The following is a 115,343-nucleotide window of genomic DNA, read 5'->3' as shown; positions in this document are numbered from 1 at the left end:
ATGCCCGACCTGGACGTCGTCTTCCGCCGCGCCCGCGCGCTGCTGCGCCGTGGCGGGCGGCTCTACGTGTCGGAGAGCTGCTTTCGCAACGCGGCGGCCCGCGCGGCCTTCGACGCGCGGGAGGGCACCCAGTTCGTCCGCTCGGCGATCTTCGGCTGGGGCGACATGCGGCCGCTGTCCGACCTGGTGCGCGCCGCGGAGGACGCCGGCTTCTCCATCGCCAGCGTCGACGACCTCACCGACGACTACCGCCGGACGATCGACGACTGGCTGGTGAACGTCGACGCCGCCACCGACGAGCTCGACGCGATCCGCCCCGGCACGGCGGCCACGCTGCGCCGCTACCTCGAGGTCGCCAACGCCGGCTGGGGCTACACGACCAAGCACTACGCCCTCGTCTGCCGCCGCGCCCGCTGACCCCCGGCACTTCCGCGCCGACTCCTCCGAGGGGTCCCCGCCGATTGGCTCCCGAGCCGGTATCAGTGCCAACCCATCGATACCGGCTGTGCGCCCCACCTGGCCAATCGGTGGGGAAGGTGCCRCCACCGCCCCCGACCGACGCTTACGGAGAACCTCATGCCTGTTCCCGGACCCGCGGCCGGCCCGCTGACGACCGGCCGGCCCACCACCGATCCGACCGCCCCCGACACCGCGCCCGCCAGGCTGTCGGCTCCCGGCCGGTCAGCCCAGGACGGGCCAGTACGGCCGGCGCTCGCGCCGCTGCTGCCGGCGGCGGACATCGCCGACGCGACCGAGGCGTTCCACCGGGCCGCGCCGTCCGCCCGGCGCTGGGACGTGGAGTCCTCGATCGCCTGGGAGGTGGCCGACGCGGGCCGGCTGACCGACGGGCAGGCCTCGGCGGTCCAGTTCATCACGCTGATCGAGGACCACCTGCCCGGCTACATCGGCGTCTACGAGCGGGCCTTCCCGCTCAACGAGGACGTCGACCTCGACACGTTCCTCCACAACCGGGAGCTGTACCACTTCACGATCCGGTGGGGGTTCGAGGAGGACACGCACGCGCGGGCGCTGTTCCGCTACCAGGTCGCGTCCGGTCTCGCCGACCCGGTGAGCCTGCGCCGGGAGCTCGCGATGGAGGGGCGCAAGCCCTTCGAGCTGCCGCACGACCACGCCGTCTCGCTGCTCGCCTACGCGCTGGTGCAGGAGAAGGCGACCCAGATCTACTACCAGCAGCTGCGCGCGGTCGTCGGCGACCCGGTGCTCGCCGACGTGCTCGGCTACCTCGCCAGGGACGAGGCGCGGCACTTCGCGTTCCTCGCCGACGTGGTGGAGCGGTACCTGCGGGTGTACGGCGACGCGGTGGTCGAGCCGATCCGCGAGGTCGTCGCCAACTTCCGGATGCCGCTGGCCGACACGATCCGCGGCTACTGGCGCTGGGCGCTGCGGATCGCCGACACCGCCCGCTACGACCACACCGACGCCTACGGGCACCTGATCCGGATCGTCAACCACGCGGTCGACGCCCGCACCGACCGGGTCGACGAGCTGGTCCGCTTCGTCGACGCCTGCCGCTCCACCACCGCCGGAGCCGCGTCGTGACCGGCGGACTCGCCGACCAGGTCACGGACGCGCCCGCCGCCCCCAGCCCGGCGGGCGACATCGCGCCAGCGGGCGGCGCGGTGCCGCGGCCAGCGGTACCGGAGTTCGACGCGTTCAACCCGGAGCACCGGGCCGACCCGTACCCGCGGTACGCGGTCGCGCGGGAGGCGACGCCGCTCGTGCCCAGCGCGCTCGGCCCGTACCTCGTCACCCGGTACGCCGACTGCGCGGCCGCGTTGTCCGAGCCGGCCTGGAGCCACGCGGACGAGGCGGAGATCTTCCACCCGGACGTCGAGCACACCGAGCTGCCCGCGTCGTTCCTCTGGATGGACCCGCCGGACCACACCCGGCTGCGCGGCCTGGTCAGCAAGGCGTTCACCKCGCGTCGGGTGCTGGACCTGCGACCCCGGATCGCCGAGATCGTCGACGGGCTGCTCGACACGGTGCTCGGCCAGGGCGAGGTGGACGCCGTCGAGACGCTGGCCTACCCGCTGCCGCTGACGGTCATCTGCGAGCTGCTCGGCGTCCCGCCAGCCGACCAGCACCGCATCCACTGGTGCGCGCCGGCGCTGGCCCGCGGCTTCGATCCCGACCTGCTGCTCAGCGAGACCGAGGCGAAGGCCCGGTCGGACGCGGCGCTGGAGCTGCTGGACTACTTCGCCCACCTGATCGCGCTGCGGCGCGCCGAGCCGGCGAACGACCTGGTCAGCGGCCTCGGCGCCGTGCACGAGCGAGGTGACGTGCTCACCGAGCACGAGATGCTGGCGACCTGCGTGACGCTGGTCGTCGCCGGCCACGAGACGACGGTCAACCTCGTCGGCAACGGCCTGCTCGGCCTGCTGCGCCACCCCGACCAGCTGGAGCTGCTGCGCCAGCGCCCCGAGCTGGCGGCACCGGCGGTGGAGGAGCTGCTGCGCCACGACTCCCCGGTGCACCTGACGACCCGGATGGCCCGCCGCGAGCTGTCCCTCGGCGGGCGCGTCTTCGAGCCGGGCGAGGCGATCGTGCTGCTGTTCGGGTCCGGCAACCGGGACCCGCGGGCGTTCGACCGGCCCGACGAGCTGGACCTGGCCCGGTACGCGGCCGGCTCGGCCGCGCCCAAGCACCTGACCTTCAGCATGGGCATCCACTACTGCCTCGGGGCGCCGCTGGCGCGCCTCGAGATGGAGATCCTGCTGGACGCGCTCACCCGCCGGGTACGCCGCTTCGAGGCTGGCGCTGACGCGCCCACCTACAAGCCGAATCTGGTGCTACGCGGCCTCGCCCGCCTTCCGGTCCGCCTCTCCTGAGCGGCCCCGGCACGCGACCCGGACGGCACGACCGACCATCGAAGGAGTGGCTGGGATGACGAGCGCCCCGGCGGCCGAGAACCCGTTCGCGGCCTTCGCGCCGGAGCACCGGGCCGACCCCTACCCGGTCTACCGCCGGATCCACGCGGGCGGCGCGCTGCAGCCGCTCGCCCCGTCGGTGTGKCTCGCGCCGCGCTACGACGAGTGCGCCGCGGTGCTGCACGAGCCGGCGTGGGGACACGGCTACGACGCCGGCATCAACCCGTTCCGGCCCGGCGTCCCCGCGTCCGACGTCCCCGGTTCGTTCCTCGTGCTCGACCCGCCGGACCACACCCGGCTGCGGGCGATCGTCGGCCGGGGATACACGCCGCGGGCGGTGGAGCGGCTGCGCGCCGGCGTGCGGGCCACCGCCGAGCGCCTGGTGGCCGACATGGTCGCGGCCGGCGAGGCGGACGTGATGGCCGCGCTCGCCGACCCGCTGCCGCTGTACACGATCGGGACGATGCTCGGCATCTCCCCCCGGCTCGCCGAGGAGCTTCGCGGCCCGCTGCGCGCGATGTCGCGCGGGGTGGACCCCGACGTGTTCCTCTCCCCCGCCGACGTCGCGGCCCGCGAGACGAGCGAGCGGACGCTGGAGGAGGCCTTCCGCGCCCTTCTCGACGAGCGCCGGCGGGAGCCGACCGACGACCTGCTCGGCGCGATCGCCGCCGCGGCCGCACCGGACGAGCCCGTGAGCCACGAACTGCTCGCGCTCGCCGCCCTGATGATCATCGGCGGCTACGGCACGTCGGAGAGCATGCTCGGCAACGCCGTGCTCGCGCTGGCGCGCCACCCCGATCAGCTCGACCTCCTGCGCCGCCGCCCGGAGCTGGCCTCCTGCGCCGTCGAGGAGCTCATCCGGTTCGACCCGCCGGTCCAGTTCACCCACCGGGTCGCGCTGCGGGACCTGACGGTCGGCGAGCAGTCGTTCGGACGCGGCAGCGGCATCGTCGTCGTCCTCGCCTCGGCCAACCGCGACCCGGCGGTCTTCCCCGACCCGGACCGGCTCGACCTCACCCGCTACCACGGCCCGGCCCCGGCCCGCCGTCACCTCGCCTTCAGCCTCGGCGTCCATTTCTGCATCGGCGCGCTCGTCGGCCGCGCGCAGATCGAGGCCGCCCTCACCGCCCTGGCCGCCGCCACCCGTTCCGTGGAGCTGGCCGAGCCGCCCGCATACCGCCCCAACGTGGCGATCCGCACCCTGGACACGCTGCGCGTCCGCCTCAAGCCCCGCTGACGCCGGTCGGCACCACGAAGGAGCAGGACCCATGACCTCAGCCCAGATCGAGAACGTCGTGCCCGACGCGGTCGACCTGTTCACCGCCGCCCACCGCCTCGACCCCTATCCCGGCTACCGCCGGCTGCGAGAAGCCTCCGGCCCGACCGCCATCCGCCTTGGCGACACCGAGGTCACCGTCCTGTCCCGGTTCGCCGACTGCGCCGCCGCGCTGCAGAGCGGCACCTGGGGGCACGGCAACGTCGACAAGCTCAGCCCGTTCTGGGACCAGGAGGCGAGCCTGCCCGGCTCCTTCATCCGGATGGACCCGCCGGACCACCGGCGGCTGCGAGGCCTGGTCAACAAGGCCTTCAGCGCCCGCATGGTCGCCGACCTCGCCCCCATGATCACCCAGCTGGTCGACCGCCTCGTCGACCGGGCCGTCAAGGACGGCGGCCTCGACATCGTCCAGGGCCTCTCCGCGCCGATCGCGCTGGCGATGGTGGGCCGGCGGCTGCTCGGCGTACCCGAACAGGACGCGGACCTGCTGCGCTCCTGGGAGCTGGCGATCGCCCGCGGCACCGACCCGGAGCCGCTGCTGTCCGCCGAGGAGATCAAGCGCCGCGACGAGGCCGGGGCGGCTGTCGTCGCCTACATGATGGAGCTCATCGGCCGCCGCAAGGCGCACCCGGAGGACGACCTGCTCAGCCGGCTCGTCGCCGTCGAAGAGGCCGGAGACGCGCTCAGCGTGCCAGAGGTCATCGGCATCTGCGTGCTGCTGCTCGTCGCCGGCATGGAGACCAGCATCAACCTCGTCGGCAACGGCATCCTCGCGCTGCTCGCCCACCCCGACCAGCTGGAGCTGCTGCGCCAGCGCCCCGAACTCGCCGGCCCGGCCGTCGAGGAGATCCTCCGCTACGACACGCCAACCCAGTTCACCATGCGCGTCGCCCTCACCGACACGACCATCGGCGACCGCCAGTTCCACCGCGGCGACGGCGTCATCGTGCTCATGGGGTCAGCCGACCGCGACACCGAGGTGTTCACCGAACCCGACCGGATCGACGTGACCCGGTACGCGCCCCCCAGCCGTGCGTCCCGGCACCTCGGGTTCAGTCTTGGACTGCACTACTGCATGGGGGCCCCGCTGGCCCGCCTGGAGGCGTCGACCGCCATCAGGACCCTGATCGAGCGGGCGCCCGGGCTGCGGCTCGCGACCGACGAACCCCTCTCCTACCAGCCAAGCGTCATCCACCGAGGCCTGGTCTCCCTGCCCGTCGAGCTGGCCCCCACCGCGGCCTGACCCCTCGCCTCGCCCAGGCGACTCAGGGGCCGGAGACGTATACGTCTCCGGCCCCTGGTGTCTTCGGCACCTGCTCCCGCTGGCGGCTGTCGCGAGCTGTCAGCCCTCGTCCATCTGGACGCGCAGCTCGGCGATGCCTCGGACGATCATGTTGGGCCGGTAGGGCGGCGGGTCGACCAGCGGGGTCATCCGGGGTGCGYGCCGGGCCAGCGCCCGCAGCAGCAGGTCCATCTCGAGGCGCACCATCGGCGCGCCGATGCAGTAGTGGTGCCCACGCCCGAACCCGAGGTGGCGCGGCGTCCACTGGTCCCCCGCGTACCGGGCCAGGTCGAGCCGGTCGGGGTCGGCGTAGACCTCGGGGTCCCGGTTCCCGCTCGCGAGCAGGACGATCACGCCGTCGCCCTCGGCGAACCGCTCCCCGGAGACCTCGGTGTCGCGCACCGCCCGCCGGGTGGAGATGTGCGCCGGCGAGTGGAAGCGCATCAGCTCGTCCACCGCCGGTACGGCGAGGTCGGGGTTGGCGCGCAGCGCCGCGTACTGGTCGGGGTAGCGCGTCAGGGCGTCGAGCGTGCTGGCGATCAGGGCGACGGTGGTCTCGTGGCCGGCGACGAGCAGCACGACCAGGGTCGCGAGCATCTCGTCGTTACTGAGCCGGTCGCCCTCGGCCTCGGCGAGCGCCAGCGCGCTGACGAGGTCGCCCGTCGGCTCGGCCCGGCGGCGCGCGACGAGCTCGGTGAGGTAGTCCCTGATCTCCTTCGCCGACCGCTGCCGGTTGTCGACCTCCGCCGGCGTGAGCAGGACGTCGGGGTCCAGGCCGCGGGCAAGGCCGGAGGACCATGACCGCACGGCCGCGTGGTCGGCCTCGGGCACGCCCATCAGGTCGGCGATCATCGTCAGCGGCAGGGGATAGGCGATCGCCTCGACGAGGTCCACCTCGCCCGCCGCGACGGCCGCGTCGAGCAGCCCGTCCACGAGCGCGCTGGCCCGCGCCCTGGTCTCCTCGATGCGGCGGACGGTGAACGCCCGGCTGACCAGCTTGCGGATACGGGTGTGGTCCGGCGGCTCCATCCACAGGAACGAGGTCGGCAGGTCCGACCCGTCGCTGTCGGGATGCATCAGGTCGCCTTCCTCGGCGTGGCTCCACGCCGAGTCCTGCAGGATCGCGTCGATCTCCCGGTAGCGCGTGACCAGGCGCATGCCCAGCGGGCCGGGGACGAACGGTCCGGCCTCGCGCAGGACCTGGTAGTTCGGGAAGGTGTCATGGTTCCAGGCGGGGTCGAAGATGTTCACCGCCGCCTGCTCAGGCGTGATCACGGCCGGCCCGGCGGGCGATGGGGTTCCGAGAGCGGCGGTCACGCCATCGCCTCGGCGAGACGGCGGCGGACGCGGCCGTTGGTGCTCACGTCCAGGCCGGTCAGCGCGGCGAACGCGCGGCGGATGTTGTCCTGCAACCGGTCAAGCTCACCCTCGGTGGCGATCCCAGCCAGGAACAACTCGAACGCGGTGTCGATCGTCTCGTGGTTCGCGAGCTCCTCAAGCCCGCTCTTGAACACCCCGACCGGATGCTTGATCCGCGACTCGGACGTGTACACGTACAACGTCTCCAGAACCGACGGCAACTCCTCCGGACACACATCCAGGCGCCGACGGGCATAGTGCAGGAACTCCCGCGCGTGCCCCGCCTCGTCCCGGCTGGCCCGCGTCATCAGCCCACGCAGCACCGGCTCGTCGACCCACGCCGCCACCGACCGGTACACGTGGTTGACCGTCAACTCAGAGATGATGTTCGTCGCGAGGGTCGCACTCGGCGTGGTGCCCGGCGCGTACGGCGCGCGCATCGCCTGGACCGGCGCCGACGGCATCACCACACCGACCGCGTCCAACCAGGCCCGGAACGCGAAATGATGCTGAAGCTCCTCGTAACCCCACACCGCGACGAACGCCGAGAAATCATAGTCGTCGAACTCGTTGAGGAAACCATGCTGAGCCGCGATCGAGTTCGCCTCACCCATCACGGCACTCTTGACCATCGTCACGTACTCCGGCCGCACCAGACCCGGATCGATCTCGTCGAACGGAAGCTCATCGAGCGTCCAACGCTTGCGTTCGTAATGCCGGAAGACGTCGTAGCCATGCATCGGGCTCAACCTCCGTCGGGGTTGGTCACTCGTCCACCCGCCGGCGCGGCCAGCCGGCGCCCGGCCCATCGCCGTCCGCCGCCCCGCCTCTCCGGCACGCGGCCGCCACGGTGTCGAGCACGGGACGACGACGGCCCAGCCCACACGGCGCGGACGGCACCGGACGGCCGCGCCGCCGCACCCAACACTGACAATCCGGCATCGGCCGGTCAACGAAGAGCGCGTCTCTTCTATCGATCGATCGTGGACCACAATGAGCCGCCCCGGCCACCACCGTTTTTCTCCAGGAAATTGCCGGTGAACATCACCGAGTTCACCCGATATTACGGTCGATGGCACTGGCCGGTCGGGGCTGGTTCGGTCTCTGTTCGCCGTCGTTAGCAGTGCCGTGGCGTTCCACGATTACCGGCCCGAGGCACCGGTATTCTGTCGGCATTTGGCATATCGGCCGACCGGAAACCCGGACCAGACGCGGGCCTCGACAGGCCGCTGGCTGGCGGGGCGGCCGCCGTCGGGCGGGGCGGCCGAGTCGACTGGCGCACCGCACCGCACCGCACGGCACCGGGTCGCGAGCGGACGCGGCCGGCGTCCACCGTTCAGGAGGGCACACTCGTGGAGCAGATCGGCGCAACGGCCCATGACAGCCTGGTCGTCCACCAAACGGACGGGACCGCCCAGCGAGACGACGACGGAAGCGGCGATGGCGCCTTCTTCGTCCCCGACACCGCCGTCCCGCACGCCACCGGGCCGGTCACCGCGGCGGTCGGCGGCCCGTCGCTGCGCGCGACGTCGTCCAGCGAAGGCCCGTGGGCGCCCGGCCTACAGCACGGCGGCGTGGTCAGCGCGGTGCTCACCCGGTCACTCGAGCAGGCCGCCGAGGCCGCGGGCCTCACCCGCGGGCACCTCGCCAGGATCGCGGTCGAGTTCCTGCGCCCGGCGCCGGTCGGGCCGGTCTCGATCACGGCGGAGGTGGTCCGCCCCGGCCGCCAGGTCGCGTTGCTGCGCGCCGAGCTGCGCGCGGACCCGGACCCGGCGTCCCGGGTGCTCGCCATCGCGACGGCCTGGTGGCGGCGCCGATCGCCCGGCCTGGTCCCCGACGTCGCCCACACCGAGGCGCCCGCCCTGCCCGACCCTGACTCGCTGCCCACCGAGGTGCCCGACAGCGACCTCACCCGCTACCTGGACCGCGGCTACATCGCCGCGACCGAGTGGCGCTACGCCGGTGGCCGGATGGAGGAGCCCGGCTCGTCGACCGCGTGGGTCCGCCCCCGCATCCCGCTCGTGCAYGGTGAACGGATCAGTCCGACCCAGCTGCTGATGCTGGTCGCGGACGCCGCCAGCGGGGTGAGCGCGGTGCTCGACTTCCGCACCCACCTGTTCACCAACGTCGACCTCGTCGTCAGCGCGCTGCGGCCGGTCGAGGGCGACTGGGTGAGCCTGCACGCCACGACCGCGATCGACGGCGCCGGCGGCGGCACCACGACCACCATGCTCGGCGACCGGCGCGGCCCGGTCGCCTTCGCCCTGCACACCCTCTTCGTCGCGCCCCTCGCCGGCTGACGACGGCGGTCCCGTCGAGTCATGAGATCGGGGCATGCCTGATGGGGCGAACCAGACGCCTCGAAGCGCCACGAGCCAGGACAGGAGGCAGGTGCGCCGCCCGCCCCGGCACCGCGGTCAGCGGTCAGCGGTCAGCGGTCAGCGGTCAGCGGAGGATGCCGGCGGCGCGGGCGGCGGAGAGCCAGGTGGGGAACTCGGCGAGGAGCTGGTCGTAGAGCTCGCCGGCGGACAGGTCGCCCGGGGCGCGGCCGGTGGCGAGGAAGCCGGCGTTGTCGACCATCCGGCCTTCCATGGTGTCCAGGTCCCGCAGGAACTTGAGATGGCGGCCCTTGCCGAAGCCGACGAACTGCCAGAAGATCGGCAGGTCGCTGCTTTGCCGGATCAGGTCGCGTGCCCGGCGCTTGTCGAACGGCGCGCCGTCGGTCTGGAACACGACGAATGCCGGGTAGGCGCCGCCGGTCGCCCGGTGGTGGTCGATGACCGCCGTCATCGCCGGAACGTAGTTGGTACCGCCCCAGGGAAGCTTCGCCTGCAGCGCCTGGATCCTGCCGTGGTAGTTGTCCAGGCCGATCTCGTCGACAAGGCTGACCTTGTCGGAGAAGAACACCAGCGGCACGACGCCGTCGTCGTCGAGGTTGGCCGACAGGCCGAGCACCTGCTCCGCGAAGTGCTGCATGGTCCCGGTCCGGTAGTGGCCCATCATGCTGGCCGAGTGGTCCAGGACCAGGTAGACGGCGGCGCGCAGCCCGGCCGCGCCCTGCTTGCGCAGGCTGACCCCGGCCGCCTTGTACAGGTCGACCAGGCCCGGCGCGGTCCGCGAGACCTTCTCGAGGCTGATCGCGGCGGCACCCGCCGGCGCGGTCCCGCCGTGAGGACCGGCTGGCCCCGGCCGCGCTGGCTGCCATGGCTGCCCCGGCCGCGTGACCGGCGTTCCCGGCCAACCGCCTGGAGCCGGCGGTCCCCAGGCCGGTGACGGCTGCCCGGGTGCCGCGGGCGCTGGCCAGGCCGCCGGCGGCGACGTGACGGCTGGCGCGGGCGGCGCGGGCGGGTCGTCGATGACCACCCCGAAGTCGACCGCCAGCCCCGCGAGCCCGGTCGCGTATCCCTGCCCGACGGCCCGGACCTTCCAGCCGCCATCGCGCCGGTAGAACTCGGCCAGCAGTACCACGGTCTCGCCGTGCGTCAGCGGCGCCGGCGTGAACTGGTAGCGGCGCCCGCCGTCGTCGACCTCGACCCAGGGCGTGGTGGCGCCGTCGAACACCAGGCCGACCCGCGCCACGTCGACGCTCGCGGCGACCACCACCTTGGCGACGTCACCCGGGACCCGCCGAAGGTCGACCGTCACGCACGCCCCGGCCAGCGATACGCCGTCGTGCGCCGGATGGTTGAAGAAGACCAGGTCGTCGTCGCCGCGCACCTTGCCCGTGGCCGCCAGCAGAACCCCGGAGACGTCGATGGACCCGCCGGCGGCCGCGACCGTCGCCGTGACCAGACCGCCGGCCAGCGGCGCGTTCGCGCCAGGGGTCAGATGAGTCACGGCGTTCATGGCGTCTCCCCGACATTGGACGATGCGCGAGAGCCAAGCATGGGCGCCCGGCGGCGAGATCGTCCAGCGGTCGCCCCCCGCCATCCGCGGTCGGACTCAAGCCATCAGGCGGATGGTCAAGGCCGGCGGTTGACGGTCGGGGCGGCTGGTCGGTCAGTCAGCCGGTACGTCGGCTTCCGGCTCCGGGTACCCGGCGGCGAGGTCCGCGAGGAGGACGGGCAGGACGAGCTCCTCGTCGACGCGAATGCCGTGACGTTCCAGGGCGGGGCGAAGTGCCGGGTCCCAGGCGGCGTCCACGGGACGACCGGTGAGCGGGCCGCCGGTCACCGTCGCCAGAGCCGCGAGGTAGGCCTCAGCGTCGTAACGCCACGGGCGCCAGTCGACGCGCTCACGCAGGCCGCCCGCGATGCGCAGGCCGCCCCAGTCGAAGTCGCCGTGGTAGGCGAAGCTGGCGCCCTGGTCGGCGAGCAGCTCGAGCAGGCCGAGGACGGCGGCCGACGGCTGGCCGCCCGCGCAGACCAGCGGTGGGGTGTCCCGGCCGAGCTCGTCAGCGGCGCTGGCGAGCACGATCGGGTTCTCGCAGACGAAGACGAGGCCGGCGCCGACGCCCAGGTCGGCGCGTTCACCGCCGCGCCCGGTGACCTGGCGCAGCGTCAGCACGCACGGCTCGGCCGCCTCGTGGGCCGCGGCGAGCATCCGACCGGTCGGCGTGGCCGCCCCGCCGGGCAGCCCCAGGCACAGCACGGTCGACGACAGCTCGTCCAGATGCACCCCGACCGCGGCCCAGGCCGCCCGCCGCCCGGCCGCCGAGGCATCCCCCGTCGGCTCGGCCCCGGCGAGCACCCGCACGGCGGCGAGCGCCAGCGTCGCGAGTGGGCGGCCGTCGTCGAGCGCGTGCGCGTCACCCGCGCCCGTCGCCGCCAGCCGGCCCAGCGCCAGCCCACCGGACGGCAGCGCGTCGAGCACCGCCGCCAGCTGCTCGACGAGCCGGGCCGCCGTGTCCGGGTCCCCGGCGAGCCTGCGCAGCATCCCCGTCCCGTCCAGCCAGGCCAGCCATCCGGACAGCTCCGGCCGCCGCTCGGTGAGCGCGTACAGCGGCGCCCGCGCGGCCGCCCAGGCCGCGGCCTGGGCGGCGGCCACCGCGGCCTCGTCGACGATCGGCCCGGTCAGCAGCACCACCGCCGCCGCGAGACCCTCGGGGGCGACGCCGCTCGCCCGTAGGATCCGGTCGACCTCGTCCAGCGGTACCGACAACGAGTAGCCGCGCCCGGCGCGCCGCCCGAGCAGCCGTTCGGCGGCCCGGCGCTGCTCGTGGCTCGCCTTCGGCAACGTGACGACACCGGTCAGCGGTTGCCCCTGCGCCAGCCGCCGCCGCGCCCGGTCCACGAGCCACGCCAGCTGTTCCCCGCCCAGCAGCCGCCGCAGCCGCTCGACGTCCCCGTCGGCACGTCCGCCCACCGACCCTGCCCTGGCCGCCGTGGCGGCAGCCACCGGGGCGGCCCCGTCGGCCTCGTCGGGGCCCGTCACGGCGAGGCCCGCGCCCATCGCGCACCGACGCCGCCCGCGCGGATACCGCCGGGTAGCGCGTCGTCTGATGTCCCCTGTCGCCTCATCACCCTGCATGGTGGCACCCCCACGCGCGTAGTCCACACATGTGGGCCTCCCACCCGAAACCCGGCGGGCTTTGTCAGGAGAACGGCAGCGTGAGGTCGGCGGGGGCCTCCGTCGACGGAGCCTCCAGCGGGGCCGGCACGCGCGGGAGAGGACGGTCGAGGCGCTGGCGGTCGCGGCCGTCCCAGCGCCACGGGGTGACGAGCACCGCGTCCACCCCGTCCCGGCGGGACAACTGGGCGATCGCGAGGCCGGGCACCTGCGGGTAGCAGCCCCACTCACGCTCGCTGGTCATCACCACGTCCAGGTCGAAGACGGCGAGCAGGCCGAGGCACTTGGCCCGGGAGTCGTCATCCACGCCGGCGAACGCCTCGTCCAGCGCGATGAGCCGCGGCGCGCTGGAGTCGCCGGCCGAGTCGTAGAACGACGCGGCCGCGGCGAACAGCGGCACGGACGCCGCGAGCACCCGTTCGCCGCCTGAGGCAGGGCCGCTCGCCGGCCGCCACTGGCCGTCCTGCCAGCGCTGCACGACGAACTCGTGCCAGGCCCGGTAGTCCAGCGCCCGGGTGAGCTGCTCGGCCCAGCCGCCGGTCGTGTCGGCGCTGTGCTCACGGGCGATCTGTTCCTGCAGGAACGCGCCGACGGCGGCGCGGTCCGGCCCGCTCCACGCGTCGGCGGTCTGGCGCATGAGCCGGTCGCGCACCGGGCCGAGCCCGTCGGGCGCGCCGCGGGCGACCCGCCACTGCAGACGCAGGCGCATCCCGGTCGACGTGGGCCGCGCCTCCAGACTGTCGTTGATGCGCACGGCCTGTTCCTCGGCACCGCTGATCAGCTCCTGCAGGGCGCCGGCCACCTCGTTGACGAGGTGGTTCTCCAGGATCTCGCGTTCCTTGGCCGACAGCAGCAGCGCGCGCTGCTCGACCTCCTCGGCCAGCGCCGCCACCAGCGCCGCGACGTCGCGCCGACGGCCCTGGAAGATCACGTCGACCAGCATCACCCCGTCGGCGAGGGCCAGGCCGACCGAGTGGCCGTGCCGGGACAGCGCGTCGGTCAGCGTCTTGTGCTCCCGGGACACGTGCTGCTGCACCAGCTCCCAGCGCCGGTCGGCGTCGTCGACGCCGTCGAGCGCGGCGTTGACCGCCCTGGCGACGGCGATCGCCGGGGTCGGCGCCCACGGCTGTTCCGGGTCGGGCACATCCAGGCCGGGGACGGCGAGGGCGAGCAGCCCGGTCGCGGCGAACGCCCGCAGCCGCGCGATCGCCGTCTCCCGCTCGGCCGCGGCGGCCTCGATGTCGCCCCGCAGGGTCTCCCGGCGGCCGTCGGCCCGGCCGCGCGCGTCCCGTGCCTGGTCGGCGGCGGCCCTGGCCTCCCGCTCTGACCGGTCACCCGCGGTCAGCTCGGCCTCGACGGCGGCCAGCTTGCGGTACAGCTCGTCGACGGCGGCGCCGGCGGTCTCGGCCAGCGTGCGGTGTCGTTCGGCCGCCGCGTCCGCCTGGGTCCTGGCCTCGGCGAGGTCCGCCTCCGCCTGCTCGCGCTGCTCGGTCGCGGTGACGAGCTCCGCCTCCGCCTCGGCGGCGCCGGCCCGGGACCGGGCGAGCGCGCTCGCCGCGGGCCACAGCCGGGCCAGGGCCGTCCGGTAGGCGCCGAGCGCGTCACGCACGCGGGCGAGCTGCGCTGGGTCGACCGGCAGCCGCACATCGGAGGCGAACTCCCGCGCCGCCTCCCGCGCCGCCGCGGCGGCGGCACGCCGCTCGGCCTCGGCGGCCTCGGCCCGGGCGTACTCCTCGTCGGCCCGCGCCCGGGCGCGGTGCTCGGCGGCGAGCGCCGCGTGAGCGTCGCGCAGATCGGCGTCGGCGGGCAGCGCGGTGTGCTCGGCGGCGACCGCCTCCTGCGCCGCCGCGAGGCCGGCCAGCGCGGCGGCCAGCTCGTCCAGCCGGCCACCCAGCCGCGCCGCCTCCCCACGCAGCTGTTCGAGGCGCGCCCGCCTCGCCGCCTCCCGGGCACCCTGGCCAAGGTAGGTGGCCGCCGGCTTGTGCCAGGCGCCGGTCAGCACGCCGTTGCGGAACCGCCCGTCCACTCCCACCCAGGTGGCGGCGTCCGGGCCGGACTGGCCGGGCCGATCCGCCCGGCCGATGGTGGCGAGCAGCGCTGTCAGGGTGCCGTCGGCGACGGCGGCCGCCAGCGGGTCGGCCCGGTCGACCGCGGGGACCAGCAGCGCGGACAGCCCGCCGCCCGGCGCCGGCTCTCCGGCCGTGACCAGCACGTCCCCGGTGACCGGGTCCTCCAGGGCGCCGCGCGGACTCACCCAGGCGTCGAGGATGCCGGCCGCCTCCAGCGCCGCCTCGAGGCCGGCGCGGTGCTCGCCCGACACGCCGTCGGCGAAGTCGACGACCTTCCACAGCGGGGCACCCGGGCGGCCGGCGCGCGCCGCGGCGTCCCGGGTGTGCGGCGTGGGGGGCGCGTCGTGGCCACCGGCCTCGAGCCGGCCGATCTCGTCGGTCACCCCGGTGAGGTCGTCCCGCGCCGCCTGCCGTTCGGCCTCGGCCGCGGCCTGCCGGCGCCCCAGCGCGGCGGTCGCGGCCCGCGCCGCGTCGTCGACGGCCGCCACCAGGGGGTTGGCGCCGTCGAGCGTGTCGACCCAGCCGCCCAGCGCGGCGAGCGCGGCGTCCGGGTCGGCCAGCCGCAGGTGCGCACAGCCGGCCACATAGCCGGCAGCCGCGGCGACCAGCTCCTCACCGCGTGTGGTGACCAGCCGCTCGGCGGTGTCGATCCGCTCGGCCACCTCCTGGCGCTCGGCGGTGGCCCGGTCGAGGGCGGCCCGGGCGTCGGCCGCCCTCGACGCCACGGAAGCCGCCCTGGCCAGCCGTTCGTCGAGCTGGCCCACGGCGGTCTGCTGGTCGCGGGCCAGCGTCTCGCCCGCACGCCGCGCGGCGGGGTACGGCGGCTCGTCCCGGTCCAGCTCGGCGAGCACGACGGTGTGCCGCTCGGCGAGCAGGGCGTCGCCGGCCGCCTCGGCCGCGGCACCCGCCGCCTCGTCGAACTCGGACTGGTCGGCGCCGACCTCGCGGCGGGCCGCTTCCAGCCGGCGCCGCCAGCCGCCCACGGCCCGCGCCGCCTCCTCGACGACCGCGGCGCGCTGCGCGGCGAACCGGGCGAGCCGGTCCGCCTCCTCCCTGGCACTGGCCAACGAGCGGGCGTCACGCATCTCCGGGCTGTCGCGCAACGCCTGCTGGCGGGCACGCAGCGCCCGCGCCTGCTCGGCGAGCGCCTCGATCCGCGCGGTCGCGGCGCCCAGCGCCCGCTCGGCGGCGGCGTGGTCGGACTCGGCCTCCGCGAGGTCACGCCCGAGCTGCTCGTAGCGGCTGTGCGCCATCCGGGGCGGGGCGGCGTGGCGCCGGGCGGCGACCTGGGCGTAGCGGCGGTAGTGAGTGAGGAACGCGTCGGTCGCGGCGCGGGCCTCGGTGAACGCCCGCAGCGCCTCCCGTTCCTCGTCCAGGCCGCGGAACGCCTCGGCGACCGTGGTCACCAGCGCCGGGTCGAGCGGTGGCAACGCCTCGGTGAGCGCCCGCGACAGCAGCTTCTCGTCGGGCCGCTTCGACAGCTGCGGCTGACGCAGTTGGATCAGCAGGTTCACGAGCGCCTCGTAGCGCCGCGGCCCCAGGTTGAACAGCGCCTCGTCGACCACCCGGCGGTAGTCCGCCGCCCTGTCGTACACCGCGCCGTGGCCCTCGACGGCGTCCCTGAGCTTCTCCCTGGTCAGCGCCACCCTGGTCGGCCCGACGAGGAACAGGTCGACGCCGACCCGCTGGCGGGTGACGAAGAACCAGTGCCGGGTCAGGCCGCGCCCGGCGGCGGCCTTCAGCCCGGCGCCGATCGTGCGGTACTCGGCGACGCCGTCCGGGCGCAGCCGGCCGAACTCCAGCCAGGCGTAGCCGAGCCGCTCCGGGTGTGGATGTCGGCCACCGAGCAGCAGGTTCCACTCCATCCGCTTGTTGCGGTCGCCGTCGGGCTCGACACGGTGCGCCGCGAGCTCTCCGTCCAGCAGGAACGGCAGCGTCAGCGCGAGCACCTTGGACTTGCCGGTGCCGTTGTTGCCCCGCAGCAGCAGCCGGCCGTCGTGGAAGTGGAACTCCTCCAGGTCGTAGTAGAAGAGGTCCACCAGCCCGGCACGCAGCGGCTGCCACCGGTCGCGGCGCGCCTCGGGCGGCGGGGTGGCCCGCTCGCCGTCCGCCGCCCAGGGCGCGAAGTGCGCCGCCGTGCCGTTCTTGTCGTTCACCGCCGGATTCCCTTCCCCTTGCGCCGGTCGCCGCGATGGGCGTCGCGGTCCCGGATGGTCGGCGCGTCGATGGCGTAGCGCGCGATCGCCGGCCGGGCGACGACCGCCGGGGCCCCGCCCGGCTCGACCGGTACGTCGGCGACGAGACGCAGGGCACGCAGCTTGCCCAGCGCCGTGTCGAGCAGCTCCTGCTCGGCGCCTGGGTCGGTGACTCCCTTACGCCAGTAGGACACGTGCGCCGCCGCCTGCTCCCGCACGTGCTGGCGCAACCGGGACAGTGGCACCGGCCGCGGGATGGTCGGGTCGGCGGCGAGCCGCTCGGCCAGGTACTCGGCGACGAGCAGCGTCACATGACCGTCGGTGCGCTGCTCGGGCATCCGCACGTCGGTGAGCTCGTCCTCAGGGTCGACCATCGCGATCCCCTCGGCGCGTACCTCGGCGACCAGGCCGGTCGCGTCCTCGATCCGGCGCGTGATGAACGGCCGTTGGCTGGCCAGGTAGGCGCGTTCCTCGTCGGTCAGCTCGTCGTAGTAGACGACCGGCTCGTCCAGCAGCCGGCGGGTCAGCCGCTGGCGCAGCGCCCGGTTGCGCAGATCCTCGGTGTCCGGCACGGGCTCGGTGGTCAGGTCGGTGAGCCGCGTCTCGAAGTCGGCCGCCTCGACCGTCGACGGCCCGCGCGCGCCGGTCAGCATCGTCGCGAGYACCCGGCGGCGCACATCGTAGAGCACGTCCCCGTTCGCCGCGAGGTAGGCCTCCTCGTCGCCGGCGACCCGCCGGAGCACCCCGAGGGACAGCAGCAGCCGGACGACGGCGACCAGGTCCGACCGCTCGTCTCTCCGGCCCAGGGTGAACACGATCCCGGCGTCGGTCAACGCCGGGTCGCTCGCCGCGACGAGCACCCCCTCCGCCAGCCGGCCGAGGGTGATCTGCGCGTCCGCCGCCTCCAGCACCGACAACGCGAGACAGAGCAGCACATAGCGACGCCGGCCGAACGGCGCGCGGGAACGCGCGTCCCTGGCCGGGTAGGTGTCGTCGCCCGTGGCCGCGACGGCCTTGAACAGTCGGGCCGAGTCCGAGTCGACGATGAGCCGCCACCCGGTCTCCGCGGCCAGCCACGCGCGCAGCTCGGCGGCATGCCGGCGGATGAGCCGCAGCTCCTCGTCGTCCGCGCCCGCGGCGCGCAACGGCCGGGAGAGCAGCGCGCGCAGCGCCTTGCGCCGCGCGGACCTGGTCTCCTCGGCGAGGGCGTCCGCCGTCATCCGGCGACCCGTCCAGCCAACGCCGACGCGGCGGCCGCCGGCCCAGCGCCCTGCGTCCCAGCACCCTGCGTCCCAGCGCCCTGCGGCATGTCGACACCGGACGGCCCGTCGGGCTCCACGTCCGCGCCGCGCTGGCGCGGCGGGGCGTTGGATTCGGTCGGCGCGGCGCGCTCGGGCAGGTCGCCGCGGGCAGTGAGGTCGACGATCTCGACGACATGCTCCGGACCGTGCAACACGCCGTCCTCGGTCTCGATCGCGACGGTACCGCCGCCCGGCACAGCGGACAGCCGGATGAGGATCGTGCCGTCGCTCGACGTCGTCTCCACCTCACGCTGGCCCGGGAGCCGGGCCGCGAGCGCGTCCCCCAGCAGGCTGAGGAACAGCCGGAACGCGTGCGTGTCGAGCACCTCCAGGTCGCGCAGCAGAACCGGGCGGCCAGTGGCCAGACGCGCGCGGGCCGCCGCCGCCTGCTCGGCCTCCTGGGCCGCGAGCACGGCGAGCGCGCGACGCTGCTCGGCACGGTCGGCGACCCGGTTGGGCGCGCCGCGCCGCTCGTAGGAGCCGGTCCGGCGCAGCTGCGGGCTGATCCGCACCGGCGGGGCGGCCGCCCACGGGGTGCTCGGCGCCGGCTCCTCCTCCCGCCAGGCCGCGACCGTCTCCTCGCTGACCGTCAGATGGCGGGCGGAGGTAAGTCCGAACGCGGCCCGCCACAGCCGGTGCGCGGCCGCGTCGTCGGGCGCCTCGGCGAACCAGCGAGCGAGCGCCCGGAAGTCCGCCGACCGGTCCGAGCGGCCGGCGCGCCGCTCATTGAGCGCGGCGACCGTGTCGACCAGCTGGGTGATCGCCGTGATCGCCGCGCCGCGCAGCAGCCTGGCCTGCGAGGGATGGCGTGTGTCGGCCGAGACGAACCAGTCGTGCAGCCCCCGCCACCGGTTGCGCCAGTCGTCCAGCGCGGAGCGCACAGCCGCTTCCGCGTCGGCTCGCCCGCCCGCTGCCACGTCACCCGCGACGTCCTCGGCCGCACCTTCTTCGGCCGCGACCTGCGCGGCCTCGATTTCCGCCGATGCCCCCTCCGCGGACGCGACCAGCCTCGCCGACGCGCCGTGCTCGGATCCGACAGCCACGGCGGGGGCGGCCAGGTCGGGCCCGTCGGGCTCGTCGGGCGGTAGGTCGGGCAGGGCGTCGCTGGCCTCGCGGCGGGCGACGGCGACGAGGAGTCGGTCGACACCCACCGCGTCGATCCGCCCGAGCAGCGTCGCGATCTGGGCGCCGCGGTTCGCGAGGTCGGCGATGAAGCGGTTGATGTAGTCGATGAGCCGTTGCTTGTAGGCGACGAAGGCCTCGACGTCACCGTCGGCAAAGTCGATCACTCGACGCAGCGACGCCATGAACGCCTGGGCGTTGTCGGCGAGGCCGGTGAACCGCTCGGCGAGCCCGAGCATCAGCAGGTGGACCTTCGCCGGGTCCAGCTCGGCGGGCTGGGCCGAGGCCAGTTCCAGCAGCGCGCGCAGCTGGGAGGTGATGTCGTCGAGCGCGACCGACTGCAGCGCGCCACGCCGCCCGAGCGCCGCGTCATAGACGGCCAGCGCCTCCTCGGCCGCCTGCCCCGCCGGCGTCAGCTGGTAGAGGTACCGAGCCCGGTGGAAGTCCTCCACCGTCGTGACCCGGCCCGTGTCGGGGTCGGCTCTCAGGTTGCCCCACTGCGCCAGCTGATCGAGCAGCGCCACGACCGCGTCGGCGTCGCCCGGGCGGCCGAGGTCGCCGGCGACGTCCTCCGGGCGCAGGTGGACGATGAACCGGTCGCGCGCCCGGGCGAACGCGGTCAGCGTCTCCCGGTACAGCGCGGCGTTCGGCGCCTGCAGGTGCGCGAACGGCAGCGCCGAGCCAGCCTCGACCGACGACGGGCGAGCCTCACCGCCCCCAGCCGGGCCGGCCCCGTCTCTCGCGCCAATGACCACCCCGCCATTATCTTCACCGCCTACGACAACTCTCCGCGTACCCCCGCGCACAACACGCCACACCGTCGCCCGCCATGTCGAGGCGCTTGGCGGCAGGTCGAGGTCACGCCGTCTGCCGATGGTCGGGCAGGCATGGCCACCGTTGGGGTGTCGCGGCCGTCGAGCGTGTCGCGATCCCTTGCCCACAAGGCCGTGGTGGATCTTCGAGATTGCCGCTGATCCTGGGAGCGAAGCGCAGGCAACGTGACACGCGGGTCGCTCCCCCGAGCCGCCGTCACGATCAGCTACCAACTCCGGGTGGCCCGCCGGACCGGCCATGATCTGGTGGGATCCTCCGGCCCAGGCCACCGACGATCCCACCAGATCATGAGATCGAACCGGGACAGGCGCGGCTCCCCGAGCCGGCCGTGACGCCGGGTGATCTACGGGTAGGAATCCTCGGCGGGCGTCTACCAATCATCCAGCCAACGCCAACCGGACGTCCCGAGGGCGCTGTCGGCCTTGTTCAGGCTTCGACGAGTCCGACGAGGGTCGCGTTGGCGGTGCCGCCGCCCTCGCACATGGTCTGCAGCCCGTAGCACAGGCCGTTGTCGCGCAGGCCGTTGTCGCGCAGGTGGTTGTCGCGCAGGTGGTTGACCAGGCGCGTCATCAGGATCGCCCCGGACGCGCCGAGCGGGTGGCCGACGGCGATCGCGCCACCGAGCGGGTTCATCCGCTTCGGGTCATGGACCTCGAACGCGCCGGCATCACCTCATATCGGCGCCCATCGCCCCGCCCGCCCGCCTGGATCACCGCGACGCCCGGCGCAGCGAGAGCAGGCCGTCAGGGTCGAGAGCGAACCGGGCACCGAACCGGCGGCTGACCCGGTCGAGCGTCGCGTGCAGCCACGCGGTGTCCTCAGCGAGGGCACGGCCCAGCCGCATCCGCCGCGCCCGCAGCGGCACCACCCGCAGGCCGGCGAGCCGGCCGGTGTCTGCCTCGATCGAGACCAGGTAGGCGGGCCGCAGGTCGTCCCGATAGCTCTCGTGGCCGGGTATGCCCTCGTAGTCGTCGACGAAGTCCCCGCAGCCATAGAGGATCAGCCGATCCCGGTACACCTCGACCGGGCGCGGATGGTGCGACGAGTGCCCGTGCACGAGGTCGACGCCGCCGTCGACCAGCCGGTGCGCGAACCGGATCTGATCATCGTCGATGCTGTACCCCCAGTTGTCCCCCCAGTGGATCGACGCGACGGCCACGTCCCCTGGCTGCTTGCCCCGCCGCGCGCGGGAGGCGATCTCGTCGGCCGCCGCGTCCGACAGTTCCGGGACGACATCGACGCCCGGCCGGTCGTCAGCCGCGGCCCACGCCCACGGGATGCCGCTGGACGGGACACCGAACGCGAGAACCAGCAGACGCAGCCCGCCCTCAAGGGGGACGATTGCCGGCTGGCACGCCTCGTCCGCGCTCCGCCCGGCGCCCGCTGTCCGTAGCCCCGCGGCGGCCAGCGCGTCGAGCGTCTCGATGAGCCCGCGCCGCCCGAAGTCCAGCACATGGTTGTTCGCCAGCACGCACACGTCGGGCCGGGCCGCGGCCAGGCAGGGAAGGTTGTCCGGACTCATCCGGTAGTGCACTTCTTTCCCCGGAGCGAAGTCGTCGGACCGGGTAACGCTCGTCTCCAGATTCACCACCCGGACATCGGGCGCGGCGCTCTCCAACGCGTCCAGCGCGTCTCCCCAGGGCCAGGAGAAGCCAACCGGATACCCGATCCGCCCGTTCACCGCCTCGGCCAGGTCGACGTAGGCCAGAGCATCCCGGGCGAACCCCTCGCGCAACGCCGGGTCCCCCGGATGCGGCAGGATCTGGTCGACTCCTCGCCCCAGCATCACGTCGCCGCACAGGAACACCGTCACGACACCCGGCTCCATCGCGTGCATCACGTCCCCCAGCCCGCGCGTCGTTCTCCTCCGGGCCACCGTCACGATCAGCAACCAACCCCGAAGGCGCGGCGGCCCGCGACCGTGATCTGGTGGAATCCGCCGGCCCAGGGCGCGGAACATCCAGCCAGATCACGAAACTCCAGCCGGCACGACGCGGCGGCCCAGGCCGGCCGTGACGTCGAGTGGCTTTGAAGCCCCGCACGCCCTGGGCTATACGTGGCGCTCGTCCGCCACCACGCCCAACTCGCGACCAGTCCCGAGTCAGGGAGCGCACCGGCGCTCTGGCGCCCGCCGTCTCCCTTCCCGGCCTTCCCGGCGTGCTCTGCCCGAACACACCGGTGGCGATGCTCGCCGGCCGACTCGCTTCGGCCCTCGACAGCCGCCGATCTCCCAGCCCCGCCCGGTGCCGGAGCCGTGCCTCGCCTGGTCGTGCCCGACCGAGCTCGCCCTCGGCAGGGCCGTCGCCGGGCGCCGTCCGGGAACAGGCAGCGGTAGTCGGCGGTGTCGGGCCGATACCGAGAGCCAGACAGCGGCCTGAAAGCCCAACGGCCCCGGCGGCGCCTGCCGCCGGGGCCGTTGAGGACGTTAAAAACGTCGGGATGCCTTAACTGTCAGGCCTCGACGAGCTCGACGAGGGTTGCGTTGGCGGTGCCGCCGCCCTCGCACATGGTCTGCAGCCCGTAGCGCAGGCCGTTGTCGCGCAGGTGGTGGACGAGGCGCGTCATCAGGATCGCCCCGGACGCGCCGAGCGGGTGGCCGACGGCGATCGCGCCGCCGAGGGGATTCATCCGCTTCGGGTCGGCACCGGTCTCGGCGAGCCACGCGAGCGGTACGGACGCGAACGCCTCGTTGACCTCGAACGCGCTGATGTCGTCGATCGACAGGCCGGTTCTGGCCAGCAGCTTCTGGGTGGCCGGGATCGGCCCGGTCAGGACCATCACCGGGTCGGCGCCGACGACCGCGCCGGCGACATAACGGGCGATCGGGGTAAGCCCGAGCTCGCGGGCCTTCTCCGGAGTGGTGATCAGGATGGCGGCGGCGCCGTCGGAGATCTGGGACGAGCTGCCGGCGTGGTGCAGGCCGTCCTCACCCGCGACGGCCTTGAGCGCGGCCAGCGTGTCGGCGGTGGTGCCGCGGCGCAGGCCCTGGTCGACGCTCACCGGGCCGGCCTCGGTCGGCACGGGCACGAGCTGGCCGTCGAAGGCGCCCGCGTCGATCGCGGCGGCGGCCCGCTCGTGGCTCTGCGCGGAGAACTCGTCGAGCTGGCGGCGGCTGAGACCCCACCCGCGGGCGATCAGCTCGGCGCCGGTGAGCTGGTTGAAGTCCGAGCCGTCGTAGCGGTCGCGGGCCGTGGCGCCGTAGGGCTCGCCGCTCTGGCGGGAGGCGCCCAGCGGGATCCGGCTCATGCTCTCGATGCCGCCGGCGACGACGACCTCCTGCTGGCCGGACATCACGGCCATCGCGGCGTAGTCGACCGCCTGCTGGCTCGAGCCGCAGGCCCGGTTGATCGTGACGGCGGGCACCGACTCCGGCCAGCCGGCGGCGAGCACGGCGAACCGGCCGACGTTGCTGGACTGGTCGCCGAGCTGCCCGACGCAGCCCCAGTGGACGTCGTCGATGACCGCCGGGTCGATCCCCGTCCGGGTGGCCAGCTCCCGCAGGACGAGTGCCGACAGGTCCACCGGGTGCACCCCGGCCAGCGCCCCGTTCCGCTTGCCGATCGGCGTGCGCACCGCTTCGACGATCACCGCTTCCGGCACTGCCGTACCCCTTCCCGACGAACGACCCGGCTGGCGCCAACGACCCGAACGGGCCGTCGGGCGGCCGGGCCGAAATCCGCTTCTCGCGAGACGATAGGACGATTTCCGCTGCCATGCCGGTGCATGTGCCGCACCGAACGTCGTGTGCTGGCGCCTCTCGGGGCGACCGATGCCGCCCCGTGGTCCGCTTCCCGGCCAGTCGTGGAGGTCTGACCGACCCAGCGCGCGCCGCCGTCGACCGGATGGCGTCGGTCGGCCACCGCCTCCGCGGGGAGCCGCGCCACCGCGATGTGTTCGCCGCGCCACCACCCATGCCGCCATCGGACGGCGCGGACGGCGCGGACGGCGCGGACGGCGCGGACGGCGCGGACGGCGGCTGATGATCTGACACCGCCCGAAGGTGCCCGCGGTGGCCGCCTACTTCCCGCTCACGCAGGTTCATAGGAAAATCGATCCGACGCGCCGCGACTTCTGGTACCTGCCCATTTTCCCGCGGGCGCGCCATGATATCGCCAACGTCCATACTCGCCCGGCAAGGGGAGGCCACGGTGAGCAGAGCCGAGCCAACCATCACCGTCCCGTTCGATGCCCGGCTGCTGGACGACGGAGGTAAGTTCCCCGCCGAGCTGGCCTACCGGCCCGGCGACCCGTTCGCCGTCGTCATCAGCTTTGACGTCGGCAGCGGGGCCCTGGTGGAATGGGTTTTCGCCCGTGAGCTGCTCGAGGACGGCCTGCGCCGCCCCGCCGGCATCGCCGACGTGCGGATAGCTCCGATCACCCACGCCGGTGAGGCCGTCGTCGAGCTGTGGCTGACAAGTCCCGGGGGCCACGCCCGGATCGGCCTGCCGCGCTGGGCGGTTCGCACCTTCCTACGCCGCGTCGCCACCTCGGTGCCCTCAGGCACCGAATCGGGCCACATTGACTGGGACCTGGAACTCTCCCTCCTCTCCGAGGGAGGCCTCACCGGCGATGGTCCCAGCATGACCACCTGAGATGGGCGGGTGCCTTCCTCAGCATTGGTCGTGCTCGTTCGTGGTCGCCCGGCCGCGCGAAACCGGATTCGGTCGGCGATTCGGTCAGTGGACGAGGATCTTGGTGGCACTACGGCCCCCGGTGAAACACCCGGTGGCTGACCGCGTCATGCCGATCCGGGGCTTCCGGCTTCTCGCTCCCGGCTTCGATCGACCTATTCACACCTTTCCCGGTACCGGCCTTTCCCGATGGTCGGTTCAGGTGGCGGTCGGGTCGGTGACGCGGCCGAGGAAGAGCGGTGCCGAGGTCGCGCGGTCGTGGATGACGAACAGAAACGGACGATCCACGGTCAGCTCGATGACCTTCGTGGGCGCCGCCCCGGCCACCCCGGCGACGACGGCGGTCGCGGCGGTGGCCTCGGTGCCCTCCTCGTCGACGGCGATGAACGCCTCGTGTATGACCGCGCCGATGCGCAGCGGCGGATCCGTCGTCGCGATCCCGCGGAAGTCGGCGGCGTCGGTGAACGCGGTCGGCATGCCCAGCGCCGCCAGCAAAGCGTTGAGGTCGGTGTGCGTGCGCGTCGTCCAGCGCGGCAGGCCAAGCTGGACCATCGTCGGCTRCAGCCCGGTGAGCATGCCCCGCAGCGCCGCGCCGTCGAACGCGGCCTCGACCTCGGTGAACCGTCCGGAGTCGGGGACGACGACCGCCATCGCCAGCCCGTCGCCGGCATAAGGGACGTCGACCGCCTGCCAGCCTGGACCGGTCGTGTACCCGGCACTCCGGCCGAGAGCCGCGGTCATCATGTCCGCGTCGGCGATCGAACCGTCGAGACGAGTGAACGGCCCGGGCCGCGCGTCGTCGAACGGGGTCTCCCAGGGCGCCCGCAGGTACAGCGCGTTGACCAGGACCAGCCGGGTGAACATGTCCAGGTCACCAGGCCGGAGCAGCTCGTCGATGCGCCTGTGGGTCTGGTCGGAGACCCAGTGGTTGATCTCCCGGGTCGCCCCGGCCGCGTCGGACCGGTAGTCGACGGTCCGCATCCCGGTGCCGTAGTACTGGGCCAGGATCTCCAGGAACGGCGCCTCCCAGTGCACGTCTCGCTGCCCCCACAGTGAGTTCGCCACATCCAGGCTGACCCTGGCGTCCGAGCCGTCCGACCGGCGCTTCTTGCCGGCCAGGGTCTCGACGTGCAGCGCCAGCGCGTTCAGCCCGGCGTGCAGCGCCTCCGCGGCGGCCGAGCCAGAAGCGTCAGACGAGCCAGAAGCACCGGACGAGCCAGAAGCACCGGCCGCTGCCGCCGCGTGCAGTACAGCATCCATCTCCGTGGCGGTCGCGCCGCGGGCGCCGGCGCGGGTCATGCCCAGCGCCACCGCCACCGAGTACGGCGAGCAGACCAGATTGCCGGTACCGGCCGCCGCCGCCGCCCGCCGGTACAGGTCGGCGGTGAACGCCAGAACCGCCGAGGCGGCCCCGGCCAACGCCCCGTCGTCGGCACCCGCCCGGGCGACGTCCGCGGAGACCAGCGCGCCGGCCCCACCCCCACCGCCGCAGCCGGTGGCCATCGTGCCCACCCCGAGGCCGGCGGCCCCCAGGACCACGGTTCGCAAGAAGTCGCGTCTGCGCAGCATGCCGCCTTCGACGCACGCGGCCGCCGTCCGGTTTCGTCCTCGACGGACGACGTCGTCCTTGCCTGGCCCAGCTGATTCCCACCCCACCCCACCCCACCCGCCGCCGTGACCTGGGCGTTTCCCGTTGGAAACCGGCGGGGCGGCCCCGGCTCCTAGGGTGGGCGGGCGACCGAACGCGGGGCGGCCCCGCCTCGGCCGGGCCCGCCGGCAGGCGGACGGGGCGGACGGTGCGGCATTGACGGTGGTTGACGGTATGGGAGGCGAGCGCGCGATGGACTATCCCGAGTACCTGAGGTCGGTGCCGAAGGTCGAGCTGCACTGCCATTTCGAGGGCACGGTGCGGGCGGCGACGTTCGCCGACCTGGCCCGCAAGCACGATGTCGCGCTGCCCACGGACGAGGTGGAACGGCTCTACGACTACGACACCATCTACGAGTTCCTGAAGATCTTCGGAATGGTGTCCTCGACGCTGATCGACCGCGAGGACTTCGCCCGCTGCGCCTACGAGTCGCTCGACGACGGCGTGCGGCTCGGCAGCCTGCGCTACCGGGAGATGTTCTTCAACCCGACGCTGCACACCCGGCGCGGCGTGCCGATGGCCACCGTCATCGGCGGGCTGGTCGACGGCATCCGGGCGGCCGAGACCGACTTCGGGGTGCGCTGCCGGCTCATCGCGGACGTCTACCGGCAGGACCCGCCGGAGGTGGCCCGGCAGATGGTCGAGGAGGTGCTGGCGAACCGGGTGGACGAGCTGATCGGGCTGGGGATGGACGGCGCCGAGGCCCCCGACCCACCGGAGAAGTTCGCCGAGGCCTACCGGGCCGCGAAGGCCGGTGGCCTGCGCCTGACGAGCCATGCGAGCGAGGACGCGCCGCCCGTCAACATCACCACCTGCCTGGACGTGCTCGGGTGCGAGCGCATCGACCACGGCTACCACATCATGTCCGACGACGCGGTCGTGCGCCGGTGCCGGGACGAGGGCATCCACTTCACCTGCTGCCCGACGTCGACCGCCGTCGTCTACGGCTGGCCGGACCTGACCGCGCACCCGATCAGGGACATGGTGGCGGCCGGCCTGAACGTGATGCTCAACTCGGACGATCCGACGATGTTCCACACCGACCTCGGTAGCGAGTACATCGAGCTGTGCACCGCGCTCGGCTACGGCCCGGAGACCGTGCGCACCCTCGTCCTCAACGGCGTCGACGCCACCTGGCTCGACGACTCCGACAAGACCGCGATGCGCGACGCCTTCCACGTCGAGCTCGACGAGCTCGACCTCGCCCTCATGGGCGACTGACAGGCCCGTCGCGACTCAGGACGATCATCGTCRCCCACGTCGAGAAGAGGGCGATGATGGCTGGATGACGACGTCGTCGCCTGGTGGCTCTCCGGAGCACGTGATCGACCTCAACAGCGACCTCGGCGAGGGGTTCGGGGTGTGGCGCCTCGGCGACGACGACGCCCTGCTCGACATCGTGACCAGCGCGAACGTGGCATGCGGCTTCCACGCGGGCGACCCGGCGACGATGCGCCGGGTGTGCGAGCGGGCGGTGGCCCGGGGGGTGCGGATCGGCGCCCAGGTCAGCTACCGCGACCTCGCCGGATTCGGCCGCCGCCGGATCGACGCCGACCCCGACGACCTGCGTGACGACGTGACGTACCAGATCGGCGCCCTCGAGGCGTTCGCCCGCGCCGCCGGCGACCGGGTGCGCTACGTCAAGCCGCACGGCGCGCTCTACAACACCATCGTCACCGACCCCGAGCAGGCGGCGGCGGTCCTGGCGGCGGTGCGGCGGTATGACCCGACGATGCCCGTGCTGGGCCTGCCCGGGTCGGTCTGGCTGCGGCTGGCGGACGAGGCCGGGCTGCCAGCCGTGGCGGAGGGGTTCGCCGACCGGGCGTACACGGCGGCGGGCGGCCTGGTCCCGCGCGCGGTGCCTGGCGCGGTGGTTCACGACGTCGACACGGTCGTTGAACGCAGTGTCCAGATGGCGGTCGAGCGTCGCGTCACCACCGTGGACGGCACCGACCTGGCCGTCCACGCCCGGTCCGTGTGCGTGCACGGCGACACGCCCGGCGCGGTGGAGATGGCCAGGCGGGTCCGAGCCGGCCTGCTGGCCGCGGGCGTACAGCTCGTTCCCTTCGCCTGAGCACGGGAAGCTGCCAGCATGGATCTCGAGAAGGCCACCGGCCGGTGAAGACCGCGCGGGCGCGAGGACGGCCGCCCGCGCGTGGGACACCTTCAGGATGAGGACGGTGCCGGGTGAGGACGCTGCGCTGCGGCGCGGAGGGGGTGCTCGTCGAGCTCGACGATCTCGACGCGGCCCAGGCCAGCTACGACGCGCTGCGGCAGGCACCGCCGGCTGGCGTCGTCGACCTGGTGCCGGCGGCGCGGACCGTGCTGGTCACGTTCGCCGCCGACCGGACCGACGCCACCAGCGTCACCACCGCCATTCGGGCCGTCCTGGCCACCGCGCTGCCCGCGACCACCCACCCGAACCCGGTACGGGAGCGAGCGCCCGCGGGTGGCCTGGACGGCGTCCGGGTGGTCGAGATACCGGTGCGCTACGACGGACCCGACCTCGCCGACGTCGCCCGGCTGACCGGTCTGACCGAGGCGGAGGTGGTCCGCCGCCACACCGCCGCCGAGCACCGGGTCGCGTTCTGCGGGTTCGCGCCGGGCTTCGCCTACATCACCGGACTCGACCGGGCGTTGCGGCTGGCCCGGCGGCCGGTGCCCCGCGCCCGGGTACCGGCCGGGTCGGTCGCGATCGCCGACGAGTTCAGCGGCGTGTACCCGACCGCGTCGCCCGGCGGCTGGCATCTGCTCGGGACCACGGCGCTGCGCCCGTTCGACCTCGACCGCGACCCACCGTTCGCGCTGCCGCCCGGCACGCGGGTCCGGTTCGTCGACCTCGACGCGAGGCCGGGCCCCGAGACCCAGCCGGACCTCCGGACCCGGCCCGCCCTCGAGACGCGCCCAGACGCCGAGACGCCGCGGGCCGGATTTCGGCGCGCCGCCGGGCTCCGGGCCGACCACGGCGCCGCGGCGACCGGGGCCGCCACGATGATCGAGGTGCTGGCCACCGGTCCGCTGGCGACCGTGCAGGACGAAGGCAGGCCCGGTCTCGCCCACCTCGGCGTGCCGCGTTCCGGTGCCGCCGACCGGGGCAGTCACCGGCTCGCCAACCGGCTGGTCGGCAACCGCGCCGGCGCCGCCACCGTCGAGGCGACGTTCGGCGGTCTCGCCGTCCGCTTCGAGCGGGCCGCGCTGGTGGCGCTGACCGGCGCGCGCTGTGAGCCCCGCCTCGACGGGCGCGACGTCGGCATGTACGCCCCGCTGGACGTGCCCGCCGGAGCCCGCCTGGACCTCGGATCGCCGGTCGGTGGGCTACGGACCTACCTCGCGGTCCGCGGTGGTGTCGAGGTGGCGGCGGTGCTGGGCTCCCGGTCCACCGACCTCCTCTCCGGCCTCGGGCCGGCGGCTCTTCGCGCTGGGCAGCTCCTGACGATCGGCAACGAGATCGAGCGCCATCCGGGGGTCGATCTCGCCCCGCAGCCGCGGCCGCCGCTCGTGCCGGAGCTGCGCGTGATTCCCGGCCCGCGGGTCGACTGGTTCGATCCCTCGGCGCTCGCGGCCCTGACCGGCGCCGCCTTCGAGGTCAGCCAGGACAGCAACCGGGTGGGGATCCGGCTGCTCGGCCCCACGCTGCGCCGAGGCCGCGGCGACGAGCTGCCGTCCGAGGGCGTGGTGCGCGGCGCGGTGCAGGTTCCGCACAGCGGTGAGCCGGTGGTGTTCCTGGCCGATCATCCGGTCACCGGTGGCTACCCGGTCCTCGCGGTCGTGCTCCCCGACGATGTCGACCTCGCGGCCCAGTGCCGCCCCGGCCAACGACTCCGGTTCCGGCTCGCCGTCCGAGGCCGCGACCTGTCCGACTGAACCGGCCCCGGCAGGTGGCCTGCGCGGGCGGATCGGTGGCCGGTTCGTCCGGGCGGGGTCGCGGCCGCGGGCGGTCCTTCGTCCGGTCGGCTCGGCGTCGCCTAAACGATGGTCCAGGCGTAGAAGGCGTATGCGGCGCCGACTTTCCCGTTGTCGTACATCTCCATGCCGAAACCGTTGTAGTAGGGGCTGGTTATGTACACGGTCCCGTCGCCATTCGGGCTCCACCGCCAGTTGAAGTCCGCCCCGGAACCACAGGGCAACTGCATGAGGAGGCGKAAGTCGGCATCGTTGGGGTCGGGCACCAGGCAGAGGTTGCCATGCATGATGTGGTAGGTGCCGGACGTTGAGCCAGCCGTCAGGGAGAACTTCTGCGCGGCGGTCTGGTTACAGGAGTACACCTGATAGCGGACGGTGGTGCTGGAACTGTTCTGCGGGTCGTCGAGGCAGCCGGAGTTGCCCACCCGCTTCAGCCCGAAGAGAGCGGGACCGCCGCCACCGCCGCCTCCCGGGTCGACGATGATGGCGTTCGCCTGACCAGCGGAGGCGACCCCGGCGAACGTCAGACACAGCGTCGCCGACGCCAGGAACGCCAGCCACGTGAGCCGGCGACGCCGGCCACGGCCCGGTGCCGCGCCGGCGGGAACTGACCAGGATCTCATGAGGACAACCATCCCATCGTGGAACCGCGGAAAAGCCAGGTGCCATCCCGACGTCGCGGGGAGTCTCCAGACCCGTTCACCCTCTGCTCCGACAAAAACGCCCGTCTTCCCGACGGCCGCGGCGGCGTCCCACCCATGCCTCGCGAAAAGACGAACGTTCCCGGCGGGTGACGCGACGGTCCAGAAAAGCCCGCTCGGCGGGCCGGTCTCCTGCGTCGCATCAGGCTAACGCGACCAAGCCGGGCGCCAATACATCTATCCGTCGGGGAAGGCGTCGGATAGCGGACATCGTTCTTACCAGTTCTTTCCTTCCCGCCAATTTCTCCTCGCTGGCCTCCGCGCAGCGGCGCGGCATCGGTGGCGCCGTGGATCACGGCGGTCGACTATGGGCCGACCACGTATCCCACTGGACCGACCACTCGGCGGAGTCGGGTTGGCGCGGGGCGGAAGGCACAGGCGGATGCCCGCGGCGCGCGCCGGGCGGACCGCCGCCGACGGCCGGCGAGCGTCCACGTACGCCGCATGCCGACGGCCGCGCCGGCCGCGGCCCTGCCTCCGGCCGGCCCCTCCCGGCCGACGGATCGAGAGGAAACGATGACCGCCCGATTACCGTTCGTCGCCCGAACCGGCACCGACGTCGACAACGTCGACAGCAAGGCGGCCCCGCCCAAGAAGGACCGTCTCTGCCGGCCGGCCCCGTCTCTGCCCGGCTCCTGGGGCCGATCCGGCTCCGCGCACCGGCCTCACCCCGGCGGCGGCCCCGGTGCCACGCGGGCCGGTTCCGCGGAACCCGGTCCCTCCCAGCCCGAGCGCCGCGGGGCACCGGCCCGAAGGCTGCGGGGCGCGGCGGCGGTGATCGCGGTCGCGTCGGTGGTCGCCGTCGGTGCGGCCGCCTGTTCGGGGTCCGTCATCCCGGACGACAACCACTCCCCCGCCGGGGCGAGGGGCGAGGGCACAGCCACGGCGGAGCGTCGGCCGGCCGTCCCGGCGGCCACGCTCACCGGGCCGGTCACCGCGGGTGCGATCTCGGAGCCGGTGGGCGCCGGGCCCGACATGGCAGCGCACAGCTACGTCGAGCAGGAGTACTTCGCCGCCGGCACCGCGACCGCCTACACGGCCGCGGGYACGCTCGGCAACGACGGGGCCTGGCGGGTCAGCCCGTCGACGAAGGCCCCCTACAAGACCCGTCTGATCGTGCGGCGGCCGGCCGACCTGGAACGGTTCAAGGGAACCGTCGTCGTCGAGTGGCTCAACGAGACCGCCGGGGTCGACACCTCCGCCGAATGGACGTCCTTCGGCGAGGAGGTCATGCGGTCCGGTTCGATCTACGTCGGCCTGTCCGTCCAGGCGCTCGGTGTCGTCGGTGGCAAGAGCCTGCTCCCGATCCCGGGCGCGCCGCCCGCGGTCGGGGCCCGGGGCACGACTCCCGAACGCTACGGCTCGCTCGCGCACCCGGGGGACAAGTACGCCTTCGACATCCTGTCCCAGGTGGGCGCGGCGCTGCGCGCGCCGGGCGGCGGGCCCGCGCTTGGCGGCGCGCACCCTGACCGGCTGGTCGCCGCCGGCGAGTCCCAGTCGGCGTTCTTCCTGACGACCTACGTCAACGCCGTGCACCCGGTGGCCAACGTCTACGACGGGTTCTTCATCCACAGCCGCGCCGGCTCGGCGGCGGGCCTGGACGGCACGAGCGGCGTGGGCGGTTCCGGGCCTTCCGCCGTGCGGATCCGTACCGATCTCAATGCCAGGGTCTTCATCTTCGAGACGGAGACCGACGTCGGCCCGACGCTCGGCTACGCCGTCGCCCGCCAGGACAACACCGACCAGCTGCGCACCTGGGAGGTCGCCGGGACGGCGCACGCCGACGCGAGCCTCACCGGTTCCCCGGACGCGTCCGGCCTCGGCTGCCCCGGCCGCATCAACACCGGGCCGCAGCACTACGTCGCCAACGCCGCCTTCGCCGCCCTGATCCGCTGGGTCACCGACGGCACCCAGCCGCCGCGGGCCGACCGGCTGGCCCTCAACGGCACCGGCACGGGCGCGACCCTCGCCCGTGACGCCCGCGGCATCGCCCGCGGCGGCGTGCGCACGCCGCCGGTGGACGTCCCGGTGGCGGTCCTGTCCGGTGACCCGTCCCCCGGCACCACCAGCGTCCTGTGCGGCCTCTTCGGCTCGACGACGCCGTTCGACGCGGCGACCCTGGCGTCGCTGTACCCGACCCGTGACTCCTACCTGTCCGCCTTCGACAAGTCCCTCAGCAGCACCATCGCCGCCGGGTTCCTCCTCGAGGCCGACCGCGCCGCGCTCACCACCGAAGCCCGCTCCGCTCCCCTCCCCGTCTGAACGAGGTCCTCTGGTCGATCATCGACCAGCCCATGCCGGGCACGTCGCCGCCGACGTGTCCGGCATGACGGACCGCGCTCAAGGCATCGACAGGCCTCGGGCGAAGGAAGAGCGGAGGGAAAAAAACAAGGTGAGAGAAGTCCGCCCTGCGCCGCAGGAGCGGCGTTTAGGTGATGCACGGTGCGGGGATCGCACCTTTCGGCGCGTCCACTTCTCCATGCCTTTCTCGTGGCGGCTTCTCTCACCTGGTCTCGTTATACCCTCCTCCGCGCGGCCACACAACCCTCACGACGGCCCCAGGCGTTCAGTCGCCTCATAGCCGGCACTCTCACGGCGGACGCCCGCCAACCCCACGACCAGCTGTTCTCCCTGTCCGCCGGAACCGTCCGGGCTACCCGTAAAGCCCTAATAGTCCGTTTCCGCCGCCTTACGCGGCTCACTCGCCCATTGCCGTCCGACCCGACCGGAGCGATCGTCAGAGAAAGGCAGCGGCACGGTCGGCTGACGAAGGCGGAAGGACAGCCGAACCGCGAGAGATGCACTCCCGATGCGGCCGAAGCCGGCAATCGCACGCCCACGACCAATCCCGATCGCCACGAGGCGGAAGACGCGCCGCCGCGCCGCCGCGGCATCCAGGTGCCGTGCGGGGCGGGGCCGGAACGGGAGCGGGCCCGCTCGTCAGCCGGCGGTGACACCGCCGTCGGTGGAGAGGATCGCGCCGTGGATGTTGCGGCCGTCGTCGCTGGCGACGAAGGCGAACAGCTTTGCGATGTCGTCGGGCTTGGCCATCGGGCGCGGGACCATGTAGCGGCCGATGAGGTCGTAGTCGACGTCGTCCGGGAACGTGGTGGCGGCGACCAGCGCCGTCTCGGTGCCGCCGGGCGCGATCGCGTTGATACGGATCTTCTTCTTGAGGAACTCCATGGCCAGCGCGCGGGTGAGCTGGACGACCGCGCCCTTGGTCATGCAGTACAGGACGGTGTAGGCACCGCCCATCAGACCCGAGTTCGAGGCGATGTTGACGACGTTGCCCTTGGTCGTCAGCAGATGCGGGATGGCGGCCTGGGCGAGGAAGAAGTAGGCGTCGGTGTTGACCGCGAACATCAGCCGGTACTCGTCCTCGGTCACGTCCGTGACGTGGCCGGTGCGCAGGATCCCGGCGACGTTGCCGAGCACGTCGAGCCGGCCGAACTCGGCGACCGCGTCCGCGACGGCGGCCCGGCACTCGCCGCTCTCCCGCACGTCGGTGGCCCGGGTGACGATCCGGCCGCCCCCTTCAGGTTCCTCCTTGGCCAGGGAATCCAGTCCCGCCGCGTCGATGTCGCAGGCGAACACCGAGGCTCCCTCGGCGGCGAGCCGTAGCGTCACCGCGTGGCCGATCCCGGACGCGGCGCCGGTGACGAGCGCGACGCGGCCCTCGAACCGGCGCGGCTGGCTCCCCTGAGACATGCGGGCACCTCCCTGACGCGCGGACCGTGGCCGCGCCTACTAGAACCTGTTCCAGTATTCCGCGAACCGACCCTTGTGCGCACGTGTCTCCCGATCCGCGGGGGCCGGATCGCCCACCGGCGCGGGGCGGGACCGGCCGGGCGTACGCGGCCAGCCCCCGTCCGGGCGCAACGCCGTCAGGCCTCGAGCTTCTTGGGGTCGGGGACGGTGGCGGGCGTGCCCTGGTGGTATTCGATGAGTTCCAGGAGGTAGCCGTCGGGGTCCTTCACGAAGGCCACCGTGACGGGCCACCGGTCGAGCCGGGCCGGTGGGGTGACGGCCTCGCAGCCGGCCGCGACGGCCCGCTCGAACAGCGCGGCGCAGTCGTCGGTGTTCACGTAGAGCTTCCAGATCGCGGTGCCCATGTCGATCGGGCCGGCCTGGCCGAGCTGCTGGGCGAGCTGCATGCGGCTCCCGCCGTGCGGCGACTGGATGACCGCCTCGCGCGCCGTCTCGATCTCGGTGCGGCTGACGACGGGAATGCCGACGACCCCCTCCCAGAACGCCACCGAGCGCTCCAGGTCCGACACGTTGATGCAGTACTGGCCAAGGATCGCTACCACCGACGTCCTCCTGGACTGGGAATGCTGATGCCGCACGGCCAGGAGGTACCGGCCGGCGGTGGGCGGGTATCGAGGGCGGGGCGGGCGGGCGGGCGGGGCTGGGACGCCCGCCAGATCACCACCGCTAGATCACCACTACCGTGTCGCCATAGTCGTGAATCGGGCCAGATCACGACCGCGACAACCCGGTCGCGACGATCATGAGGTGGACGTTCGCGGGCCGAGCGCTAGTCGGGCGGTCGCGACGTCGTCGCCGCCGCTCCCGCTCCCGCCGGGCGGCCGGTCATCAGGTTCGCCTCGAGCAGGTAGGCCGGGTCGGTCCGCTCGACCTGGGAGTGGGCGCGGGCGAGGATCTTCGCGTTCTGCGCGTCGCTCGGCACCGTGATCCAGAAGGTCTCGTCGCGGATGCCCGCCAGGCACAGGTCGGCCACCTCGGACAGCGGCGCGAACGTGACCGGCAGGCCGGCCGCCTCCATGCGCCGCTGGAAGGCGCCCAGTGAGTCACGCCCCTCCTTCGGCGGGGCACCCGGCCGGTCATAGCGCTCGGGCCGGTTCGCACCAGGGCGCCAGATCCCGGTGTTGAGCAGGCCGGGGGTCGCGGTCGACGGGTACAGCAACGAGGCGCCGACCAGGGCGCCCGCCTCGCGCAGCTGCCCCCACAGGCATTCGGTGATGGTCGTGACCGCGGCCTTCGTCGCCGCGTAGACCGCGCTGTTGATGAGCGGGGTGAAGCCCCCGTTTCCCGAGGTCGTGTTGACGATGTGCCCCTCGACCCCCTGGTCGATCATCGGCTGGGTGAAGGCGCGGATGCCGTTGACGACACCCAGCACGTTGACGTCGAACGACCACCGCCAGTCATGGACGTGGTGCTCCCAGATCCGTCCCTCCGAGCCCGAGCCGATGCCCGCGTTGTTGCACAGGACGTGCACGGCGCCATAGGCGCCCAGGGCCGCGTCGCGTAACGCCTCCACGGATTCGAGCGAGGTCACGTCCGTGACGACACCGGTCACCTCGCGGCCGGCGGCACGCAGCTCGGCGGTGGTCTTCTCGACCAGGTCGGGTACGACGTCGGCGACGACCGCCTTCATGCCCTCGGCACAGAACCGTTCGACGAGCGCGCGGCCGATCCCCTGGCCAGCACCCGTCACCACCGCGACCCTGCCGGCGAAGTCCCTCACAGCGCACCCCTCTGCCGTCGTGTCCGCTCTGCCGTCGCGTCCGCCGTCGCGGCCTACCGCCGGCGGGCGCCACCCAGCCCGGTAGAACGCGTTCTACCCAACCGCCAGACCGGGCTCAACGCAAGACCCGGCCGGCGGTGACTCCGCGCCAGGCCGGCACGCCCTGCCGCGGGACACGAACGAGCGCTGGCACCGCGGGATCAGACACCTGCGACCCGTACCGGCTCCCCGCCCCGGAACAACCCGGGAATGTCACGGTTCGGGCACGTGTGGATCATGGCTGCCATCCCGCGGCCCACGACCTTGGACCTCTGCCGTCGTCTGCCGGTCGTCATGGTGGCTGGCGGTCCAGGTACGGGAGCTCGGAGTCCGGGGCCTGCTGGTGGGATCGGACCGTTTCCAGGAGGGCCTGGGCTTCAGGGTCCTGGGCGTCGAGGGCCAGCACCACGGCAAGGCTCTCGGCCGCGAGGTTCCAGTGACCGAGGCGCGCGCGCTGGACCGCCTGGTTGAAGTGAYGGTCGGTGAGATCACGCAGGGCGACGAGCGGGGAGAGGTCGGCGGCACAGCCGAGGCAGGGCGATACGAGCGTGGCCAGTCTTCGCTGGCAGGACGGGCAGATCACGTTGGTGCGCATGGCGGGCTCCTGACTGCAAGCCGGGAACGGGTCACGGGTGCGCGGCGCGGGCATGCCGGGGCAGGGGCGTGCCGCCGAGGTCAGCGCTCGTCGATGGGGATGTCGCCGCCGCCCTCCGGATCCAGGTTCTGCACCCGGGCGTGCAGGGGATCTATCTTGTTCTGGTAGATCACCGCGAGTGTGCGCAGCGCCTCCGGGTCGCCGGGGTCGACGGCGTTGACCTCCATCGCGACCTGCTCGATGTCGGTGAGGAGCCGCTCCTGCGCCGGCCCGCTGGCGGCTCCCCCGGCGACCATCCTCGCCTGGACGTTCTGCGCGAGGCCGCGAAGATCCCCGAACAGCATGATGCGCAGCTCGCCCGGGTCGACGTCGTCGAGGCTGTAGCCGGTCGTCGGCAGGTCGACGCGTACCGCCCGGATCCGGTCGGCCAGCGCGTCGTTGGCCTGCAGCCAGTCGATCTGGTTCGACGCCGTGTAGGCGGCGCGGCCGGCGGACTCCAGCGGGGCGAACGCGGCCCGGTGCCGCTCGGCCGCCCCGGGGTTGGACCGGGCGAGCCTGCCGATCAGGTCCCGCAGCTCCCTGAGCGAGTCCTCGAACTCCGCCAGCGACGGCTGCAGTCCGCTGACCTCGGTGACCTGGACGCTGTCGACCAGCGTCTCCGCCTCCAGCAGCTTGTGGTGCGTCTTCGGCCGGTCGTGGCCCTCGCCGAGCAGCAGCTCGACCTCGCCGAGCAGGTCGTCGATGGTCGGGCCGATCCGCAGCGCCTCCGTCGGCGAGATCGCGTTCCGCTTCTCCGACCATGCCACCGACACCTCGGCGTGGCGGCGGCGCAGCTCGGGCCATTCGGGCACCTCGCGGACCGGGATGTCGATGACCGCGGTCGCCGACACCCCGATCGAGGGGATCGTGGCGTGCGCGCGGATCGTCCAGCCCAGCTCGAACTGCATCTCGACGACGACGTCCGCGCCGATCGGCAGGTCGGCGGGCACGTCGGCGATGGTGACCTCGCCGATCGGCACCATGCCCTCGACGAGGGTGACCCGTAGCGCCGTGCCGTGTCCGGCCGTCTTGAGCAGCAGTTTTGCCTGGTGGGGCAGTTTGGTGCCGGCCGAGGCGACGAGACGCAGGCCGGTGCGCAGCGGTACGAGGAAGTCGTGCGCGAGGACGTCGCCGCTGACGGTGAGCGCCGGGCCGCCGTCGCCGGCCCTGAGCATCAGGTGCTCGGCGGCGATCTCCCGTCCGTCGCGCTCGACCGCGACGGTGAACCCGTTACCCTGCCCGGCGCGCAGTTCGACGTCCTCGAACAGGAACATGCCATCCGCGGTGGGCACCTCGGTGCGCCGGACGGTCCCGTCGTCCGAGGTGAGCAGGACCTTCACCCGGCGCAGGTCGACTGCCTCGCCCTCGGCCCGGACCCGGCCGCTGATGTCGGTGAACGGTGGGGTCGGGTCGGGCCGGTCGAGTTCGAGGACGCCGCCGCGGATCGCGGCCTGCGCGGCCTTGAGCGCGGCGCCGACCGCCACGCACAGGTCGGGGTTGACAAGCTTCGGCCTTTTCTTCAGATGCTGTTCGAGAAGCTGGCCGACGAGGGGGATGYGTGACGACCCGCCGACCATGACGACCTCGGAGAGCGCCGGCGGCGTCACCCCGGCGCGCTCGAGCGCCCGGGTGCAGCTCGTCATCGTCGCGCGCAGCTGGGTCTCGATCATCCGCTCGAAGTCGGCCCGCTCGAGCTCGAGGTTGATGTTCATCGCCTCGTCGCGGCGGTCGCGGGTGTGCATGCTGGCGATCTCGGTGAAGGTGTCATGGGACAGGTCGTGCTTGGCCTCTTCGGCGAGTGCCATGAGGGCCGCGTGGACGGCCATGTCGCCCGGGTCGTCAGGATTGATCGCCAGGTCGTAGGCCGGCAGCTGGGAGATCATCCAGTTAACCAGGTGCCGGTCGAAGTCGTAGCCACCGAGGTACCGGTCGCCGTCGAAGGACCGGTTCTCGAAGCCGATCTCGCTGTCCCAGCTCACGACGGACGTGTCGAAGGTACCGCCGCCCAGGTCGTAGACGAGGAAGGTCTCTCCCGAGGCGAGGGTCTGCTGCCGGTCGTGGGTGTAGGTCATCGCGGCGGCGACCGGCTCGATGAGGGTCTCGACGATCTCCAGCCCGGCGGCCGCGCCGGCCTGGGTGGTCTCCTGTTTCGCCCGGGTCTCGAAGAAGGCCGGGACGGTGACGACGGCGCGTTCCACCGGGGTGCCGAGAACCTCCTCCGCGAGCGCCTTGAGCGCGCCCAGGACATGGGCCGAGGCCTCCATCGGGGTGAGCTCGACGTGCCCCGCGGTGACCCGCTGGTCGGTGCCCATGCTGCGCTTGAAGTACATCGCCGGTGGGAGCCGGGAGGCCCGGGCCTTGCGCTTCGCCTTCATCCCGACGAGCACGGTGCCGTCGGGGCCGATCCAGACGGCGGACGGCGTGGTCGGCGACTTGTCCGGGTTGGTGATCACGAGAGCGTCGCCGACAGGGCGCAGGCGGCGTGTCTCGATGAGCGCGTCGCGGTTGGGGATGTCGGCGTTGGCCGGCACCGCCACACAGCTGTTGGTCGTTCCGAGGTCGATACCGATAATCGTGCTCATCCGACTCCGCTTCCGTCCTCTCCCAGATCACCCGTCGGCCCGGAGGGCGGTTCCCGGTCCGGTACGACCACCGCCACCGGCTCGAACGGAGGCTGTCCCTCGGGCTCACCCACGGCCGCGAGTTCCGGCCCGGGTTCCGCCTCCGCGCCGCCGGCGGCCAACCCCGGCTCTGGCTCGGATTCCGTCTCCGCCACGCCCGCCGGCTCGGCCGGCGAATCCCGCTCGGCCGGAGCCGGAGCCGGGGCCGGGGCTGGTTCCGGTTCGGCCGGAGCCGCTTCCGGTTCGGCCGGAGCCGCTTCCGGTTCGGCCGGAGCCGCTTCCGGTTCGGCCGGAGCCGCCTCCGGTTCCGGTTCGGCCAGGAGCACCCGGGCACGTTGGGCCACCTCGCCGCCGGCGAGCACGACGGCGGGCCGCAGCACCCGGCTCACGACGAGGAGGGACTCGTCGTCGGTGTCCGGCGCGTAGTCCACGTCGACCAGTTCGCTGTTCTCGTACTCGGCGAAGGGACGACCCGCGGGGTCGACGACCTGGACGTCGGCCCGTTCGAGCCCGCGGGCGAGCCGGCGGGTCATGACCGCCAGGGTATCGATCTGTCCACCGAGCCCGGCCGCCCGAGCCTCGCCCTGGACCGCGGCGACGAAGCCGCGCAGGTCGTGGATGGCGCGGGCCGTCTCGACAGCCAGCGCGCGGTAGCGGCCGTGGTAGGCGTCGACGGCTCTGCGTGCCTCGTCGCGGCCGGTCTGGCGGGCGGAGGCCTGCCCGGCGAGCAGCCGGTGCACGAGGCCGAAGGGGGTGTCCGGCGGCAGGTCCGACAGGGCGCGCTCCTGCGCGGCGATCTCCGGTGGCGGGGACGGCGGGGCCTGGTCGGCGTCGCGGTCCGGCCGGTTGCGCGGGTCGGCGGCAGGCGTTCCCGAGCCCTTCGGCCTGGCCGGCCTGGGCTTGCCCGGCCGCCGGCGGCGGCGGGACCGGCTCACGGAAGAAGCCCTTCCCAGCGCGGCGGCGCGGCGGACGACAGGTCTGGCAGCAGGTAGCGCGCTGTCTGCTCGTCGACGTCGAGGCGGGGCGTGGGCGCCGGCGGAGGCGGCAGCCGCGGGAAGGCGTCGAGGAGCTCGGCGGTGAGCTCGTCGCCGGTGCGCTCGGGCCGGTGGGTGAGCAGTTCGGCGAGYAGGCGGCCCTCGGCGTCGGCGAGCTCCTCCTGTGCCCGGTTGATGTCGGCGACCGTCAACGTCCGGCCGAACAGCGGGTACCGGTCGGCGGCGCGTTTGACCCGCTGGCGGCGGCGCTCGATGTGGGCGCGGATCGCGCCGCGGCCGGCCAGCGTCGGGTCGAGGTCGAGGATCTGGAACGGGGTCGAACGGTAGGGGTTCAGGCCGTCCTGCCAGGCCCAGGGGTTGTCGATGGTCGTCACGCCTTCCGTCGGTCGGGCCCGGTGATGTCCGGGCGGGCGGTCCGCTCGCGGCTACGTCAGCAGCCCCTTGCCGCCAGCAGGGCGTCGAGCTGCAGAAAGAAGAGCCGCATGTCCGGGGGTGCCTCCGGATGTGCCCGCAGCACCCGCCACCGCCGCCGGGCCGCGGCCAGTTCGCCGACGGGCGGATCCGCGATGTTCAGGGACCACACCAGCACCGTGAACTGCTCGGTGAAATGGAGTTCGTCCAGCACGGTGTCGCCGACCTCGGCCATGACCGCCAGCTGCCCGCCGCGGGCGGTCGGGCGGGGGTTGAGGTTGGCGCCTCCCTCGTCGGCGAGCCGCTGTCCGATCTGGTCGATCGCGGCCCGGGCCAGCAACCTGCGGGTGTGCTGGTACTCCAGGCTCTCGGTCAGGTCCGGGTCGAGGAGCAGCCCCCGGCGGAAGTAGCCGAGCGCGAGGTCGGGTTTGGATACGCCTCGCCGCAGTGCCTCAAGGCCCAGCCAGTAGTAGTGGCGAGCGAGCTCCGGGCGGAGGTCGGCAGCGATCCCGTGCGTCGCGGGCAGGTCCAGCGAGGTGAGCGCGGCATGCACCCTGGCGAGGGTGGGCCCGACCGTCACCGTCCACTCGGGGGCGCGGGACTGGCCCTCGCACCACCGGCGGGTCACCAACAGCAGCGCGCGGGCGAGGCGGGTGCTGGTCGGGTCGATGGCGAACCAGCTGAGCAGGGCGCGGATGGTGTCGGTGAACCGGGCCTCCTTGATGGCCTGACCGAGGCCGGCGACGGTGTCGGCGCCGAACTGGTCGCGAGCCCGGGTGACCGCGGCCTCGGGGAGCGTCGAGAGCCGGATGCACTCGGCGTGGCGGCGGGCCCGGTCGGGGTCGGTGAGCCGGTAGCGGGTGGCGAGCGTGACATGCGGGGCGAGCAGGTACTCAGGCAGCCGGGCGCGGACACCGTCGAGCAGGCCGTCGGGCAGCGGGGCGCCGCTCACCGTTTCCAGATGTTCGCGCAGCCCGTCCCAGAACCGGTCGTCACGGTGCAGCGCCGCCCAGTGTTCCAGCGCCTTCCGCCAGTGCTGAGCAGCGGTCTTCGACTCGCCGGCGGCCTCCAGGTCGTAGGCGCGGGCGTGGTGGGCGATGGCGAGGTGGTGGACGTGCCAGGGCCCCTCGCCGGTGGACCAGTGCGTCAGCGCCGCCTCCGTCCAGGGCTGCAGCTCGTTGTCCGCGGTCAGCGCGGCGTAGCCGGCCGAGGTGGGGCTTCCCTCGCCGCGCAGCGCGGCGGCCAGCCCGCGGGCATAGAGCCGGTAGGCCGCGAGGGATGTGTCCGGGGTTGTCACGGCTGTCTCCCCGCGCTGGGTGCCGGGCCGTCCGGCGGCCGGTCGGTCTCGTCGGACGCGGCGGCGACGAGCGCGCCCCCGTCCTCCCGCAGCAGCAGCCGGCGGGCGGGCCGGCCCTGCTCGGCGGCCTGATCGAGCGCCCGCAGCAGACCGGGCACGATCGAGGTGACGCAGCGGTTGACGCCGCGGGCGGCCTCCCGGGAGCGGTGCCGCCAGGCAATCGTGCCGATCCACTCGACCGCCGACGGCTGCCAATCCAGCCGGACACCGAGCTGATCGCGCATCCGCTCGGCGAGCTGGGCGAGCGAGCGGTCGGCGAGCATGCGCAGCTCGGTCGGGCCGAGCGGGGCGAACAGCAGGATGTCGTCGATCCGGTTGAGGAACTCGGGGCGGAAGAACTCCGACAGCCGCTGGCGCAGGTTCGCCTCGGCCGTGTCCGCGGCAGCCCGCCCGCCGTCGCCCGTCATGAGGATGCTGTCGAGCAGTTCGTCGACGCTCTCGCCGGGGCCGGCGGAGGGACCGCCGACCGGCCGGGTCACCTCGTCCGACAGCCCGCCGGCGGTGCCCACGTCGGCGACACCGAGGTTCGAGGTGAGCACGATGACGGCGTCCCTCGCGTCGCGCACCGGGCCGGCGGGGTCGGCGACCCGGCCCTCGTCGAGCAGGCGCAGTAGTACGTCGAGGACCCGCGGGTCGGCCTTCTCGACCTCGTCGAAGAGGAACACCCGCTGTGGGTTGTCACGAAGCTCGTTGGTGAGCCGCCCGTTGCCGAACCCGACGAGGCCCATGGGCGCCCCGATGAACGTGTTGACCGACTCCGGGGAGGTGAACTGCCCCATCTCGAAGAGCACGAGCGCGTCGGGCGAGCCGTAGATGACCTCGCTGAGCAACCGGGCGGTCATCGTCTTGCCGGTGCCGCTCGGGCCGCAGAACAGCAGCGTCGCTCGTGGCCGGTCGCTGAACCGGAAGTCATGGGACATGGAGCGCTTGACGAGTTCGAGCCGGGTGGCAAGCCGTTCGATCACGGTGCCCTGGCCGACAAGCCGGCGGCGAAGCAGCGCGACCGACTCGGCGAGCGTCGGGGTCGGGACGACCGCGGCGCCGGCCCGCGGCCCCAGGTGGGGCTCGCGGTGGTACTGCTCGGCGTAGTTCGCGAGCAGGTCCGCGTCAACGCCGATCTCGCGCAGGAACGCGGCGGTCAGCCCGCTCGGGGAGTCGAGCAGCGCGGCGAGCATGTCCCGCTCGGCGACACTCGGGCTGCCGCGGCGGGCCGCGGCCAGGGCCGCGGCGCGCAGCACGTCGCGGAGGCGGTCGTCGAGAAGCTGTACGGCGACGGGGAGACGCGCGACGGGGTGGCCGGTGCCGCCGCCGGTGAGCGCCAGCAGCCGGGCCCGCACCGCGGCGACGTCCTGGCGCAGGAAGTGCAGGCCCTGTTCGAGCAGGCCGCCGGGGGTCGCCGCCAGGGCGTGCAGGAGCAGGGCGACGTCGGCCAGCGGATGCCCGAGCCCGGCGGCCTCGGCGGCGAGCACGGCGAGGACGCGGCGCGCGCCCGGGCTGAACAGTGCCAGGTCGAGCTGGCCATCGGGCAGGAACGGGTCGGCCGGTTCGACGGCCGGGATGGCGAGGTCGCGCAGCCACCTGCCGAGGTCGACCCGGCCGTAGCGCTCAAGCAGGTCGACGGCGACCGGTTCAAGCCGGGGCAGCAGTTCGGCGAGCAGCCGCCGCTCGTCGATCCGCCCGTCGCCGGCCACCGCCGCGGCGGTGGCCCGCCGTGTGCCCACCGTGCCCGCGCCGCCGGTGAGGTCGGTGACGGTCGTGGCGTCGGCGACGTCGAGGGTGGCGGCGCCGTCGACGGCGTCCTGCTCGACGCGTTCCCAGGCCCGCAGCGCGGCGAACACCTCCCGGGTGGCCTCAGAGGCGACCGTCTCCAGCCGGCCCGCCGTGGCGGCGGGCTGGTCGCGGCCGGCCCCCGGGCCGGCGCCGGCCGCCCGGCGTTCGCGGATCCCGGTGACCTGCCCGAGGGCGGCGGCGAAGACGTCGACGGCGATCGACTGGCCGTCGAACAGGGAGGCGGCGAGCCCCGGTCGCGCCCGGGCGAGCGCTATGAGCAGGTGGGCCGGGGTCAGCCGAGCCGAGGCGAGCTCGGCCTGGACCGCCAGCGCGGCGCGGAACCGGTCGGTGCGGCGCAGCAGGTTCGCGTCGAACCGGTCGTCGGGAATCCCGAAGATCGCCATCGGTCACCCAGCGGGCTGGCCGGTCAGGGCGGGCAGGTCGAGGATCCGCAGCGCCTCGGCGGTCCGGCCGTCACGCGCCTGCGTCACCGCGATCCCCAGCAGCGCATGCACGGCCACGGCCCGTGTCTCGCCCGCCCAGACGGTGTCCGAGGGCGCGTCGGTGGCGAGGGCGAGGAACAGCTCCGGGTCGGCGGTGGCGACGGTGGAGAGCACGTACCCGGTGCTGATCGAGCACCAGCGCCACCACGCCGGCCCATGCTCGTCGTGCAGGGCGCGCACCCGGTTGACAAGCGCCGGACGGTCATCGGCCAGCGCGGCGGCGACGATCCCGAGCGTCGGGTTGTGCCCGTCCGCACCGTTCGCCTCGGTCGCCTGCCGCAGCCCGGCCAGCGCCACATCGCCCGCGGCGGCATCCACGGCGCCGCTGGCCCGCAGCTGACCCAGCGCCGACCAGAAGGCGATGCTCGCGGCGAGGTCCCTCGTGCCCGCCGCGGGGGCGGGCACCGGCCCGGGCTCGGCCTGGGCACCGGGTGAGGCGTCAGCGCTCGCCAGGTCCCGCAGCTCGGCGAGCACGCGCAGGCCGGGACGCTCGGTGTAGAGGATCTCCTCGGCGATCCGCAGCAGCTGGTAGCGCGGATTGTTCTCGTGTTTCAGCGCCTCGGTGAGCAGCCGCCGGGCCGAGACCCGGGAACCCCGTTGGAGGTGCTGCTTCGCCTGGGTGGCGAGCAGGTGCGCGAGCGCTCGCCGCGCCGCCGGATCGCCGAGGCGTGCCGCCTCCCGGTAGCGGGCCGCGGCCTCGTCGTGACGGTGGTGGCGAGTCGCGGCGTCGCCGAGCAGGCACCACCATTCGGCGTGCCCGGCCGGCGCGCCGGGTGGGGCGACCAGGTCGACGAGCTCCCAGAAGACGCGGTCCGAGGAGACGGCCGCGACGTCCTTGCCGTCCTGCCGGGCCACCAGGGCGCGGACGGCGAGCGCCCGGAAGGTGGCCGCGTCGTCCCGCGATGGCGGGCCGTCCCCGGGTGCCGCGTCCGGGCGGGGGCGCAGGCCGGCCGCCGACAGCAGCGCCCGCGGGCTGGCTCCCAGGTCGGCGCAGGCATCCAGCAGCAGGTCCCAGGTGCGCCGGAACTTCGCCTCGTCGGGCCGTCGCACCCAGGCGGCGAGAACCGACCGGGTCGACTCCGCGTCCGGTTTGACGGGCCGGGTGAGCAGCACCGCGAGTCCCTTCACCGCCCCGTCCGGGTCGATCTCGGCCAGCGCGGGCAGCCGGGACAGCGACGCGGCCCGGGAAGCCTCCTCCGGCCGCCGGCCGCCCTGGGCCCGAGGGGAACGACCACCCGCCGCCCCCGATCCCCGCGTTCCCGCGGTCCCGGGCCTGGCGTTGGGGGGCCTCGTGGCCTCCGGCCGGCTGGTCCCGCGAGGGTGCCGGGCCTTCGGCGCCCTCGAACGGCGGGGAATGGCGGGCCAGGCGGCCACGACCGCGAGCCGGATGGCCGACCAGGCGATCAGCGGCAGCAGGAGGATGGTGGAACCGAAGAGAAAGCCGACCGCGGTTATCCCGCCGACCGCGAGCCACGTGGGAGCCCGGAAGAACACCGCCCGGCCGAGCAGGGGACGCCGCAGCAGCGTCACGACGATCCACATCGCCGGCAGCGGTACCAACACCCACCGCTGGTCCTGGAACCAGACCAGGGGGGCGGCGCCGCCGTCCGGCTCCACGGGAACCGGGACGGTCAGCGCGGTGACGACCAGGGCGGCGGCGGTGACCGCCAGGTCACCGAACCGCCACCAGCGCGCACCGGGGCTGGTCGGGCGCTCGAGCGCGCGGGCCCACCGCAGGGTGAGTGGGATCCGGGCGAGCCCAGTGCCGGTCGACACGGCCACGATCAGAAGCGCGGTGGTGCGGGACAGTTTGTGCGCGGCGGGCAGCCAGCCGGCGACCGCGAAGTCACTGGCCAAAGCGAGCGCCGCGACCGCGAGCGTGAACGCGGTCAGCGCGGTGGTGGGGCGCGCGCGGCCAGCCGAATACACCAATGGGGCCCCTCCATGCTGTGCCTGCCGCGTGTGGCGCCTTCCTGGGCCGGGATTCGGACTGCCGGTGGGGCCAGCCCCGTTCGGCGGCGGGGACGCGAGCGCGTCGCCCGGCCTCGTCCGGGAGCAGCATATTGGTTGGTCGGTGAGAAAATGCGGTTGTTGTCCGCGTTATGACAACCAGGAACGGCCGATCCCTTTACACTCGGCAACGGCGCTGTCAACAGACGTAATCGTTCCCGGCCAGGCCCGTCGCCGCCGTTTCGGTGACCTCCCTCAGGAGGCGGTGAACGGCGTCGGGCGCAATCCATCCGAATCCGGCGCGGCTCAGCCTTGTGAGCAGGTTTCTCACGTCGATCTCGGTGTAGGCGGCGCGGCCGTGCCGCGTAAACAATGCCCTGACCTGCTCGTCTGTCAGATTTCCCGAGGAGCTGGGTTCCGGATGCCGTGGGTAGGCCGCTCCCGGCCGCGGGTCCCATCCGGCCGCGGTATGCAGGGCGACGAACTGTTCCAGGTCGGGGCGCACGACCTCGGCGCCGCGGGCCGGGTCGGGCGGGGCGAGGTCCCAGTCGAACGCCCACAGGTGCAGCCCGCCGTCGCCGTAGCCCACGAGGAGGCGCCGGCGGTCCTCGCTCAGTGTCAGCGCGGTCACCTCGGTCGGGCCGCGCAGCGACCACAGGCACTGGCCGTCGCGCGGGTCCCAGACGCGGACCTCGCCGTCCTGGTCCGCGGAGACGGCGATCCGGCCGTCCTCGGCCATCGCCAGCGCGCGGACCTCGGCGCCGTGCCCCGCGGACCGGCGCACGACGCGGCGCGCCACGGTGTCGAGCAGGACCAGGTCGGCATGGTCCGCGGCCAGCAGCCAGCGACCGTCGGCGCTCAGCTCCACCTGGCGGAACCGGGCCCGTGCCATCCGCAGGCTCCACAGCGACCGGCCGGTCGCGTTGTCCCACAGCCACAGCGCCTCGTCACCGGCCGCCGCCGCCAGCCGGCCGTCGGCGCTGAGCGCCACCGCCCGGGGCCCTCGGTCCACGAGGTACCGCCGGACCCGGGCGCCGGTGGCGTGGTGCCACACGAGGACGGCGCCGCCGCGGGGGCGCTCGGCGTCGAGCTCGTCGAGGACGGCGCGGACCCACGGCTGCATCTCGGCCCGTAGCCACACCAGGCGGCGCTCCGCGCCCCCTTCCCGCGCCATGCCCGGGATGACGTCCAACGAGACGGCGGCGCCGAAACGGCCGTCACGGCTCAGTGCCAGGTCGAGCGGCGCGCCTGGGCCGGCGTGCCCGGCTGTTTCCTGGAAGCGGCGTTCACCTGCCCGGGCGGACAGCGCGACCCTGGTGTAGTCGCCCTGGTAGGTGGCCGAGGTGAGTTGTTCGCCCGAGGGCTCGATCCGAGCGAGGTACGACCCGGTGAGGCGGTGCTGGGCGGTCACCTCCCCGCGTTCGAGGTCCCAGCGGACAACCTCGCCGTCGCCGCTGACCGCGTGGCCCCACAGCCCCGACCCGTGCAGCGACAGGTCCTGGATCCACGACTGGAAGTGGTCGAGGACACGCAGCAGCCTCGCCCCGATGATCGTGACGGGTTCGCAGCGCAGGCCCAGCTTGCGCCAGGCCTCGTCGGTCTCGGGGAGGTTCGCGTGGCCGGGCAGGGCGCGCAGCCGGCGGACCACCGCCAGTGTGCCCGCCACGTCGCCGAGCTGCCAGGCGGCGTCGGCGCGGTCGGTCAGCGACCGCGCCCGGCGGGCGACGGCGGGCGCTCCCGGGCGGACCCGCGAGGGCCAGTACGGGCTGGTGACATCCCGGGCCCGGCACTCCCAGACGGCCGTGCTCCGCGAGCCGTGGAAGAGCACATGGCGCCCGTCGGGTGTCCACACGGCGAAGCTGTCGCTCAGGCGCAGGGCGTCGAACGTGCGCAGGCAACGCCCGGCCGGCACGTCCCAGAGCCGCACCCGGTCGCGGTGGCTGTTGGTGAGCGCGTGGCGTCCGGTCGGGTCGAGCAGGACATTGCGCAGCTCCCGGCCCGAGCCCGCGAACGCGTGGCTCCAGTCGCGCTCCCCGACGTCCCACACGGACAGCCGCCCGCTCGCCCGGGCCGCGAGGAGCCACCGGCCGTCCCCGGACAGGCCGAAGCCGCGGAAGGCGTCGGAGCCGTGGTCGAGCTCGGTCAGGCAACGGCCGGTCCGGCCGTCCCACAGCGCGATCTGCTCGTAGCCGCCGGAGCCGACGAGGCTGCCGTCCGCGCTGAACGCCACGAAGCTGACGTCCGATCCGGGTGACACCCACAGCCGGCGCCGTTCGGTCAGGTCGAAGGCCGCCAGGGTCCGGTCGGTCGCTGTCAGCAGGCGTTCGCCGTCCGGGCTCAGCCAGAGGTCCTGGACCTGCCCGCCCGGCTCGACGGTCTGGCGCAGGGCCTCGCCGCGCAGGTCCCACAGCCGCGCCGTCGCGTCCTCGCTCCCGGTGACCGCCAGCGTCGCCGCCCGGTCGGCGGCGACCGCCGTCACCCGGCCGCCATGGCCGAGGGCGGGGATCCTGGCCACCTCGCGACCGGACCTGGTCTCCTCCACGACCAGCCAGGTCGAGTCGGCATCCGGCCCGTCCGCCCGTAGCGCGACGACGGTACGGGCGCCGTCCCCGCTCACCGCCATCGCCTCGACGAACGCCTGGCGGTCGACCGTCCGGACCCGCCGGAAGTCACCGGCCTCCTCGACCCGCTCCTCGAGCTCGGCGACGGCGGCCCGCACCGCCGGGGCCCGGGTCTCCTCGGCCTGGTCGCTGACCCGGGCCAAGGCGACCCGGGCGTTCCGGCGGTCGCGGCGTTCCAGGTGCACCCGGGCGCGAAGGAAGTCCGGCAGCCAGTCGTCGGCGTCGCCCGGGGCGGCCGTCGCCAGCTGCTGGAGCAGCATCTCGTCGGTCACCTCACCCCGGCGCCAGCGGTAGACGCCGAAGTTGTAGAGGGTCGCGGCGTGCCTCGGATCGGCGTCGAGGGCCTGCCGCCAGGCCGCGGCCGCCTCGTCGTCCCGGCCGAGCTCGAGGAAGGACAGCGCCCGGTTGTTGAGGTCGTCGGCCATGCCGCGGACGGGGGCGTAGGGCTCGTGCGGGCAGGGTCTGCCGAGCTCCCGCTGGTAGACGGTCAGGAGCAGCTGCGCGACCTCGGCCATGCTCTCCGGCCGCTCGGCCGGGTCGTCGCGCAGGCAGCGGCCCAGCACGTCGCCCAGGCCGTCCGGGATCGCCGGCGGCTGCCCCACCGGAGCACGGCCCCGCCCGGGCGCACCCGCGCCGGCAGGCCGTCCCCGGTCCGCGGGCGCGGCGCGCAGGCAGGTCTCCAGTGCCTGCCCCGCCAGCGGGCCGTATGCCCAGGTCCGGCGGCCGGTGAACATCAGCAGCACCGAGGCGGCCCAGCTCCAGACGTCGGTGCGTGGATCCAGCGGCAGGCGCGCGGCCTGTTCGGGCGAGCAGAACGCCGGGGTCAGGCCGGCGACGCTGACCAGGCCGAACGGCGCCGGCACGGGGACCAGCGGGTCGGAGGTCTGCGGGCCCACCTCGGACAGCGCCTTCGCCAGCCCGAAGTCGGTGACCTTCACGATCCCGTCGGCGGTGAGCATCACGTTGCCAGGCTTGACGTCCTGGTGGACCAGGCCGCGCCGGTGCGCGGCGTCGAGTCCCCAGCAGAACTGGATCGCCGTGTCGAGCAGGCGGGCCAGCGCCTCGTCGGCGCCGCCCCGGTAGAGGGTGCCGTCCTGGATCCGGTCATGCAGACTCCCGCCGTCCACCAGCTCGACGAAGATCCGGGGGGTGTCGTCGAAGGTCTGGACGTAGTGGCAGGTGACGACGTGCGGATGGAGGTCGAGGGAAACCCAGGTCTCGGCCTCGCGGACGAAGCTCTCCCGCTTGCTGGCGTCGCTGAGCAGCTCCGGCCGGGGTGACTTCATCGCGAGGTCGATATTCCAGGCCCGGTGCCGCACCCGGTGGACGGTCCCCATCCCGCCGGTGCCGAGAAGTCCCAGCACGTCGTACTGGTCGCGCAGCGCCGGCCGGCCGCGGCCAGACCTGTTGGCCCTCGGCACCCCGGGCGAGCTCGGTCCAGCGGTCATGAACCCCGTCCGTCGGCCCCGGCCGGCTCCTACCATTATTTGCAGGCGGGGCGACCCAGGGAGTGCCAGGTGATTCTATTGTGCGCCCATCCGGACTGCGGGCGCAGGATTTCGGTCTCCGTCCTTGCTGGCGGAAACCCGGCAGCACTGGCCGACCCCGAGGGCTTCGCCTACTTCTTCCTGACCTGTGCGGGCTGTGGGGCGCCATTCTGCGAGCGCTGCGCGGAGGCGATGGACGGCCTTTTCCACCGGCCCCGGTGCACCCGGTGCGGCGGTGAGCTGCGCGAGGCCGACATTGACTCGGCGCTGTTCGACGGCGGCCGCGTGCCCTTGACCAGCCTCGCCCCGGTCGGCGGCCAGTCGGTGCAGGCGACCGTCAAGGTCAACATGGAGCAGAGCCGGCTGCACGTCGCGGGCGCCCGTCTGGAGAAGGCCCTCGCCGGGTTCGAGCAGGCTGTCCGCGCCGATCCGACGCACGCGCCCGCCTGGTTCAACCTGGCGGTGACGCTCGACGACCTGGGACGGCCTGACGACGCGCTGACCGCCCTCGACCGCTACCTGGCCCTGCGCCCCCAGCTTCCCGACGGCCATCTGCGCCGGGCGCAGGTGCTCACCCGGCAGGACCGGCCCGCCGCCGCGCTGGTCTCCTTCGACCGCGCTGTCCAGGTGGACCCGCGCTGCTGGCCGGCGCATCTCGGCCGGGCCGGGGTACTGGCCGACGTTGGACGGCACACCGAGGCGCTGGCCGCCCTGGGCCGGGTATCGCGCAGCGTCGCCGACCCGCGGCTGTGGGCCGGAGGGCAGCAGATCCGCGCCCGGTGCCTGCTGCGCCTGGGCCAGCCCGACGGCGCCCTCGTCGCCGTCGACGAGGCGCTGCGTACGCTCCCGCTCGACGTCGCGGCCCACAGCCTACGCGCCGACATCCTGTCCGCCCTGAACCGTCCAGAGGATGCCCACGAGGCCCGCGCCCACGCCGCCCGGCTCCCCGCCAGGGCAACACCACGACGGCCGACTTCCTGACCGGCGGCGCCGCCACGTTCACCGGACCGCTGCCCCACCGTCCTCCACGGCGGCGTCCGGCAGGTCGCCGACCGGCCGCCGGCGACGACGTCCGTCCAGATTCGTCACGCGAGGTCGGCTCGGGTGGGAAGGGCGTCGTAGGCACCGGGGCGGGTGATCGTCAGTGCGGCGGCGGACTGTGCCCGGTCGACGGCGTCAGCCTGGTCCGCCTTCGCGAGATGGCGGGCGGAGAAGACGGCGGTGAAGGCGTCGCTGGCGGCGGTCGTGTCGACGGCCTCGGTGGCGTGCGCCGGATAGGCGCGGGTCGTCGCGCCGTCGTAGACCGCGCAGCCTCGCTCGGCGAGGGTGACGCAGACCAGCGGGATGGCGAGCGCCCTTCCGACGGCCTCGGCCAGGTGCTCGGCGGGGCCGCCGCGGGCCGGGTGGTCGTCGGGCAGGAGGGCGCGCGCCTCGGCCTCGTTCGGGATGAGGACGTCGACGAGATCCCACCGCACGGCGTCGAGCTCGTGACGGTCGGCGGGGCGCGGCGCCGGGTTGACGATGACCTGGGTGCCAGCGGCACGGGCGATCTCGCTGACGCGGGAGATCGCCTCAGGGGTCTCGAAGGTGAGCAGGACGGCGTCGGCGCCGCGGATGGCCTTCTCCGCCTCGGCGATGACCTCCGGCATGATCGCGTACTCGTCGGGGACGCGCCAGACGAAGGCGTTGCGGCCGTCGGGCGCGGTGAACACGAGACAGACCGGTGTCGGCACGGTCGGGTGCCGGGCGATCGTGGTCACGTCGATGCCCTCGGCGGCGAGCGTCGCGAGCAGCGACGACCCGACGGGGTCCGAGCCGAGCACACCGACGGCCCAGACCTGGGCGCCGGCGCGCGCGAGGGTGACGGCCTGGTTAAGGCCCTTGCCGCCGGGGACCGTCCGGACCGAATCGGGACGCAGATCGTCACCCCAGTTCGGCAGAACCGGGGTGTTGATCAGGAAGTCGGCGTGGTACGAGCCGACCACGACAATTCTCAGATCGGAGATCGGTCGCGGCGGCGCCGTGCCCGGCTCGGCCCGGCTCACCGTTGGCGTGTCCAGGCCATCTAGCTCGGCGGTGTCTCTGAAATCGGCGGTGTCTCCGAGAAAAGGGGTGCCTTCTCGGAGAGAAAGGCCCGCGCGTCCGGCAACGCCTCCTCGATCGGCACCTGTTTGAACGCGCCGAGCGCGTCCCGGTAGATCAGGAGCGCGCCCACTCTGGCGAACTCCGAGATGACCTGCCGGCAGCCCCCACAGGGCGCGCACGGCCCGCGGTTGCTCTCGGCGACGGCGACGGCGACGATCTCGAGGTCCGCCCTGCTCTCGGTGACCGCCTTCGCGATCGCCGCTCGCTCGGCGCAGAGCGACATCGGATACGACCGGTTCTCCACGTTGGCACCCGAGTAGAACCGGCCGTCCCCGGTCAGGAGCGCCGCGCCGACCTGGAAGTTGGAATACGGCGCGTAGGCGAACTCGGTGGCCTCGGTCGCCAGCCTCTTGAGCTCCTGGACGATCTGTTCGGTGACGTACGCACTGCTCACCATGGCCCCCTCTACTCCTCGCCGCGCCGGTAGACGAGGCCGTCCGCCTTCGGCGGCCGCAGCCGCTGCGAGGAGAACCCCAGTACCAGCAGCGTGGTCACGTACGGGGTGGCGGTGACGACCTGGCCGGGCAGCGAATCGGTTCCGGCATACCAGGCGGCCAGCCCGCCGGCCGCCACGAGGCAGGCGACGGCCGACACGATCCGCCGTCGTCCACCACGCCTGGCGGCCTTCCCTGTCACCGTGCCCTTGCCGTCGGAGTCACCGTTGGCGCCACCCAGGTCGCCCACACCCACACCCACACCCGCGGCGCCGGCGCCGCGGGCCCGCGACCACCGCAGCAGCATGACCAGCCCGGTCGCGGCCAGCAGCACCGCCGCGACCAGCAGCAGCGCGTGCACGGCCGGCGCGTTCCGCAGCTGCAGCGCGTCGGCGTAGCCGAAGAGCGCGGAGCCGGCGGCGAGCCCGCCGGGCCGCCAGTTACCGAAGATCATCGATGCCAGGCCGATATAGCCGCGGCCGCCGGTCTGGCCCTCCCGGTAGATGTTGGCCGCGACCTCGGCCAGATATGCCCCACCGAAGCCGGCCAGCGCACCGGAGATCGTGACCGCCACGTACTTGTAGGCGTACACGTTGACGCCGAGCGTCTCCGCGGCGTGCGGCTCCTCGCCGCAGGAACGCAGCCGCAGCCCGAACGGGGTCCGCCACAGGACGCCCGCGCTCAGGATCACCAGAGCGACCGCGATCAGCGTGAACAGCGAGATGTTCGTGAGCAGGCCGCGCAGCAGCCCGGCAAGGTCGGAGATGAGGAACCAGTGCCGGCTTTCGACCGGCCGCAGCACGGACTCGATGCCGGGCACCGAGACCCGCCCGACCGGGCCGATCGGCGGCGACTGCGACTGGCCGCCGCCGGGGKTGCCTTCGAGCAGCTCGGCGGCCAGGTACTTGGTGACGCCCAGGCCCAGGATGTTGATGGCGACACCACTGACGATGTGGTCGACGCCGAAGGTGACGGTGGCGACCGCGTGCACCAGCCCGCCGATCGCGCCGAACAGCATGGCCGCGACCAGCCCGGCCCACGGCCCGTGTTCCCAGCCGATGCAGCCGGCCCCGAACGTGCCGAGGATCATCATGCCCTCGAGGCCGATGTTCACCACGCCGGCCCGTTCGGCCCACATGCCGCCGAGCGCCGCCATCGCGATCGGGACCGTGGCGCCGAGCGCCGCCCGTACGGTGCCCGACGAGGTGAGTTGGTCAGCCCCGGACACCACCCGCGCGAACGCCATGACCAGCAGGACGCCCGCCACGGCCCACAGCCAGCGCGGCCCCGCTGCGCGGCGCCACCCCGGCGTCGGGGCGGAGCCCCTGCCCGCCGCGGACGGCGCTCCGGACCCGGACGCGGGCGGCGGCGGCGGGCTTGGGGTCAGGACCGTCGTCACGCTCCCACCTCCTGTGGCGTCGACGGGGCGGGCGGGGCAGGGGCCGTCGCGGCGAGCCTGCGCGCGACGTCCCGCTGCTCGGCCCGGGTGCGCACCCGCCGGACCAGCTCGTAGGCGACCACGACCGACAGCACGATGACGCCCTGGGTGACGAGCACGATGTCCCTCGAGACGCCCCGCAGCTCCAGCGAGGTCGCCGCGTTGTCGAGGAAGCCGAACAGCAGCGCGCCGATCGCGATGCCGACCGGGTGGTTGCGGCCGAGCAGCGCGATCGCGATCCCGGTGAAGCCGAGCCCGGCCGGGAAGTCCAGGGAGAAGGTGTGCGCAGCGCCGAGCAGCTGCGGCATGCCGACCAGACCGGCGACCGCGCCGGACAGGAGCATGCTGATGATGATCATCCGGCTGACCCGCACGCCGCTGGCCTTCGCCGCGTCCTCGCTCGCGCCGGCGGCCCGCAGGTCGAAGCCGAACCGGGTGCGCGACAGCAGGAACCAGTAGCCGGCTCCGACCGCGACCGCCAGGATCGCCAGGCCGTAGACCTGCAGCCGCGAGTCCGGGATGAGCGAGATCCCGGGGATCTGCCCGGAGGCCGGGATGGTCGGGGTGCCGATGTTGTTCGAGCCGACGGTGCGCACGGCGAGCCGCCCCGGCGTCAGCAGGTAGGCGACCAGTGCGCCGCCGAGGTAGTTCAGCATGATGGTCGAGATGACCTCGCTGACGCCGCGGTAGACCTTCAGCAGCGCCGCGAGGCCCGCCCACAACGCGCCCACGCCCATCGCGATCAGCAGCACGACCGTGACGTGCAGGACCGGCGGCAGACTGATCTTGGCCGCCACCGCGGCGGCGAGCAGCGCGGCCAGCCGGTACTGCCCGTCCACGCCGATGTTGAACAGGTTCATCCGGAACCCGATCGCGACCGCGACCGCCGCGAAGTAGTACGTGACCGCCGAGTTGACCATCAGCGCCTGGGACCGCGGGCGCTGGGCGTACGTGACCATCGTGTCGAGAACGTCGAGCGGGCTGCTGCCGGTGCCGACCAGCACCAGCACCGTCACCGTCACCGCGGTGACCAGCGCCAGCAGCGGCGCCGCGAGCGCGGCACCGGCGGCGGCGAGCAGCCTCGTGGGGTTCGGCACCGTCACCTCTCCTCCCCTGGCCGCGTGGCTGGCTGCTCGGCGACGCCGGTATCGCCGCTGTCGCCGGCATCCGGCCCGGCCGTGTCCGCGGCCGGCGTCGTCTCCACGGCCGGCTTGGTGTCCGCGGCCGGCGTCGTCTCCGCGGCCGGCGTCGTCTCCGCGGCCGGCGCGGTGTCCGCGGCCGGCGCACCGCTCATGCCGGACATCGCCGAGCCCAGATCCTCCGGGGTCACGCCGCGGGGGTCGGCCTCGGCGACCAGCCGGCCGCGCAGGATGACCCGCAGCGTGTCGGACAGGCCGATCAGCTCATCCAGGTCGGCGCTGACCAGCAGCACCGCCAGGCCCTCCCGCCGGGCGGCCCGCAGCTGGTCCCAGATCGCGGCCTGGGCGCCGACGTCCACCCCGCGGGTCGGATGCGCCGCGACGAGCAGCGTCGGGCGGTCGCGCATCTCCCGGCCGACGATCAGCTTCTGCTGGTTGCCGCCGGACAGCGCGCCGGCGGCGACGGCCACCGACGGGGTGCGCACGTCGTACTCGGCCACGATCTGGCGGGTGTCGGACCGCGCCGCGGACGGCGTCAGCAGGCCGGCCCGGGAGTTCGGCGGCCGGGTCTGATGGCCGAGCATGCGGTTCTCCCACAGCGGCGCGTCGAAGAGCAGGCCGGAACGGATCCGGTCCTCGGGTACGTACGCCACGCCGGCCTCCCGGCGGCGTCGCGTCGRCCACGCGGTGACGTCGGTCCCGCCGAGCAGCACCCTGCCGGTGGCGGCGGGCCGGATGCCCATCACGGCCTCGATCAGCTCGGCCTGACCGTTGCCCTCGACACCGGCGATGCCGAGGATCTCGCCGCGGCGCACGGTGAAGCTGACGTCCGTCACGGCCCGGCGGCCATCCTCGGTGTCGACGGACAGCCCCTCGACCGTCAGCGCCACCTCGTCGGTGACGGACTCCTCCGAGATCTCCGGCGACGGGAGCTCGCTGCCGACCATCAGCTCGGCCAGCTGCCGCGTGGTCACCTCGGCCGGCCGGACGGTGCCCACCGTCGTCCCGCGCCGGATCACGGTGATGTCGTCGGCGACGGTGAGCACCTCGTCGAGCTTGTGCGAGATGAAGATGATGGACAGGCCCTCGTTGACCAGGTCACGCAGCGCTCCGAAGAGCTCGTCGACCTCCTGCGGGACGAGAACCGCGGTCGGCTCGTCGAGGATGAGGGTGCGCGCCCCGCGGTAGAGCACCTTCAGGATCTCGACCCGTTGCCGTTCACCGATGCCCAGGTCGCGGACGTAGGCGCCAGGCCGGATGTCCAGGCCGTAGCGGGTGGCGATCTCGTTGATGCGGGCCCGTGCCTGGCGGGAGTCGAGCAGGAGCCGGCGCCATCCACGCTGGCGTGGCTCGGCCCCGAGCACCACGTTCTCCAGGACGGTCAGGTTCYCGGCGAGCTTGAAATGCTGGTGCACCATGCCGATGCCGCGGGCGATMGCGTCGGCCGGGCTGCGCAGGGTGACGGCCTCGCCGTCGACGAGGATCGTCCCCGAGTCCGGACGGTGCATCCCGTACAGCGTCTTCATCAGCGTCGACTTGCCGGCGCCGTTCTCGCCGACCACCGCGTGCACGGAGCCGCGCCGGATGCGGAGGGAGATGTCCCGGTTGGCGACCACGCCCGGGAACGTCTTGGTGATGTCGCGCAGCTCGACGGCGAAGGCCACCGACTCCGAGCCAGCGGCCTCGGTGCTCTCGGCGGCGGACGCCTGTGTGCCCTCGGTGCCGATGGGAGACGCTCCTCGTGGGATCGACGGAAGGCGACCGACATGGCCGGAGCCGGCCGCGGTCAGTCGACTGACCGCGGCCGGCCTGGTCGGTTGGGCAGGGCCCACCCGCCTCCGGACTGACCGGGTCAGATCACTTGGCCGGCGTGGTCGGCACCTTGATCTCGCCGGAAATGATCTTCTTCTGGTAGTCCTCGGCCATGGCCGTGTACGGCGACACGATGCTGTTCGACGTCGAGAAGGCGACGCCGCCGACCTTCAGGTCGTACACCTTCGCCCCGGTCAGCRGCTTGCCGTCGACAGCCGACTTGATCATGTCGTAGACGGCGACGTCCACGTGCTTGATCATCGAGGTGAGGATGACCGGCTGGACGTCCGCCGCGGCACCCTGGTACTGGTCCGCGTCGACGCCGATGGCGAGCTTGCCCGCCGACTTGGCGGCGGTGAACACGCCACCGCCGGAACCGCCCGCCGCGTGGTACACGACGTCGGCGCCGCTGTCGTACATGCCGGCGGCCGCGGTCTGGCCCTTGGCCGGGTCGCTGAAGCCGGTGAAGTCCGGCGGCTGGGTCAGGTAGGTCACCTGGATCTTGATGTCCGGCTTGACCGCCTTCGCGCCCGCCTCGTAGCCGGCCTGGAACTTCTGGATCAGCGGGGTGTTGACGCCGCCCACGAAGCCGATGTTGCCGACCTTCGTCGCCTGCGCCGCGATCGCGCCGACCAGGAAGGAGCCCTGCTCCTCGGCGAAGGTCAGGCTGGCGACGTTCGGGACGTCCACGAGGGTGGCGTCGTCGATGATCGCGAAGTTGATGTCCGGGTACTCGGGAGCCACCTTGCCGAGCGCCGTCGCGTACGCGAAGCCGACCGCGATGATCGGGTTGTTGCCGGCGTCGGCGAGCTGCCGCAGCCGCTCCTCCTTCTGCGCGTCGGTCTCGCCCTCGGCGGCCTCCAGCTCGGTCTTCGTGACGCCGAGCCCCGTGGCGGCCTTGTCGAGGCCGGCCGCCGCCGAGTCGTTGAACGACTTGTCGCCCCGGCCACCGATGTCGTACGCGAGGCCGACCTTCAGGGACTTGGCGGCGGCGGTGGTGCCGCCGCTGGCGGGCGCCGTGCCGTCGTCCCCGTCATCACTCCCGCAGGCCCCGAGGGCAAGCACCACCACGCTGGCCGCAGCGACGAGCCCCGTTATCTTCCCAAAGCGGCCGAATCTCCGCGTTCGCCTGTCTGCGCGCAAGGAACCTGTCTCCCCTTCATATGCCTCGGGCACTCCACCCGTCGGCGCCGTCAGCGTCGGCCCCTGCCGGGAAAGATCCCCCCAATCGCCCCCGATCCGGGCGTAGCCGTAGGGAGGCTAGAACTAGCACGTTTCAATGCCAGATGCCGGCAGTTTCCAAGCTCGACGTACTTGTAACACTTGTGTTACCTAGTTCACAAAGGTCGAGTCAAGGTAGAGGTTGACGTGACGGGCCGAGCACCGGACGCGCAGGTTCGGCGCCCCGTTATCGGTTGTTCATCCGGTTGGAACACGTCGCTGGACGGCCGCCGATCCCTCACGGATCCGTGGTCTCGCTGGCCCGGGCCGCGGCCGGGCTGAGAACCGGCGCGCCATAGCGTCGTTGGCGGGTCACGGGGCGAGACATCGGGAGCGACGGTTCGGTGACCCGAGACGTCGCGAGCCACGGCCGGCCGCCGAGGCCCGACGGCCTGAAAGTGACGCCCGCGAGGCGGCCTGAGCAGGCGCTCGCCGGGCGGTCAGATGACCTGAAGGACGACCGGCCTGGCGGACGGCGGGGACTCGGACACCCGAAACGCGTCCCTGACCAGACCGACGGGCGGCTCGACGCCGTCGCGATGGTGGATGACGGCCAGCGGCTCGCCCGCCGAGACCTGATCCCCCACCTGATGACGCAGCACGACCCCCGCCGAGTGGTCCAACGGACCGCCCTTGACGAGCCGGCCCGCGCCGACCCTCATCGCGGCCGTGCCGATGGCGCGTGGGTCGACGTCGTGCACGTAGCCATCGCGGTCGGCGAGGACCTGCTCCTGGCACTCGGCGATCGGCAACCCGCCCGGCTCCGCCAGCGCGTCGGGCTCGGCTCCCTGCGCCGCCGCCCAGCGCAGGAACTGCTCGTAGCCCTCGCCGCCGGCCAGGGTCCCACGCACCTTCCGCTCGGCCTCCTCCGGCGCGAGGCCCGGGTCCGCGCTGCGCAGCATCAGGGCGGCGATCGTGCGGCAGAGCTCCGTCAGGCCCGGAATCTCCTGGCCCCTGAGCACGTCCAGTGCCTCACGCACCTCGAGGGCGTTCCCCACCGCGTAACCGAGCGGTTGGCTCATGTCCGTGAGCACGGCCCGGCAGCGCAGGCCGGCCCCGGTGGCGACCTCGACCATCAGCCGTGCCAGCTCGAGAGCCCGGTCCTGGTCCGGGATCAGCGCCCCCGCGCCCGTCTTCACGTCGAACAGCACACCGTGCGCACCCACGGCGATCTTCTTGCTGACGATGCTGGCCGCGATCAGCGGGAGGCTGTCGACCGTTCCGGTGACGTCCCGCAGCGCGTACGTCGCCTTGTCGCCGGGGGTCAGGCTCGCGCTCTGCCCGGTGATGACCATCCCGACCTGGTCGACCATCCGGTAGACCTCGTCGGTGCCCAGCTCGAGGCGCAGCCCGCGGATGGACTCCATCTTGTCGATCGTGCCGCCGGTGAGGCCCAGGCCGCGGCCGCTCATCTTGGCCACCGCCACCCCGCACGCCGCGACCAGCGGCGCGACGATGAGGCTCACCGTGTCGCCCACGCCGCCGGTGCTGTGCTTGTCGAGCACCACCCGTCCGGTCGCGGCGAAGTCGAGCGTGTCGCCGCCGGTCACGTACGCCCGGGTCAGCGCCACCGTCTCCGCCCGCGACAGGCCCCGACAGGCCACCGTCGCCAGCCAGGCCGACATCTGGTAATCGGGGATCCGGCCGGCGACGAAGTCCGCCACCAGCAGCTCGATCTCTTCCGCGGCCAACGCGGTCCCCGCCCTGGTACGGGCGACAGCGTCGATGGCGCGCGCGGAGGCTTCAGCGTTCATGCGCTCAGTCTCCACGCTGGTCAGGGCCCCGGAGACCGATATGTGACACCCTGGTCCCGGCGACACCCTCCGCACACGGCCAGTCCGAACCCGACAACAACCGGTCGATCCGGCCGCGGCGCGGGTTCTGGGAATCAGTCAGACGCAGCGCGCCACAGATGACGCTCACCGCCTGACTGTTCTTGACCCGCTGGGCACAGGCGGTCGCGCAGACGTCCGCTGGCACCGCACCAGCTCGTCGATCGCGCTGGCCTTACTACCGTGGCCTGAGGCGAAACTACCGTGGCCTGAGGCGAAACTACCGTGGCCTGAGGCGAAACTACCGTGGCCTGAGGCGAAGGTTCACGGAGGACATCATGGGTCACCTTGGCAGCGATGGTCGGTACCTCATCGACGACGAGGACCGGCGCCGGTTCGCGCGGGACGKGTTCGTTCACCTGGCCGGCGTGCTCACCGATGACGAGATCGCCCAGATCGAGGGCACCTACGACCGGTTCCTTCGCCGCGAGATCGAGGTGACCGGCAAGGACTTCTGCGACATGGCCGGCGACTACGGGCGGGACCCGTCGGAGTACTCGATCGTGAACGTGATGCTGCCCCGCCGGTACTTCCCCGAATGGCGGGGCAACGTCTACGAGCGGCGGACCGCCGACATCGCCCGGCAGCTCTGCGGCGACGGTATGACGATCGACTACGACCAGCTTCTCGCCAAGCAGCCCCACAAGACCGACGCCGTGTTCGCCTGGCACCAGGACATGGCCTACTGGCCGGCGACCGAGGACCGCCGCACGGCGACGTTCTGGCTGGCCGTCGACGACTCGACGATCGACAACGGCTGCATGCGGTTCGTCCCGGCCACCACCCACGAGGACCGCCTGCGGCCGCACGCGCCGGTGTACGGCGGGCGCGGCGAGTCCCACGCCCTGGGCACCGAGCTGCGACCTGATGACGAGGTGGTCGTCAGGCCGATCTCCCGGGGCGACTGCACCGTGCACAACGAGCGGGTGATGCATGGCTCGGGCGGTAACCACACCGACGGGTTCCGGCGGGCCTACATCCTCGCCTACCGCTCCGAGGCCACGGTGAGCATCGAGCGCCAGCTCGGCTTCACCCACAGCCACAACGACAAGGCCGAGGTCCTGAGCGCCGTGGGCGTGACGGGCGAGACCAACCGAAACGCCTGACTGGCCATTCGGGAGCGTGGCGCTCGGCGACGGGGTTACTCCGTATCCGGAACGCCGAGGCCACGCAGGAGCCCGCGGGTCATCCGGTGGGATTTTCGGGGCCAGAGCGAGGAACCGAATTTGCTCAAGCCCCTCATCGGATCTGGCCATGGTCTGTGGGGTGGATCCCGGTCTCCTGGGCCCCAGAAGCCATGGACGGATGAGTGTGGCCGTGGGTCCGTCGGCGCCAGAATCCCGGGGTTTCATCGGACCATGATCTGGTGGGATCTTCGGCGCCAGAACTCCGAAAATGCCACCAGATCATGAGCCTGGCCATGATCCGGTGAGATCCTTGGCGCTCGCCCGGCTCCAGATACTGGCTGTCCTCGCCCCGGGGCCGTGCGTCCGACAGGTGTCACGCGCAGATCCGCTTCCAGCCGGTGGCGCCGGGGCGCAGGGTGAAGGTCACGCGATGGCCGATGCCGTCCGTGAAGGCGACCTCCGTCTCGCTCACCGGCGTCAGGGTTCCTGGCTGGGACGGGTTACCCCAACCGGCCGGCGGGTTGCCGCCGGCGTCGGTCAGCGGTGGGACCAGCTCGTAGTAGCGGCCCTCGTAGCGGGCCTCGCTGATGCCGCAGTGCGTGTAGAGGTCGTAGGGCACCGCCGGGCCCAGTTGCTTGGGCTCGGTGGCCGAGGACGAGGGCAGGGATGAAGGCGTGGGTGAGGGCAGGGATGAAGGCGTGGGTGAGGGCAGGGATGAAGGCGTGGGTGAGGGCAGGGACGAAGGCGTGGGTGCGGGGTCGCAGGCGCCGAGCAGTAAGGCCAGGCAGGCGACGAGGACCGCGCTGGCCGCCGGCATCCGCATCCAGGCGAAGGCGTTCATCGGTTCTCCGTCCGCGTCGAAGAGGGGGCCGAAAGAGGATGGCTTCCGTTTCGACGCGGCGCGTACCGCCTCGGTTCCGCGGTCCGCCGCGACGTTCAAGCGACCCTCGGCATCTCCGCGGGACAAGGAGGCCAGGGGAAAAGAGCGGCGGGAGTCGGGCGGTTTCCTTTGGAAGCCCGAGGACCGAGGCGCTCAGGGCGAAGGGACGGCCCACGCGGCGGCGGCGCGGGGGCCGGTAAGGGGTACGCGAGGGTCGGTAAGTGTTGCCAATCGGTGTCGGCGCGGGTCAGCGGCCGTCGAGGAGAGTCGGGTCGGCGCGGAGCTCGGCGCGGACGGCGGCCTCCCAGAAGCCGATGAAGCCGTTGCCGTCGGAGTTCCTCATGTGGTTCAGGAAACCGGCCGGCAGCACCGGAGCCGGGCTGGCGCCGAGGGCGCGGATGTGCCACGCGCGCTGGCAGCGCTGTTCCAGCGCGACGGCGCGCTGGAACAGCGCCCGGGCCGAGGTACCGAGGACGAAGACGCCGTGGCCGGCGAGCAGCGCGAGATGACCACCGCGCAGGGCGTCGACCGCGCCGCGGGCGGTGGCGAGGTCGTTGACGGGGCCCTCGTACTCGTTGACCAGCACCAGGTCGCCACCGCCGCCGAGCGCGGAGCTCTGGTCGTGGATAGGCGGGATCTCGCCCAGGTCCGCCCAGACCGTGCCGTAGAGAGGATGGTTGTGGACGGCCCAGGTGACGTCGGTACGGGCGGCGTGTAACGCGAGGTGCAGGGGGATGCCGAGCGGGACCGGCCAGTCGCCCTCGAGCAGGTTGCCGTCGAGGTCGATCCGGATGATCTGGTCGGGGCGCAGTTCGTCCCAGCGGACCAGCCACGGGTTGCACAGCAGGGTCCCGTCGGGCTGCAGCGCGGTGATGTGGCCGGCCAGGTGGTCGTTGTAGCCCTCCCGCCACAGGGCGCGGGCGAGCAGCACGATCTCCTCGCGGGTGGTGAGCTCCGGCATCAGCTTCTCGGCGGTGGGAACGAACGTCACGGGAATGCCTTTCAGCACGAGACGGAGCAACGGCCGGACAGGAATGMCTTCGAGAAAGGGCCGCCAGACGAGAGCGGCTCCCAGGACGGGGCTGCTGGAAGCTGACGGCTGGACGGCTGGACGGCTGAGCGCGAACGCCCTCAGACCGGGTCGGCGGGCAGGACCGTCGGTGGCAGGGGGTGGCGGAACAGGGCGGCGGCGTTCTCGCTGCACATCGCCCGGATCTCGGMGGGCGGGATGTGGCCCCAGGCGTCGGCGAGGACCTGCTGGGTGTCGGGCCAGGTGCCGTCGCCGTGCGGGTAGTCGGTCTCGACCATGATGTTCTCGACGCCGATCCGGTGGCGGGTGTCGATCGTCGACGGGTCGTCGATCGTGCAGAACCAGAAGTTGCGGCGCAGCACCTCGGCGGGGCGCAGGTCCCAACCGAGGCCGTAGCCCGACCGGTCGACGATGTTGTCGAGGCGGTCGAGCAGCATCGCGACCCAGCCGATCCCGCCCTCGCTCATCGCGATCCTCAGAGTCGGGAAGCGGGCCGGGTACTCCGACCACAGCCATTCGGCGCAGGCGGTGAGCGACGCCTGGCCGAACAGCGTCGAGCCGAGCTGCAGGCCGGGCGCGCCCGGTGGCTTCTCCGAGAGGCCGGCGCTGCCGACGTGCAGGGTGATGACGGTGTCCGTGTCGACGCAGGCCTGGATGATCGGGTCCCAGTGGTCGCGGTCCCACAGCGACGGCAGGCCGATGGCGTGCGGCCGTTCCGGGAAGGTGACGGCGGTGAACCCGCGCGCGGCGTTCCGCCGGATCTCGGCGACGGCGAGCGCCGGGTCGGACAGGTGCGTGATGCCCATCGGGACGACCCTGTCGGGATAGGCCTGGAACCATTCCTCGTACAGCCAGTCGTTCCAGGCCCGCACGCAGGCGAGGCCCAGCCCCTGGTCGCGGGCGCCGAAGAACACCCGGCCGCAGAACCCGGTGATCTGCGACGGGAAGTTCACCGACGCCCACACCCCGCTCACGTCCATGTCCCGCACCCGGGCCCCGATGTCGTAGCAGCCGGGGCGCATGTGCTCGAACCGGAACGGCTCGACCTTCACCGAGTCGGGCCGCCGGCCGGCGGCGGCGTTCATGCCGACCTGGGTGAACCGCTGGTCCTCGAACAGCCAGACCTGGTGGCCGCGCTCCGTCTCGACGATCCGCGGCGCCGCGTCCTCGAACCGGGCCGGAACCCGCCCGGCGAACAGGTGCGGCGGCTCCACGACGTGGTCGTCGACCGAGATGATCGTGTACCGGACCTCGCGGGGCGCCGGCTCGGGCAGGAACAGGCTCGGGTCGAGTTCGGCCTCGCTGGCGGTCGGGGTGGGAGTGGTGGCCACGGGTGCCTCCGGACGGGTGCGTTGGGGGGTCGGACCGCCGGTCAGGCCGAAGGACGCGCGGCGACTGCGAAGCCTCGCGCGTCCAAAAGCCCTTCAGGCGTATGGGCGGTCGAGGCCGAGAAGGACCAGGTGGAGGAACAGGGCGCCCGCGCCGCCGGCCGTGCACAGGGCGACCTGGGCGTCGGGAACCTGCAGGTCCGGGCCGCAGTCGCCGCGCAGCTGCTCGGCGCCGCGGATGACGCGCTGCAGCATCTGGACGGACGAGCCGGCATGGCTGAACGACATCGTGCCGCCGTCGGTGGTGACCGGATGGCTGCCGGTGATCGCGATGTGGCCGTCCTCGACGAACGGGCCGCCCTCCCCCGGCCCGCAGAAGCCGAACGCCTCCAGCTGGCGGATGATCTCGAACGAGAACGGGTCGTAGAGCTCCAGCACGTCGACGTCGTCGCGGCGCAGGCCGGCGGTCGCGAGCGCCCGTTCGAAGGCCCGCCGCCCCACCTGGCCGTTGACGGGCACGTCCGTGCCGGGCGCAGCCGTGCCTGGCATGTCCGCGCTGGCCGCCCCGGACGCGCCGATCCCCGTGGGCCCGTCGGCGCGGCGGGCGTGGYCGGTGTGGTCCCAGGCCGGCGGGAAGCGGTAGCTCGGGCCGAAGTGGTCGGCGCCGCCGGCGAGCACGTGCACGGGCGGGCGGGGCAGGTCGGCGGCGCGCTCGGCGGTCGTGAGCAGCAGCGCGCAGCCGCCCTCGGAGGTGGTCGAGCAGTCGAGCAGGTGGAACGGGTCGGCGACCATCCGGGAGGCGAGCACGTCGGCGGCGGTGAAGGGCCCGCGACCCGCGTAGACCGCGGCGGGGTTGGCGTGGCCGTTGTTACGGATGGTCGCCGCGACCGTCGCGAGCTGCCCCGGCGTGGTGCCGTACTCGGTCATGTGCCTGCGCGCGATGAGGGCGAACTCGGCGGCGGTGAACATGCCCCAGGGGATGACGAACTCGTTCTCCGGGCGGGTCCACGGGGCGGTGGAGGCACGCTCGGTGTAGGTGCCGGCGGCCGCGGAGGCGACGAGGACGGTGTCCGCCTGGCCGGACGCGATCGCCGCGGCCGCCTCGAGCACCGCGGCGACGCCATGCTGGGCGCCCTGCCAGGCGGGGCCGAGGCCGAGGTCGTAGACGAACCCGCCGGACATGCCGGGAGTGGACAGGCCGTCGACGTCGGCGAGGCCAAGGCCGGCGTCGGCGAGGACGCCCAGGACCGCCTCGACCAGCAGGGCCGTCGACGTCGGGTCCGGCAGCCGGCGGGCCTGGGCCGTGTTGTGGATGCCGACGATCGCGGCGGACCGCGGATACGCCACGCTCAGCTCCTCTCCCCCGGCGGCCCGGTGCCGTCCAGCCCGGATTCGCCGTCCTCGCCACGCCCGCGCCGACCCTCGTCGGCGTCGCCGCGCTCACCCTCGTCGGCGAGGCGCTCGTCGGCGGGGTCCCTGTGATCGGGGCGCTCGTGGTCGGGGCGCTCGTAGTCGTGCAGCGGGGGCGGCCCGGCGAACGGCGGCCGCGGGGTGGTGGGCAGGTCGGCGAGCTCGTCGCGCAGCTGGGCGACGTTCGCCAGCTCCGCGTACATCCGGCGCAGCACGTAGTCGCCGACGGCGCGGGAGTAGCGCAGCTCGGGCCGGCCGTCCAGCCGGACCTCCTGGGCGCGGCGCCGGCCCCAGCGCAGCTCGTCGACGGCCGCCCGGGTCTGCTCGAGATAGCGGTCGAGTACCTCCACGACCCGCTCCGGCTCGGTCTCGGCGCCCAGCCACACCCGCAGCAGCACCGGGTGCTTGATGACCACCGGCTCCTCGTCGGTCGTCTGGCGCAGCCAGTCGCGCAGCACCGCGCGGCCGGCCGGGGTGATCTCGTGGACGAAGGTGCGCCGGATCCGGCGGCCTGGCGCCGGGCTCGCGGTGACCAGGCCGAGCGCCTCCAACCGCGCCAGTTCCTTGCGGATGTGGCTGATCGCCGGCGCCCAGTAGAAGAAGCGCAGGCTGAAGTCGGCCCGGGTCTTCAGCTCGACCGGCGACAGCGGCACGTCGGCGACCGCCAGCAGCCCGAGCACGGCATACGCGGTCGTCGGCAGGCCATCCCCCGCACCCGCTCCCCCGGCGCCCGCTTCTCCGGAGCCGTCCCCGGATGCGGCACCCGCGGCGCCACCGGCGGGCCATGACGGGCCGGTCATACGCCGGCCGGCCGGTCGCCTAGGACGCGCCGGGCGCGCAGGCCGTCGACCTCGGCCGGGGTGAGACCGAGCAGGCCGCCGTACACCTCGTCGTCGTGTTGTCCGAAGAGGGGCGCCGGGCGGCGCAGCAGCGGGCCGGGCTGGCTGGCGAGGCGGAACGCGACGCCTGGCATCGGGTGCTCGCCGACCACCGGGTGGGCCAGCCTCTCGAAGAAGCCGCGGGCCGCTAGCTGCGGGTTGGCCAGCAGGCCGGCGGCGGGGGTGACCGGCGCGGCCGGGACGCCGGCGGTCGCGAGGGCGGCGAGGGCCGTGGTCCGGTCGGGCGCCGCGTCGGCCCAGGCCGCGATCGCCTCGTCGACCAGGTCGTGGGCGGCGGTGGCGCGGCGGCCCACCAGGGTCGCGAGTCCCGCGTCGGCGGCGAGGTCGGGGCGGCCGAGCACGGCGCACAGGCTCCGCCACTGGGTGTCGTCGGTGATCGCGAGCGCGAGCCAGACGTCGGGGCCGGCCGGGTCGCGGGGACAGCGGTAGACCCCCTGCGGCGCCGCCAGCGGCCCGAGCGGGCCGCGGTTGCCGTCGCGGCGCGGCGACGCGCCGCCCTCGGTGTGGTCGACGGTCAGCTCGGCGGCGACGTTGAGGACCGACTCGATCATCGTCGCCTCGACCAGCGCGCCGGAGCCGTCGCCGTCCGGGCGGTCCCGGGCGGCGAGCGCGACCAGGGTGGCGAACGCGGCGTGCAGGCCGGCGATCGGGTCGCAGGCGCCGCGCGGGATCACCGGCGGGCCGTCGGCGGTCCCGGTCAGCCAGGCCATGCCGCTGGCCTGCTCCATCGTCTGGGCGAAGCCGGTGCGGTCGCGCCACGGCCCATCGAGCCCGAACGCCGGCATGCGGGTGAGCACGGCCTTCGGGTTCGCCGCGCGCACCGCCTCCCAGTCGAGGCCGAGGTTGGGCATGACCCGGGGGGTGAAGTTCTCGATCACGACGTCGCAGACGCCGATGAGCCGCCGGGCCAGGGCGAGCCCCTCGGCGGTGGACAGCTCCAGGCTGATAGCGCGCTTGTTGGCGTTGGTCGCGAGGAACATCGTTCCCCATTCCCACCAGCTTGGCTCGGTCGGCGGCTTGCCGCCCGCGAACCGCATGCCATCCGGGCGGGACATCCCCTCGGCCTTGATGACGTCGGCGCCGAGCGAGCCAAGCAGCATCGTCGCCGACGGGCCGGCCCAGAACGCGGTCAGGTCGAGCACCCGCAGCCCGTCCAGCGGCAGCGGCCGCACGGCGCGACCGGGGCGGACGGGGCGGACGGGGCGGACGGGGCGGACGGGCGCCGCCACGCCGCCGGCCGCCGGGCCGCCGGCCGCCGCGCCATCATCTGCCGGACCGTCAGCGGCGGGCCAGCGGACGGTGTCGGTGTGCTCGCCGAGGGCGGGGGCCGGGGCGAGCGGCCGGCCGTGGAAGTCGCCCACGCGGTAGGGGACGCGGGGCTGCTGGAAGCCCCCGCGAGGGTTGGGGACGAACACGCCGCGGGCCGTGAACTGGTCGATCGTCGTCACGGTCTCCGGGGTGCCGACGGGGGTGGCCGGGATGCGCAGGGCGGCGGCGAGCTCGACGATCTCCTCGGTGGTGTGCCGGGTGGTCCAGGCGTGCACGGCGGCGTGGAACTCGGCCCGGCGGGCGTGCCGGCGCGGCAGCAGCGCCAGGTCGCGGTCGCCGAGCAGGTCGGGCCGTTCGATGAGGACCAGGAAGTCCTGGAACTGCTGTGCGGTGATGGTGCAGAAACCGACCAGACCATCCTTCGTCGGCTCGATCGACGGCGTCTCGGGGATGCGGCCAGGCGCGCCGGGGACGCCGGGCCTGGGGCCGCCCATGATGGTCGGCCCGACGACCGACAGGCCACCCATCATGATCGTCATGCATTCGAGCATCGAGACGTCGACGAGGTCGCCGACACCGTCGCGGCGGGCGCCGCGCAGCGCGGCGAGCCCGACGACCGCGGCGTAGACGCCGGACGCCCACTCGCCGATCCGCCCGCCGGCCTGCAACGGGGCGGCGTCCGGCTCGCCCCGGCCGGCGGTGGATCCGCAGAGCGCCTGGAGAAGGAACTCGTTGAACGCCGCCCCGCCCAGCGTCTCGGCACCCGGCGCCCCCGTGCCGGACCGGGATCCCTGCCGCCGGTACCCGCCGCCCGCCCAGGGCCCGGTGAGGCCGAACGGGCTGATCGACAGGACGACGGCGCGCGGGTTGCCGGCGTGCAGGCGCCCGAGGGCCACCGGGCCCGAGCCGCCACCCGCGAAGATCCCATCCCCGTCAGGGACCCCACCGCCGTCGGGGATCCCACCGCCGTCGGGGATCCCACCGCCGCGGGCCTCGCCTCCGCCGGAGGTTCCACCGCCGGCCAGGGCGCCGCCGACGATGATGAGGTCGGCCGCGGCGGCCAGGGCGCGAACCCGTGAGCTGTCGAGGTCGGCGGCGACGGACCGCTTCGACGTGTTGAGGAAGCGGAACAGCGCGCCATCCCCGTCGGGGCGGGGGCCCGACGCGGACCAGGCGCGCATCGGGTCGCCGGAGCCGGGCGGCTCCACCTTCACGACGTCGGCGCCCGCGTCGGCGAACAACTTCCCGCAGTAGGGCCCGGCGATCTGCGTCGCCAGTTCCAGAACGCGAACGCCGTCGAGCGGCCCGAGGGCCGACAGCGCCGATTCGCCCGCGGAGACGCCGGCTGACGCGTCAGCCGGTACGTCGGCGGGTGGAGTAGTGGAAGCGTCGGGCGACATTGAGCCCGCCCCTACGCCTGCGAAGCGCCGGGGGTGGCCGGCGCGGAGGGGAACGACGGCGACGTGCGCGTGGTGAGGCGCTTCCAGGTCTGGAGGTCGCGCTCGCTGGCGAGGCGGCCGACGCGGGTGACGACGTCGACGTCGGTCGCCTCAACGCGCAGCGCGCCGGCGGTGGCGCGCTCGCGCGGGCGGGTCGCGAACGGGTCGAACTGGAAGTGCCGCAGCGCGTTCTCGTGGGTGATCCGGTTGATGGTGTCGTCGGGCAGGTCGCCGAGGTTGGCGATGACGTCCTCGGGGGCGTTCGGCCAGCTGGAGTCGGAGTGCGGGAAGTCGGACTCCCAGCAGACGTTGTCGACGTCGAACCAGTCGAGCAGCCGCGGGCCGACGGTGTCGCTGATGAAGCAGGTCAGGATGTGCCTGCGGAAGATGTCCGCCGGCCCGTCGATGCCGGCGGGGAAGGACGGCCGGGTCCAGGCGGAGTGGCGGCGCTGGACGTGCTCGCTGCGCCACAGGAAGTACGGGATCCAGCCGATGTCGCCCTCGGTCAGCGAGAACCGCAGGTCTGGGAAGTCGGCCCAGAACTCGGCCCAGACCAGCTCGAGCAGCGAGTAGATCGACGCGATCGACGAGCCGGACATGTTGACGCTCGCCGGGGCGTCGGAGGAGAACATCGGGGATCGCGAGGCCGAGCCGAGGTGCAGGCACAGCACGGTGCCGGTGTCGCTGGCCGCACGGAACAGCGGGGCCCAGTAGCCGCTGTGCAGGCTCGGCATCCTCAGCGCCTCGGGGTTCTCCGAGAACGTGACGGCGTGGYAGCCCTTGCCGGCCAGCCGCCCCAGCTCCTTCGCCGCCTCGTCGACGTCGAACAGCGGCAGGATGCCGCAGGGGATGAACCGGTCCGGGTAGGCGCCGCACCACTCGTCGACGTGCCAGTCGTTGTATGCCTGGATCATGACGAGGTTGACGGCGCGGTCCGGGCCCTGGTTGAGGACCTGGCCGGAGAAGCCGGTCCAGTTGGGGAAGTTCAGCCCGGCGAGCTGACCGCCGGCGTTCATGTCACGGACCCGTTCGTGCACGTCGTAGCAGCCGGGCCGCATCTCGTCGTAGCGGCTGGCGTCGACGTTGAACATCTCCGGGGGCTTGCCGGCGACGGCGTTCAGGCCGAGGTTACGGCCGCGCTGGGTGCCGTAGTACCACTGCTGGACGCCGTCGGACTCGTCGACGACGCGCGGCGCCAAGTCCTTGTACTTCGCCGGGACGTGCGCGTCGAACATGCCGGCCGGCTCGGCGATGTGGTCGTCGACGCTGACCAGGATCAGGTCCTCTGGCTTCATGCGGCTGGTCTCCCGTTCAGGCTCGGCCGGCGGGTTCGAAGTAGGGCAGGGTCGCGGCTTCCGGGCCAGMCAGGGTGCTGGCCGGGGCGACGGGGTGGAAGGCGACGCGCAGGCGCAGGCCGGGTCGGATCTCGGCGACGGTGAGGCCGACCAGGCAGGTCATCATCTGGTAGCCCTCGTCGAGCGTGACGATCGCCGGCGCGTACGGCGTGTGGAACGCGGGGCTCACCGGGCGGTGCACCACCGTCCAGCTGTAGAGGGTGGCCAGGCCGGCGGAGCGCTCCCAGCCCCCGTCGCGTGAGAGGCAGCCGCGGCAGGCGACTGTGGGTGGGAAGCCCGCGGTTCCGCAGGAGGCGCAGCGCTGGAACAGCAGCTCGCCCCGGGCGCAGCCGGCCCAGAACGGCTCGGTGACCGGTGTGCGCGGCGCGAACGGCACGCCGTCGGTCTGCGGCCGCAGGACCGCCGCCGCGGCGACGTCAACCGGCGTCGCGACAGTCGGACTAATAGTCCCGACTGCTACGACCTCCGAGGCCACACGATTGTCACCCAACGTAATTTTTGCCATCCTTCCCCCACCGAGCGACCTACTCTTACCCGTCGCGTCGCTCCGACGACCCCTAGGTGAGGCTTCTGAGCGACGACGGTGTGCTCGGCGTCACTCAACCTCGAAGAGGCAGATTAGCTCAATAGTCCGGAGTTGCCCAGCCGCGATCCCGAGGATGCCCCCGCCTGGCCGACGCGCGGCCCGGCCAGTCGGCCAGAACCTTGCCCGCACGAAGGCGAGGGTGGTACACCGGCTTCGACGCACATTGGATACTGAATACGATCGGAGCGGCCGATGAGCGAGAGTCAGCAGGGCTCACCCGGGCACGACCAGGCTCCCGGGTACGCCGAACGACTGTTCCCGGCCCCGATCGACCACGGGATCGCGCGGCCGGACCGCGCCGTCGCGACGGTGGAGCGCGGCACCGACACCGTCGCGTACAACGACCCGGCGGGCCGCTGGTACGAGGGTGGCGGGCGGATCGGCGAGAAGGCGGTCGAGTCGATCACCGTCTATCCGCCGACGCGCGGCCTCGTCACCCAGGGCGACCCGTTCGAGCCGGTGAAGATCGGCATCCTCGTCGACATGGACCTCGGGCAGCTGCTGTCCGACTGGATCGACTCCACGATCCTCGCCGTCGAGGACGCGCTGAACGAGGGCGTCTACGACCGGCCGGTCGAGATCCGCACCGTCGACGCGCGCGGCCTGCCCAGGGAGAACTACCTCAAGGTCCGTCGCGGATACCAGCAGCTGGTCGACGACGGCTGCGTCGTCGTGCTCGGCCCGATGATCTCCGACAACTCACTGAACCTGCAGGACACCGCCAACCGCACGGGCGTCTCGTGCATCGGCTGGACCGGCAGCGTCAAGTTCGCCGGCGACTACTGCTTCACCGTCGCCAACGGCGACATCCCGACGGAGTCGGTGATGGGCGCGAACTGGTGCGCCCAGCAGGGCCACACCAAGGTCGGCTTCTTCTGGGAGAAGGGCTCGTCCGGCGACCACTACTCGGACTTCTTCCGGACGGCGGCGCAGCAGGTCGGCGTCGAGATCGTCAAGGAGGTCAGCCTCGGGCCCAACCCGAAGAACCTCCAGCAGCAGCTCGAGACGATGCGCGCCCAGGGCGCCGAGGCCATCGTCTACATGGGCTACGGCTATTCCACCTTCCATTTCGCCGCGGCCTTCAAGGCCCTCGACTGGGACCCGCCGCGGTTCATGGGCACCGCGTTCATGTTCTACTCGAACTCGAACGCCTGGGCCGAGGGCCTGGAGGGCTGGCACGGCGTCGACCAGCTCGGCGAGGACGGCGCGAACCCGAACTACGAGGCGATGACCCGCCGCTTCGAGGCGCGGTTCGGCCGGGTCACCCGCAACGTCGTCGTGGCCCTCGGCTACGACACCGCGCGCGCCGCGATCCACGGCATCGCGAACGCGGCGATCCCCACGCCGGAGCAGGTCCGGCTCGGGCTGGAGAAGATCAAGTGGATGCCGTGCACCAACGGCGGCCCCGGCGCGTACATCACGTTCGCGCCCTACGACCACCGCGGCTACAAGGGCGACTTCCTGACGATCCGTGAGCTGCGCGGCGGCGAGCTGCATTTCCGCGGCTACTACCGCCCCCAGTGGCCCTCCAACTTTCTGACCTCCACGAAATAGGGATCATGGCTTCTACCAGGCTCTCAGCGTTTTCCACAGTCTTGCGCCATCCCCCGGTGGTTCGCATGGCTGACGGTCCAGAGACGGTCCAGCGGTCCCGCCCTCGGCCGGCGTGAGCGCCGTCGCGGTCCCGGCCAACGATCACAGCGTGTAGCGGTCGCCGGATTCGGGGGCCAACCCCCCGAACCACGGGCGCGGCCTCCGTCCCCCGCGCCCGGCGCCAGTTGKCGACTCAGCCGAGCTTCGTCCACGTGCATCGGGTCTGGAACGCGTTGTCGGTCGGCTTGATGGTCACGATGCCGTGGCCCTGGACGTTGCCGTTCGCGAGGATCTCGTCGGAGTCCCCGGACGTGCCGGAGAGCCGTGCCCAGTAGCAGGAGTCCGTGATCGCCGTGCTGGCGGTCGTGGTCTCGTAGGTACCCGGCTGGATGTTGCTACCGACCAGCCAGGTTCCCGGGGTGATGGTCGTCGCTGGCGCGGGCGGCGCGACCGGTGGCGTGGGCGTGGTGCTGAGCAGTGGCGCGATATCGGGCCTTGGCACCTCCGGGCAGTAGGCGATGGCGACCGCGTACACGAAGTCCACCGCCTCGTTCCGGGACATGTGCAGGCTGTCTTGGACGGCGGACACCACCGTGCCCAGGTTGCTGTCGCGGGTTACGCGGCAGACGTTCGCCCCTGTTTCGTCGATCGTTGCGTCGTCCGTGGACACGAACTGTGGGTACTGCTTTTTGACGATTGAGGCTGGGGCGATCGTCGGCACCAGCCTCGGTGTCGGGCTGGCGCTCGTCGTCGTGGTCGGCGTTACTGGCTTGTCGCCCGAGCCAGACTCGCCCCCACAGGCCGCCAGCATCGCCGCCAGCACCACGGCCGCCATGATCCTATTCACTACCGTCCCCCGTCCCCCAGGACAGCGCGGCCGGCCAGACATCCATGTCCAGAGAGCCATCCGCGCGTCCAATCGGACCAAGGTGGCAGTACGCCTGATCTCGGACAAGGGGCGGTGCCGCAACTCTGGCGCACCGGTCTAGGGTGTCCCCCGCTACGACACAAGGGGGACTTGTCATGCGTCAAACCCGTCTGYTCGGCGCTGCGGGCCTCGCCCTGGTGCCACTCGTCCTCACCACGGCCTGCGGGAGTGACACCGAAGCCAGCGTCGGCACAGCTCCCAGCGCGAGCGTCTCCTACTCCGGTACCTATGTGCCACTGCAGGGCGTCACCTCCACCGCCGCGCTCTCGTTCTCGGCCGTGAAGGACTCGCCGCTCACCACGGCGTTCGTYGCGGCCTTCCGGGCCCAGCACCCCGACCTCGCCGAGGGCCGCAGCGACAGCACGCTCGCGAACGAGGTCACGCACGTCTGCCTCGACGACCTGCGCGACCCGACCACTAGGCAGCCCAGGCCCGACGGCGACGCCGCCGCGCTCGCGAGGATCCCGGCCCGGTTCGAGCGCAACGGCATCACGCCCGGGCCATCCACGTCGGAGGAGATCCTGACGCTCGCGAAGACGACCGTCTGCGACCACGTGGACGAGCTCGCTGCGGCGAACGCCGACGCGGGTGGCTGAGCCGGCCGACGGAGGGCAAGGCCCCATGACCGGTGGTTAACGGCTGAGCGCAGCCATCCTGCCCGCCGCGTAACGACGCGCCAACCCGGCCCGCCACGCGTTCCCACCGCCCGGATCCCCGGCCGCCCGGAACGTCCACAAGCCGGCGGTACGGCACGCGAACGCGGTCAACGCCTCCGGGCTGACTGTCCAGCAGCGCAGCCCGGCTGCCCATGCCTCCGCTTCGGCCGCACTGAACCCGTAGCCAGTCAGTCGGATCACGAGCAGCGCCGCATCCACCCAGCCTGGACCGGCCGCCGGTGAACCCCAGTCCACAACCCGCACCCGATCGCCGACGATCAGCATCTGACCTTCATGTAGATCTTTGTGGATCAACCGGTCGCCAACGACCAGGCCCGGCGCGTGCTCGGCGAGCCGCCTCGCAGTGTCCACATCCCACCCGTCGCCGACCGCCTCGGCGACCTGCGGCCACCAGCCGGGGTTTGCCCATCGTTCGGCCAACGGGATCAGTTGCGGCGCGGGCAACGCGGCGATCTGGTCCACCGTGGCCGCGACCAGCGGCAGATCGACCGACCCGGGGCGCAGTACCGGGGCACGACCGGGTACATGCTCGAAGCCGACCGCCAGCCAGCTGCCAGTGTCGACCGTGCACAGCACCTGTGGGGCCAGCCCCGGTGCCAGCTGGCTGTTCACGGCCTCACGGCGCAGCGACCGCACTCGCCACGATTCTCCGTCCCCTCGGACAGCCTTCACGAACACCGGGCCCGTCGCCGTGTCGACCACGGCGGCGAAGTCGCAGCCGGCGCCGACCGGAACCGGATGGGATGACCCGACCGGGCCGATCTCGGCTTCGACCGCGGCGCGGACCGGCCCGGGCAGGTCATCCCATCGCATCGAAAACCGTCCAACCTCTACTTGTCGTCGTCGTCTTGATCGGTCCGGGTGTCCCGGTTCTCGTTGCCGTCCGATCCGGATGCCCCGCAGTCGTCCGGGTCGCACTGGCGCTTCTTGTCGGTGGCCGCCCACAGGTCAGGGTCGACCAGGAACCCGGCCGTCTCGATCGCCGCGATCGTAGCGACCTGGCCGCCGCGCGGACGGCCGGCGTCCGTCGGGTCGCAGGGGACGTGGTGGATGAACCGGCCGGCGACGCGGGCGCAGAAGGTGGCGTAGTCGCGGGTGGGCAGGATGAACGTGTGCCAGCCGATGTCGACCAGCGGCGACGGGACGAGTCCCCGCGGGCCGCGCGCCGCGCAGGTGACGACGAACGCGATGGCTTGGTCGACGATCCGCTCGGCCAGGTCGGAGTGTTCCGGGCGGTCGTAGGCGACCCGGGCGGCGAGCCGGGTGAACAGGGCATCGTCGAGCAGGTCCCGGCCCCGCCGCGGCGGGGCGGACACGGACGGCGGGTTGGCGGGCGGGGTGTCGAGGGTGATGGTCATGTGCCCTCCCTTGCGGAGTGGTGGCGGCGCCGCCCGGTTCGCGAGCCGTGCGGCGCCGGGTCTTCTAACGGGCCGCGGCGCGTGTGGAGGCACCGCTACTCGGTTTGGTGGTGTCGACTACGAAACCGGCAAGGTGATGACACACTGCGACTCGCATTGACGACAGTGCGCAACAACAGTTCCGTCGAGGCCGGAATGGCGACTTCCGGTTTCACCACCGCACGGGGGTTCCGGTGACCGCAGACGACGACTCCAAGGCCCGGCTGGTCCTCCGTATCCGCGCACTCGCCCGCGCCCGCGGCCTGACCCTCGTGCAACTCGCCGAGGCGGCGTCGTACACCCCCCGCTATCTGACCGATGTCCTGTCAGGCCGCGCCGTGCCATCCGTGAAGGTCGTGGCAACCCTCGACCGGGTCCTCACCGCCGGCGGGGAACTCGTCGCCCTGCGGGACCAGGCCGCGCGAGAACAGGTCGCCCGGCGACATGGCCTGTCGATACCGGAACAACCACTTCCGGTGGTCCCAGGGACGGGAACCGTCGGCGCGGCTGTGCTGTCGTCGGACACAGTGGACACGGGAGGTGTGCCAATGCCGATCGACCGCCGAACCCTGCTCTCCGCCGGGCCTCTCGCCGCCGTACTCGCCACCGCGGCGGACACATCCCGGGCGATCGCCGCCGCCGACCCCGACCCCCTGACTATTGACGAGCTCGAAGCCGAGGCATCGGCGATCGCCGGGCGGATGTTCACCGTGCCGCACGACGTGCTGTTCGCCTCGACGGTCCAGCAGTGGGTGCAGGTCGACCAGCTGCTCACCGAACGGCTCACCTTGGCGACGCGGGCGCGCCTCACCCTGACCGCCGGCTATCTCGCCCTCTACACGGCCAGCCTCGGTGGGTTCCTCGGCCATCCGCAGGTGAGAAGCCGGTTCCTGGTCCTCGGCCGGCAGTATGCGGACGACTCTGGCGACCCTTTGCTGATCGGCACCGTCGCCGGGATGCAGTCGAGGTCGGCGTTCCGCGCGGGCCAGTACACCAAGGCCGCAGAGCTTGCCGGGGCGGCGATCCCGACCGCCCACCCGTACAGCCGGGCACGCCTCGCCGCGAACCAGGCCGAAGCACTCGCCGCAGCGGGACGCCCCGACCGGGCCAGCGATGCCCTCGCCACGATGCGCGCCTCAATGCCGCACCTGCCACCAATGCCCGGTTCGTCGGTATGGGACGCCGGTGAGGAAGCGGTCTACACCGCGCTCACCTGCTACCGCATGGGCGACGCGGCCGGGGCGGTCCGGCACGGCAGCGAGGCCCTGACCGCCATTCACGACGACTTCCAAGGCCTYGGCTACGCCCATACCGCGATCGGCTTCGGCCGAATCCTGGGCGATCGGCCCGACCCCGCCGCAGCCGCATTCGAAGGCGAACGGGTGCTGGACATTGTGAAGGCAACGCCCGATGCCTGACTGCTTGCCCATGCAGCAGAACTGGGCGCCGCGCTGACCACCCAGTGGGCATCGGTGCCCGAAGTCACGGCGCTCGCCGAGCGGCTGGAGCGGTTCGCAACGCCCTCGTCGTGACCGCCATACGACACAGTCCGGGAATGCTCATCAGAACGCCCCTGCTACTCCCCCCGAGCCCAAGCCCACCGACGTCGACGCAGGCTGACCTCGAGGGCCGCCCTGGTCCCGCGCCGTCACCGCTTTCCGTGTTCCCGCGTCCCCGGCTCCGTCCCGGCCGTCAGGCCTCGGGCCCAAGCCGTCAGGACTCGGATCCGGCCGGCGCGGGGCCGGGAAAGGCCTCGCCGCCGAAGGCGTCGACGCGGGTGAACTCCTCGACCGGGCGGCGGGTGAGCTTCGTCGCGCGCCGCTCGGGGTGGCCGAGGGCGATGACGGCGGCGATCGCGTGGTCGGGCGGGACGCCCAGCAGTTTCGCGGCCTCCGGCTCCCGGCGGACGAGGAACGTCGTCAGCACGCCGCCCAGGCCCTCGGCCCGCGCCGCGAGCAGCAGGTTCTGGGCGAACGGGTAGACCGAGGCACCGCCGACGATGCTCTGCCGCTCCAGCTCCACGTCCATGACCGCGAGCGCCGTGAGCCGGGCGCACAGGACCAGCAGCACCGGCACCTCGTCGAGGTCGTCGACGAACGACGACGGCGCGGGGGTGGCCGCCGCCTCGGCGAGGTCGATCGCCGGCCCGTGCCAGCGGCCGTCCGGGCCCGGCGCGAACGGGCGCACCCCGGCCTTCGCCTGCGCCCGGTACTCGCGCCAGCCGAGCACCACCAGGTCGCGGATGGCCCGCCGGATCTCCGGGTCGCGCAGGACGATCACCGTCCACGGCTGGGTGTTGCCACCGCTGGGCGCGAACCTGGCCTCGTCGAGCACCCGCGCGAGCACCTCGTCCGGTACCGGCTCGTCGGTGAACCTACGCACGGCCCCCGACGTGCGCATCGCCTCGCGCAGCTCCATCCGCCCGCTCCCTCCGGTCCCGGCCACGGCCGTTTCCGTGACCTGGGCACGACGGTAGTCCCGGCGGGCGGCGCGGTTCCGCCGTGCGCCGCCGCCGGGAGACGGGTAGGCCAGATCGGTCAGGAATCGAGAAGCACAGATCGCCGAGCGGTGGCTAGCGTGACCTCCATGGAGACGATGGACACGGCCACGAGGACGGACCCGCGATCGCCCGCGCCGCGCGTCGCCACCCACGATGCCGCCACCCACGACGCAGACGGCCACGACGCCGACAGCCACGACCTGATTCGCGTCCAGGGCGCCCGCGAGCACAACCTGAAGGATGTAAGCGTCGAGATCCCGAAGCGCCGGCTGACGGTGTTCACCGGTGTCTCCGGCTCGGGCAAGAGCTCGCTGGTGTTCGGCACGATCGCCGCGGAGTCGCAGCGGCTGATCAACGAGACGTACAGCACCTTCGTGCAGGGCTTCATGCCGACGCTGGCGCGCCCCGAGGTCGACCTGCTGGAGGGGCTGACGACGGCGATCATCGTCGACCAGGAGCGGATGGGCGGCAACCCGCGCTCCACGGTCGGCACCGCGACCGACGCCAACGCGTTGCTGCGGATCGTCTTCAGCCGCCTCGGCAAGCCGTACGTCGGCTCCCCGAACGCGTTCTCCTTCAACACCGCCTCGGTCAAGGCCAGCGGCGCGATCACCGTCGAGCGCGGCGCCAAGAAGACCGTGAAGGCGACCTTCAACCGCATCGGCGGCATGTGCCCCCGCTGCGAGGGCATGGGCTCGGTCTCCGACATCGACCTCGCGCAGCTGTTCGACGAGAGCAAGTCGCTGTCCGAGGGCGCGATCACCGTTCCGGGCTACAGCGCCGACGGCTGGTTCGGGCGGATCTTCGCCGCGGTGGTGCCGGCCGACATCCCCATCGCGAAGTTCACCAAGAAGCAGCGCGACGAGTTCCTGTACGGCGAGGCCCGCCGGATCAAGGTCGACAACATCAACCTGACCTACGAGGGCCTGATACCGCGGATCCAGAAGTCGCACCTCTCCAAGGACATCGAGTCGCTCCAGCCGCACGTGCGCGCGTTCGTGGAACGGGCGGTGACGTTTCAGACCTGCCCCGAGTGCGGCGGCACCCGGCTGTCCGAGGCGGCCCKCTCGTCAAAGATCAACGGGATCAGCATCGCCGACGCCTGCGCGATGCAGATCAGCGACCTCGCCGCGTGGGTGCGCGGCCTCGACGAGCCGACCGTGGCGCCACTGCTCGCGGCGCTGCGGCACGCCCTCGACTCGTTCACCGACATCGGCCTGGGCTATCTCTCCCTCGACCGCGCCGCCGGGACGCTGTCGGGCGGCGAGGCGCAGCGCACCAAGATGATCCGCCACCTCGGGTCGTCGCTGACCGATGTCACCTACGTCTTCGACGAGCCGACCATCGGGCTGCACCCGCACGACATCCAGCGGATGAACGACCTCCTGCTGCGGCTGCGCGACAAGGGCAACACCGTGCTGGTCGTGGAGCACAAGCCGGAGGTCATCGCGATCGCCGACCACGTCGTCGACCTCGGCCCCGGCGCCGGCACGGCGGGCGGCACCGTCTGCTTCGAGGGCACCGTCGAAGGGCTGCGGGCAAGCGGCACGCTCACCGGGCGGCACCTCGACGACCGCGCCGCCCTGAAGCCGTCGGTGCGCACGCCGTCGGGCGCGCTCGAGATCCGCGGCGCCGACGCCCACAACCTGCGCGACGTCGACGTCGACATCCCGCTGGGCGTGCTGGTCGTCGTCACCGGGGTGGCCGGCTCGGGGAAGAGCTCGCTGATCCACGGCTCGGTGTCCGGCCGGGACGGGGTGGTGTCGGTCGACCAGACCCCGATCCGCGGCTCGCGCCGGAGCAACCCGGCGACGTACACCGGGCTGCTCGAACCGATCCGCAAGGCGTTCGCGAAGGTGAACGGCGTGAAGCCGGCGCTGTTCAGCGCCAACTCCGAGGGCGCCTGCCCCGCCTGCAACGGCGCCGGCGTCATCTACACCGACCTGGCGATGATGGCCGGCGTCGCCACCACCTGCGAGGACTGCGAGGGGAAGCGGTTCCAGCCGTCGGTGCTGGAGTACCACCTCGGCGGCCGCGACATCAGCGAGGTGCTCGCGATGCCGGTGACCGAGGCCGAGGAGTTCTTCGGCGCCGGCGAGGCACGCACGCCGGCCGCGCACGCCATCCTCGGCCGGCTCGCCGACGTCGGCCTCGGGTACGTCAGCCTCGGCCAGCCGCTCACCACGCTGTCCGGCGGCGAGCGGCAGCGCCTCAAGCTGGCCACCCGGATGGCCGACAAGGGCGGCGTCTACGTCCTCGACGAGCCGACGACCGGCCTGCACCTCGCCGACGTCGAGCAGCTGCTCGGCCTGCTCGACCGGCTCGTCGACGCCGGCAAGTCGGTCATCGTCATCGAGCACCACCAGGCGGTCATGGCGCACGCCGACTGGATCATCGACCTCGGTCCCGGCGCCGGCCACGACGGCGGACAGGTCATCTTCGAGGGCACCCCCGCCGACCTCGTCGCCGCCCGCTCCACCCTCACCGGCGAGCACCTCGCCGCTTACGTCGGCGTGGGCGGGAACGTCACGTAGCGACGCTCCCGCCCACGCCGGAGGTCGGGCGGGCCGGCACGCCGGCGTTGTTACGCTGGCGTTATGTCGCCGGAGGAGCTCGCGAACCTCGCGCTCCTGCGGCGCGCCCGCGACCGGATGGACCGCGAGTACGCGAGCCCGCTCGACGTCGCCACGCTCGCCCGCACCGCGCTGATGTCGACCGCGCACTTCTCCCGGCGGTTCCGCGCCGCGTACGGGGAGACGCCCTACTCCTACCTGATGACGCGGCGCATCGAGCGGGCAAAGGCGCTGCTGCGCCGCGGCGACCTGTCGGTCACCGACGTCTGCATGACGGTCGGATGTACGTCGCTCGGCTCGTTCAGCGCGCGCTTCACCGAGCTGGTGGGCGAGACGCCGACGGCCTACCGGGCCCGCGACCACAGCGCGCTCGCGAGCGTGCCGGGCTGCGTCGCCAAGGACCTCACCCGCCCGACCCGCGAACCGAGCAGGAACGAACCGAGCAGGAACGAGCCGAGCAGGAACGGAGAAGCGCACCCGGCGCCGGCCGCCTAGCGTTGCGGACATGGATCTCACTCTTGCCCGCTGCTTCGTCCAGGTTCAGGACCCGGACCTCTCGCTGGCCTTCTACCGCGACGCGCTCGGCCTGGAGCTGCGCAACGACGTCGCCCGGGAGGGCTTCCGCTGGATCACCGTCGGCTCGGCCGCCCAGCCCGGCGTCGAGATCGTCCTCACGAACCACCTGGCCGGCAGCCCCGCCGACGGCGAGGCGATCACCGCGCTCGTCGCCAAGGGCGCCATGAATGGCGTCCACTTCCACTCCAACGACCTCGACGCCATCTTCGAGAAGGTGCGCGCCTCGGGCGCCGAGATCGTGCAGGAGCCGACCGACCAGTTCTGGGGCACCCGGGACTGCGCCTTCCGCGACCCTTCCGGCAACCTGGTACGCATCGACCAGCCGTCCGCCGCGAAGTCCTGACGAAGCCGTGACCCGACGCTACGCGGCGGCGCGGAAGGGGTTGGGTCCCTCGATGACGGTGACCCCGGTGCGGCCGCCGTCGACGTCTATGACCGTTCCGTGCACGAAGGCCGCGTCCTCGGACGCGAGGTAGACGGCGGCCGCGCCGATGGCGTCGGGATGGCCGGGCAGCCCGGTGGGCGTGCCGCGCATGAGCGCGTCGGCGGGATGCTCGACGGTGGGGTCCCGCTCGGGATCGGCGATGACACCCGGGGAGATGCCGTTGACCCGCACGCCCTGAGGCCCGAACTCGGCGGACCAGGCCCGGGTGAGCGTCTCCAGGGCGCCCTTGGTCGAGGCGTAGAGGGCGCCGACGGGAAGGCCGAGCCTGGCCCCCCAGGAACCGAGGTTGATGATGACGCCTCCGCCCGCGGCGACCATCCGCGGCGCGACGGCCTGGGTGAGGAAGAACGGCGCCTTGACGTTGACGGCGTAGACACGGTCGAACATCGCGTCGTCCGCGGTCAGCGTGGTCGCCGGCGGATAGATGCCCGCGTTGTTGACCAGGATGTCGATGCGGCCGCCCAGCAGGTCGCTCGCCGCGTCGGCGAGCGACCTGCTGGCGCTCGCGGTGCCGTCGAGGTCGGCGTGGACGTAGTCGGCGGTGCCGCCCGCCGCGTTGATCTGGGCGACCACCGCCTTGCCGCGGGTGTCGTCGCGCCCGGAGACGATGACGTGCGCTCCCTCGGCACCGAAGGCGACCGCGATGGACCGGCCGATGTTGCTGGTCGATCCGGTGACGAGTGCTGTCCTGTGTTCGAGTCGCTGTGACATGTCGGCGAAGCTACGGACAAATTTTTGGACTCGCAAGTCCAAAAAATCGCCCGGCCGGGCTCCGCGCGGAACTCGGCCGCGCCGCAAGCCCCAGCCGCCCGGACCCCAGCCGCCCAGGCCCCGCCTGTCCGGACCCAGCCGCCCAGGCCCCAGCCGCCCAGGCCCCGCCTGTCCGGGCCCCGGCCGCCCGCGTTTCAGCCGTCCGGTCTCAGACGCCGCGCAGGTGGTCGATCAGCGCGTCCAGCGTCGCCTCCAGGTGCCACGTGCTCCCCGAGGACCTGAGCACCTGGACCCCGCCCTGGATGCCGGCGACGAAGGCCGCGGCGAGCCGGTCCGCGTCAAGGCTCGGGCGGATCTCACCGGTCGCCTGCATCCGCTCGATGCCGTGCCGGATGTGGGCCCGCCAGCTCGTGAGCAGGGCGCCGATGACCTCGGCCGCGCCCGGCGTGCCGCCGACCTGGCTCATGAGCGACCCGAGCGGGCAGTTGCGCCCCTGGGCCCGGTAGCGGGCCACGACCGCGTCCCGCCATCGCTCCCAGGCCGCCCACGAGGTCAGGGCGCCGAGATGCGGCTGCTGGTCCTCCAGGACGCGCTCCGACTCGTGCCGCGCCACCGCGAGCAGCAGCTCCTCCTTGCCACCCGGGAAGTAGTGGAAGATCTGGCTCTTGCTCGTGCCAGTGATGGCCCGGATGTCGTCGAGGGTCACCTCGCCGGGCTCGTCGCCGCGCAGGTAGACCGCGGCACCCTCGATGATGCGCTGCCGGGTCGCCCGTCCCTTCACGGTGAGCGCCATCCGTCCACGCTAGCCCTTTGTGGACCTTACGGTCCATTTTTGGCCCAGGGCCTGCCGTCGGCCCGACGATCGTGACCGCGTCGACGCGGCGGGCCTGTGACCGTCGGTCCGTCGGTCCGTCGCTTGTGATCGTCGTCCGTGGAAGGTTGCTCTTGGGGGTGCCGTTACCTAGGTAGCGGACGGACGGAGGAGTGACGCATGACGACGACCGATTCCACGACCAGCACGACCGAGACGACGGCCAGTCCGGCCACGGCACAGCCCTCGGCGGCCACCGGCGCACCCGGGTCGGGCGCCCGGGGACGGGTCCGGCTCGAGCAGGCACACAAGCGGGTACGACCGCTGTTGGGTGGCGTGGTCGTCGTCGACACGGTCGCGCCGCTGCTGGTCTGGGAGGGCCCGCACTACCCCGTCTACTACCTGCCACTGGCCGACCTGAAGGCCACACTGGAGCCGACCGGGGAGATCGTCCGTTCCCCGAGCCGGGGCGACGCGCACCGCCACGACGTGGTCGCGGGCGGGCACCGCGCGGCCGGCGCCGCCCTGACCTACCCGGACTCGCCGTTCCCGGAGCTGCGCGACATGGTCCGGCTCGACTGGGATGCGATGGACACCTGGCTGGAGGAGGACGAGCCGGTCATCGTCCACGCCCGCAACCCGTACCACCGGATCGACATCCTCTCCAGCTCCCGGCACGTCCGGGTCGAGATCGACGGGGTCACGGTCGCCGAGTCGACCCGCCCGACCGTGCTGTTCGAGACCGGCCTCCGCCCCCGCTACTACCTGCCACTGACCGACGTCCGCATGGACATGCTTCGACCGTCGTCCACCAGCACCGGCTGCCCGTACAAGGGCACGGCCAGCTACTACGGCGTCGAGCTCGACGGCAAGGTCCACGACGACGTCGTCTGGTACTACACGGCCCCGCTGCTGGAGAGCGTCCGCATCGCGGGCCTGGTCTGCTTCTACGACGAGAAGGTCGACATCTACGTCGACGGCGTCCACACCTGAGCCGGAGCTGGGCCGGCGCGGGCCGCGTTCACGTCTCGCCGCCGGACGGCCGTGGCCGTCCGGCGGCGCCGCACGCGGCCACCGCTGGCGAAGCGAGGGTCACCGCGGCCGGTCGGGGGTCACCGCGTCGATGAGGGTGTCAACGGTGTCGTGAAGCCCGGCGCGCAGGTCCGCGGGGAGTGACAGCGCGTTCTCCCACTCGTGGAGGCGGTCGTTCACGCGGCGGCTCAGGGCGTCGCCGGCGTCGGTGAGCTCGACGATGACGCGGCGGCGGTCCGTCGGGTCGGGGGCGCGACGGAGCAGGCCCGCGGCGGCGAGACGGTCGAGGGTGAGCGTCATGCCGCCGCTGGTCCGGCCGAGCACCCGGCACAGGCGGCTCGGCGCGCCCCGGCCGCCGGGCGCGTGCCGGATCGTGCCGAGAACCAGGTAGTCGGCCACCGTCAGGCCGAACGGTTCGACAAGACCGTCGAGTGCCGCCGAGACGAGCATGTTCAGCCGTACCAGCCGGGCGAGCAGGCCGGCGCCCCCGGTCAGGCCGACCTCGTCGACCCAGCTGGGCTCGCCCGCCGGCCCCGCCGGCCCCGCCGGCCCCGCCGGCCCCGCCGGCCCCGCCGGCCTGCCCGGCGACGGCCCGCCCCGCGACGGCGCCGTTGCCGACGCCGCCACTGACGCCGACGCCGACGCCGACGGATCCGTTCTGGTCACCGCGCTTCCGGTCACCGCGCTCTCAGCCATCCAGGCCGACTGTAGCGCCCGGCGAGGTCAATCCTTGATTCCGAAGCGTTCGAGGCCGAAGGCACGGATGGCGTTGCCGCGGAMGAACTTGTGGATCTCCCCCGCGTCCATGCCGGCGCCYGCGCACAGGCGATGCGCGACGGCGCGGGAGTTCGGCCAGGTGCCGTCGGTGTGCGGGTAGTCGGTCTCGAAGACGATCTGGTCGAGGCCCACCTCGTCGCGCGAGATCAACCCGTGCTGGTCATCGAACAGGCAGCCGTAGACGCGGCCCCTGATGTAGCTGCTCGGCGGGTTCGGCAGGGTGGCGCCGCCGCCGACGCCGCCCTTCCAGACGAGGTCCATGCGCTCCAGCAGATACGGCATCCAGCCGACCTGGCTCTCGGCGTAGACGATGGTCAGGCCCGGGAAACGGTCGAGCGTGCCGGAGAAGATCCAGTCGCACAGCGACCCCTCGGCGTTCTGCGAGGACAGCGACATGCTGACCGCCAGCGGCGCGTCCGGTGACGTCGACGGCAGCGTCGACGACGAGCCGATGTGCATCGTCACGACGGTTCCGGTCTCCTCGCATGCCTGGAACAGCGGGTCCCACGCGCCGGAGTGGATGGAGGCGAACCCGAGCTTGCTCGGGTTCTCGGAGAACGACACCGCGTACGAGCCCTTCGCCGCGCACCGGCGCACCTCGGCGGCGGCGAGCGCGGGATCCCACAGCGGGATGAGGGACAGCGGGATCAACCGGCCCTGCCCGGCGCCGGCCGCCCATTCGTCGATCATCCAGTCGTTGTAGATCTGGATGCAGGCGAGCGCGACGTCCTTGTCCGGCCGCTCGGAGAAGCCCTGGCCGCAGAACCGCGGGAACGTGTTCGGGAAGTTGATGGCCGCCTCGACGTGGTTGGCGTCCATGTCGGCGAGGCGGGCGTCCCGCTCATAGGTGCCCGGCCGGAAGTCCTCGTAGATGGCCGGCAGGTTCTTCACCTCGGCCGGTGGCACGCCGGCGGAGGCGTGCAGCAGGCCGGTCGGGTAGACGAGGTCGTCGTAGAGCCACAGGTCGCACCAGCGGCCGTCGGGCGCGTCGCGCTCGAAGCCGTAGTGGCCGCCGGAGAAGTGCAGCTTGAGCTTCTCCCGCACGACCCTGGGCCCGCGGTCTCGCATCGTGGCCGGCAGCTCACGCTGCCACAGCTCACGTGGTTCCAGGATGTGGTCGTCCACCGAAATGATCTTCGGCAGGTCCTCCGGGGCCGGGGTGACGGAACCGGCGGCGGTCGCGGGCGCGGTGGTGTCGGTCAAGGCCATGGCCATGCCCCCTTGTGCGGCGTGCTGTGTTCCGCGCGGTTCTGCGTGCGGCGCGGCGGCGAGCGGAGCAAGCCGCGAGGAGCGGCATTGCGAATCACTTTCCGGAAAGTTACTTTTCGCCGAGCGACTTGTCGAGACCCACGTCACACCACGCCGAGGCGGGATGGCGCCGAGGCCGTCCGATCAGAAAGCCGTCCGATCAGAAAGGGGCACCGTGCCAGAGGAGAAGCCGGACCTGAAGATCGTCTCCGTGGGAGACGTGCCGTGGAACGAGGTGAAGGCGCAGGCGCACGCCGACGGGCGGCGGGTGTCGGTCTGGGAGAAGTTCCTCGAGTGGTCACCGGAGCGGATGGTCATCTACGCCCGTTACGACGCGGGGGTGATCATCGAGCGGCACAGCCACAAGTCCGACCACTTCGTCTTCGTCGTCGCCGGCGAGGTGCTCATCGGCGACCGTCCCTGCCCGGCCGGCACCCACATCACCCTGGAGCACGGCGCGGCCTTCGGACCACTGGTGGCCGGGCCCGAGGGCGCCACCCTCTACGAGATCATGACGGGGGACCCACGGGCCGTGCCCGCGGACCCCGAGGGCTTCGAGGAGCTCCTGGCCAGGCGAGGCGTCCAGCCGCTGCCCAACCCGCCCGTGCCGTGGCCGGACTGGCTCGCGCCGCGCACCGACTCGTCGGGCTCCTCCCCTGGTTCCCCTCCTGGCGCCGCCGGGTAGCGTGGCACGTCCGCGGGAACCGCGGGCCAGGGCCCGACCACCGGTTCTCGCCACGACGCGCCCATGACAACCGGCGAAAAGTGTCGGTAGCGACCGAGAGAATCACCCGGCAGCGCCGAACACGAGGAGACCGCTGTGGGTGCGTGGGGTCCGGGACACTTCGACAACGACGGTGCGCTGGACTTTGTCGACGATCTCCTCGACGCTCCGGCGGCCAACCGGGTCGATCTCGTCCAACGCCTGCTGGCGCGGGCCGTCGACGCCGAGGGCCACCTCGAGATCGATCCCGGCTCCCACGTCGTCGTCGCGGCGGCGCTGATCGCCGCTCAGTGCCCGGGCGGTGAGCCGGTCAGCGACTCCCGGTGGCCGTTGGAGCCGCTGCCGGCGTTCCCGGACGACCTTCGCTCGCTCGCGGTCGAGGCGCTGGACCGGGTGCTCGCCGACGGCTCCGAGCTGGCCGAGCTGTGGTCCGAGACCGCGAGCGCCGAGGACTGGCGGCGGGAGGTCCTGCTGCTCCGCCGCGTGCTGGACCAGCCGATGCCGGGCGAGGTGCCGCTGTTCGAGGTGTAGCGACGTTTGTCGGCTTCATCCCGAAGACACCGGCCGAGGCCCTGTGCCCAGGCGCCACCGCGCGGCGTTCAGCCGCGGAACGGCGAGCCGGGGGCGTGGGCGTCGGTACGGACGAGACGGTGGGCGAACAGCCACCGGCCCTCGGCCGGGACCAGGATGTCGCGGTAACGGCCCCAGTGGTCCAGGCCGGCGACCGTCAACACCGCGAAGTAGGCCGACGTGGTGATCCGGTCGGGCGTCACCGAGTCGAACCGCAGATTCGTGACGAAGTGCCGGATGAACGCCTTCCCGGCCGCGGGGCCGCCACCACCCGCCGACGCCGCGCCGTTGCCTGCCGACGCGGCGCCGTTGCCCGCCGGGCCGCCATCCTCGGCCCCGAGGCCGCTGGCACTCCCGGGGCTCGCCTCCCGCCCGGGCACCGTCGTGGCGGCGGTCAGGGCCTGGACCCCGGAGAGCCGGGCGATGATCTCCGCTCGGCCATGCGCCGTCCAGCCGCCCTTGGTCTCCAGCACGCCGTCGGCGGTGAAGCAGGCCGCGAGGTCCTCGAGCCGGAGCCGGTCGCCACTGTGGCTGTATGTCGCCACGGTGTCCCGTACCTGCTCACGCGCGGCCAGCTCCCACAGTTCCATGGCGCGCCAGCCTACGGCGTCCGGTCCCGGCGAGTCGCCCGGTTCCGCCCCATCGAGGATCAGAAGACGCAGGTACGCCGTCGGCCAGGACAGCTCTCGCGGTTTCTTGTCGTTCGTCGGCGGGAAGCCGTCAACAGCGTGGACAACGCCGGCTCGATTTTGACCCGGCGTGCCCGGCAGGTGGGAGCCGCCCCCGGCGTTACGTTCCTCAGGCGGTGGGCCAGCTGCCGCCGCCCGGCCTCTCCACCGCGACCAGGGCCCCGCGGGCCCCCGACGGACGAAGGAAGCGATCTGCGTTGAGCTGGAACGACAACGTCATCGCGGAGTTCCGCGCGAACAACGGGAACGTCACCACCGGCGGCTTCGGCCGCAGCCTGATCCTGCTGCACACCATCGGCACCCGCAGCGGTGTCGATCGCGTCAACCCGGTACTCGGCCGCCGCTCCGGCGATGACTGGGTCGTCGCCGCGTCGTATGCCGGGGCCCCCACGCATCCGGCCTGGTACCACAACCTGGTCGCCCGCCCGGACACGACGATCGAGACCACCGACGGACCCGTCGAGGTCACCGCCACCGAGCTCACCGGCGCCGAGTACGACGCCGAGTGGTCCGGATTCGTCGCCCAGTCAGATGCCTTCGCTGAATACCAGAAGAAGGCCGGCGACCGCCGCATCCCCCTCCTGCGCCTGCGCCGCCGCACGCTCTAGGCGGCCCGGCGGCCCGGCGGCCGGGCGGCCCGCGCCACAGCGGCGCTCCGTCGGCTTGGCCCCGCCGGCACCGGGCACCGGAACGACGACGAGGCCTCCCCGCGTACGGGGAGGCCTCGCGTTGTCCGGCGTTTCGACGTTCAGCCCGAGTTGGTAAGGCTCCGCTCAGACCTTGGCGGCGGCCGCGTGGCCACGAGCCAGGAAGTGCTTGTACGCGCCGTTGGTGTAGGTCGACCACGCGGTCGGGCCCTGGCGGTGGCAGACGCGCTTGGCGGCCCAGGCGTTGTTGGACACGTCGTACAGGTTGCGCCCGCCGACAAGGTCGCTGTTGGCCCACAGGTTGACCTGCCACAGGCCCCGCGAGTCCTCGATGCCAGTCGCGTGGGCGTGGGTGTTGCCGCGCGACTCGGCCAAGGCGATGGCCACCCAGGTGCCCGTCGACACGCCGCGACAGCCGGCGAGACCGGCCTTCTTCGCGGCGGCTGCGATGGAGGTGTCGGAGACGGTCGCGGCGCTGGCCGGAGAGGCAGCCATCAGCCCGCCCGTGGTGACGACGGCCCCCGCCGCGACGATGGCGGCGAGACGGTTGCGCAGGCTGCTCTTACGGTTGCGTCGGATCGACAAGAAATGGCTTTCCCGCTACACCAACGGAACGCGCGCGGACCAGCAGCGAGAACGATGCTGGAATGGCACGTGGTGGCGCCCCGGCCATTCAACGGCCTGGCGCGCCTGGAGAACGCAGCTTCCCTGCTGGCATCTCTCCGGCTGAGCCCGAGTCCGGGCTCCTCCGTTTCTGCCCCGCGATAAGGAGACGACATGCGCCGGGACCGTGGGCAGAATCGGCGTCGGCCCGGCGTTTCGCCCTGCCCGGGAAAAGTGCGCCCCGGCCGGACGAGAGCAAACATAGGCAGGCCCCCGGCCAGTAGGCAAACACGAATCGTGGCCAGCCACGTTCCCGATCACTGACCGTCCGTGGCTCCCGTTCTCCTTCAACGCCTCCCGGAAAACCTTCGTGACCGGCATCACGTTTCAGCTCGAAATTCGCCGGTCGCCAGCGCATCGGTCCCGGCGCCCACAGCGATCGACATTCACGATAAGCATAGCTACCAATACTCAGAGTCTCGTTCACCAAGACATCGACCTAGCGTCACCACGATGCGCTTATGGATCACTCCAGCCAGCCATCGAGGCTCGGCCGCGACGGCGGCGGCCGAAGCCGAACCAGCCGCGGGGCCGCATCCCGCCGGCCGAGTTCGGGCTGAATGCCGGGAATGGGCGCGGCGCGGGCGGAGAAGGGGCCGTCGGATGCCGGGGAATGGGCCGCGCGGGGGTGAAGATGAGCGCCTGCCCACTGGTTGGCGTCATCCGCCACGGGTCGAGAACCGTCGGCGCGCACGAAACGAGGTATTTCATGTCCCGACGCCTTTTCACCTCGGAATCGGTCACCGAGGGCCATCCCGACAAAGCGGCCGACCAGGTCAGCGACGCCCTGCTGGACGCCTATCTCACCGGCGACCGGCGTTCCCGGGTCGCGGTGGAGACGCTGCTCGCCGCCGGCCGGGTGCACGTCGCCGGCGAGGTGACGACCGGCGCGGACGTCGACGTCGTCGACACCGTGCGGCGCACGCTCGCCGGCATCGGCTACGACGAGGCCACCGGGTTCGACGCCGCCACGGTCGACGTGCTCGTCTCGATCGGCACCCAGTCGCCCGACATCGCCCAGGGCGTCGACAACGCCTACGAGGCGCGCACCGGCCTCGGGCCCGCCGGCCGCCAGGGCGCGGCGGCCGCCCCCGGCGCCGCAGGCGTCGACGAGCTGTCCCGCCAGGGTGCCGGCGACCAGGGGATCATGTTCGGCTACGCCACCGACGAGACGCCGGACCTGATGCCGCTGCCGATCACGCTCGCGCACCGGCTGGCGGGCCGCCTCGCCGCCGTCCGGCATGACCGGGCGCTGCCGTACCTGCGCCCCGACGGCAAGACCCAGGTCACGATCGAGTACGACGGCGATCGGCCGGTCCGTCTCGACACGGTCGTCCTCTCCGCACACCACGCCCCTGGCGTCGACCTGGACGGCCAGCTGGCCCCCGACATCCGCTCCCAGGTCGTCGAGCCGGAGCTCAAGCGGCTCGTCGAGGAGATCAGCGGCCGGGGCGGCCGGCTGGGCGAGCTGGAGGTGGACGGCTACCGGCTGCTGGTGAACCCCACCGGCCGGTTCGAGGTCGGCGGCCCGGTCGGCGACGCGGGCCTCACCGGCCGAAAGATCATCATTGACACCTACGGCGGTTCGGCCCGGCACGGCGGCGGCGCGTTCTCCGGCAAGGACCCGTCGAAGGTGGACCGGTCGGCGGCGTACGCGCTGCGCTGGGTCGCGAAGAACGTGGTGGCCGCGGGCCTGGCCCGCCGGGTGGAGCTGCAGGTCGCCTACGCCATCGGCAAGGCCGAGCCGGTCGGCCTGTTCGTCGAGACGTTCGGCACCGAGCAGGTGGCGCCGGGGGCGATCGGCCGTGCCGTCGCGGAGGTGTTCGACCTGCGCCCGGCGGCGATCATCCGCGACCTCGACCTGCTGCGCCCGGTCTACCAGCAGACCGCCGCCTACGGGCATTTCGGCCGGTCACTGCCCGACCTCACCTGGGAGCGCACCGACCGCGCCGCCGCACTGCGGGCCGCGGCCGCCTGACGGCCAAGTCCGAACCGTGGCGGATGACCTCGCCCATAGACCTGCTGAGCCGACACACTTCACATGACCGGGGGTGGGGTGTGTCGGGTCAGAGTGTTTATAGGGGTGGTCATCCGCCACGGGTTGCGGTGGGGGGCGGGGTCAGTGGCCGGCGGCGGCCTCGACCAGCTCGGTGAGGACGCCGCCGAGGCCCTTGGGATGGATGAAGGCGATCCTGCTGCCCGAGGTGCCGTGCACCGGGGTCTTGTTCACCAGGTCGAAGCCACCGACGGTGAGCGAGGCGAGCGCCGCGTCGATGTCGTCGACGCCGTAGGCGATGTGGTGGATGCCCGGGCCGCGCTTGGCCAGGAACTTGCCCACCGGCGTGTCATCGCGGATCGGCTCGAGCAGCTGGACGTAGGAGCCACCGGTGTCACCGGAGTGCACCAGCAGCATCGCCTCGCGCACGCCCTGGCGCTCGTTGGTCTCCTGATGCACGCACTTCAGGTTGAATGCCTGCTCGTAGATCGGGATGGTCTCGGTCAGTGAAGCCACCGCGATCCCGACGTGATCAATCCTGGTCAGCACGCTAGCCAGCGTCCCGCGCTACTGCCCATCGAGTCCACCGATAGACGTGGTGACCTACGAGACGTCGCCRTCAATCCCGTCCTTTCCCACCAACGAATCCTGCTGCCGGCCACGGCCCCACGGTTCCCGCCCGCCGCCCCGGGAGCCCTTCAGGGTCGCCCACCGACCGCTGTCGCACCGCCGACCGTCGCGTTGGTCGCGCCGAATGCGGCCGTTGGGCATAAGGTTCGCGAAGTCGCCCACCCAGGGAGAACACGGCAAGCTCCACAGTTCCCCACCTGTATCGCTTTCCGTGAACTCAATGACTCCAACGGCTCCAACGGCTCCAAGAACCCATCAAATCGCCATATGGACCCGCAGACTCCGGCCGGAGACACGAGGAGAGCTGACAAGCGTGGTGAGCGACGCCGGGGGACGGCAACGCCGATCGCGTCGGACGCGCCGCGACACGGCCGCGGACGGATTACGCACGCTGCTCGTCGACCCGCGAGGATGGCGGGTGCTGTGCGGGGTCGCGGCGCTCGCAGCGATGTGCCTGGGGATTGCCGGCCAGTGGCTGATGTACGAGGCGGCCGGCGTCGGCGGGTCGTTCGGCGACCATTTCCTCGACCTGCTCTACGGCTCCTTCGGCCTGTTCGTCTTCCAGCCACCGGACCTGCCCGACACGGCGCTCTCGGCACCCCTGCAGGTGGCGCGTTTCCTCGCCCCGGCCGCGACGTTCTACGCGCTCGCCGACGCGCTCGTGCTGCCGGTGTCCCGGCTGCGGGCCCGGCTCGCCCATGGCCACGCGGTCGTCTGCGGCGACGGGCCGGGCGCGCTCGCGCTCGTCGCGAAGCTGCGCTCCGAGCGCGCCCAGGTGGTGCTCGTCGCTCCCGGCGCGCACGCGGAGCTCGCCGGCCTGGTCGGCGACCAGCGGGTCACCGTGCTCGCCGGCGACCCGACCGACGAGGCCGTGCTGCGCCGCGCCGGCCTCGCCCGCGCCGACAGGCTCTACGTGACCGGGCCCGCGACCGGCCGCAACGCGGCCGTGCTCATCGCCGCCGTCGCCATCGCCACCGCGGCCGGGCGCGACCGGTCCACCGCGTTGCGCTGCTACGCCGAGGAGTCCGACCCGGACGTGCTCGACGCGCTGTGGATCCTGCTGCTGCGCCAGCCGGCGAGCGACGCGGTCACGGTCGACTTCTTCAACACCGCCCGCCTCGGCGCCCGGCTGCTGCTCGACGATCTCGCCGCGACCTGGACGCCGGCCGGCGGCGGGCCGGTCGTCGTCGCCGGCCTGTCGCCGTTCGGCCGGGAGCTGCTGCTCCAGATCGCCCGGCGGCGCAGGCACATCCTCGGCGAGGGTGCCTTCCGGTTGCCGGTGGTGGTCGTCGACGAGCACGCGAGCACAGTCGTCCAGGCGCTGCGCGCCCGCTACGAGGTCCTCGACGTCGCGCTCGACCTGGACTGCCACGACGTCCGTGCCGAGGAGGCGGACCTCGACCGGCGCGCGCACGCCCACGCGCCCGGCGCCGGCTTTCTCGAGCAGATCTTCGTCTGCTATGACGACGAGGAGCTGGCGCTGCGCAAGGCCCTCGCGACGGCTCGGCCGCCGACCCGCCGGTCGGTCGTCGTCCGGGTGGACAGGGGCAGCCCGCTCGGGGACGCGCTGCGCCCCGGCCGACAGGAGGGGCAGGGCCCGATGGACGCGCTCTACGACGACATGGTCATCTTCCCGCAGCTCGACGCGGCCTGCGATCCTGATGACGTGTCTGATGACCGGCTGGAAGCGTGGGCCGAGGCGATCCACGCCGACTACTGCCGCCAGCGGCTGGAATCCGGCGAGGCCAGCGACGACAACGAGGCGCTGGTCGCGTGGGAGAACCTGCCGGAGAAGTACCGCACCAACAACTACGACCAGGCCCGCGACATCGAGACCAAGCTGAACCTGATCGGCTGCGCGAGCGCCAGGATGACGCCGGACGCGCCGCCGTTCGCGTTCACCCCGGACGAGGTCGAGCTGCTCGCGCGCCACGAGCACGAGCGCTGGATGCGCAACCGGCTCGCGCACGGCTGGCGGGGCGGCGAGACCCGGGACAACGAGCGGCTGATCCACCCCGACATCCGCCCGTACGACGAACTGTCCACGGAGACGAAGGACAAGGACGCCCAGATGGTGCGCCTGATCCCCCAGCTGCTCGCCGGCGCCGGCTACCGCGTCGTCCGCTCCGCCGACGCGCCCACCGCCTGACGCTCGGGCCGGGACGGCACGGACGGCACGGACGGGTGGAGGGCTGGGATCCTGGAAGGGTGACCATCCTGCCGATCCGGGTCCTCGGCGACCCCATACTGCGCACCCCCGCCGATCCGGTCACGGTCTTCGACGACCGGCTGCGCCGGCTCGTCGACGACATGATCGCGACGATGTACGCGGCGCCCGGGGTCGGGCTGGCCGCGCCACAGGTCGGCGTCGGCCTGCGGCTGTTCGTGTTCGACACGGACTGGCAGCCGAACCGGCCGGACCGGCATGAGGACGAGGCGGACGCCGACGCCGACGCCGACGGCCGGCCGCGGCGGCGCCAGCCGAAGGCCGTGGCGAACCCCGTCCTCGAGCTCGGCCCGGGCGAGCAGACCGACCAGGAGGGCTGCCTGTCGGTGCCCAGCTACCACTACGCGACGACGAGGGCGGCCAGCGCCACCGTGCGCGGCGTGGACGCGCACGGCCAGCCGGTCGAGTACTCCGGCACCGGGCTGCTCGCCCGCTGCCTGCAGCACGAGTCCGACCACCTGGCCGGCACGCTCTACCTCGACCGGCTCACCGGCCTCACCCGCCGTTCCGCGGCCCGCGCCCTGCGCGATCCCACGTTCCCCGCGCCGGGCCAGCCGGACGCGCGGACCCGGGCGGGCTCCGGCCAGCCAGGCGACGACGGTGCCGGCTTCCTCGCGGCCCTGCGCCGCCGTCGCTGACGCCGCCGCCGCTGCCGTCGGGCGGCGTACCGGGCGCGGCTGACGCCGGCCGGACGGCACAGGGCGGGCCGTATCGTGCCAGGCATGGCGATCGACCTGCGCAGCGACACGGTGACCCGGCCGACGGCGGACATGCGCCGGGTGATGGCCGAGGCCGAGGTCGGCGACGACGTCTACGGCGAGGACCCGTCGGTGCGCGCGCTGGAGGAGTACGCGGCCGGCCTGCTCGGCCACGAGGCCGCCGTGTTCGTGCCGAGCGGGACGATGGGCAACTTCTGCGCGCTGCGGGCGAGCGCCGAGATCGGCACCGAGGTCATCGCCGACGCCGAGGCGCACATCGTCACCTACGAGCTCGGGGGGCTCGCCGCGCTCGGCGGGGTGCAGACCCGGACGCTGCCGGGGCTCGCCGGCCCGCTGGACCTCGCCGAGCTCGCCGCGCAGATCCGGCCGCGCTCGGCGCCGAAGACCTACAACATGGTCCCGACCAGCGTCGTCGCCGTGGAGAACACCCAGGCGCGCGCGGGCGGGCGGATCTGGCCGCTCGACCGGCTGGAGCGGCTGCGGGCGATCACCGACGACGCCGGCGTGGTGCTGCACTGCGACGGCGCCCGGATCTGGAACGCCGCGGTGGGCCTCGGGGTCGAGCCGCGCCGCCTCGGCCAGCTGTTCGGGACGCTCTCGGTCTGCCTGTCGAAGGGGCTGGGCGCCCCGGTCGGCTCGCTCGTCGTCGGCGACGCCGAGCACATCGACCGGGCCCGGGTGTGGCGCAAGCGGCTCGGCGGCGGGATGCGCCAGGCCGGGGTCCTCGCCGCGGCCGGCCTGTACGCGCTGCGTCATCACCTCGACCGGCTGGCCGACGACCACCGGCACGCCGCCGAGCTCGCCGCGACGCTCGCCGACGCGGCCCCGGGGCGCGTCGAGCCGAAGCTGGTCGAGACGAACATGATCTTCGTCGCGGTGCGGGACGCCGAGAGCTTCGCCGCGAGGGCGGCCGCGCGGGGCGTTCTCGTCGGCACCGCCGGGCCCACGTCGCTGCGCCTGCTCACGCACCTCGACGTCGGCGACGACGACATCCGGACGGCGGGTGACGTTCTGGCCCGGCTGCTCGCCGCCGAGGCCGTCCACGCGACGGCCGGTGACCCCCGGTGACGGACCCGGCTGCCTGAACGGGCCAACGTGTCGGTTGGGTTACGGCTCCGGGACGCGCCCTAGGCGCGGAAACGACACCCACGCGCAATTTCGGACGGACAATCGCCGCCATGACCCTTCCCGCACCCGCTGCCGCGGGCGGCGCCGTCGCCACCGACCTGACCACGACCGACGTGGCGGCCCCGACCGCGGACCGTCCCACCGCGGAGGCGCCCTTCGCTCCCGCGCCGGTGGCCGACCCAGGCGGTGTCGACCCAGGCGGTGTCGAGGCGGGCGGTGTCGAGGCGGGTGGCGGGGGCGGAGCCGGCGCGGGTGGCACGCCCGGCGCCGTCATGGCGGGCGGAGCCGCCGGCGGCTCGGCGGGCGCGGGCGCCCCCGGCGCGCGGGGCGTGGTCGCGCCGGGCTTCGAGCCGGTGCGGGTGGCGTTCGAGCGGGTGCTGGCCGAGGCCGCGGGCACCGGTGCCGCGGTGGCGGCCTGGCACGACGGCACCTGGGTGGTCGACCTGTGGGGCGGCACCGCGGACGCGGCCGGCACGGCGCGCTGGGGCCGCGACAGCATCGTCATGCCGTACTCGGTGACGAAGCCGTTCGCCGCGGTGTGCGCGCTGCTGCTGGTGGAACGCGGCCGGCTCGACCTCGACAGCCGCGTCGACCGGTACTGGCCCGGCTTCGCCGCGCCCGCGACCGTCCGGCACGTGCTGGCCCACCAGGCCGGCCTGGTCGCGCTGGACCGGCCGCTGCCGACGGCGGCGCTGTTCGACTGGGACCTGATCTGCGCCGTGCTCGCGGCCCAGCAGCCGCTGTGGACGCCGGGCACCGCGCACGGCGAGTCGGCGCTGTTCTACGGCCATCTCCTCGGCGAGCTGGTGCGGCGCGTCGACGGACGGCGGCTCGCCACGTTCCTGCGCGAGGAGATCTGCGAGCCGCTCGGGCTCGACTTCACGATTGGTCTCACGCCCGAGCAGCAGGCCCGCGCCGTCGAGCTCACCGGGCTGGACGCGGCGTTCCGCCTGAGCGCCGCCGATGGGCGCCCCGAGCTTTACAAGCGGGCGATCGGCAACCCGCCCGGCGTCCAGGACGGCGCCGTGGCCAACAGCGCGGCCCTGCGAGCCGCCGAGGTTCCAGCGGTCAACGGGCACGGCACCGCCCGCGCCGTCGCCGGGCTGTACGCCGCGTTGTTGTCCGGCCAGCTCCTCGGGCCCAGCCTGCTCGCCGAGGCGACGACGGCGCAGTGCAGCGGCCCCGACCGGGTCATGGGCAGCCTCAACGCCTGGGGGCTGGGCTTCGGCGTCGACGAGGACGGGTTCGGCATGGGCGGCCTCGGCGGCAGCCTCGGCTGGGCCAGCCGCTCCGGCCGCTACGCCTACGCCTTCGTCACCGGCTCCATGGGCGACCACGCCCGCTCCGACGCCGTCGAGAACGTCCTGCGCGACTGCCTCAGCCTCCCCCCGCTCCCCGAATAACGCCGTCGCGGTTGCCTGGCCGCAAGTCGCGGTGGCAGGAAGTTGCCGGGCGATCGTCGGGGTTCTCGTGTCCGCGTGGCCACGGTGCGCCGTTAGCGTGCGCGGTGAGGAACCGGCTCGGGCGTATGGCCGGGCCCACACGCGCAGGGAGGTGCTCGGTGATGACCGCTCTCGCGGTGGTGGCCCTGGTGCTCGCCGGACTGGTCGCCGGGACGATGACGGTCGGACTGGTGGCGATCCGACCGGCGATGCACTCGCTGCCGGTGGCCTCGTACATCACCGTCAAGCAGGCGTTCGATGCCAGCTACCCGCGGTTCATGGTGCCGCTGCAGCTCGCGGCGCTGGTCGCGTCGCTCGCGCTGACGGTCACCGCCGCCGTCGGCGACTCCACCACCTCGGCGGCGCTCGCGGGCGTCGGGTTCGTCTCGCTGCTGACCAACGTCATCGTCACGGTCCGCGGCGACCTGCCGATCAACATCGCGATGGCGTCATGGCGCCCGGAGGAGCCGCCGGCGGACTGGGAGCGGCACCGGGTGCGCTGGGACCGGTTCAACGCGATCCGCACCGCCGCCGCCGTCACGGCCCTCGTTCTCCTCGCCGCCGCGGCGACCGGCGTCTGACACCGACGACGACACCGACCAGCGACCGACACCGACCAGTGATCGACACCGACCGGCGACCGGCGCCTGTCGGCACGCCCGCCGGCGGACGAGTTCCCGTCGGCACGGCTTCCAGCGGCCGAGGTCCTGCCGTCTCCCTCACGTCATGGAGGTCACTCGTGGCCAGGTGACGTGCGTGCGACCGATAGCATCGCGACGGGACGGAGTTCCGTCCCGCTGACCGCGCACAACGCACGCACGAAGGGTCCACGGTGAGCGAAACGCACTCGGCACACCACACCAAGCCCCTGTCCTGGGCGATGGTGCTGGTCATCACCATCGGTACCGCCGTCGGCACGCTCGGGGTGTGCATGGCTTCCTGGACGGTCTCGATCATCGGCGGCGCGATCGTGGTTCTCGGCGGCATCATCGCCCTGGTCACCGGGATCATGGATGACGTCGACGAGCACCCCAGCCGCGACCTCTGGCCGATCGGCGCGCGTGACGCGTCCTACCGCCGCCAGATCTCGGCCTAAGCCTGGCTTGACCGGCTACGTCGAGCTCTCTTCGACGTAGGAGCCGGCCGGCGCGACACCCGGCGTGCGAAGCGGCCCTGTCCCTGTCCGGGGGCGGGCCGCTTCGTCGTCTCCGGGCTCGGGCGACCCGTTCCGATGTGATTCCCGCCACGGAGTGGCCCGGCCGTGCGATCATCGCCGGTAACCGCGCCGCGCTCGGCGGAGCGGATGGACCCGCGAAGGGCCGCCGGTGAGCGACTCACCCACGTCACACCACTCCAAGCCGCTGTCCTGGGCTATGGTGCTGATCATCAGTGCCGGCTTCACCGTCGGGACGGTCGGCGTCTGCATGGCCTCCTGGACGATCTCGATCGTCGGCGCGGCGATCGCGCTCGTCGGCGCCGTCGCCGCCCTGATCACCGGGATCATGGAGGACGTCGACGAACACCCCAGCGGCGACCTGTGGCCCATCGGCGGCCGAGACCCGTCCCGCCGCCGCGGGCGACGCCAGATCCCGACCTAGCGGGAACGCTGGCTTGGGCGGCTTGGGCGGCTGGGCGGCCTGGGCGGCTGGGCAAGGCACGCGGCGCGGCGCGGCGACTGGCCGGCCGTTCGCGGGGCAGGGCAACGCGGGAACAGTCGGAGTTCCGCCTCGTCGGTTCGCCCGCGCTATGCGGTCGGGTCGGTGAGGACGCAGCGCGACCGCGAGTAGATCGTCGGCATGCACTTGTTGCAGTGCACGCACAGCGACCTCGTGGTCGCGTCCTCGCGCAGCCGGTTGACGAGATCCGGCTCGCGCAGCAGCGCCCGCGCCATGGCGACGAACTGGAAGCCCTCGGCCATCGCCGTGTCCATCCCGGCCCGGTCGGTGACGCCGCCGAGCAGCACCAGCGGCATCGTCAGCTCGGCGCGGAACTGCCGGGCGTGGTCGAGCATGTACAGCGGCTGGTACGGATAGGCCTTCAGGAAGCGCGGGCCGACCAGCCGCAGCCCAGCCCTCGTCACCCCGTGGAACGCGCCCGCGAACTCACGCACCGGCGCGTCCCCGCGGAACAGGTACATCGGGTTGAGCAGCGAGCTGCCGCAGGTGAGGACCAGCGCGTCCAGCGACCCGTCGTCCTGCAGCAGGCGGGCCACCTGGACCGACTCGTCCAGCCACAGCCCGCCGTCGACACCGTCGTCCATGTTCAGCTTCGCCAGGATCGCGAGCTGCCCGCCGACCTCGGCCCGCACCGCGGCGGCGATCTCCCGGGCGAACCGCGCCCGGCCCGCGAGGCTCCCGCCGTAGCCGTCGGTGCGGTGGTTCAGCTTGGGTGAGAGGAAGGCGCTGGCCAGGTAGTTGTGGCCGAAGTGCAGCTCGACGGCGTCGAAGCCGGCGTCGGCGGCGAACCGGGCGGCCTCGGCGTGGGCCCTGACGATCCGTTCGATGTCCTGCGTGCTGGTCGCCCTGGTCATCGAGCCGAACGGGCTGAACCGCCGGGTCGGGGCGAGCGACGGCAGCCGGTTGGAGGCGCCGTTGGCCACCGGGCCGGCGTGACCGAGCTGCGCGGACACGGCGGCGCCGGTCGCGTGCACCGCGTCGGTGAGCCGGCGCAGGCCCGGCACGGCCTCGGGGCGCATCCAGATCTGGTGACGGTCGGTGCGGCCCTCGGGGGCGACAGCGCAGTACGCCACGGTCGTCATCCCGACGCCGCCCGCGGCGGGCGCGACGTGATAGGCAATCAGATCGTCGGTCACCAGCGCCTTGGGTGTCCGGCCCTCGAAGGTCGCCGACTTGATCACCCGGTTGCGCAGGGTCATGGGCCCGAGCCGCGCGGGCGCGAACACGTCCGGCCTGGCCGGCGGCGACGCCGGGGGGCCCACGACGGCCAGGTCCGCGGGGGCCTCACCGTTCGCGGTCGTGCCAGGTAAGGACCTCTGGGCCGCCGCGGCGCGGCCTGCGGCCTGACCGGCGGCCTCGCCGCCGTACCAGCCGGCGGGCGTGGGGCCTGTGGCGTGGGTCATAGGGGCCACTATCCTCCGGCCGCGCGACGCGCGGCACCGTTCACGCGGATTCCGGCCGCCAAATCTGACGGAGCATCAGATTCGCGACACGTGCTGACCGTCAGCGGCAGCCGAGGACCGCGTCGAGCAGGGCCCGGGCGTACACACCGAGCTCCTCGGGGTCGGCGGCGGCCAGCGCGGGCAACGTGCCGGCGGTCCTCGCGACCGTGATCCCGAGCAGGATCACCGTGGCGAGCTCCGCCCGCAGCTCGCTGTCGGGGCCGCCGGGCGGCTCGGCGGCGGCCCGCAGCAGAGGGAGCACCCGCTCCCCCACCCGCTCGGCGGTCGCGGCCCTGGCCGCGTCGTCCAGGTCGCAGCGGAAGACGTTCTGGCTCACCGTGGTCGCCGGGCTGTTCTCCCACCGGTCCACCGTCCGGGCGAGCAGCCCGGCCAGCTCGTCCGCCGCCCGCCGCCGGGTCTCGTCGTCGTCGACGACGTCGACGACGTCACCCTCGTCGTCCTCCTCGACGACCGGGGAGACGACCGGGTCGGCGGCGAGGACGGCGCGGTAGAGGCCGTCCTTGCCGCCGTAGTAGCGGGCGACCAGCGCGGCATCGACGCCGGCCCGCTCAGCGACGGCGCGCAGCGAGGTGCCGGCGTAGCCGCGCTCGGCGAACAGCTCCGCGGCGGCGGCGAGCAGCCGCTCCCGGCTGCGCCGGGCGTCGCGGCGCTGGGCCGTCGGGGTCACCGTGGCCTCGCCACCACCCCGCAGCGCCCGCTCCACGCGGTCCGCGCGCCCGGGCTGGCCGACGACGGGGCCTCTGGGAATCATGGTGCCGCCCTGCCCCCGGCGACGAGCGCCGGTGCCGCTGTGGTCCGCTGAAGGCCGCTGGCGCGCAGCACCAGGCCGAGCACGGCCGCGAGCAGGCTGACGAGCCCGAGCACGAGGAAGGCCGCCGTGTAGCCCGCCTCGCGGGGCAGCAGAGCTCCGGCTGGCGTGAAGCCGGCGAGCATCGAGGCGGCGAGCGCGCTGCCCATCGAGCCTCCCACCACCCGCATGGCCTGGTTGAAGCTGGTGGCGCTGCCGGTCTCGGCCAGCGGCACGTGCGTGATGATAAGCGTCGGCATGGCGGCGAAGGTGGTGCCGATGCCGGCGCCGAGCAGACCCGTGGCGACCGCGAGCTCGGCGAGGTGCCCACGCCAGCCGGCCAGCCCCAGGCTCGCGACCGCGACCACCAGGCCGCCCAGCGTCAGCACGGCCGCCGTGCCGAAGCGGCGGTCGACGACCCGCGCCACCCTGGTCGCGACCAGCGTCCCCACCGACACCGGCATGATCAGCAGACCGGCCAGCAGGACGCCGCCACCGAAGCCGTAACCGGCGGACAGCGGCGTCTCGATCAGCCGGATCACCAGCGACACCGTGCCGAACATCCCGAAGCCCATGAAGACGGCGGCACCGTTGCTGACCATCACCGGCAGTGGGGTGAGGTAGCGCAGGTCGACGAGCGGGGCGCGGCTGGCCCGCTCGACGGCGAGCCAGCCGGCCGCGAGCACCACCCCGCCGGCGAACAGGCCCAGGACCGGCGCCGACCCCCAGCCCCAGCGCGGCGCCTGGCTGAACCCGAGCAGCACCGCGGCGAGCGCCAGCCCGATCAGCGCCGCGCCGGGGACGTCGAACGGCCGGGGCCGCTCGCCGCCGCCCGCCGCCAGCCGGGTGGCGGCGCCGGCGCGCGGCACCGCGACGGCGATCAGGCCGATCGCGGCGGCGGTCAGCAGCGCGGCCAGCCAGAACGCGTAGTGGTAGTCGACGCGGTCGGCGATCGTCCCCGTGAGCGGGTAGCCCAGGCCCGTGCCGCTCGCGACGGTCACCGACAGCACGGCGACGACCCGGACGCCGCTCGCCTTCGGCAGGCATTCGCGCGCGGTCGCGAACGTCAGTGGCATGAGGCCCAGACCGATGCCCATCAGCGCCCGGCCGACGATCAGCTGCGGGAAGTTCCACGCCGCCGCCGCGACGACCGCCCCCACGAGCACGGAGCCGAGGCCGCCCATGAGGAGGCCCTTGCGGCGCGGCCCGTCGCCGAGCCGGCCGAGCGTCGGGCCGGCGACCGCGCCGACGAGCAGGGTGACGGTGAGAATCCACTGCGCCGCGACGAACGACACGTGGTGCTCGTGCGCGATCAGCGGGATGAGCGGCGTTCCCAGCGTCCCGATCAGCGAGACGACCAGGCCGGTGTAGACCAGCGTCGCCACCAGGAGACGCGGCCGGATGGCCGCCCCCACCGCGCCTGCCCTGGCCTCGCCCGTCCGCGTCCCGCTCGTCCGCGTCCCGCTCGTTCGCGCCTCGGCGTCGCCCGCCGTGGCCACCCCGGTGGCCGCCTTCCACGCCGCCGCGCCCGCGGACCTGTCACCCACGCCCATCCCGCCRCTCCCGTCCCGCCGCGTAGCTCTCGCTCGGCAATGTCATCCGGCGATGTCATCGTGCGATGACATCATACGATGACATCGCTCGTCGACCTACCGGACCGACACGACGCCGGACCGACACGACGCCGGACCAGGACGACGCCGGACCAAGACGACGCCGGACCAGGACGACGCCGGACCGAGACGGCCCGGGACCGACGAGGCCGTCAGCGCGGCGGCAGCGCGGGAAGGCGGGCGAGGAAGTCGCCGAGGCGGCCGGCGAAGACGTCGTTGTCGTCTCCGGCCACCATGTGGCCGGCCCCGGTGACGTCGACGTACTCGGCGTGCGGGATGAGCGTCAGCAGTTCGGCGACGCCCTCGTCGCTGACGATGTCGGACTGCTTGCCGCGCACCAGCAGGACCGGTACGCGGACCGAGCGGGCCGCGTCGCGCAGCCGGTCGCTCTGGATCGCCCGCTCCGCCTCCCGGAGGAACTCCTCGTCGCCGCCGGGGGTGCCGTGGACGTCGGCCTCGAGGACGTCGTGGCCGAGCTCGCGGCGGGCCTCCTCGCGGATCTTCATGAACGCCGGGTCCCAGTGCCAGTGCCAGCGGCCGTCGCGCAGCCGCAGGTTCTTCTTCAGCCCCTCCTGGCTCGGGGGCCGCTTGCGGTTCGGGTTGTAGGCGGCGATCGCGTCGGCGGCCTCCTCCAGGTTCGCGAACCCGTTCGGCGCCGATGTCATGAACTCGAAGATGTGCTTGATGCCCGCCGGCTCGATGCGCGGGGTGATGTCGACGAGGACCAGCGCCCGGCCTAGCTCGGGGTCGCGCGCCTGCGCGACCAGGGCGGTGATCCCGCCCATCGACGCGCCGACGAGGATGGGCGGCTCGCCGAGCTGGCGCACGATCTCACCCAGGTCGTCGGCCATCGCGACGTGGCTGTAGTCCTGCTCCGGGTCCCAGTCGCTGTCGCCGTGACCGCGGGCGTCCAGCGCGATGGCGGTCCAGCCGAGCTCGGCCATCCGCTCGCCGGTGCGCCGCCACGAGTGGCGGGTCTGCCCACCGCCGTGCATCAGCAGCACGACCCCGCGGCTGTCGCCCGCCGGCGGGTCCCACCGGTCCCCCGCGAGCCGCAGCCCGGCCACCTCGAAGCTCACCTGCTGCTGGACGCTCACAGCCACCCCTCTTCGCCCCCGTGTCGCCACAGGCCACGTCATGCCACGGACGGGCGGCCGCGCCGCCCGACATCTCAGCAAACCACGTCATCCCTCGGTGACATCCGCGGATGTCACCGAGGGATGACGTGTGGGCAGGCTCACGGCCGGCTAGATACGGTCCACGTGACCGGTCGGGTATCTCCGCCTGACCACACCGAGGAGGCGCGCCCACGATGGATCTTGGCGGAGTCGGCATCTGGAACGCCCACCTGCGCTTCGGCGACCCGGCCGCGGCGGCCGAGGCGGCGGCGGAGCTCGACGAGCTGGGCTACGAGGCGATCTGGATCCCGGACGTGGGCGGACCGGTCTTCGACGCGCTGGAGAACCTGCTCGGGGCGACCCGCCGCGCCGTCGTCGCCACCGGGATCCTCAATCTCTGGATGCATGACCCGGCCGACGTCGCCGCCGCGCGGGCCGCGCTCGACGAGAAGTTCGGCGGCCGGCTGCTGCTCGGGATCGGCGTGAGCCACGCGCCGCTCATCGACCAGATCAAGGAGCCCGGCCGTTACCGGGCGCCCCTGCGCGCGATGACGAGCTTCCTCGACGGCATCGACGCCGCCACCCCGCCGGTTCCGGTCGCCGACCGGGTGCTCGCCGCCCTCGGCCCGAAGATGCTCGAGCTCGCCCGCACCCGGGCCCGCGGCGCGCACCCGTACCTGGTCAGCCCGGAGCACACCGCGATCGCGCGCGAGGCCCTGGGAGCCGGGCCGTTGCTGGCACCGGAGCAGACCGTCGTCCTGACCGACGACCGGGTCGCCGGCCTGGAGATCGCCCGGCCGTTCCTGACCCCCTACCTGCAGCTGCCGAACTACGCGAACAACCTGCGCCGGCTCGGGTTCACCGATGACGACCTGTTCTCCGTCACCGACCGCCTCGTCGACGCCACGATCGTCATCGGCGACGAGGCCGCGATCGCCCGGCGCGTCGCCGAGCACCACGCCGCCGGCGCCGACCACGTCTGCGTCCAGGTCCTCACCGCCGGCGACTCCCTCCCCCGCGACGAATGGCGCCGCCTGGCCCCCGCCCTGCTCACCTAGCGGGCCGGCGGGAGCCGCTGGCGGGCGCGCCGCCGTCACCCGAACGGGCCGGTTGCCGGTTGTCCGGCTTCGGCCAGTTCCGGGGCGCGGGTGCGGCGCGCTACCGTTGCGGCGGGAGGTGGCTTCTGGTGACGGGGCAGACCACTGAGGGTGCACGGGACAGGCCCAGCTGGGACGTCCCGGTGGAGCTGCTGGTCGTCCTCGGCCCGGGCACCGGTGTCCCCGCCCCGCCGCCCGGCACCGAGAGCCCGGAGCCGGGAACCACGTCTCCGCCCCCGCCCACCCGGCCGCTGACGGCGCTCGAGGCGCTGCGCCGGCTCGTGTCGGTGACCCTGGACTGCCCGCCGCGGCTGGCGCTGATCCCGCTGCCGCCGCACGCCGCCGGCCGGATCGCCGAGCAGCCCTACGTCGTCGGCGTCTACACCGAGGCCCCGCCGCCGGCCGTCGTCGCCACCCTGAGCCTGGGCGAGCAGCTCTTCGTCGACGCCTGGCTGCTGCGCGTCGAGGACCGGGCCTACCGCCGCAAGCGTCACCGCCACGGCGACCGTCTCCCCTGGGACGCCCCCGGCCACGAGCCGCCCGACCCCCCGGGCTCGGCCGTTCCTTAGGTCCTTAGGCCTCTCGCCGGCTATTCGCCGGCGAGGGCGTCCGTGGGGAGATGACTGATGTCGTTGAACGCGTGCAGGACGGCGGGGCCGTCGGGGTACCACGCGATCGTCGTCAGTGACGCCAGGTCCAGGTGCAGCCGGTAGAAGACGGCGGGCCCGGCCGCGAGCGCCAGCGACGMCGCCGACTTGATCGGCCCCATGTGGGTGACGACGAGCAGCCGGCCGCCGGGGAAGGCCTCGCGGTGGGCCGTGAGCGCGGCGTCGACCCGCTCGATCGTCGACGCGAGGCTCTCCCCGCCGGGCGGCGGGACGGCCGGGTCGGCGAGCCAGGCGGACAGCTCGTCGGGGTGGCGCTCGCGCGCCTCCGCGAACGTCAGGCCCTCCCAGGCGCCGAAGTCGGTCTCCCGCAGCTGTTCGTCGACGACGAACGCGACCTCGTCGCGGCTCGGAGCCGGGACCAGGCCGGCGTACGCCGCCTCGGCGGTCTGGCGGGCGCGCTTGAGCGGCGACGAGATCACCGCGTCGAACGCCTCGCCGCGCAGCCGCTCGGCCGCGGCGGCCGCCTGGTCATGGCCCACGTCGGTCAGCGGCGCGTCGACGGTCCCGCCGAAGCGCTTCTCGATCGAGACCGGGGTCTGCCCGTGGCGCAGCAGCACCGTCCAGGTGGCGGGCGCCGGCGGAGCCACCCAGCCCGACAGCCGCCGGGTCGTCGGCGCGGGGGTCGGCTCCGGATCCGGGAACTGAGGCGTCGAGGGCTCCCAGACGCGGCCGGCGGCGGCCGCGTCCATCGCCTCGTTCGCGAGCCGGTCGGCGTCCTTGTTGCGCTCCCGGGGGATCCAGCGGTAGCGGACCGGTGCCGGCCGGGCGGTGGCGAGCTGGCCGGCCTCGGCGGCCAGCGGCCGCATCGACGGGTGCTTGATCTTCCAGCGGCCACTCATCTGCTCGACGACGAGCTTGGAGTCCATCCGGACCTCGACCTCGGCGTCCGGGGCCACCTCGGCGGCGGCGCGCAGGCCGGCGATCAGGCCCTGGTACTCGGCGACGTTGTTCGTCGCGACACCGATCGCGCCGGCCCGCTCGGCGAGCAGCGCGCCGCTCTCGGCGTCGCGGACCACCGCGCCGTAGCCGGCCGGGCCGGGGTTGCCCCGGGACCCGCCGTCAGCCTCGATCACGACCCGCGCGCTCGTCGCCACCGCCGCCACTAGATCCCCGACTCGGCGGTCCGGACGAGGATGCGCCGGCACTCCTCGCAGCGGACCACCTCGTCGGCCGGGCTGGCCGCGACGGTCCGCAGGTCGGCGCCGGAGAGCTCCAGGTGGCAGCCCTCGCAGCGGCGGCGCACCAGCTTCGCCGCGCCCACGCCGTTCGACGTCGACCGGATCCGCTCGTAGAGGGTCACCAGCGGCGCCGGCAGCACCGGGGCGAGCGTCTCGCGCTCCTTGCGGGTACCCGCGGCCTGGGCGTCGATCTCGGCGAACGCCTCGTCGCGGCGGGCCGCCGAGCTGTCCAGCTCGGCCTGGACCCGGTCGCGCTCGGCGACGAGCTTCGCCAGCCGCGCGTCGAGCTCCTCGGCCGCCTCCATCTTCTCCAGCGCCTCGTCCTCCAGCACCCCCTGCCGGCGGGCGAGCGAGGCCAGCTCCGACTGCAGGTTCTCCAGCTCGCGGGCGTTGCTGACCTGGCCGGCGTCCAGCCGGCGGCGGTCGCGGTCGGCGCGGGAACGCACCAGGTCGATCTCGTCGTCGAGCTTGCGCTGCCCGCGGGCCAGGTCGGAGATCTCGGTCTCGACCCGGACGATGTCGGCGCGCAGCGAGTCGATGACCTTGGTGCGCTCGGCGATGACGGCGAGCTCGGGCAGGTCGCGGCGCCGGGCCGCCAGCCGGTCCAGGCCCGAGTCGAGGGCCTGTAGGTCGAGGAGACGGAGCTGGGTGGCTGGATCGGCCTTCATGGTCTCCTCGCGGCGAGCTTCGCGGGTCGGGCAGGGACAGGTGCGGGGCGCGGCGGAGCCGGCTAGGGCGTCACGGGTCGCGTGCCCTGGGGGACGTGCAGCCGCCACGGGTCGGTGACGAGTGTCGACACCGACGTGACCACGGTACGGCCGGTGGCGGACAACGCGGCGACAAGCCGCTCGRCCGCGTGGTCGAGCCAGGGCCACTCGCTCGCCCAGTGGGCGACGTCCACGATCGCGACGTCGTGCGCCGCGACCGCGTCGAGCACGTGGTGATGGCGCCCGTCGGCGGTGAGGAAGGCGTCCGCGCCGGCGGCGGCGGCCGCGGCGGCGAGCTCCCCGCCGGAGCCGCCGCAGACCGCGACCCGGCGCACCGGCCGGTCCGGGTCGCCGGTGGCCCGCACGCCGCCGGCGGTCACCGGCAGCGCCGCGGCGACCCGGGCGCAGAACGCCGACAGCGGCTCCGGCGCGGGCAGCTCGCCGAGCCGGCCGAGCCCCGGGTGGTCCCGACCCTCGGCGAGCGGGCGCACGTCGGTGAGACCTAGCGCCGCGGCCAGCGCGTCGTTGACTCCGGCGCAGGCCACATCGGCATTCGTGTGGGCGGTGAACAGCGCGGTCCCGGCGCGGATGAGGGTGGTGACGACCCGCCCGCCCGCGGTCGTCGCCGCGACGCCGTGCACGCCGCGCAGGAACAGCGGGTGGTGGGTGACGAGCAGGCCCGCGCCGAGCGCCGCCGCCTCGGCGGCCACCTCGACGGTCGGGTCGACGGCGAAGTGGACGTGGCCCACGCGCGCGCCCGGGTCGCCAACGGACAGTCCAACGGCGTCCCACGACTCGGCGAACCCGGGCGGGTAGGCGTCCTCGATCGCGGCGACGCAGTCGGCGACGGTCACGACCCCGGGGGTAGCGGTCGCGGCGGGGGTACCGGCGGTGGCGGTGCCCCCGCTGGCGGCCGTCCCGGCGCCGCGGGCGGGGGCGTCCACGGGGCCGGCGGTGACCACGTCGGTAGCGCCCGCGTCGTCACCCGTCGTGTCCACGTGGTTGTTCATCAGCGCGACCCTACCGGGGGGCGGATACCGCAAATCGCAACGCCGTAAGTTCACTTGCGGTGCGGACTGTCCGGGTCAAACGAGGCGCATCGTCTGTTTCCTCGCGCCAGGGACGGCTCCACACTTCACGGCAAACGTGCTGGGCAGTCTGGGACCCAGAACATCCACGACGAAGGGAGACGGCCACATGGCCGACGTGTCGGTGCGCTTCCAGGTCGCCGGTGACTCCGAGATCGTGCTCAACCTGGCCACTGGACAGGCGGTGCGCCTGGTCGAGGCGATCATGCGCAAGGTCTCCGAGGCCATGAGCGCGCAGGCCGCCGCGCAGGGYGGAGCTGGGGCTATTCCACCGGCGATGCCCATGCAGATGCCTGGCTGGCCGGACATGACATCCGGGCCCTCCACCGGTGGCGGGCCGCAGCACCGCCTCCCGCCCGCCTGACCACGACGGCGGGATTGGCAACAACCTGCCACGCCCCGGGACGACCCTCCGAGCACGCCTCCCGGCTGTCGATACCTGCCGAGTAAGGCGAAAGTGCCCGTCCGGCACGGAGGGGCACGATACAAATCCCGACAGCAGTCCACAGCGCTCCCCACTGCTCATCCACGAAAGGACAGAGGATCGACTATGGCGGGGGATGTTCCGGCCGACGAGCGGGTGTTGATCGCGCCCGGCGCCACCGGGTCTTCTGGGGCGGGCGGAGCCGGCCTGCGGGCGGCATCTGACGATCAGCCGGCCACGCCGGCCGCCGGCTCCCACGCCGAGCCCGCGGGCGCGGACCAGGCGGGCCCCGCGGCCCTCGCCGCCGGCGAGCGCGTCCTGCACCGCTACGGGCGGGTCCAGGTCCTCGGCGCGTTCGGCGCTCCCGGCGCCGGTGGCCAGCCGGCGGCCGCGGAGCGGGCGACGCCGCGGGCCACGGCCGCGACGGATGACCAGCACGATCGTGCCGCCCTCCGCTCGACCGACGGTTCGGTCGTCGCGACGACGGGCCTCGCCGCCGGGCTGGACCGGACCGAGACCCTCGGCCTCGAGGCGTTCCGGCTGCGGGCGAGCGTCGCCTACCGGCGAGGCAAGCAGGAGCGCCCGCGCGACGGGCAGCTGTGGGACATGGAGCACGCCTGCACCGACATCGCGCCTCCACGAGGAGCCGCCGCGCGCGTCCGGCCGCCGGCCCCACCCGCGTCCACGCCCGCGGGCGACGCGGACGCGGACACCACGGCCGTCCAGGCGCCCAGCGCCCTGGCCGTCACGGACCTGCCGGCGCACATCGCGCCCACCCGGGTGCACGCCGCGGACGTGACCGCCGAGGCCGCGTCCCGCTCCGCCGGCGCCACGACGGCACCCGACGGCACCCCCGCCCAGGGCGACGCGGGCGCCGCGCCCCTGAGCTCCTACCTGGAGGGCAGCGTCGCCGTCGGCCTGGTCCTCATCGAGGGGCCCACCGCCGACCTGCAGTTCACCGCGGCCGAGCGGACGAAGGTCGTCGCCGAGGTGCAGAACGGCCTGTCCTGGCTCGCGGCCGCCAACCCGGCCGCCGAGGTGTCGTTCAGCTACGACATCCAGATCGTCCGGCTCGACCGGGCCGCCGACCCGTCCCAGGACGACCTGGAGGCGTACTGGCGCGACCCGACGATGGCCAAGCTCGGCTATCAGGCGAACTTCGACGGCGTCTACGACCACGCCGACGAGGTCCGCGGCCGGCTAGGCACCCGCTGGGGCTACGTCCTGTTCGTCACCAAGTACCCGGTGCGCTACTTCGCCTACGCGGCCATCGGCGGGCCTCGGCTCGTGGCGACGTATGACAACGACGGCTGGGGCCCGGACAACCTCGACCGGGTGCTCGCCCACGAGTCGTGCCACATCTTCGGCGCGGTCGACGAGTACGCCTCGTCGGGCTGCGACTGCGGTGGCGCGTGGGGCCGGTTCGGGGTCCCCAACGGCAACTGTGACGCCTGCGCCGCCGCCCCGGTCGACTGCCTGATGCGCGGCAACACGTTCAACTTCTGCCGGTACACCCCGGCGCACGTCGGCTGGGGCCGGGGCGCCGGCGGCAACCCGGCCCTCGTCCAGGCCAAGGGACTCGGCCAGCTCGGCAACTTCGAGCTGGTCACCCCGTCGTCGTTCTCCGGGCTCACCCACCGGTGGGAGAACTTCGACCAGCCGGGCTTCCCCTGGGAGGACCCGTTCCAGACCGCGCAGGTGCTCGGCCGCCTCGACGCCGTGTCGATGGTCCAGAGCACCCTGCAGAATCCCGGGCCGCTGGAGGCCGTCGTCCGGGCCGGCGGCGACCTGCAGTTCGTGTGGCGGGACAGCACCGGCGCGTTCGCCTGGTCGAAGCCGACCCGGATCGCCACCGGCGCCGCCGGCACGCACTCGCTGATCCAGAGCCGCTACGGCTCCCGGGGCAACTTCGAGATGCTGTTCCCGTCCACCGGCGTCGGCCTCATGCACATGTGGCGCAACCACGACGTCTTCGGCTTCCCCTGGAGCAACCCGCGCCAGGTCCTGCCGGAGCTCGGCCACGTCGACGCCGTCAGCCTCATCCAGGGCAGCCGCGGCGGCGGGGTCGGCAGCCTGGAGGCCGTCGTCCGGGTGGGCACCCGGCTGCTGCACATCTGGCGTGACCAGACCTCGGCGGCCGCCTGGCATGTCACCGTCGCCTTCGCGGACGGTGTGGGCGGCAACCCGGCGATGATCGAGAGCGTGTTCGGGGCGTCACGCAACTTCGAGGTCGTCGTGCCGAGCGCGAACAGCGGGCTGATCCACTACTGGCGGAACAACAGCGCCTTCCTCACCCCGTGGAGCGGCCCGCGCCCGTTCGCGACGAACCTGGGCCGCGTCGACGCGGTCACGATGATCCAGAGCACCTTCCAGGGCCACCTGGAGGTCGTCGCCCGCGTTGGCGACCGCCTCCACCAGCTCTTCCGCGACACCGCCGGCACCTGGAGCCCCACCAGCCGCATCGCCTGAGACGGATCGCGGGGCGCTAGGGCGCCCCGCCGTTGTCCAGGGTGGAGGCGATGGTGTCGAGGAGCGCCTCCAGGTCTTTCAAGGGGGTGCAGGCGGAGCGGGGGCGGGGGCCGGGGAGGGCGGTGAGGACCCGCATCTCGGTGACGAGGCGGGTCAGGCCGTCGGTCTCGGCGAACGCCGGATCGCTGATGCTGGGACGCAGCGCCGCCTCGTGGGCGCGCCAGATCACGGCGCGGCCGTCGAGACGGATCCGCTCGCCGCCGGCGCGCCGCACGTCGTCGGCCTTGCGCGGCACCCAGGAGAACAGGTCCGACAGGCGGTGGTGGGAGAAGCCGGAGAACGGCTCGAACGACACCCGGTCGGTGCGCGCGGTCGGCTCGGGGAACAGGTCGATCGCGTCGCGGTGCAGCTCGCCACCCTTGCTCTTGTGGTACGGCTCCAGGTAGACGACCCTGGCCAGGCCCGAGGCGATGATGTTGCGGGTGCACTCGTGACAGGGCAGCGTGGTGCTGTAGAGGGTTCCGCCCTCGATCGCGATCCCGCGGCGGGCGGCCGAGGTGATCGCCACCATCTCGGCGTGGGTGGTACGGCCGTACTCGATGACATCGAACAGGTCCGCGTCGCGGATGTTCTCGTCGTTGATGGCCAGCTCGGTGAGCTCGGCCACGGTGCGCTGGCGCAGCTCGGGCGTGAACCAGCCGGTGCGCAGCCGGGCCAGCAGGTCGGCGAGGATCTGCGCCCGGATGCCGTCGGAGGCGTCCAGGCCGGCCATGAACTCGCGCCCGTCCGGCTGGCTCTCGGTGTGGTAATAGCCGCCGCCGGCCTTCGGCACCTCGTTCGCGCCGACCGCGACGATCTGCTCGTCCACCATGATCGCCGTGCCGACGCGGCGGGCCAGCACCGCCGTGGTGAGCGAGCCCCGGTAGGCCGCGGCCATGCCCAGCTCGTCCATCGTCAGCGTGTGGAACGGGTGGCTGTGGATGCACTCGACCAGACGACGCACGTGCCGGCGGGTCTGCGTCGGGTCGTCGCAGCGGACGAACAGGTCGCAGCGCTCCAGCGCCGCCGACGACGACAGCCGCAGCCCGCGCGGGACCGGCGACGAGGCCAGGCTGGTCGCCAGGCCGAAGTCGCGGTCCACGGCATGGGTCGCGGCCCGCTCGGCGTCGGTCGCGGCGAGCCCGGCGCTGCGCTCGAACAGCTGCGCGAGCATCCTCGCCCGCTCCGGGCGCGGCGCGTCGCAGGCGATGAAGAAGGCGCGCCTGCCGTAGATCTGGCGCAGCGTCTCCACCTCGGCCCGGTGGGTCAGGCTGTCCAGGACGAACGCGCGGGGGYGGGTGTGGTCGATGCCGTCGCCGCCGCGGATCTCGTGGATCTCACGCACCCCGACGAGCGCGACCGCGTCGGCCCGGCCCAGCCGCGCCCGCAGCTGGTCGCCCGCGTCCATCAGCAGCTCACGCCGCGTCGGCTCGTCCGCCAGCCGGTCCACCGGACCCGGAGCCTCGCCGGGAACGACATCCGCGACATCCGCCGCACCGGCCGTCCCGGCGTCGCCGCCGGGTTCCAGCTGCGTGAGCAGGGCATCGAGGTCGATCCGGAAGACCAGGTAGTTCGCGGCCGCGAGCGCGGCGTGCAGCTCCTGGAGCACCGGCGCCGTCTCCGTGCCGACGGTCCGCACGATCCCGAACATCAGCTCCGGTGTACGCAGGTGCTCGGCAAGCCCGATCCGGCACCCGCCCTCGTCGTCCGCCATGATCTCCTTGCCGGCTCGGCGTCCCGGTCGGACGGCGCGTTCTGTCCACCCTGTCAGCCCACCCTGTCAGCGTCCCCGCCGGTCCCGCAACGCGGCCTCTCCCACTACTACCCCGGTCCACCCGGGTTCGCTGTTCCGTGCGCCCCGGCCTGGTTGGCGGGAGATACCCCCGGGCATCCCTGTTCAGGGCCGGTGACCGATGCGCCCGGCTCCGCGAACGCGTCAGGTCGCGCGCCTGGAGGTCGCGATGGAAGTCGAGCGGACACCGATCGAGGGGCAGTTCACGTGCGGGCACTGCCAGCTGGAGTGGCGGCAGAGTTACGACGTGGTCCGGTGGACCGGCTACGAGGGTGACGTCCATGAGATGTACTTCCGCCGGACGGTACCGGTACCACCGCCCAGACTGGGCCAGCGCTGCCCGCGGTGCGGCAGCCTGGACGTCGCCTGGCTGGACGCCTCATTCCTGCCGCGCCGCGCCGCGCGGCCCGTCAAGCCCGTCGTCAGCTCCCGCTGGTCCACGCCCGAGCCGGCGCGGGCCACGCTCCGGTTCTTCACCCGGGCCGCCCATCAGCGCGAGCCGCTGACCCGACGCTTCCCCTGACGCCCTCGTGGGACCATGGGACGAAGGGGACGGAGGCGGCGAGTGTGACGGATGAACC

The 115,343-nt window shown here is 73.2% G+C and carries 93 protein-coding genes and 2 pseudogenes (2 of these 95 cut by a window edge); 37 read left to right on the top strand and 58 right to left on the bottom strand.

The window, feature by feature from the left end; genetic code table 11:
* The 5 genes from BL253_RS09635 to BL253_RS09615 form a co-directional block, all read left to right on the top strand.
* Positions 1-417, top strand: the 3' portion of a protein-coding gene (locus BL253_RS09635) for an SAM-dependent methyltransferase (RefSeq protein ID WP_076815576.1). It extends 474 nt beyond the left edge of the window; 417 of the gene's 891 nt are visible here — the last part of the coding sequence; its start codon lies off the left edge, out of view; the stop codon is at positions 415-417.
* 159 nt (positions 418-576) lie between these two features.
* The gene (locus tag BL253_RS09630) at positions 577-1,560 is read left to right on the top strand and encodes an acyl-ACP desaturase (RefSeq protein ID WP_081438161.1); all 984 of its coding nucleotides are present in this window, start codon (positions 577-579) and stop codon (positions 1,558-1,560) included.
* Positions 1,557-2,849, top strand: a complete 1,293-nt coding sequence (locus BL253_RS09625) for a cytochrome P450 (RefSeq protein WP_081438160.1) — start codon at positions 1,557-1,559, stop codon at positions 2,847-2,849. The genes BL253_RS09630 and BL253_RS09625 overlap by 4 nt, the downstream gene beginning before the upstream one ends.
* 55 nt (positions 2,850-2,904) lie before the next feature.
* Positions 2,905-4,125, top strand: coding sequence for a cytochrome P450 (locus BL253_RS09620; protein ID WP_076815575.1), 1,221 nt, complete (start codon positions 2,905-2,907; stop codon positions 4,123-4,125).
* Between the two features lie 31 nt (positions 4,126-4,156).
* On the top strand, positions 4,157-5,407 hold the full coding sequence (locus tag BL253_RS09615) for a cytochrome P450 (RefSeq protein WP_076815574.1): 1,251 nt from the start codon (positions 4,157-4,159) through the stop codon (positions 5,405-5,407).
* Positions 5,408-5,506: 99 nt separating this feature from the next.
* Here the strand turns inward: BL253_RS09615 and BL253_RS09610 are convergent, their stop codons facing one another.
* Both BL253_RS09610 and BL253_RS09605 read right to left on the bottom strand, forming a co-directional pair.
* Positions 5,507-6,763, bottom strand: a complete 1,257-nt coding sequence (locus tag BL253_RS09610; protein ID WP_076815573.1) for a cytochrome P450 — start codon at positions 6,761-6,763, stop codon at positions 5,507-5,509.
* Entirely contained in the window at positions 6,760-7,545 is a 786-nt protein-coding gene (locus tag BL253_RS09605; protein WP_076815572.1) for a ferritin-like domain-containing protein, read from the bottom strand. The genes BL253_RS09610 and BL253_RS09605 overlap by 4 nt, the downstream gene beginning before the upstream one ends.
* Positions 7,546-8,157: 612 nt before the next feature.
* Here BL253_RS09605 and BL253_RS09600 point away from each other — a divergent pair.
* The gene (locus BL253_RS09600; protein WP_081438159.1) at positions 8,158-9,105 is read left to right on the top strand and encodes a thioesterase family protein; all 948 of its coding nucleotides are present in this window, start codon (positions 8,158-8,160) and stop codon (positions 9,103-9,105) included.
* A gap of 145 nt (positions 9,106-9,250) precedes the next feature.
* Here the strand turns inward: BL253_RS09600 and BL253_RS09595 are convergent, their stop codons facing one another.
* The 8 genes and pseudogenes from BL253_RS09595 to BL253_RS09560 all read right to left on the bottom strand — a co-directional run bounded on the left by BL253_RS09595 (position 9,251) and on the right by BL253_RS09560 (position 23,434).
* On the bottom strand, positions 9,251-10,651 hold the full coding sequence (locus BL253_RS09595) for a VWA domain-containing protein (RefSeq protein ID WP_076815571.1): 1,401 nt from the start codon (positions 10,649-10,651) through the stop codon (positions 9,251-9,253).
* 153 nt (positions 10,652-10,804) lie between these two features.
* The gene (locus BL253_RS09590) at positions 10,805-12,196 is read right to left on the bottom strand and encodes a TIGR02679 family protein (RefSeq protein WP_081438158.1); all 1,392 of its coding nucleotides are present in this window, start codon (positions 12,194-12,196) and stop codon (positions 10,805-10,807) included.
* A gap of 142 nt (positions 12,197-12,338) precedes the next feature.
* Positions 12,339-16,538, bottom strand: coding sequence for a TIGR02680 family protein (locus tag BL253_RS09585; RefSeq protein ID WP_081438157.1), 4,200 nt, complete (start codon positions 16,536-16,538; stop codon positions 12,339-12,341).
* Complete coding sequence (locus BL253_RS09580; protein WP_076815570.1) at positions 16,535-17,797, bottom strand: TIGR02678 family protein; 1,263 nt, start codon at positions 17,795-17,797, stop codon at positions 16,535-16,537. The genes BL253_RS09585 and BL253_RS09580 overlap by 4 nt, the downstream gene beginning before the upstream one ends.
* A complete protein-coding gene (locus BL253_RS09575) occupies positions 17,794-19,755 on the bottom strand; it encodes a TIGR02677 family protein (RefSeq protein WP_241834660.1) in 1,962 nt (653 codons plus the stop codon). Before BL253_RS09575 ends, BL253_RS09580 begins: the two co-directional genes overlap by 4 nt.
* A gap of 505 nt (positions 19,756-20,260) precedes the next feature.
* Positions 20,261-20,506, bottom strand: a pseudogene (locus tag BL253_RS09570) (hypothetical protein); the annotation flags it as partial.
* A gap of 37 nt (positions 20,507-20,543) precedes the next feature.
* Positions 20,544-21,716 carry a CapA family protein gene (locus BL253_RS09565; RefSeq protein ID WP_241834659.1) on the bottom strand — a complete coding sequence of 391 codons (1,173 nt, stop codon included), beginning with the start codon at positions 21,714-21,716 and terminating at the stop codon, positions 20,544-20,546.
* Positions 21,717-22,285: 569 nt separating this feature from the next.
* On the bottom strand, positions 22,286-23,434 hold the full coding sequence (locus BL253_RS09560; RefSeq protein WP_076815569.1) for a thiolase family protein: 1,149 nt from the start codon (positions 23,432-23,434) through the stop codon (positions 22,286-22,288).
* Positions 23,435-23,982: 548 nt separating this feature from the next.
* Here BL253_RS09560 and BL253_RS09550 point away from each other — a divergent pair.
* Positions 23,983-24,426: an SsgA family sporulation/cell division regulator gene (locus BL253_RS09550; protein ID WP_076815567.1), complete on the top strand. Its 444-nt coding sequence runs from the start codon at positions 23,983-23,985 to the stop codon at positions 24,424-24,426.
* Between the two features lie 237 nt (positions 24,427-24,663).
* Here the strand turns inward: BL253_RS09550 and BL253_RS09545 are convergent, their stop codons facing one another.
* The gene (locus tag BL253_RS09545) at positions 24,664-26,034 is read right to left on the bottom strand and encodes a serpin family protein (RefSeq protein ID WP_076815566.1); all 1,371 of its coding nucleotides are present in this window, start codon (positions 26,032-26,034) and stop codon (positions 24,664-24,666) included.
* Between the two features lie 253 nt (positions 26,035-26,287).
* Here BL253_RS09545 and add point away from each other — a divergent pair, with 253 nt between their 5' ends.
* The 3 genes from add (at position 26,288) to BL253_RS43600 (ending at position 29,977) form a co-directional block, all read left to right on the top strand.
* Positions 26,288-27,334 carry an adenosine deaminase gene (add, locus tag BL253_RS09540; RefSeq protein WP_241834658.1) on the top strand — a complete coding sequence of 349 codons (1,047 nt, stop codon included), beginning with the start codon at positions 26,288-26,290 and terminating at the stop codon, positions 27,332-27,334.
* Between the two features lie 64 nt (positions 27,335-27,398).
* The gene (locus tag BL253_RS09535; protein ID WP_076815565.1) at positions 27,399-28,187 is read left to right on the top strand and encodes a LamB/YcsF family protein; all 789 of its coding nucleotides are present in this window, start codon (positions 27,399-27,401) and stop codon (positions 28,185-28,187) included.
* 113 nt (positions 28,188-28,300) lie between these two features.
* A complete protein-coding gene (locus BL253_RS43600) occupies positions 28,301-29,977 on the top strand; it encodes a 5-oxoprolinase subunit B/C family protein (RefSeq protein ID WP_076815564.1) in 1,677 nt (558 codons plus the stop codon).
* Between the two features lie 101 nt (positions 29,978-30,078).
* On the opposite strand, the gene BL253_RS09525 is transcribed toward BL253_RS43600, so the two are convergent.
* Positions 30,079-30,639 (bottom strand): RICIN domain-containing protein, encoded by a 561-nt coding sequence (locus BL253_RS09525; protein ID WP_076815563.1) that lies wholly within the window; start codon positions 30,637-30,639, stop codon positions 30,079-30,081.
* A 594-nt stretch (positions 30,640-31,233) separates the two neighbouring features.
* On the opposite strand from BL253_RS09525, the gene BL253_RS09520 reads away from it, so the two are divergent.
* Positions 31,234-32,979, top strand: a complete 1,746-nt coding sequence (locus BL253_RS09520) for an alpha/beta hydrolase domain-containing protein (protein ID WP_081438155.1) — start codon at positions 31,234-31,236, stop codon at positions 32,977-32,979.
* A gap of 678 nt (positions 32,980-33,657) precedes the next feature.
* On the opposite strand, the gene BL253_RS09515 is transcribed toward BL253_RS09520, so the two are convergent.
* From BL253_RS09515 to BL253_RS44715, 11 genes are all read right to left on the bottom strand, one after another.
* Entirely contained in the window at positions 33,658-34,428 is a 771-nt protein-coding gene (locus BL253_RS09515; RefSeq protein WP_076815562.1) for an SDR family NAD(P)-dependent oxidoreductase, read from the bottom strand.
* Between the two features lie 176 nt (positions 34,429-34,604).
* The gene (locus tag BL253_RS09510) at positions 34,605-35,030 is read right to left on the bottom strand and encodes a VOC family protein (RefSeq protein WP_076815561.1); all 426 of its coding nucleotides are present in this window, start codon (positions 35,028-35,030) and stop codon (positions 34,605-34,607) included.
* Between the two features lie 227 nt (positions 35,031-35,257).
* A complete protein-coding gene (locus BL253_RS09505) occupies positions 35,258-36,208 on the bottom strand; it encodes an SDR family NAD(P)-dependent oxidoreductase (RefSeq protein WP_076815560.1) in 951 nt (316 codons plus the stop codon).
* Positions 36,209-36,539: 331 nt separating this feature from the next.
* On the bottom strand, positions 36,540-36,842 hold the full coding sequence (locus BL253_RS40230) for a hypothetical protein (protein ID WP_076815559.1): 303 nt from the start codon (positions 36,840-36,842) through the stop codon (positions 36,540-36,542).
* Between the two features lie 80 nt (positions 36,843-36,922).
* A complete protein-coding gene (locus BL253_RS09495) occupies positions 36,923-39,463 on the bottom strand; it encodes an Hsp70 family protein (RefSeq protein WP_076815558.1) in 2,541 nt (846 codons plus the stop codon).
* Positions 39,460-40,437 (bottom strand): hypothetical protein, encoded by a 978-nt coding sequence (locus tag BL253_RS09490; protein ID WP_076815557.1) that lies wholly within the window; start codon positions 40,435-40,437, stop codon positions 39,460-39,462. The genes BL253_RS09495 and BL253_RS09490 overlap by 4 nt, the downstream gene beginning before the upstream one ends.
* Entirely contained in the window at positions 40,434-40,871 is a 438-nt protein-coding gene (locus BL253_RS09485) for a hypothetical protein (RefSeq protein ID WP_076815556.1), read from the bottom strand. The genes BL253_RS09490 and BL253_RS09485 overlap by 4 nt, the downstream gene beginning before the upstream one ends.
* 56 nt (positions 40,872-40,927) lie before the next feature.
* The gene (locus tag BL253_RS09480; protein ID WP_076815555.1) at positions 40,928-42,205 is read right to left on the bottom strand and encodes a hypothetical protein; all 1,278 of its coding nucleotides are present in this window, start codon (positions 42,203-42,205) and stop codon (positions 40,928-40,930) included.
* Positions 42,202-44,439: an AAA family ATPase gene (locus BL253_RS09475; protein ID WP_076815554.1), complete on the bottom strand. Its 2,238-nt coding sequence runs from the start codon at positions 44,437-44,439 to the stop codon at positions 42,202-42,204. Before BL253_RS09475 ends, BL253_RS09480 begins: the two co-directional genes overlap by 4 nt.
* A gap of 3 nt (positions 44,440-44,442) precedes the next feature.
* A complete protein-coding gene (locus BL253_RS09470; protein WP_076815553.1) occupies positions 44,443-46,467 on the bottom strand; it encodes a hypothetical protein in 2,025 nt (674 codons plus the stop codon).
* Positions 46,468-46,687: 220 nt separating this feature from the next.
* Positions 46,688-50,557 (bottom strand): protein kinase domain-containing protein, encoded by a 3,870-nt coding sequence (locus BL253_RS44715; protein ID WP_158230343.1) that lies wholly within the window; start codon positions 50,555-50,557, stop codon positions 46,688-46,690.
* Between the two features lie 69 nt (positions 50,558-50,626).
* Between BL253_RS44715 and BL253_RS09460 the strand changes: the two genes are divergently transcribed.
* Entirely contained in the window at positions 50,627-51,577 is a 951-nt protein-coding gene (locus BL253_RS09460) for a tetratricopeptide repeat protein (RefSeq protein ID WP_131831474.1), read from the top strand.
* 104 nt (positions 51,578-51,681) lie between these two features.
* Here the strand turns inward: BL253_RS09460 and BL253_RS09455 are convergent, their stop codons facing one another.
* The 8 genes and pseudogenes from BL253_RS09455 to BL253_RS45325 all read right to left on the bottom strand — a co-directional run.
* Positions 51,682-52,641, bottom strand: coding sequence for a ribokinase (locus tag BL253_RS09455; RefSeq protein WP_081438151.1), 960 nt, complete (start codon positions 52,639-52,641; stop codon positions 51,682-51,684).
* A gap of 20 nt (positions 52,642-52,661) precedes the next feature.
* The gene (gene cdd, locus BL253_RS09450) at positions 52,662-53,138 is read right to left on the bottom strand and encodes a cytidine deaminase (RefSeq protein WP_076815550.1); all 477 of its coding nucleotides are present in this window, start codon (positions 53,136-53,138) and stop codon (positions 52,662-52,664) included.
* An 8-nt stretch (positions 53,139-53,146) separates the two neighbouring features.
* The gene (locus tag BL253_RS43585; RefSeq protein ID WP_241834657.1) at positions 53,147-54,574 is read right to left on the bottom strand and encodes an ABC transporter permease; all 1,428 of its coding nucleotides are present in this window, start codon (positions 54,572-54,574) and stop codon (positions 53,147-53,149) included.
* Complete coding sequence (locus BL253_RS09440) at positions 54,571-55,716, bottom strand: ABC transporter permease (RefSeq protein ID WP_096335958.1); 1,146 nt, start codon at positions 55,714-55,716, stop codon at positions 54,571-54,573. The genes BL253_RS43585 and BL253_RS09440 overlap by 4 nt, the downstream gene beginning before the upstream one ends.
* A complete protein-coding gene (locus BL253_RS09435; protein WP_241834656.1) occupies positions 55,713-57,584 on the bottom strand; it encodes an ABC transporter ATP-binding protein in 1,872 nt (623 codons plus the stop codon). The genes BL253_RS09440 and BL253_RS09435 overlap by 4 nt, the downstream gene beginning before the upstream one ends.
* A gap of 25 nt (positions 57,585-57,609) precedes the next feature.
* On the bottom strand, positions 57,610-58,635 hold the full coding sequence (locus BL253_RS09430) for a BMP family lipoprotein (RefSeq protein ID WP_241834655.1): 1,026 nt from the start codon (positions 58,633-58,635) through the stop codon (positions 57,610-57,612).
* A gap of 590 nt (positions 58,636-59,225) precedes the next feature.
* Positions 59,226-60,539: a thymidine phosphorylase gene (locus tag BL253_RS09425; RefSeq protein WP_076815548.1), complete on the bottom strand. Its 1,314-nt coding sequence runs from the start codon at positions 60,537-60,539 to the stop codon at positions 59,226-59,228.
* A 165-nt stretch (positions 60,540-60,704) separates the two neighbouring features.
* Positions 60,705-60,863: pseudogene (locus BL253_RS45325) on the bottom strand (hypothetical protein); the annotation flags it as partial.
* Between the two features lie 32 nt (positions 60,864-60,895).
* Here BL253_RS45325 and BL253_RS09415 point away from each other — a divergent pair.
* Positions 60,896-61,723, top strand: coding sequence for a phytanoyl-CoA dioxygenase family protein (locus BL253_RS09415; protein WP_076815547.1), 828 nt, complete (start codon positions 60,896-60,898; stop codon positions 61,721-61,723).
* Positions 61,724-62,117: 394 nt separating this feature from the next.
* On the opposite strand, the gene BL253_RS43580 is transcribed toward BL253_RS09415, so the two are convergent.
* The 8 genes from BL253_RS43580 to BL253_RS09375 form a co-directional block, all read right to left on the bottom strand.
* Complete coding sequence (locus tag BL253_RS43580; protein WP_241834654.1) at positions 62,118-62,585, bottom strand: hypothetical protein; 468 nt, start codon at positions 62,583-62,585, stop codon at positions 62,118-62,120.
* 286 nt (positions 62,586-62,871) lie between these two features.
* The gene (locus BL253_RS09405) at positions 62,872-63,615 is read right to left on the bottom strand and encodes a class II aldolase/adducin family protein (protein ID WP_076815546.1); all 744 of its coding nucleotides are present in this window, start codon (positions 63,613-63,615) and stop codon (positions 62,872-62,874) included.
* Positions 63,616-63,755: 140 nt separating this feature from the next.
* Positions 63,756-64,985, bottom strand: coding sequence for an amidohydrolase family protein (locus BL253_RS09400; protein ID WP_076815545.1), 1,230 nt, complete (start codon positions 64,983-64,985; stop codon positions 63,756-63,758).
* Between the two features lie 93 nt (positions 64,986-65,078).
* A complete protein-coding gene (locus BL253_RS09395; RefSeq protein WP_076815544.1) occupies positions 65,079-66,329 on the bottom strand; it encodes a thiolase family protein in 1,251 nt (416 codons plus the stop codon).
* A gap of 2 nt (positions 66,330-66,331) precedes the next feature.
* Complete coding sequence (locus tag BL253_RS09390) at positions 66,332-67,192, bottom strand: PadR family transcriptional regulator (protein WP_081438150.1); 861 nt, start codon at positions 67,190-67,192, stop codon at positions 66,332-66,334.
* Positions 67,189-69,960 carry a CaiB/BaiF CoA transferase family protein gene (locus tag BL253_RS09385; RefSeq protein WP_076815542.1) on the bottom strand — a complete coding sequence of 924 codons (2,772 nt, stop codon included), beginning with the start codon at positions 69,958-69,960 and terminating at the stop codon, positions 67,189-67,191. Before BL253_RS09385 ends, BL253_RS09390 begins: the two co-directional genes overlap by 4 nt.
* Before the next feature lie 11 nt (positions 69,961-69,971).
* Positions 69,972-71,294: an amidohydrolase family protein gene (locus BL253_RS09380; RefSeq protein WP_076815540.1), complete on the bottom strand. Its 1,323-nt coding sequence runs from the start codon at positions 71,292-71,294 to the stop codon at positions 69,972-69,974.
* A gap of 16 nt (positions 71,295-71,310) precedes the next feature.
* Positions 71,311-71,844, bottom strand: a complete 534-nt coding sequence (locus BL253_RS09375) for a Zn-ribbon domain-containing OB-fold protein (protein WP_241834653.1) — start codon at positions 71,842-71,844, stop codon at positions 71,311-71,313.
* Positions 71,845-72,132: 288 nt separating this feature from the next.
* Here BL253_RS09375 and BL253_RS09370 point away from each other — a divergent pair, with 288 nt between their 5' ends.
* The gene (locus BL253_RS09370) at positions 72,133-73,494 is read left to right on the top strand and encodes an ABC transporter substrate-binding protein (protein ID WP_076815538.1); all 1,362 of its coding nucleotides are present in this window, start codon (positions 72,133-72,135) and stop codon (positions 73,492-73,494) included.
* A 232-nt stretch (positions 73,495-73,726) separates the two neighbouring features.
* Here the strand turns inward: BL253_RS09370 and BL253_RS09365 are convergent, their stop codons facing one another.
* Positions 73,727-74,368, bottom strand: coding sequence for a hypothetical protein (locus BL253_RS09365; RefSeq protein ID WP_076815536.1), 642 nt, complete (start codon positions 74,366-74,368; stop codon positions 73,727-73,729).
* 188 nt (positions 74,369-74,556) lie between these two features.
* Here BL253_RS09365 and BL253_RS09360 point away from each other — a divergent pair, with 188 nt between their 5' ends.
* Complete coding sequence (locus tag BL253_RS09360; protein WP_131831473.1) at positions 74,557-75,057, top strand: hypothetical protein; 501 nt, start codon at positions 74,557-74,559, stop codon at positions 75,055-75,057.
* A 36-nt stretch (positions 75,058-75,093) separates the two neighbouring features.
* On the opposite strand, the gene BL253_RS09355 is transcribed toward BL253_RS09360, so the two are convergent.
* A complete protein-coding gene (locus BL253_RS09355) occupies positions 75,094-75,750 on the bottom strand; it encodes a phosphotransferase family protein (protein WP_241834652.1) in 657 nt (218 codons plus the stop codon).
* 218 nt (positions 75,751-75,968) lie between these two features.
* Positions 75,969-76,496, bottom strand: a complete 528-nt coding sequence (locus BL253_RS09350; RefSeq protein WP_198946224.1) for a glycine-rich domain-containing protein — start codon at positions 76,494-76,496, stop codon at positions 75,969-75,971.
* A gap of 233 nt (positions 76,497-76,729) precedes the next feature.
* Between BL253_RS09350 and BL253_RS09345 the strand changes: the two genes are divergently transcribed.
* Positions 76,730-77,953: a helix-turn-helix domain-containing protein gene (locus BL253_RS09345; protein WP_076815530.1), complete on the top strand. Its 1,224-nt coding sequence runs from the start codon at positions 76,730-76,732 to the stop codon at positions 77,951-77,953.
* Between the two features lie 295 nt (positions 77,954-78,248).
* Here BL253_RS09345 and BL253_RS09340 read toward each other — a convergent pair whose 3' ends face one another.
* Entirely contained in the window at positions 78,249-78,953 is a 705-nt protein-coding gene (locus tag BL253_RS09340; RefSeq protein WP_076815528.1) for a nitroreductase family protein, read from the bottom strand.
* Between the two features lie 177 nt (positions 78,954-79,130).
* Between BL253_RS09340 and BL253_RS09335 the strand changes: the two genes are divergently transcribed.
* The 3 genes from BL253_RS09335 (at position 79,131) to BL253_RS09325 (ending at position 82,527) form a co-directional block, all read left to right on the top strand.
* On the top strand, positions 79,131-81,569 hold the full coding sequence (locus BL253_RS09335; RefSeq protein WP_076815648.1) for an ATP-binding cassette domain-containing protein: 2,439 nt from the start codon (positions 79,131-79,133) through the stop codon (positions 81,567-81,569).
* Between the two features lie 63 nt (positions 81,570-81,632).
* Complete coding sequence (locus BL253_RS09330) at positions 81,633-82,103, top strand: helix-turn-helix transcriptional regulator (RefSeq protein WP_076815526.1); 471 nt, start codon at positions 81,633-81,635, stop codon at positions 82,101-82,103.
* A gap of 10 nt (positions 82,104-82,113) precedes the next feature.
* Entirely contained in the window at positions 82,114-82,527 is a 414-nt protein-coding gene (locus BL253_RS09325) for a VOC family protein (protein ID WP_076815525.1), read from the top strand.
* Between the two features lie 18 nt (positions 82,528-82,545).
* On the opposite strand, the gene BL253_RS09320 is transcribed toward BL253_RS09325, so the two are convergent.
* Both BL253_RS09320 and BL253_RS09315 read right to left on the bottom strand, forming a co-directional pair.
* The gene (locus BL253_RS09320; protein ID WP_076815523.1) at positions 82,546-83,340 is read right to left on the bottom strand and encodes an SDR family NAD(P)-dependent oxidoreductase; all 795 of its coding nucleotides are present in this window, start codon (positions 83,338-83,340) and stop codon (positions 82,546-82,548) included.
* 208 nt (positions 83,341-83,548) lie between these two features.
* The gene (locus BL253_RS09315) at positions 83,549-84,133 is read right to left on the bottom strand and encodes a TetR/AcrR family transcriptional regulator (protein ID WP_076815521.1); all 585 of its coding nucleotides are present in this window, start codon (positions 84,131-84,133) and stop codon (positions 83,549-83,551) included.
* A 198-nt stretch (positions 84,134-84,331) separates the two neighbouring features.
* Here BL253_RS09315 and BL253_RS09310 point away from each other — a divergent pair, with 198 nt between their 5' ends.
* A complete protein-coding gene (locus BL253_RS09310) occupies positions 84,332-85,144 on the top strand; it encodes a DUF427 domain-containing protein (protein WP_076815519.1) in 813 nt (270 codons plus the stop codon).
* A gap of 99 nt (positions 85,145-85,243) precedes the next feature.
* Here BL253_RS09310 and BL253_RS09305 read toward each other — a convergent pair whose 3' ends face one another.
* Positions 85,244-85,849 (bottom strand): MarR family winged helix-turn-helix transcriptional regulator, encoded by a 606-nt coding sequence (locus BL253_RS09305; protein WP_241834651.1) that lies wholly within the window; start codon positions 85,847-85,849, stop codon positions 85,244-85,246.
* A 57-nt stretch (positions 85,850-85,906) separates the two neighbouring features.
* Complete coding sequence (locus tag BL253_RS09300; RefSeq protein ID WP_081438175.1) at positions 85,907-87,169, bottom strand: amidohydrolase family protein; 1,263 nt, start codon at positions 87,167-87,169, stop codon at positions 85,907-85,909.
* 214 nt (positions 87,170-87,383) lie between these two features.
* On the opposite strand from BL253_RS09300, the gene BL253_RS09295 reads away from it, so the two are divergent.
* Both BL253_RS09295 and BL253_RS09290 read left to right on the top strand, forming a co-directional pair.
* Positions 87,384-87,893: a hypothetical protein gene (locus tag BL253_RS09295; protein WP_076815517.1), complete on the top strand. Its 510-nt coding sequence runs from the start codon at positions 87,384-87,386 to the stop codon at positions 87,891-87,893.
* 135 nt (positions 87,894-88,028) lie between these two features.
* Positions 88,029-88,463 carry a DUF4259 domain-containing protein gene (locus tag BL253_RS09290; RefSeq protein WP_076815515.1) on the top strand — a complete coding sequence of 145 codons (435 nt, stop codon included), beginning with the start codon at positions 88,029-88,031 and terminating at the stop codon, positions 88,461-88,463.
* Positions 88,464-88,531: 68 nt separating this feature from the next.
* Here BL253_RS09290 and BL253_RS09285 read toward each other — a convergent pair whose 3' ends face one another.
* Positions 88,532-89,092, bottom strand: coding sequence for a nuclear transport factor 2 family protein (locus BL253_RS09285; protein ID WP_076815513.1), 561 nt, complete (start codon positions 89,090-89,092; stop codon positions 88,532-88,534).
* Positions 89,093-89,388: 296 nt separating this feature from the next.
* On the opposite strand from BL253_RS09285, the gene BL253_RS09280 reads away from it, so the two are divergent.
* Positions 89,389-89,799 carry a nitroreductase/quinone reductase family protein gene (locus BL253_RS09280; RefSeq protein ID WP_076815511.1) on the top strand — a complete coding sequence of 137 codons (411 nt, stop codon included), beginning with the start codon at positions 89,389-89,391 and terminating at the stop codon, positions 89,797-89,799.
* A gap of 165 nt (positions 89,800-89,964) precedes the next feature.
* Here BL253_RS09280 and BL253_RS09275 read toward each other — a convergent pair whose 3' ends face one another.
* A complete protein-coding gene (locus BL253_RS09275) occupies positions 89,965-90,423 on the bottom strand; it encodes a transglycosylase SLT domain-containing protein (protein ID WP_076815509.1) in 459 nt (152 codons plus the stop codon).
* Between the two features lie 787 nt (positions 90,424-91,210).
* Here BL253_RS09275 and metK point away from each other — a divergent pair.
* Positions 91,211-92,479 carry a methionine adenosyltransferase gene (gene metK, locus BL253_RS09270; protein ID WP_076815507.1) on the top strand — a complete coding sequence of 423 codons (1,269 nt, stop codon included), beginning with the start codon at positions 91,211-91,213 and terminating at the stop codon, positions 92,477-92,479.
* 141 nt (positions 92,480-92,620) lie between these two features.
* On the opposite strand, the gene mce is transcribed toward metK, so the two are convergent.
* Positions 92,621-93,046 carry a methylmalonyl-CoA epimerase gene (mce, locus tag BL253_RS09265; RefSeq protein WP_076815505.1) on the bottom strand — a complete coding sequence of 142 codons (426 nt, stop codon included), beginning with the start codon at positions 93,044-93,046 and terminating at the stop codon, positions 92,621-92,623.
* Between the two features lie 394 nt (positions 93,047-93,440).
* On the opposite strand from mce, the gene BL253_RS09260 reads away from it, so the two are divergent.
* From BL253_RS09260 to BL253_RS09230, 7 genes are all read left to right on the top strand, one after another.
* Positions 93,441-95,276, top strand: coding sequence for a RyR domain-containing protein (locus BL253_RS09260; protein WP_076815503.1), 1,836 nt, complete (start codon positions 93,441-93,443; stop codon positions 95,274-95,276).
* Between the two features lie 59 nt (positions 95,277-95,335).
* Entirely contained in the window at positions 95,336-95,992 is a 657-nt protein-coding gene (locus BL253_RS09255; protein WP_076815501.1) for a peptide deformylase, read from the top strand.
* 84 nt (positions 95,993-96,076) lie between these two features.
* Entirely contained in the window at positions 96,077-97,141 is a 1,065-nt protein-coding gene (locus BL253_RS09250; RefSeq protein ID WP_076815499.1) for a threonine aldolase family protein, read from the top strand.
* Positions 97,142-97,251: 110 nt separating this feature from the next.
* Positions 97,252-98,604 carry a serine hydrolase domain-containing protein gene (locus tag BL253_RS09245; protein WP_241834649.1) on the top strand — a complete coding sequence of 451 codons (1,353 nt, stop codon included), beginning with the start codon at positions 97,252-97,254 and terminating at the stop codon, positions 98,602-98,604.
* A 161-nt stretch (positions 98,605-98,765) separates the two neighbouring features.
* The gene (locus BL253_RS09240; protein WP_081438146.1) at positions 98,766-99,224 is read left to right on the top strand and encodes an anthrone oxygenase family protein; all 459 of its coding nucleotides are present in this window, start codon (positions 98,766-98,768) and stop codon (positions 99,222-99,224) included.
* A gap of 251 nt (positions 99,225-99,475) precedes the next feature.
* Entirely contained in the window at positions 99,476-99,739 is a 264-nt protein-coding gene (locus BL253_RS09235) for an HGxxPAAW family protein (protein WP_076815495.1), read from the top strand.
* A 229-nt stretch (positions 99,740-99,968) separates the two neighbouring features.
* Positions 99,969-100,241: an HGxxPAAW family protein gene (locus BL253_RS09230; RefSeq protein ID WP_076815493.1), complete on the top strand. Its 273-nt coding sequence runs from the start codon at positions 99,969-99,971 to the stop codon at positions 100,239-100,241.
* A gap of 146 nt (positions 100,242-100,387) precedes the next feature.
* On the opposite strand, the gene BL253_RS09225 is transcribed toward BL253_RS09230, so the two are convergent.
* From BL253_RS09225 to BL253_RS09210, 4 genes are all read right to left on the bottom strand, one after another.
* A complete protein-coding gene (locus BL253_RS09225) occupies positions 100,388-101,722 on the bottom strand; it encodes an NADH:flavin oxidoreductase (RefSeq protein WP_076815491.1) in 1,335 nt (444 codons plus the stop codon).
* A gap of 100 nt (positions 101,723-101,822) precedes the next feature.
* Positions 101,823-102,533, bottom strand: a complete 711-nt coding sequence (locus tag BL253_RS09220) for a TetR/AcrR family transcriptional regulator (protein ID WP_081438145.1) — start codon at positions 102,531-102,533, stop codon at positions 101,823-101,825.
* Positions 102,530-104,116: an MFS transporter gene (locus BL253_RS09215; protein ID WP_241834648.1), complete on the bottom strand. Its 1,587-nt coding sequence runs from the start codon at positions 104,114-104,116 to the stop codon at positions 102,530-102,532. The genes BL253_RS09220 and BL253_RS09215 overlap by 4 nt, the downstream gene beginning before the upstream one ends.
* Before the next feature lie 218 nt (positions 104,117-104,334).
* On the bottom strand, positions 104,335-105,285 hold the full coding sequence (locus tag BL253_RS09210; RefSeq protein ID WP_076815489.1) for an alpha/beta fold hydrolase: 951 nt from the start codon (positions 105,283-105,285) through the stop codon (positions 104,335-104,337).
* A gap of 209 nt (positions 105,286-105,494) precedes the next feature.
* Between BL253_RS09210 and BL253_RS09205 the strand changes: the two genes are divergently transcribed.
* Positions 105,495-106,358: an LLM class F420-dependent oxidoreductase gene (locus BL253_RS09205; RefSeq protein ID WP_076815487.1), complete on the top strand. Its 864-nt coding sequence runs from the start codon at positions 105,495-105,497 to the stop codon at positions 106,356-106,358.
* 128 nt (positions 106,359-106,486) lie between these two features.
* Entirely contained in the window at positions 106,487-106,966 is a 480-nt protein-coding gene (locus tag BL253_RS09200; RefSeq protein WP_076815484.1) for a hypothetical protein, read from the top strand.
* Between the two features lie 20 nt (positions 106,967-106,986).
* Here BL253_RS09200 and BL253_RS09195 read toward each other — a convergent pair whose 3' ends face one another.
* The 3 genes from BL253_RS09195 to BL253_RS09185 all read right to left on the bottom strand — a co-directional run bounded on the left by BL253_RS09195 (position 106,987) and on the right by BL253_RS09185 (position 109,960).
* Complete coding sequence (locus BL253_RS09195; RefSeq protein ID WP_076815636.1) at positions 106,987-108,159, bottom strand: bifunctional RNase H/acid phosphatase; 1,173 nt, start codon at positions 108,157-108,159, stop codon at positions 106,987-106,989.
* A gap of 8 nt (positions 108,160-108,167) precedes the next feature.
* Positions 108,168-108,911 carry a zinc ribbon domain-containing protein gene (locus tag BL253_RS09190; protein ID WP_076815482.1) on the bottom strand — a complete coding sequence of 248 codons (744 nt, stop codon included), beginning with the start codon at positions 108,909-108,911 and terminating at the stop codon, positions 108,168-108,170.
* Between the two features lie 62 nt (positions 108,912-108,973).
* On the bottom strand, positions 108,974-109,960 hold the full coding sequence (locus BL253_RS09185; protein WP_241834646.1) for a Nif3-like dinuclear metal center hexameric protein: 987 nt from the start codon (positions 109,958-109,960) through the stop codon (positions 108,974-108,976).
* Between the two features lie 187 nt (positions 109,961-110,147).
* Here BL253_RS09185 and BL253_RS09180 point away from each other — a divergent pair, with 187 nt between their 5' ends.
* Positions 110,148-110,402: a hypothetical protein gene (locus tag BL253_RS09180; RefSeq protein WP_076815481.1), complete on the top strand. Its 255-nt coding sequence runs from the start codon at positions 110,148-110,150 to the stop codon at positions 110,400-110,402.
* Between the two features lie 186 nt (positions 110,403-110,588).
* Complete coding sequence (locus BL253_RS09175; protein ID WP_076815478.1) at positions 110,589-112,931, top strand: hypothetical protein; 2,343 nt, start codon at positions 110,589-110,591, stop codon at positions 112,929-112,931.
* A gap of 16 nt (positions 112,932-112,947) precedes the next feature.
* Here the strand turns inward: BL253_RS09175 and BL253_RS09170 are convergent, their stop codons facing one another.
* Entirely contained in the window at positions 112,948-114,684 is a 1,737-nt protein-coding gene (locus BL253_RS09170; protein WP_076815476.1) for a deaminase, read from the bottom strand.
* Between the two features lie 247 nt (positions 114,685-114,931).
* On the opposite strand from BL253_RS09170, the gene BL253_RS09165 reads away from it, so the two are divergent.
* Together BL253_RS09165 and BL253_RS09160 are read left to right on the top strand one after the other, a co-directional pair.
* Complete coding sequence (locus tag BL253_RS09165; RefSeq protein ID WP_076815632.1) at positions 114,932-115,285, top strand: hypothetical protein; 354 nt, start codon at positions 114,932-114,934, stop codon at positions 115,283-115,285.
* Between the two features lie 44 nt (positions 115,286-115,329).
* Positions 115,330-115,343, top strand: the start of a protein-coding gene (locus tag BL253_RS09160) for an LON peptidase substrate-binding domain-containing protein (RefSeq protein ID WP_198946222.1). It continues 718 nt past the right edge of the window; 14 of the gene's 732 nt are visible here — the first part of the coding sequence; the start codon lies at positions 115,330-115,332; its stop codon lies off the right edge, out of view.

Source organism: Pseudofrankia asymbiotica (assembly GCF_001983105.1).
Lineage (GTDB): Bacteria > Actinomycetota > Actinomycetes > Frankiales > Frankiaceae > Pseudofrankia > Pseudofrankia asymbiotica.
This window is presented reverse-complemented; position numbering and strand designations above follow the sequence as displayed.

Excerpts from the sequence above, each read along its gene's own strand:
- BL253_RS09535 (WP_076815565.1), top strand. The coding sequence starts at position 27,399 with ATGACGACGTCGTCGCCTGGTGGCTCTCCGGAGCACGTGATCGACCTC.
- BL253_RS09605 (WP_076815572.1), bottom strand. The coding sequence starts at position 7,545 with ATGCATGGCTACGACGTCTTCCGGCATTACGAACGCAAGCGTTGGACG.
- BL253_RS09250 (WP_076815499.1), top strand. The coding sequence starts at position 96,077 with ATGGCGATCGACCTGCGCAGCGACACGGTGACCCGGCCGACGGCGGAC.
- BL253_RS09350 (WP_198946224.1), bottom strand. The coding sequence starts at position 76,496 with ATGACCATCACCCTCGACACCCCGCCCGCCAACCCGCCGTCCGTGTCC.
- BL253_RS09425 (WP_076815548.1), bottom strand. The coding sequence starts at position 60,539 with ATGAACGCTGAAGCCTCCGCGCGCGCCATCGACGCTGTCGCCCGTACC.
- BL253_RS09310 (WP_076815519.1), top strand. The coding sequence starts at position 84,332 with ATGACGACGACCGATTCCACGACCAGCACGACCGAGACGACGGCCAGT.
- metK (WP_076815507.1), top strand. The coding sequence starts at position 91,211 with ATGTCCCGACGCCTTTTCACCTCGGAATCGGTCACCGAGGGCCATCCC.
- BL253_RS09240 (WP_081438146.1), top strand. The coding sequence starts at position 98,766 with ATGACCGCTCTCGCGGTGGTGGCCCTGGTGCTCGCCGGACTGGTCGCC.
- add (WP_241834658.1), top strand. The coding sequence starts at position 26,288 with ATGGGAGGCGAGCGCGCGATGGACTATCCCGAGTACCTGAGGTCGGTG.
- BL253_RS09390 (WP_081438150.1), bottom strand. The coding sequence starts at position 67,192 with ATGACCGGCCCGTCATGGCCCGCCGGTGGCGCCGCGGGTGCCGCATCC.
- BL253_RS09175 (WP_076815478.1), top strand. The coding sequence starts at position 110,589 with ATGGCGGGGGATGTTCCGGCCGACGAGCGGGTGTTGATCGCGCCCGGC.
- BL253_RS43580 (WP_241834654.1), bottom strand. The coding sequence starts at position 62,585 with ATGAACGCCTTCGCCTGGATGCGGATGCCGGCGGCCAGCGCGGTCCTC.
- BL253_RS09615 (WP_076815574.1), top strand. The coding sequence starts at position 4,157 with ATGACCTCAGCCCAGATCGAGAACGTCGTGCCCGACGCGGTCGACCTG.
- BL253_RS09285 (WP_076815513.1), bottom strand. The coding sequence starts at position 89,092 with ATGGAACTGTGGGAGCTGGCCGCGCGTGAGCAGGTACGGGACACCGTG.
- BL253_RS09225 (WP_076815491.1), bottom strand. The coding sequence starts at position 101,722 with ATGACCCACGCCACAGGCCCCACGCCCGCCGGCTGGTACGGCGGCGAG.
- BL253_RS09365 (WP_076815536.1), bottom strand. The coding sequence starts at position 74,368 with ATGGCGGCCGTGGTGCTGGCGGCGATGCTGGCGGCCTGTGGGGGCGAG.
- BL253_RS09315 (WP_076815521.1), bottom strand. The coding sequence starts at position 84,133 with ATGGCGCTCACCGTGAAGGGACGGGCGACCCGGCAGCGCATCATCGAG.
- BL253_RS09515 (WP_076815562.1), bottom strand. The coding sequence starts at position 34,428 with ATGTCTCAGGGGAGCCAGCCGCGCCGGTTCGAGGGCCGCGTCGCGCTC.
- BL253_RS09370 (WP_076815538.1), top strand. The coding sequence starts at position 72,133 with ATGAGCGAGAGTCAGCAGGGCTCACCCGGGCACGACCAGGCTCCCGGG.
- BL253_RS09220 (WP_081438145.1), bottom strand. The coding sequence starts at position 102,533 with ATGATTCCCAGAGGCCCCGTCGTCGGCCAGCCCGGGCGCGCGGACCGC.
- BL253_RS09475 (WP_076815554.1), bottom strand. The coding sequence starts at position 44,439 with ATGGCGATCTTCGGGATTCCCGACGACCGGTTCGACGCGAACCTGCTG.
- BL253_RS09340 (WP_076815528.1), bottom strand. The coding sequence starts at position 78,953 with ATGGAGCTGCGCGAGGCGATGCGCACGTCGGGGGCCGTGCGTAGGTTC.
- BL253_RS09595 (WP_076815571.1), bottom strand. The coding sequence starts at position 10,651 with ATGAACGCCGTGACTCATCTGACCCCTGGCGCGAACGCGCCGCTGGCC.
- BL253_RS09630 (WP_081438161.1), top strand. The coding sequence starts at position 577 with ATGCCTGTTCCCGGACCCGCGGCCGGCCCGCTGACGACCGGCCGGCCC.
- BL253_RS09325 (WP_076815525.1), top strand. The coding sequence starts at position 82,114 with ATGGATCTCACTCTTGCCCGCTGCTTCGTCCAGGTTCAGGACCCGGAC.
- BL253_RS44715 (WP_158230343.1), bottom strand. The coding sequence starts at position 50,557 with ATGACCGCTGGACCGAGCTCGCCCGGGGTGCCGAGGGCCAACAGGTCT.
- BL253_RS09165 (WP_076815632.1), top strand. The coding sequence starts at position 114,932 with ATGGAAGTCGAGCGGACACCGATCGAGGGGCAGTTCACGTGCGGGCAC.
- BL253_RS09385 (WP_076815542.1), bottom strand. The coding sequence starts at position 69,960 with ATGTCGCCCGACGCTTCCACTACTCCACCCGCCGACGTACCGGCTGAC.
- BL253_RS09205 (WP_076815487.1), top strand. The coding sequence starts at position 105,495 with ATGGATCTTGGCGGAGTCGGCATCTGGAACGCCCACCTGCGCTTCGGC.
- BL253_RS09330 (WP_076815526.1), top strand. The coding sequence starts at position 81,633 with ATGTCGCCGGAGGAGCTCGCGAACCTCGCGCTCCTGCGGCGCGCCCGC.
- BL253_RS09190 (WP_076815482.1), bottom strand. The coding sequence starts at position 108,911 with ATGAAGGCCGATCCAGCCACCCAGCTCCGTCTCCTCGACCTACAGGCC.
- BL253_RS09590 (WP_081438158.1), bottom strand. The coding sequence starts at position 12,196 with ATGGGCGCGGGCCTCGCCGTGACGGGCCCCGACGAGGCCGACGGGGCC.
- cdd (WP_076815550.1), bottom strand. The coding sequence starts at position 53,138 with ATGGTGAGCAGTGCGTACGTCACCGAACAGATCGTCCAGGAGCTCAAG.
- BL253_RS09320 (WP_076815523.1), bottom strand. The coding sequence starts at position 83,340 with ATGTCACAGCGACTCGAACACAGGACAGCACTCGTCACCGGATCGACC.
- BL253_RS09245 (WP_241834649.1), top strand. The coding sequence starts at position 97,252 with ATGACCCTTCCCGCACCCGCTGCCGCGGGCGGCGCCGTCGCCACCGAC.